At 66.6% G+C, this 113596-nt stretch carries 100 protein-coding genes and 1 pseudogene (2 of these 101 running past the window's edge); 52 read left to right on the top strand and 49 right to left on the bottom strand.

What is annotated here, in order from left to right:
* The 4 genes in view from AC1PQG_RS03080 to AC1PQG_RS03065 are tightly spaced (at most 31 nt apart) and all read right to left on the bottom strand, a layout consistent with a single transcriptional unit that may run on beyond the window.
* Positions 1–336, bottom strand: partial view of a type IV pili methyl-accepting chemotaxis transducer N-terminal domain-containing protein gene (locus AC1PQG_RS03080; RefSeq protein WP_481122960.1) — the 5' end (the start) only. It extends 474 nt beyond the left edge of the window; only the first 336 of its 810 coding nucleotides appear in the window; its start codon is at positions 334–336; its stop codon lies beyond the left edge, outside the window.
* Between the two features lie 5 nt (positions 337–341).
* Complete coding sequence (tldD, locus tag AC1PQG_RS03075; protein WP_481121207.1) at positions 342–1799, bottom strand: metalloprotease TldD; 1458 nt, start codon at positions 1797–1799, stop codon at positions 342–344.
* Positions 1800–1830: 31 nt separating this feature from the next.
* The gene (locus AC1PQG_RS03070) at positions 1831–2646 is read right to left on the bottom strand and encodes a carbon-nitrogen hydrolase family protein (protein ID WP_481121206.1); all 816 of its coding nucleotides are present in this window, start codon (positions 2644–2646) and stop codon (positions 1831–1833) included.
* A 21-nt stretch (positions 2647–2667) separates the two neighbouring features.
* The gene (locus tag AC1PQG_RS03065; protein ID WP_481121205.1) at positions 2668–6540 is read right to left on the bottom strand and encodes a YhdP family protein; all 3873 of its coding nucleotides are present in this window, start codon (positions 6538–6540) and stop codon (positions 2668–2670) included.
* Positions 6541–6708: 168 nt separating this feature from the next.
* On the opposite strand from AC1PQG_RS03065, the gene glnE reads away from it, so the two are divergent.
* Both glnE and AC1PQG_RS03055 read left to right on the top strand, forming a co-directional pair.
* Complete coding sequence (gene glnE, locus AC1PQG_RS03060; RefSeq protein WP_481121204.1) at positions 6709–9399, top strand: bifunctional [glutamate--ammonia ligase]-adenylyl-L-tyrosine phosphorylase/[glutamate--ammonia-ligase] adenylyltransferase; 2691 nt, start codon at positions 6709–6711, stop codon at positions 9397–9399.
* 12 nt (positions 9400–9411) lie between these two features.
* Entirely contained in the window at positions 9412–10608 is a 1197-nt protein-coding gene (locus AC1PQG_RS03055; RefSeq protein WP_481121203.1) for a polysaccharide pyruvyl transferase family protein, read from the top strand.
* A 150-nt stretch (positions 10609–10758) separates the two neighbouring features.
* Here AC1PQG_RS03055 and AC1PQG_RS03050 read toward each other — a convergent pair whose 3' ends face one another.
* Positions 10759–11709: an MBL fold metallo-hydrolase gene (locus AC1PQG_RS03050; protein WP_481121202.1), complete on the bottom strand. Its 951-nt coding sequence runs from the start codon at positions 11707–11709 to the stop codon at positions 10759–10761.
* A 138-nt stretch (positions 11710–11847) separates the two neighbouring features.
* On the opposite strand from AC1PQG_RS03050, the gene AC1PQG_RS03045 reads away from it, so the two are divergent.
* The 5 genes from AC1PQG_RS03045 to hepT all read left to right on the top strand — a co-directional run bounded on the left by AC1PQG_RS03045 (position 11848) and on the right by hepT (position 15846).
* A complete protein-coding gene (locus AC1PQG_RS03045) occupies positions 11848–12111 on the top strand; it encodes a hypothetical protein (protein ID WP_481121201.1) in 264 nt (87 codons plus the stop codon).
* A gap of 73 nt (positions 12112–12184) precedes the next feature.
* Positions 12185–13177, top strand: coding sequence for a hypothetical protein (locus tag AC1PQG_RS03040; RefSeq protein ID WP_481121200.1), 993 nt, complete (start codon positions 12185–12187; stop codon positions 13175–13177).
* Positions 13178–13211: 34 nt separating this feature from the next.
* The gene (gene recQ / locus AC1PQG_RS03035; protein WP_481121199.1) at positions 13212–15035 is read left to right on the top strand and encodes a DNA helicase RecQ; all 1824 of its coding nucleotides are present in this window, start codon (positions 13212–13214) and stop codon (positions 15033–15035) included.
* 15 nt (positions 15036–15050) lie between these two features.
* Positions 15051–15446: a type VII toxin-antitoxin system MntA family adenylyltransferase antitoxin gene (gene mntA / locus AC1PQG_RS03030; protein ID WP_481121198.1), complete on the top strand. Its 396-nt coding sequence runs from the start codon at positions 15051–15053 to the stop codon at positions 15444–15446.
* Entirely contained in the window at positions 15436–15846 is a 411-nt protein-coding gene (hepT, locus tag AC1PQG_RS03025) for a type VII toxin-antitoxin system HepT family RNase toxin (RefSeq protein WP_481121197.1), read from the top strand. Before mntA ends, hepT begins: the two co-directional genes overlap by 11 nt.
* A gap of 58 nt (positions 15847–15904) precedes the next feature.
* On the opposite strand, the gene AC1PQG_RS03020 is transcribed toward hepT, so the two are convergent.
* Both AC1PQG_RS03020 and msrA read right to left on the bottom strand, forming a co-directional pair.
* Entirely contained in the window at positions 15905–16249 is a 345-nt protein-coding gene (locus AC1PQG_RS03020) for an FKBP-type peptidyl-prolyl cis-trans isomerase (protein ID WP_481121196.1), read from the bottom strand.
* A gap of 36 nt (positions 16250–16285) precedes the next feature.
* On the bottom strand, positions 16286–16822 hold the full coding sequence (gene msrA, locus AC1PQG_RS03015; protein WP_481121195.1) for a peptide-methionine (S)-S-oxide reductase MsrA: 537 nt from the start codon (positions 16820–16822) through the stop codon (positions 16286–16288).
* Between the two features lie 210 nt (positions 16823–17032).
* On the opposite strand from msrA, the gene AC1PQG_RS03010 reads away from it, so the two are divergent.
* A complete protein-coding gene (locus tag AC1PQG_RS03010; protein WP_481121194.1) occupies positions 17033–17842 on the top strand; it encodes a hypothetical protein in 810 nt (269 codons plus the stop codon).
* Between the two features lie 42 nt (positions 17843–17884).
* Here AC1PQG_RS03010 and AC1PQG_RS03005 read toward each other — a convergent pair whose 3' ends face one another.
* From AC1PQG_RS03005 to AC1PQG_RS02970, 8 genes are all read right to left on the bottom strand, one after another.
* A complete protein-coding gene (locus AC1PQG_RS03005) occupies positions 17885–18607 on the bottom strand; it encodes a DUF2189 domain-containing protein (protein WP_481121193.1) in 723 nt (240 codons plus the stop codon).
* 83 nt (positions 18608–18690) lie between these two features.
* Complete coding sequence (locus tag AC1PQG_RS03000) at positions 18691–22788, bottom strand: translocation/assembly module TamB domain-containing protein (RefSeq protein ID WP_481121192.1); 4098 nt, start codon at positions 22786–22788, stop codon at positions 18691–18693.
* Positions 22789–22791: 3 nt separating this feature from the next.
* The gene (gene trpC / locus AC1PQG_RS02995; protein WP_481121191.1) at positions 22792–23580 is read right to left on the bottom strand and encodes an indole-3-glycerol phosphate synthase TrpC; all 789 of its coding nucleotides are present in this window, start codon (positions 23578–23580) and stop codon (positions 22792–22794) included.
* Positions 23581–23662: 82 nt separating this feature from the next.
* On the bottom strand, positions 23663–24691 hold the full coding sequence (gene trpD, locus AC1PQG_RS02990) for an anthranilate phosphoribosyltransferase (RefSeq protein ID WP_481121190.1): 1029 nt from the start codon (positions 24689–24691) through the stop codon (positions 23663–23665).
* A gap of 12 nt (positions 24692–24703) precedes the next feature.
* Positions 24704–25276 (bottom strand): aminodeoxychorismate/anthranilate synthase component II, encoded by a 573-nt coding sequence (locus AC1PQG_RS02985; protein ID WP_481121189.1) that lies wholly within the window; start codon positions 25274–25276, stop codon positions 24704–24706.
* A gap of 124 nt (positions 25277–25400) precedes the next feature.
* Positions 25401–26873 (bottom strand): anthranilate synthase component I, encoded by a 1473-nt coding sequence (gene trpE, locus AC1PQG_RS02980; RefSeq protein ID WP_481121188.1) that lies wholly within the window; start codon positions 26871–26873, stop codon positions 25401–25403.
* Positions 26874–27065: 192 nt separating this feature from the next.
* On the bottom strand, positions 27066–27752 hold the full coding sequence (gene gph, locus AC1PQG_RS02975) for a phosphoglycolate phosphatase (RefSeq protein ID WP_481121187.1): 687 nt from the start codon (positions 27750–27752) through the stop codon (positions 27066–27068).
* A gap of 71 nt (positions 27753–27823) precedes the next feature.
* Entirely contained in the window at positions 27824–28990 is a 1167-nt protein-coding gene (locus AC1PQG_RS02970; RefSeq protein WP_481121186.1) for an MFS transporter, read from the bottom strand.
* Positions 28991–29075: 85 nt separating this feature from the next.
* Between AC1PQG_RS02970 and AC1PQG_RS02965 the strand changes: the two genes are divergently transcribed.
* Positions 29076–30071: a GlxA family transcriptional regulator gene (locus AC1PQG_RS02965; protein WP_481121185.1), complete on the top strand. Its 996-nt coding sequence runs from the start codon at positions 29076–29078 to the stop codon at positions 30069–30071.
* On the opposite strand, the gene rpe is transcribed toward AC1PQG_RS02965, so the two are convergent.
* Positions 30023–30715 carry a ribulose-phosphate 3-epimerase gene (gene rpe, locus AC1PQG_RS02960; RefSeq protein ID WP_481121184.1) on the bottom strand — a complete coding sequence of 231 codons (693 nt, stop codon included), beginning with the start codon at positions 30713–30715 and terminating at the stop codon, positions 30023–30025. The two genes, AC1PQG_RS02965 and rpe, sit on opposite strands and share 49 nt — an antisense overlap.
* A 161-nt stretch (positions 30716–30876) precedes the next feature.
* Between rpe and apaG the strand changes: the two genes are divergently transcribed.
* Entirely contained in the window at positions 30877–31263 is a 387-nt protein-coding gene (gene apaG / locus AC1PQG_RS02955) for a Co2+/Mg2+ efflux protein ApaG (protein ID WP_481121183.1), read from the top strand.
* A 22-nt stretch (positions 31264–31285) separates the two neighbouring features.
* On the opposite strand, the gene AC1PQG_RS02950 is transcribed toward apaG, so the two are convergent.
* Positions 31286–32920, bottom strand: a complete 1635-nt coding sequence (locus tag AC1PQG_RS02950; RefSeq protein ID WP_481121182.1) for a methyl-accepting chemotaxis protein — start codon at positions 32918–32920, stop codon at positions 31286–31288.
* Positions 32921–33382: 462 nt separating this feature from the next.
* On the opposite strand from AC1PQG_RS02950, the gene AC1PQG_RS02945 reads away from it, so the two are divergent.
* A complete protein-coding gene (locus AC1PQG_RS02945) occupies positions 33383–35911 on the top strand; it encodes a sensor domain-containing protein (protein WP_481121181.1) in 2529 nt (842 codons plus the stop codon).
* A gap of 67 nt (positions 35912–35978) precedes the next feature.
* Here the strand turns inward: AC1PQG_RS02945 and AC1PQG_RS02940 are convergent, their stop codons facing one another.
* The 3 genes from AC1PQG_RS02940 to AC1PQG_RS02930 are packed head-to-tail and all read right to left on the bottom strand — an operon-like array spanning position 35979 to position 38758.
* Positions 35979–36296, bottom strand: coding sequence for a hypothetical protein (locus AC1PQG_RS02940; protein WP_481121180.1), 318 nt, complete (start codon positions 36294–36296; stop codon positions 35979–35981).
* Positions 36297–36317: 21 nt separating this feature from the next.
* A complete protein-coding gene (locus AC1PQG_RS02935; protein ID WP_481121179.1) occupies positions 36318–37160 on the bottom strand; it encodes an ankyrin repeat domain-containing protein in 843 nt (280 codons plus the stop codon).
* Entirely contained in the window at positions 37157–38758 is a 1602-nt protein-coding gene (locus AC1PQG_RS02930) for a SagB/ThcOx family dehydrogenase (protein ID WP_481121178.1), read from the bottom strand. Before AC1PQG_RS02930 ends, AC1PQG_RS02935 begins: the two co-directional genes overlap by 4 nt.
* 99 nt (positions 38759–38857) lie before the next feature.
* On the opposite strand from AC1PQG_RS02930, the gene AC1PQG_RS02925 reads away from it, so the two are divergent.
* The 8 genes and pseudogenes from AC1PQG_RS02925 to ovoA all read left to right on the top strand — a co-directional run bounded on the left by AC1PQG_RS02925 (position 38858) and on the right by ovoA (position 48212).
* Positions 38858–39166, top strand: a complete 309-nt coding sequence (locus AC1PQG_RS02925) for a hypothetical protein (RefSeq protein WP_481121177.1) — start codon at positions 38858–38860, stop codon at positions 39164–39166.
* A 429-nt stretch (positions 39167–39595) separates the two neighbouring features.
* Positions 39596–39844: pseudogene (locus AC1PQG_RS02920) on the top strand (methyl-accepting chemotaxis protein); the annotation flags it as partial.
* 15 nt (positions 39845–39859) lie between these two features.
* On the top strand, positions 39860–40312 hold the full coding sequence (locus tag AC1PQG_RS02915; RefSeq protein ID WP_481122959.1) for a CZB domain-containing protein: 453 nt from the start codon (positions 39860–39862) through the stop codon (positions 40310–40312).
* Positions 40313–40379: 67 nt separating this feature from the next.
* Positions 40380–41006 (top strand): LysE family translocator, encoded by a 627-nt coding sequence (locus AC1PQG_RS02910; protein WP_481121176.1) that lies wholly within the window; start codon positions 40380–40382, stop codon positions 41004–41006.
* Positions 41007–41134: 128 nt separating this feature from the next.
* Positions 41135–42949, top strand: coding sequence for an ABCB family ABC transporter ATP-binding protein/permease (locus tag AC1PQG_RS02905; RefSeq protein WP_481121175.1), 1815 nt, complete (start codon positions 41135–41137; stop codon positions 42947–42949).
* Between the two features lie 117 nt (positions 42950–43066).
* Entirely contained in the window at positions 43067–44476 is a 1410-nt protein-coding gene (locus AC1PQG_RS02900) for an esterase-like activity of phytase family protein (RefSeq protein WP_481121174.1), read from the top strand.
* Between the two features lie 131 nt (positions 44477–44607).
* Positions 44608–45768, top strand: coding sequence for a DNA polymerase IV (gene dinB / locus AC1PQG_RS02895; RefSeq protein WP_481121173.1), 1161 nt, complete (start codon positions 44608–44610; stop codon positions 45766–45768).
* A gap of 44 nt (positions 45769–45812) precedes the next feature.
* The gene (gene ovoA / locus AC1PQG_RS02890) at positions 45813–48212 is read left to right on the top strand and encodes a 5-histidylcysteine sulfoxide synthase (RefSeq protein ID WP_481121172.1); all 2400 of its coding nucleotides are present in this window, start codon (positions 45813–45815) and stop codon (positions 48210–48212) included.
* A gap of 18 nt (positions 48213–48230) precedes the next feature.
* Here ovoA and AC1PQG_RS02885 read toward each other — a convergent pair whose 3' ends face one another.
* The 3 genes from AC1PQG_RS02885 to AC1PQG_RS02875 form a co-directional block, all read right to left on the bottom strand.
* Positions 48231–50588 (bottom strand): tetratricopeptide repeat protein, encoded by a 2358-nt coding sequence (locus AC1PQG_RS02885; protein WP_481121171.1) that lies wholly within the window; start codon positions 50586–50588, stop codon positions 48231–48233.
* Positions 50585–52432, bottom strand: coding sequence for a tetratricopeptide repeat protein (locus tag AC1PQG_RS02880; protein WP_481121170.1), 1848 nt, complete (start codon positions 52430–52432; stop codon positions 50585–50587). The genes AC1PQG_RS02885 and AC1PQG_RS02880 overlap by 4 nt, the downstream gene beginning before the upstream one ends.
* Positions 52433–52530: 98 nt before the next feature.
* Positions 52531–53412 (bottom strand): LysR family transcriptional regulator, encoded by an 882-nt coding sequence (locus AC1PQG_RS02875; RefSeq protein ID WP_481121169.1) that lies wholly within the window; start codon positions 53410–53412, stop codon positions 52531–52533.
* 106 nt (positions 53413–53518) lie between these two features.
* Between AC1PQG_RS02875 and AC1PQG_RS02870 the strand changes: the two genes are divergently transcribed.
* Together AC1PQG_RS02870 and AC1PQG_RS02865 are read left to right on the top strand one after the other, a co-directional pair.
* Entirely contained in the window at positions 53519–54151 is a 633-nt protein-coding gene (locus AC1PQG_RS02870; protein ID WP_481121168.1) for a glutathione S-transferase family protein, read from the top strand.
* A 5-nt stretch (positions 54152–54156) separates the two neighbouring features.
* Positions 54157–55059 (top strand): flavin-nucleotide-binding protein, encoded by a 903-nt coding sequence (locus tag AC1PQG_RS02865; protein WP_481121167.1) that lies wholly within the window; start codon positions 54157–54159, stop codon positions 55057–55059.
* Between the two features lie 103 nt (positions 55060–55162).
* Here the strand turns inward: AC1PQG_RS02865 and acpA are convergent, their stop codons facing one another.
* Positions 55163–56845 (bottom strand): acid phosphatase, encoded by a 1683-nt coding sequence (acpA, locus tag AC1PQG_RS02860; protein ID WP_481121166.1) that lies wholly within the window; start codon positions 56843–56845, stop codon positions 55163–55165.
* A gap of 159 nt (positions 56846–57004) precedes the next feature.
* Here acpA and AC1PQG_RS02855 point away from each other — a divergent pair, with 159 nt between their 5' ends.
* Positions 57005–58291: a cytochrome-c peroxidase gene (locus AC1PQG_RS02855; protein ID WP_481121165.1), complete on the top strand. Its 1287-nt coding sequence runs from the start codon at positions 57005–57007 to the stop codon at positions 58289–58291.
* Positions 58292–58313: 22 nt separating this feature from the next.
* On the opposite strand, the gene AC1PQG_RS02850 is transcribed toward AC1PQG_RS02855, so the two are convergent.
* The 4 genes from AC1PQG_RS02850 to amaB form a co-directional block, all read right to left on the bottom strand.
* Complete coding sequence (locus AC1PQG_RS02850) at positions 58314–58847, bottom strand: hypothetical protein (protein ID WP_481121164.1); 534 nt, start codon at positions 58845–58847, stop codon at positions 58314–58316.
* 34 nt (positions 58848–58881) lie between these two features.
* Positions 58882–59136, bottom strand: a complete 255-nt coding sequence (locus AC1PQG_RS02845) for a hypothetical protein (RefSeq protein WP_481121163.1) — start codon at positions 59134–59136, stop codon at positions 58882–58884.
* A 144-nt stretch (positions 59137–59280) separates the two neighbouring features.
* Complete coding sequence (locus tag AC1PQG_RS02840; protein ID WP_481121162.1) at positions 59281–59949, bottom strand: hypothetical protein; 669 nt, start codon at positions 59947–59949, stop codon at positions 59281–59283.
* A gap of 81 nt (positions 59950–60030) precedes the next feature.
* Positions 60031–61548, bottom strand: coding sequence for an L-piperidine-6-carboxylate dehydrogenase (gene amaB, locus AC1PQG_RS02835; protein WP_481121161.1), 1518 nt, complete (start codon positions 61546–61548; stop codon positions 60031–60033).
* Positions 61549–61765: 217 nt separating this feature from the next.
* On the opposite strand from amaB, the gene ada reads away from it, so the two are divergent.
* The 3 genes from ada (at position 61766) to AC1PQG_RS02820 (ending at position 64444) form a co-directional block, all read left to right on the top strand.
* On the top strand, positions 61766–62839 hold the full coding sequence (gene ada / locus AC1PQG_RS02830) for a bifunctional DNA-binding transcriptional regulator/O6-methylguanine-DNA methyltransferase Ada (RefSeq protein WP_481121160.1): 1074 nt from the start codon (positions 61766–61768) through the stop codon (positions 62837–62839).
* On the top strand, positions 62836–63477 hold the full coding sequence (gene alkB / locus AC1PQG_RS02825) for a DNA oxidative demethylase AlkB (protein WP_481121159.1): 642 nt from the start codon (positions 62836–62838) through the stop codon (positions 63475–63477). The genes ada and alkB overlap by 4 nt, the downstream gene beginning before the upstream one ends.
* Positions 63478–63571: 94 nt before the next feature.
* Positions 63572–64444, top strand: coding sequence for a DNA-3-methyladenine glycosylase family protein (locus AC1PQG_RS02820; protein ID WP_481121158.1), 873 nt, complete (start codon positions 63572–63574; stop codon positions 64442–64444).
* A gap of 31 nt (positions 64445–64475) precedes the next feature.
* Here the strand turns inward: AC1PQG_RS02820 and AC1PQG_RS02815 are convergent, their stop codons facing one another.
* The 3 genes from AC1PQG_RS02815 to AC1PQG_RS02805 all read right to left on the bottom strand — a co-directional run bounded on the left by AC1PQG_RS02815 (position 64476) and on the right by AC1PQG_RS02805 (position 68146).
* Positions 64476–65207, bottom strand: a complete 732-nt coding sequence (locus tag AC1PQG_RS02815; protein ID WP_481121157.1) for a fumarate reductase iron-sulfur subunit — start codon at positions 65205–65207, stop codon at positions 64476–64478.
* A gap of 76 nt (positions 65208–65283) precedes the next feature.
* Positions 65284–67263 (bottom strand): fumarate reductase flavoprotein subunit, encoded by a 1980-nt coding sequence (locus AC1PQG_RS02810; RefSeq protein WP_481121156.1) that lies wholly within the window; start codon positions 67261–67263, stop codon positions 65284–65286.
* Between the two features lies 1 nt (position 67264).
* A complete protein-coding gene (locus AC1PQG_RS02805; RefSeq protein ID WP_481121155.1) occupies positions 67265–68146 on the bottom strand; it encodes a fumarate reductase cytochrome b subunit in 882 nt (293 codons plus the stop codon).
* Between the two features lie 332 nt (positions 68147–68478).
* On the opposite strand from AC1PQG_RS02805, the gene AC1PQG_RS02800 reads away from it, so the two are divergent.
* Both AC1PQG_RS02800 and AC1PQG_RS02795 read left to right on the top strand, forming a co-directional pair.
* Entirely contained in the window at positions 68479–68802 is a 324-nt protein-coding gene (locus AC1PQG_RS02800; RefSeq protein ID WP_481117372.1) for a (2Fe-2S) ferredoxin domain-containing protein, read from the top strand.
* A gap of 62 nt (positions 68803–68864) precedes the next feature.
* On the top strand, positions 68865–69317 hold the full coding sequence (locus tag AC1PQG_RS02795; RefSeq protein ID WP_481121154.1) for a YaiI/YqxD family protein: 453 nt from the start codon (positions 68865–68867) through the stop codon (positions 69315–69317).
* Positions 69318–69386: 69 nt separating this feature from the next.
* Here the strand turns inward: AC1PQG_RS02795 and AC1PQG_RS02790 are convergent, their stop codons facing one another.
* From AC1PQG_RS02790 to AC1PQG_RS02780, 3 genes are read right to left on the bottom strand one after another with little or no spacing between them, the layout of a single operon-like run.
* A complete protein-coding gene (locus AC1PQG_RS02790; protein WP_481121153.1) occupies positions 69387–70445 on the bottom strand; it encodes a cation diffusion facilitator family transporter in 1059 nt (352 codons plus the stop codon).
* Positions 70445–71521, bottom strand: coding sequence for a nitroreductase family protein (locus AC1PQG_RS02785; RefSeq protein ID WP_481121152.1), 1077 nt, complete (start codon positions 71519–71521; stop codon positions 70445–70447). Before AC1PQG_RS02785 ends, AC1PQG_RS02790 begins: the two co-directional genes overlap by 1 nt.
* An 11-nt stretch (positions 71522–71532) precedes the next feature.
* A complete protein-coding gene (locus AC1PQG_RS02780) occupies positions 71533–72417 on the bottom strand; it encodes a ThiF family adenylyltransferase (RefSeq protein ID WP_481121151.1) in 885 nt (294 codons plus the stop codon).
* Positions 72418–72629: 212 nt separating this feature from the next.
* On the opposite strand from AC1PQG_RS02780, the gene AC1PQG_RS02775 reads away from it, so the two are divergent.
* The 3 genes from AC1PQG_RS02775 to AC1PQG_RS02765 all read left to right on the top strand — a co-directional run bounded on the left by AC1PQG_RS02775 (position 72630) and on the right by AC1PQG_RS02765 (position 74541).
* The gene (locus AC1PQG_RS02775) at positions 72630–73397 is read left to right on the top strand and encodes a PEP-CTERM/exosortase system-associated acyltransferase (RefSeq protein WP_481121150.1); all 768 of its coding nucleotides are present in this window, start codon (positions 72630–72632) and stop codon (positions 73395–73397) included.
* Positions 73398–73512: 115 nt separating this feature from the next.
* Positions 73513–74022, top strand: a complete 510-nt coding sequence (locus AC1PQG_RS02770; RefSeq protein WP_481121149.1) for a flavodoxin — start codon at positions 73513–73515, stop codon at positions 74020–74022.
* Between the two features lie 75 nt (positions 74023–74097).
* Positions 74098–74541: a hypothetical protein gene (locus AC1PQG_RS02765; RefSeq protein WP_481121148.1), complete on the top strand. Its 444-nt coding sequence runs from the start codon at positions 74098–74100 to the stop codon at positions 74539–74541.
* Positions 74542–74583: 42 nt separating this feature from the next.
* Here the strand turns inward: AC1PQG_RS02765 and AC1PQG_RS02760 are convergent, their stop codons facing one another.
* On the bottom strand, positions 74584–74970 hold the full coding sequence (locus AC1PQG_RS02760; RefSeq protein WP_481121147.1) for a hemerythrin domain-containing protein: 387 nt from the start codon (positions 74968–74970) through the stop codon (positions 74584–74586).
* A 120-nt stretch (positions 74971–75090) separates the two neighbouring features.
* Between AC1PQG_RS02760 and AC1PQG_RS02755 the strand changes: the two genes are divergently transcribed.
* The 4 genes from AC1PQG_RS02755 to AC1PQG_RS02740 all read left to right on the top strand — a co-directional run bounded on the left by AC1PQG_RS02755 (position 75091) and on the right by AC1PQG_RS02740 (position 77380).
* Positions 75091–75375, top strand: a complete 285-nt coding sequence (locus AC1PQG_RS02755) for a nitrogen fixation protein NifZ (RefSeq protein WP_481121146.1) — start codon at positions 75091–75093, stop codon at positions 75373–75375.
* A gap of 14 nt (positions 75376–75389) precedes the next feature.
* Complete coding sequence (locus tag AC1PQG_RS02750; RefSeq protein WP_481121145.1) at positions 75390–75773, top strand: NifB/NifX family molybdenum-iron cluster-binding protein; 384 nt, start codon at positions 75390–75392, stop codon at positions 75771–75773.
* A gap of 84 nt (positions 75774–75857) precedes the next feature.
* Entirely contained in the window at positions 75858–76454 is a 597-nt protein-coding gene (locus AC1PQG_RS02745) for a hypothetical protein (protein WP_481121144.1), read from the top strand.
* 107 nt (positions 76455–76561) lie between these two features.
* A complete protein-coding gene (locus AC1PQG_RS02740) occupies positions 76562–77380 on the top strand; it encodes an NADPH-dependent oxidoreductase (protein WP_481121143.1) in 819 nt (272 codons plus the stop codon).
* A 172-nt stretch (positions 77381–77552) separates the two neighbouring features.
* Here AC1PQG_RS02740 and AC1PQG_RS02735 read toward each other — a convergent pair whose 3' ends face one another.
* The 11 genes from AC1PQG_RS02735 to AC1PQG_RS02685 all read right to left on the bottom strand — a co-directional run bounded on the left by AC1PQG_RS02735 (position 77553) and on the right by AC1PQG_RS02685 (position 92810).
* Positions 77553–78344: an ABC transporter ATP-binding protein gene (locus tag AC1PQG_RS02735; protein ID WP_481121142.1), complete on the bottom strand. Its 792-nt coding sequence runs from the start codon at positions 78342–78344 to the stop codon at positions 77553–77555.
* Between the two features lie 20 nt (positions 78345–78364).
* Entirely contained in the window at positions 78365–79303 is a 939-nt protein-coding gene (gene ntrB, locus AC1PQG_RS02730; protein WP_481121141.1) for a nitrate ABC transporter permease, read from the bottom strand.
* Between the two features lie 87 nt (positions 79304–79390).
* Positions 79391–80647 (bottom strand): CmpA/NrtA family ABC transporter substrate-binding protein, encoded by a 1257-nt coding sequence (locus AC1PQG_RS02725; protein WP_481121140.1) that lies wholly within the window; start codon positions 80645–80647, stop codon positions 79391–79393.
* Positions 80648–81036: 389 nt separating this feature from the next.
* The gene (locus tag AC1PQG_RS02720) at positions 81037–81612 is read right to left on the bottom strand and encodes an ANTAR domain-containing response regulator (RefSeq protein ID WP_374480049.1); all 576 of its coding nucleotides are present in this window, start codon (positions 81610–81612) and stop codon (positions 81037–81039) included.
* Positions 81613–81742: 130 nt separating this feature from the next.
* Positions 81743–83305, bottom strand: a complete 1563-nt coding sequence (locus AC1PQG_RS02715) for a SpoIIE family protein phosphatase (RefSeq protein ID WP_481121139.1) — start codon at positions 83303–83305, stop codon at positions 81743–81745.
* 67 nt (positions 83306–83372) lie between these two features.
* The gene (locus AC1PQG_RS02710) at positions 83373–84278 is read right to left on the bottom strand and encodes a response regulator (protein ID WP_481121138.1); all 906 of its coding nucleotides are present in this window, start codon (positions 84276–84278) and stop codon (positions 83373–83375) included.
* Complete coding sequence (locus AC1PQG_RS02705; RefSeq protein ID WP_481121137.1) at positions 84275–87685, bottom strand: PAS domain-containing protein; 3411 nt, start codon at positions 87683–87685, stop codon at positions 84275–84277. Before AC1PQG_RS02705 ends, AC1PQG_RS02710 begins: the two co-directional genes overlap by 4 nt.
* A gap of 62 nt (positions 87686–87747) precedes the next feature.
* Positions 87748–87972 (bottom strand): YgaP family membrane protein, encoded by a 225-nt coding sequence (locus tag AC1PQG_RS02700; RefSeq protein WP_481117352.1) that lies wholly within the window; start codon positions 87970–87972, stop codon positions 87748–87750.
* Complete coding sequence (locus AC1PQG_RS02695) at positions 87969–91235, bottom strand: efflux RND transporter permease subunit (protein WP_481121136.1); 3267 nt, start codon at positions 91233–91235, stop codon at positions 87969–87971. The genes AC1PQG_RS02700 and AC1PQG_RS02695 overlap by 4 nt, the downstream gene beginning before the upstream one ends.
* A 2-nt stretch (positions 91236–91237) precedes the next feature.
* Positions 91238–92290 (bottom strand): efflux RND transporter periplasmic adaptor subunit, encoded by a 1053-nt coding sequence (locus AC1PQG_RS02690; protein ID WP_481121135.1) that lies wholly within the window; start codon positions 92288–92290, stop codon positions 91238–91240.
* 154 nt (positions 92291–92444) lie between these two features.
* Positions 92445–92810, bottom strand: a complete 366-nt coding sequence (locus AC1PQG_RS02685; RefSeq protein WP_481121134.1) for a sirohydrochlorin chelatase — start codon at positions 92808–92810, stop codon at positions 92445–92447.
* A gap of 110 nt (positions 92811–92920) precedes the next feature.
* Here AC1PQG_RS02685 and AC1PQG_RS02680 point away from each other — a divergent pair, with 110 nt between their 5' ends.
* Complete coding sequence (locus tag AC1PQG_RS02680; RefSeq protein WP_481121133.1) at positions 92921–93766, top strand: peptidoglycan DD-metalloendopeptidase family protein; 846 nt, start codon at positions 92921–92923, stop codon at positions 93764–93766.
* On the opposite strand, the gene tcdA is transcribed toward AC1PQG_RS02680, so the two are convergent.
* Complete coding sequence (gene tcdA / locus AC1PQG_RS02675; protein WP_481121132.1) at positions 93741–94529, bottom strand: tRNA cyclic N6-threonylcarbamoyladenosine(37) synthase TcdA; 789 nt, start codon at positions 94527–94529, stop codon at positions 93741–93743. The two genes, AC1PQG_RS02680 and tcdA, sit on opposite strands and share 26 nt — an antisense overlap.
* An 86-nt stretch (positions 94530–94615) precedes the next feature.
* Between tcdA and AC1PQG_RS02670 the strand changes: the two genes are divergently transcribed.
* The 17 genes from AC1PQG_RS02670 (at position 94616) to AC1PQG_RS02590 (ending at position 111724) form a co-directional block, all read left to right on the top strand.
* On the top strand, positions 94616–95272 hold the full coding sequence (locus AC1PQG_RS02670) for an HAD family hydrolase (protein ID WP_481121131.1): 657 nt from the start codon (positions 94616–94618) through the stop codon (positions 95270–95272).
* A 106-nt stretch (positions 95273–95378) separates the two neighbouring features.
* Entirely contained in the window at positions 95379–96197 is an 819-nt protein-coding gene (locus AC1PQG_RS02665; protein WP_481121130.1) for a hypothetical protein, read from the top strand.
* Between the two features lie 35 nt (positions 96198–96232).
* Positions 96233–97006: a glucose-1-phosphate cytidylyltransferase gene (rfbF, locus tag AC1PQG_RS02660; RefSeq protein WP_481121129.1), complete on the top strand. Its 774-nt coding sequence runs from the start codon at positions 96233–96235 to the stop codon at positions 97004–97006.
* Positions 97003–98061, top strand: coding sequence for a CDP-glucose 4,6-dehydratase (gene rfbG / locus AC1PQG_RS02655; RefSeq protein ID WP_481121128.1), 1059 nt, complete (start codon positions 97003–97005; stop codon positions 98059–98061). Before rfbF ends, rfbG begins: the two co-directional genes overlap by 4 nt.
* On the top strand, positions 98058–98618 hold the full coding sequence (rfbC, locus tag AC1PQG_RS02650; protein ID WP_481121127.1) for a dTDP-4-dehydrorhamnose 3,5-epimerase: 561 nt from the start codon (positions 98058–98060) through the stop codon (positions 98616–98618). Before rfbG ends, rfbC begins: the two co-directional genes overlap by 4 nt.
* Positions 98615–99838: a methyltransferase domain-containing protein gene (locus AC1PQG_RS02645; protein ID WP_481121126.1), complete on the top strand. Its 1224-nt coding sequence runs from the start codon at positions 98615–98617 to the stop codon at positions 99836–99838. The genes rfbC and AC1PQG_RS02645 overlap by 4 nt, the downstream gene beginning before the upstream one ends.
* The gene (locus AC1PQG_RS02640; protein ID WP_481121125.1) at positions 99835–100944 is read left to right on the top strand and encodes a DegT/DnrJ/EryC1/StrS family aminotransferase; all 1110 of its coding nucleotides are present in this window, start codon (positions 99835–99837) and stop codon (positions 100942–100944) included. The genes AC1PQG_RS02645 and AC1PQG_RS02640 overlap by 4 nt, the downstream gene beginning before the upstream one ends.
* 143 nt (positions 100945–101087) lie before the next feature.
* Positions 101088–101738 (top strand): NeuD/PglB/VioB family sugar acetyltransferase, encoded by a 651-nt coding sequence (locus AC1PQG_RS02635; protein WP_481121124.1) that lies wholly within the window; start codon positions 101088–101090, stop codon positions 101736–101738.
* Between the two features lie 32 nt (positions 101739–101770).
* Complete coding sequence (locus tag AC1PQG_RS02630) at positions 101771–102517, top strand: cephalosporin hydroxylase family protein (RefSeq protein WP_481121123.1); 747 nt, start codon at positions 101771–101773, stop codon at positions 102515–102517.
* Positions 102518–102590: 73 nt separating this feature from the next.
* Positions 102591–106157 carry a glycosyltransferase gene (locus AC1PQG_RS02625; protein ID WP_481121122.1) on the top strand — a complete coding sequence of 1189 codons (3567 nt, stop codon included), beginning with the start codon at positions 102591–102593 and terminating at the stop codon, positions 106155–106157.
* 255 nt (positions 106158–106412) lie between these two features.
* Entirely contained in the window at positions 106413–107267 is an 855-nt protein-coding gene (locus AC1PQG_RS02620) for a flagellin N-terminal helical domain-containing protein (protein ID WP_481121121.1), read from the top strand.
* Positions 107268–107350: 83 nt separating this feature from the next.
* Complete coding sequence (locus tag AC1PQG_RS02615; protein ID WP_481121120.1) at positions 107351–107734, top strand: flagellar protein FlaG; 384 nt, start codon at positions 107351–107353, stop codon at positions 107732–107734.
* A gap of 161 nt (positions 107735–107895) precedes the next feature.
* Entirely contained in the window at positions 107896–109266 is a 1371-nt protein-coding gene (gene fliD / locus AC1PQG_RS02610) for a flagellar filament capping protein FliD (protein WP_481121119.1), read from the top strand.
* A 31-nt stretch (positions 109267–109297) separates the two neighbouring features.
* Positions 109298–109711, top strand: coding sequence for a flagellar export chaperone FliS (gene fliS / locus AC1PQG_RS02605; RefSeq protein WP_481121118.1), 414 nt, complete (start codon positions 109298–109300; stop codon positions 109709–109711).
* A gap of 19 nt (positions 109712–109730) precedes the next feature.
* Positions 109731–110075 (top strand): flagellar protein FliT, encoded by a 345-nt coding sequence (locus tag AC1PQG_RS02600; RefSeq protein ID WP_481121117.1) that lies wholly within the window; start codon positions 109731–109733, stop codon positions 110073–110075.
* 27 nt (positions 110076–110102) lie between these two features.
* Positions 110103–111407 carry a flagellar hook-length control protein FliK gene (fliK, locus tag AC1PQG_RS02595; protein ID WP_481121116.1) on the top strand — a complete coding sequence of 435 codons (1305 nt, stop codon included), beginning with the start codon at positions 110103–110105 and terminating at the stop codon, positions 111405–111407.
* Positions 111404–111724: an EscU/YscU/HrcU family type III secretion system export apparatus switch protein gene (locus AC1PQG_RS02590; protein WP_481121115.1), complete on the top strand. Its 321-nt coding sequence runs from the start codon at positions 111404–111406 to the stop codon at positions 111722–111724. The genes fliK and AC1PQG_RS02590 overlap by 4 nt, the downstream gene beginning before the upstream one ends.
* A 14-nt stretch (positions 111725–111738) precedes the next feature.
* Here the strand turns inward: AC1PQG_RS02590 and AC1PQG_RS02585 are convergent, their stop codons facing one another.
* Both AC1PQG_RS02585 and AC1PQG_RS02580 read right to left on the bottom strand, forming a co-directional pair.
* Entirely contained in the window at positions 111739–112011 is a 273-nt protein-coding gene (locus AC1PQG_RS02585) for an oxidative damage protection protein (protein ID WP_374479998.1), read from the bottom strand.
* A 64-nt stretch (positions 112012–112075) separates the two neighbouring features.
* A protein-coding gene (locus tag AC1PQG_RS02580; protein ID WP_481121114.1) for a sensor domain-containing diguanylate cyclase crosses the window boundary here: on the bottom strand, positions 112076–113596 show its 3' portion. The gene runs 84 nt beyond the window's last position; 1521 of the gene's 1605 nt are visible here — the last part of the coding sequence; the start codon falls outside the window, past its right edge — the gene reads right to left on this strand; its stop codon occupies positions 112076–112078.

The raw sequence follows: 113596 nt of genomic DNA, 5'->3' as shown, positions 1-113596 counted from the left end.
CGGGCGATAGCGGCCCCACTCCTGTTCCAGTTGCGGCAATGCGGCACGCACCTCGTCGCCGGGCTGGATGGCCTTCAACTCGGTCATCTGCAGGTCGAAGAGCTGCACCGAACGGCTCAACAGGATGCCGGCCCGGTCGGCTTGCACGCCCAGCACCCGCATCAACCAGGCCTTGGCCGTGCGCTGGGACAGCATGCGCTGACGCCCCGCCTTGTTGATGGCAATGGCCAGGCTGGAACCGCCGACGGCCTCCGCCGGAGCGGGCGCTGCCAGCACGCCCTTCACCGCCAGACTGCTGCAGACCCCGGCCAGGGCCAGGAAGCGCCGCCGCTCCATCGTGCTCAAGCGCCGGTACCGCCGACGGTCAGGCCATCGATGCGCAAGGTCGGCTGGCCGACGCCGACCGGTACGCTCTGGCCATCCTTGCCGCAGGTGCCGACGCCCGGGTCGAGGGCCAGATCGTTACCGATCATCGACACGCGGGTCAGGCAATCGGGGCCGTTGCCGATCAGCGTGGCACCCTTCACCGGACGGGTGACCTTGCCGTCCTCGATCAGGTAGCACTCGGAGGTGGAGAAGACGAACTTGCCGGAGGTGATGTCCACCTGCCCGCCACCGAAGTTGGCGGCATAGAGGCCGTTCTTCACCGAAGCGATGATCTCGGCCGGCTCGTGCTGGCCGGCCAGCATGATGGTGTTGGTCATGCGCGGCAGCGGCAGGTGGGCGAAGGATTCGCGGCGGCCGTTGCCGGTGGGGGCGACGCCCATCAGGCGGGCGTTGAGCATGTCCTGCATGTAGCCGACCAGGATACCGTCCTCGATCAGCACGGTACGCTGGGTCGGGTTGCCCTCGTCGTCGATGGTCAGGGAGCCGCGGCGGTCCGGCAAGGTGCCGTCATCCACCACGGTGACGCCCTTGGCGGCCACCTGCTGGCCGATGCGGCCGCTGAAGGCCGAGCTTTCCTTGCGGTTGAAGTCACCCTCCAGGCCGTGGCCGATGGCTTCGTGCAGCAGAATGCCGGGCCAGCCGTTGCCGAGCACGACGGTCATCGTGCCGGCCGGGGCCGGGCTGGCGCCGAGATTGACGCGCGCCTGATGCACCGCCGCCTTGGCGAAGCCGGACAGCACCTCGTCGCTGAAGTAGCCGTAGTCGTAGCGTCCGCCGCCACCGCCGGAGCCCTGCTCACGGTGGCCGTTCTCTTCCATGATCACCGACACCGACACCCGCACCAGCGGGCGCACGTCGGCGGCCAGATGGCCGTCGCTGCGTGCCACCAGCACCACTTCCCAGGAGCCGACCAGGCTGGCCATGACTTCCTTGACACGCGGGTCCTCGGCACGGGCCATCGCCTCGAGACGCTCCAGCAGCTTGACCTTGGCCACGTCGTCGAGGGAATCGTGCGGGTTGTCGGCGCGGTACAGGGCCAGCGGCGCCTTCTTCACGGCCTCGATCTTGTGGGTCTTGCGGCGGCCGCTGTCGGCGATCGCGCGGGTCGCATCGGCGGCATCCTTGAGGGCCTTCAGGCTGATGTCGTCGGAGTAGGCGAAGGCGGTCTTCTCGCCGGTGATGGCACGCACACCGACGCCCTGCTCGATGTTGAAGCTACCCGACTTGACGATGCCCTCCTCCAGGCTCCACGCCTCGGAGCGGTGGTACTGGAAGTACAGGTCGGCGTAGTCGAGCTTGTGGCGGAACAGCTTGCCGAAGACCTTGTCGAGATCCTCGAAGTCCAGGTCGTAGGGCTTGAGCAGCAGCTTGCTGGCCAGCTTGAGGGGATTGGGCGGGGGATTCTGGCTCATGGTCTCTCGGGGAAAATGGGTGTTCTTCGGGTCAGCCGATCTTGCGATGCTGCAGGGCCGGCAGGCTGGCGCGGACATCGGCGATGCGCGCCGGATCGAGGTCGGCAACGACCACGCCGGAACCTTCCGGCAGGCGGGCGAGCACCTCGCCCCACGGGTCGATGATCATGCTGTCGCCCCAGGTGCGCCGCCCGCTGGGGTGCTTGCCGCCCTGGGCGCTGGCCAGCACGTAGCACTGGTTTTCCACCGCGCGGGCGCGCAGCAGCATTTCCCAGTGGGCCTTGCCTGTAGTGTAGGTGAAGGCCGCTGGCAGGACGATCAGGTTGACGGTGCCCATCGCGCGGAAAAACTCGGGAAAGCGCAGGTCGTAGCAGATCGACAGGCCGACGCGGCCGCAGGGGCCTTCGAAGCTGACCACCTCGTTGCCGGCCTCGATGGTGGCGGACTCGTCGTAGTACTCGTCGCCCTTGCGGAAACCGAACAGGTGGATCTTGTCGTAGCGGGCCACGCGCCGACCCTCGTCGTCATAGACGAGGGTGGAGTTCTTGACCTTGTCGGGCACCGACGCCTCCATCGGGCAGGAACCGCCGATCAGCCACACCTTGTGGCGGCGGGCGGTCTCGCGCAGGAAGGCCTGGATCGGTCCACTGCCGTCGTCCTGCTCGCGGATGCGCACCTTGGCGGTCTCGTCGGCGGTGATCAGCGGAAAATACTCGGGCAGCGCGACGAGCTTCGCGCCGGCCTCGGCAGCCTCGGCAATCAGGCGCCCGGCGTCGGCCAGGTTGGCGTCCACGTCGGGGCCCGAGACCATCTGGACGCTGGCAATACGGCAAAGCGGTTGTGTCATGGGCGTCTCCTCGCTGACGGACTAGGGGGGTGTCGCGAGCGGCCGGACCGCCAGCTTGTCGACCTTGGGATCGGACCAGCTGCCGGTCACCCCGTACTCGAAGCTGAACAGCTTCTCGACCGGATCGCGCAGAACCTTCTGCACCAGATAGGCGGCCAACCCGATCGCCGGGTGGATGGCACCGGTGGTGGCGATGGCGGAGCCGACCGCGATCGACTCGGACAGGGTGGGCTGCACCTTGACCCGCAGGTTCTGCGTTTCCCGCACCGAGTCGGCTTCACCGCTCATATAGACACGGGCCGCGGGGCCGAACAGGTCGAGGTCATCGGTACGCAGCACGCCGTTGTTCATCTGGATGCTACCGGAAATGCGGTCGAAGGCGAATCCTTCGGAAAACACATCGCGGAAATCCAGCGTGATGCGGCGCGGCAGCGACTGCAGGCTGAGCACCCCGAGCAGGCGCCCGACGCCCGGTTCGAGCTGCGTGAACTGCCCGCTCTCCACATTGACCTGCAGCTTGCCGCCCAGGGTCGGAAAATGGATGGAGGTGGGCGCCCCGCGCCAGGACACGTCACCTTCCAGCTGGGCCTTGCCGCGCTTGACCGCTTCCGGGTAGCCAAGGCGGCCCAGCATCTTTTCCACGCTGGCGACATCGAGCTTGAAGTTGAGGCGGGTTTCCTCCCGGCTGCCGGGCCGCCAGCTGCCGTCGCCCGTCAGGGTGCCGTCCTGGTTGACGATGTTGAGCTGCTCCAGGCGCCAGATGTCGCCGCGATTGGCGGCCTTCAGCTCGAGTTTGCCGAGGGCATGGCCGCGCAGCACGAAATTGTCGGCACTGATGTCCAGGCCGGGCAGTTCGGACAGGCGATCCTCCTCGGCCCGCGACGTTTCGGTCGCGTCCTTGCCGCTGGCCGAACCCACTGACAACTGCTTGAAGCGCCCCTGCAGGCGGCCGCGGCCCTGGTCGCGCCACACCACGTCGCCGCTGGCCTCGCGGCTGACCAGCCGGGCCTGCCAGCCGCCCTCCTCCATCACTGCGCGCAGGGTCACATCGTTGAGACGCTGGCCGAGCAGGCGCAGCTCGCCGGCCCGCAGGGCCAGGCCGGACAGCGGGAAGCCGCTGCTGTCCTGGCTGCCGTTGGCCGGCGCAGCCGCCGTCTTGCCGGCCAGCGCCTTGCGCCACGCATCGGCATCCAGGCGGTCGGCGGTGGCGCTGACCAGCACGCCCTTGTCGCCCAGCCGCACCGGCTCGTTGAGGGCCATGCCGCCGCGTACGACCACCGTACGGTTGCCTTCACGGCGCCGCAGGAACTGGGCCTGGAAGCCTTGGCCGGCGGCCAGCTTGAGGGTGTCGCCACCCGGCACGCCATTGACCGAGGGGTTGGCGAGCATTTCGAAGTGGAAGGGCAGCACCGCGGCAGCCGACTTGTTGAGCGGTTCGGGCAGACTGGAGCTGACGCCCTGCAGGCCCGTGTCGAGCACGAAAGCCACGCCGCCCTGCTTCGGCACGCTGATCGCCCCTTTCCAAGCTGCAGTGCCCGACAGGTGGTCGAGCAGCGGCAGGTCCAGCTCGCGCCGCAGGGCCTGGGCGCTGAGGGAGCCCTGGGCGTTGATCAGCACGCTGCCGTCGGCACGGCTGCCGCCGGCGACGCTGACCGGGTCGCCGAGGACGCGGGCGGTGCCGCTCTTGATCTGCAGCTGGCTCTCGGTGAAGGCCAGCCGCCCGCTGGCCTCGGTGAATACCGGCATGGCCGGGTCGACCTGCAACTGGTTGTGGGAGAACTGGTACTCGCCCTTGACCCGCGAATTTTCCATCTTCTGCAACGGCAGGCTCAGGTGCAGATCCAGGCTGCCGCTGCCGTCGGCGCGGAAGGGGTCGGTGAAATGGTTGATCTTGCCGGCAATCGGGCTCTCCGAAAGGAAGCGCAGGAAATCCTGGGTCGGCCCGCCGGCGCTGCCGCGGATGCTCAGCACGTCGTTGTTCTCGAAATCCGGCAGCACAACCGCCACGTCCTTCAGTTCGACACCGAAGATATGGGCCCGCTGGGCCTTCACGGTCATGCCGGGGCCTTCGAAGATCAGCTCGCCGGTGATACCGTCGATCTTCGGCCAGCCCGGCGCATAGTCCAGGCGGCCGTCGGCGATCCGCGCGGCGACTCGGAAGGTACCGTCCTTCGGGTTGCGGAACGGGAACTTGGCCAGATCGCCCTTCAGGACCAGCCGCGTGTCCAGCGCCTTGCCACCGGTCAGGCTGTGCTGCAGCCAGTCTCGGGCGTCCTTGTTCACGACGCTGGGCATATAGCGCCATACCGCAGTGCTCTCGGCTTCCGACAGGCGCGCCTGCAGGTCGATTTCCCCCAGCGTGTCAGGCATGGCCCGGTAGCGGCCGGAGGCGGTACCGCGGGCGTCCTTGTTGGCAAAACCGACCTTGTCCAGGCTCACCTCCAGCACGCCGCCGGGGTGGCTCCAGGCCCCCTCCACCGCCAGCTCGGAAAACGCCAGCCGCGGCTCAGGAAAAACCCGTGGCAGATCGACGCTGGCGTCCTTGCCGCTCAGGGTGAAGCGGCCGCCGCGGTCGTTGCCCTCCACGCGCCCGGACAACCCGGCAAAGCCCGGCCACGTGCCCACCGGCTCGATTCCCAGGTGTTTGAACGTAGCGTCCATCGCGTAGGTGGCGACGGGCTCGCCGACGGCACCACCGCTCCACTTGACGTTGAGCGGCGCCACCGTGCCGCTCGGCGCCAATTCGGCAAGGCGCTTGCGGAAGTCCTCGTCGAGGGGCAGCCGCCCGGCCAGGCCCGACAGCGCGGCCAGGTCCAGCTGGTTGGCGACGAACTCGCCCTTGCTCGGCGTGCCGCCACGACGCTCCTGCAGGCGCAGGAAGAAATCGGTCGGCGCCACCGTCAGGCCGTCGCGGGTCTGCAGGGCCAGTCCCCGGGCGCTGGCCTCGACGACACCCTTGTCGTCGCGGAAGCGCAGCCGGCCCTCGGCACGCACCAGCGGGATGTCCTCGAGATCCTTGCCGAGGCGGGCATGGGCGTCGCGCAGCGCGAAATCTGCAGTCAGCGCCGTGAAACGGCCCTTCGCGAAATCCAGCCAGACGCGCAGGCCGCCGGCACCGTCGGCATCGAGGGGGTAATCGACCCATTGCCGCCAGGCGCCGAGATCGGCGTAGTCGAGGCCGGCATAGAGCTCGCCGCTCCAGGTGTCGAGGCGGGCCGGGTCGCGGCCGCGCAGTTCGCCACGCACGTCGAGGGCCGCCGCAAGCTGTGCCGGCGGCTGGGCGACAAGGCCGAAACGGTGGCTGGCACCGTGGTTTTCCAGGCGGAAGGACAGCTTGTCGAGACTCAACGGCTTGGCCCCGCGCAGCCCATCGGACCACTCCAGGCGCGCGTTGCGGATCACGATCTCGCGCTGGTCGAGCAGCCAGGCCGGGAAAGCGCTGGGCTCGCCGGCCGCATTGACCTGCAGCCCGGCCACGAAGATGCGCCCATCGGCGAGGCGCCGGATGGCCAGGTTGGGCGCTTCGATCTCCAGCCGGTGCAGGCGCAGGCGCATGAACAGCAGCGACGACCAGCCCACCTCGGTGTCCACACGGTCGAGACTCAGGGCCGGCTGGCCGGCCTTGTCCTTGATGACCAGCCCACCCAGTTGCAGGTGCGGATGCAAGCCGCGCCAGTCGGCGGACAGGCTGCCGATGTCCACCGGCAGACCAAGGGAACGGGACAGCAGCTGGGCAATCTCCCCGCGGTAGGCCGGCACCATCGGCAGTACCACGTGGCGCATACCGAGAAAACCCAGCCCACCGACGAAATAGACGACCAGCCCGACACCCACCAGCCGGCGCACGCACACGCGGGGCAGATGGAGTAGCAACCAGCGCAAGAACTTAGGCACGCGCAGCACGGAGACCACCCTTATGGGCGGATTCAGCCTCGACAGGGGCGGGCCGGACACGTTGCCGGAGGGCGACGCATCCGGCTTCAGGCTTGACGAAAATCAGTCCGGCAGACATAACTCGGGGCGAACATAAACAGTCCCGCATTCTATCAATCGGCCCCGCCCATGTCCGAAGCAAACATCATTCTTCCCGCCCCCGTCGAGACCGCCCTCGCCAGCTCGCGCTTCCTGCGCCGCCAGCTGGACAGCCGCCCGTGGCTGGCCGGGCAACTGGCAGCCAGTATCGACGCCCCCCTCGACGCCACCGCGCTGCGGGATTACCTGCGCGCCGAGAAGGTGGACGACAACAACCTGAAAACCGTGCTGCGCAAGCTGCGGGCGTGGGTGATCTGCCACGTGCTGGTGCGCGACATCGCTCGCCTGGCCGACCTGACGGAAGTCACCGAAACGATGACGCTGCTCGCCGACATCGCCGTCGAGACCGCCCACGACGTGCTGCGCGAACAGCTGGTGGCCCGCCACGGCATGCCGGTGTCCTCCGACGGCCGCGAGCAGGAGTTCATCATCATCGGCATGGGCAAGCTGGGCGGCCGCGAGCTCAACGTGTCGTCCGACATCGACCTGATCTTCGTCTACCCCGAAGATGGCGCCACCGCCGGGCCGAAGATCATCGACAACTTCGAGTTCTTCACCAAGCTCGGCCGCGGCGTGATCCAGGCCCTCAACGACCTCACCGGCGACGGTCAGGTCTTCCGCGTGGACATGCGCCTGCGCCCCAACGGCGACTCCGGCCCGCTGGTGGCCAGCTTCGACATGCTGGAAAACTACTTCATCACCCAGGGCCGCGAGTGGGAACGCTACGCGTGGATCAAGGCCCGCGTGATGACCGGCATCCGCGGCGCCGAGCTGTCGGCCATCGCCCGCCCCTTCATCTTCCGCAAGTACCTGGACTTCGGCGCCATCAATGCGATGCGCGACCTGCACGCACAGATCCGCCGCGAGGTCGCCCGCAAGGACATGGCCAACAACGTCAAGCTGGGCCCCGGCGGCATCCGCGAGATCGAGTTCCTGGCCCAGGTCTTCCAGCTGATCCGCGGCGGGCGCGACAGCGCGCTGCAGATCAAGCCGACCCTCAAGGTGCTCGATCGCCTCGCCGAGCGCGGCATCATCGCCCGCCAGGCGGAGCGCGAGCTGGCCGCCGCCTACGATTTCCTGCGCCGCCTGGAGCACCGCCTGCAATACCTGGACGACGCCCAGACCCACAACCTGCCGGCCAGCCCGGAGGATCAGGCGATCATCGCCAGGGCGATGGGCTTCGCCTCCTACCAAGCCCTGCTGGTGGAACTGGACGATCACCGCGAAGTGGTCGGCCGCCACTTCAACGGCGTCTTTGGCGACCCCACCGAGGCCGGCCACGACCTCGACACCCTGTGGTCCACAGCCTGCGACGAAGCACGCAGCAGCGAGGAATTCCAGCGCCTTGGCTACCCCGACCCGGCCGCTGCCGCGCGCCGCCTGTCTGCCGTGCGCAGCGGTAACCGCTACCAGCAGATGCCGCCGTCGATCAAGATGCGCTTCGACCCGCTGATTCCGCGGGTCATCGAGGCCGCCGCCGAAACCGCCGACCCGAACGCCACCTTCGAGCGCCTGCTCGACATGCTCGACGCGATCAGCCGGCGCGGCTCCTACCTGGCCCTGCTGCAGCAATACCCGCAGACCCTGCACAAGGTCGCCGAGCTGGTCAGCGCCTCGTTGTGGGCGGCCCAGTTCCTCAACCGCCACCCGCTGCTCCTCGACGAAGCGCTCGACCCGCGCATCCTGGAGGAAGAGCTCGACCTGCCCGCCTTCCGCGCCGACCTGGCCCGCCAGCTCGACGAGATCGAGCCGGACATGGAACGCCAGATGGACCTGATGCGCGAACAGCACCACGCCCAGGTGTTCCGCCTGCTCACCAAGGACATCGCCGGCAAGCTGACCGTCGAACGCCATGCCGACTTCCTGTCGGCACTGGCCGACATCATCGTGGACCTGACGATCACCATGTGCTGGCGCAAGATCAAGACCCGCCACCGGGACGACCCGAAGTTCGCGGTGCTGGCCTACGGCAAGCTGGGCGGCAAGGAACTCGGCTACGCCTCCGACCTGGACATGGTTTTCGTGCATGACGACGACGCCCCCGAGGCCGCCGAGGTCTACACCCGCCTCGGCCAGCGCACCAACACCTGGCTGTCCGCCCAGACCCCGGCCGGCCAGCTCTTCGAAACCGACCTGCGCCTGCGCCCCAACGGCGACTCGGGCCTGATGGTGGTGTCCCTCGAAGCCTTCCGCCAGTACCAGCTGGAGAACGCCTGGGTGTGGGAACACCAGGCCCTGACGCGGGCCCGCTTCTGCGCCGGCGACCGGGAGATCGGCCGCAAGTTCGAGGAGATCCGCATCGAGGTGCTGCGCCAGCCCCGCGATCTGGCCAAGCTGCGCGAGGAAGTGCTGGCGATGCGCCAGCGCATGGCGGACGCTCACACCCACAAATCGGACCTGTTCGATCTCAAGCACGACCGCGGTGGCCTGATCGACGTGGAATTCATCGTGCAGTACCTGGTCCTCGGTTACGCCCGTGAGCACCCCAGCCTGACCGGCAATCTGGGCAACATCGCGCTGCTGAAGATGGCCGGCGAACTGGGCCTGATCCCGGCTGACCAGGCTGCCACGGTGGCCGACAGCTACCGGGAATACCGCCGCCTGCAGCACGGCCAGCGCCTCAACAATCAGGTCTCGCGGGTGGACCGGGCTCAGGTAGCCGAGCAGGCCGCCGGCGTGCGCGCCCTGTGGAACCGGGTCTTCGGCGACACGCTGGCCTGAGGACCACCGGCGATGGAGAAGGCGCCGACGATCCTCTTCGGCGCGTTCGATCGCCACAACTTCGGCGACCTGCTGTTCCCGCACATCGCCGCGGCGCTGTTGCCCGGCGTCGAACCGGTCTTCGCCGGCCTCGCCGAACGGGATCTGCGCCCCTTCGGCGGGCACCGGGTACAGGCGCTGGCCGAACTCGCCGGCGAATACGGCACGCAAGCGCTGAACCTGATCCACGTCGGCGGCGAGGTGCTGAGCTGCGAAGCCTGGCAGGCGGCACTGATGCTGCAGACCACGGCCGACGCCGGCCCACTGATCGCCCGCTACGACCGGCATCCTGAAAATCGCTGCGCATGGGTTCGCCAGCAAACCGGACTGGCCGACCGGGCGCCCTACTGCACAGACCCGGGCCTGTTTCCCGCCGCGCGGGTGATCTACGCCGGCGTCGGTGGAGTGAGCCTGGACCAGGCCGAGCCGGCGTTACGGAGTGAAATCCTTGCCAAACTGGCCGCCGCCCACGCAGTCGGCGTACGCGACCGGGTCACCCTCGCCCATCTCCAGGCGGCGGGAATTTCAGCGGAGCTCATGCCCGACCCGGCGGTGCTGGTCGCCGAACTGTTCGGTGACAGGATCCGCCGCCACCAGCACGACGACGCAGTTGCCGACATCCTTCGCCATTTCCCGAACGGCTATCTGGCCGTGCAATTCAGCGCCGACTTCGGCGACGACACAACGCTGGCGGGCATCGCCAACCAGCTGGCCCTGCTCGCCGACGCCCGCGGCATCGGCATCGTGCTGTTTCGCGCCGGCGCCGCGCCGTGGCATGACGAGCTGGACGGCCTTGAACGGGTTGCACACAAACTCGGCCAGCGCGCGCAGGTTTTTCCGTCGCTCCATCTGTGGGACATCTGCGCGCTGATCGCCGCCAGTCGCGGCTTCTGCGGCAGCAGCCTGCACGGCCGCATCGTCGCCACCGCCAAGGCGCTGCCGCGGCTCAACTTCGCACAGCGCGGCGAGGGCGCCAAGCAGGCCGCCTGGGCCGCCAGCTGGGAAGCGCCGGACCTGCCCGGCGTCGTGGATATCGGTGCCATCGCCACCGGCATGGCGCGGGCGCTGGACGCCCCGGTCTCGACACGCGAACGCCTGGCGCGCGACCTGGCCACGCGCTACCGCGAAGGCTGGGCGACCCTACTAAAGCAGGCCTCCGTCCTTGTTTAGGGCCTGATTCACCGGCGGCGCTCAACCGCCTGTGCGGGCAAACACCATCACTCTGGGCTTGGACCCGCCGCGGAATGTGGATGAACTCCCGGCGGGCCCGCCGCCTACGGACAATCGTCCGCCACCGCCGGCATCTGGCACTTCAAGCGCTCACGCCTTGGCGCGCGCATCCAGCCACACGTCCAGCCCCTGGGCATTGAGCTCCACGTCCAGCGCCAGCAGGCGCCGCCAGTCGGCTTCCGGCACCGTCCAGCCCTGGCGCTGGGCCTCCTCGCCGACCAGCGTCCAGATGTCCGCCTCGATTGCCGACTTGCGGCCGGCGCCGGCCGCCGCATGGCGCTCGGCGATGGCCACGTGGGCGTCGATCAGGCGGTGCAGGTCGGCGGCCAGGCGCGGCACGTCCTGCACCTGAGCATAATGGGTCAGGTACATGGCGGTCGGCTGCTCCGCTTCCATGCGGGCGACGGAGGCGTGCATCGCGTCCGGCTCGAACTGCACCGGCGTGGTGGTCGGGAAGATGCTTGGACGGCCGTCCACATCGAGGGTCCGGTAGGACAGGCCGAAGGTATCGCCGGTGAAGAAGGCGCGGCTGCGGGTGTCGAAGTAGCACACGTGGTGGCGCGCATGGCCCGGCGTATCGAAGACACGGATCTTGCGTCCGGCCAGATCGATCTCCAGCCCCTCGGTAGCCTCGACGATGCGCTCCGCCGGCACCGGCACCAGCTCACCGTAAAGCTCCCTGGCGCGCTCCGGCCCGTACACCGCTGACACGCCGGCAAACAGCTTGGACGGCTCGATCATGTGCCGGGCGCCGCGGGGATGGACCACCAGCCTGGCATTGGGGAAGGCCTGCATGAAGGCCCCGGCGCCACCAGCGTGGTCGAGGTGGATGTGGGTCAGCAGCACGTAGTCGACGGCCTCCGGCGTCAGCCCGGTTTCGGCCAGCGCCGCCAGCACCTGATGCAGGGATTCGTTATTGCCGGTATCCACCAGCGCCGCCCGGCCGCCCTCCTCAATGAGGTGGATCGCCGCCACGTCCGGCCCGGTGTAGCCCGAATCCACCGCGTAGATGCCGCTGCCGAAACCAATCAAGCCGTGCATGAAAATTCCTTTAAATAAACCGTGAATTTATCCACGGAAAGAACTTAAATAAGAGTTGCCTTCCATCGAAGACCGTATCTGACGACGACCGTCCGGCCTCCCGCAACATCGGTGGAAAGCCAGCAGGAGAACGCCATCATGTTGACACTGCAAGACTGCATCGAGCTCTCTGACCTGAGCGAAGACGAAATCCTGGCCATTGCCGAACACGAACATGTCCCCGAGATGCTCGCCGTGGAGATGGGCTGCTATCTGTGCCACTCTCCGGAAGGCGACCGCCGCATCCGCCACATGATCGCCGACGACATCAAGCATTCCCGTGAAAAGGGCGACGAGGAACACGCAGCTGCGCTGCGCTCGGTGCTCAAGCACTACATCAGCGAGCATCACGGATCCACATAGGCCGCCATTCTGGGGTCGCCTCAGGTGGAACGGGTTGGCATAATCAGCCAACCCGTTTTCATTTTCAGCCCAAATGGCGATTCTCCGATGCAACAAGTGCGGCCATGTGGCCGAAGCCCCCACCGACCGGATCGGTGCGTCGATCGACTGCCCCGCCTGCGCAAATCCGGTCCAGGTTTACGACACCGTGCTCTTCGTACGGAAAGTGCTGCAGCAGTATTTCGCGCAGCAGGATGAAATCAAGCGCCTGCGCGCCAGCCAAGCACCAGCAGCGACGACCTCGTCCCAGGCTGTGGCCGCAGCCCCGCTCGCGACACTCGACATTCACAACACGGACCAGCTGGCCAGTGAAGAATGGCACCTGCAGATCGTGACCTGGTTTCAGCGTCGCCAGATTCAAGTCCGCCCCAGCCTTGAGGCGGTCAATACCACCGGTTTCTTCGACGAGATCGCGGTCGAGATCGGCGATAACTATGGTCTTCTCGGCGACGTGGTCGAGAAGATCCGCTGGGGCCAGCAGAAGGATGTTCCCCACTTCAGCCTCAAGCTCGGCGAACGCAGCCAGAAGGACGGACAAGCCATCAACGCCTTCTGCAAGCGCCTCTACGAACACACTTTTCTTGCCAAGTATTTCTATCAGAAACAGGACAAGATCGGCCGCGCAACCATCCAGTCGGTCCCGGCCATCCGCAGTTTCTTTGCAGGCGAATGGCTGGAATGGTATGCGCTGATGAAACTCCTCGCCTTCTTCCAGCAGACGGGGAGACCTTTCTCGTGCACCCGCAATCTGTCCGTCGTCTTTCCGAACGAAGATCTACATGAGCTCGACGTGTTCTTCCTGATCGATGGCAACACACCTATCTGCGTCGAATGCAAGACCGGCGAGTTCCGCCAGGATATCGACAAGTACCTCAAACTGCGGAAGCGCCTGGGCGTCGACCGCAGCCAGTTCATCCTGTGCTGCACCGGTCTCACCGACGAACAGGCCACCGGCCTGTCGGGCATGTACGAACTCACTTTCGTCAATCCCACAGGACTGTCCGCACATATCGCAAAGCTGTTCTGACCTGCACCGCCGGGCGGGGTAAAATCCCGCCCCTATGAGCCGCGCCCGCGAAACCCTCTTCCACGTCTTCGGTTACACCCACTTCCGCGGTCCGCAGGAAGCCATCGTCGAGCACGTGGCTGCCGGCGGCGATGCGCTGGTGCTGATGCCCACCGGCGGCGGCAAGTCCCTGTGCTACCAGATCCCGGCGCTGCTGCGGCCGGGCGTGACGATCGTCGTGTCGCCGCTGATCGCGCTGATGCAGGACCAGGTCAGTGCGCTGAAGGAAGTCGGCGCGGCGGCGGATTTCCTCAACTCCAGCCTGAGCTTCGAGCGGGCCATGGAGATCGAGCGGGCGATGCTGGCCGGCGCACTGGACATGCTCTACGTGGCGCCGGAACGCCTCGTCACGCCACGCTTCCTCGACCTGCTCGACCACCTGCACGAGTCCGGCCAGCTGGCCCTGTTCGCCATCGACGAGGCCCACTGCGTGTCCCAGTGGGGCCACGACTTCCGGCCCGAATACCTGCAGCTGTCGATCCTGCAGGAACGCTATCCGCAGGTGCCGCGCATCGCGCTGACCGCCACCGCCGATGCCCAGACCCGCCGCGAGATCGCCGAGCGCCTGCGCCTGACCGACGCCCGCGAGTTCGTGTCCAGCTTCGACCGGCCGAACATCCGCTACACCATCGTCCCCAAGGACAATCCCCGCGCCCAGCTGCTGGCCTTCCTGAAGGACGGCCACCTGGACGAAGCCGGCGTCGTCTATTGCAGTTCCCGCAAGAAGGTGGACGAAACCGCCGCCTGGCTGCAGGAGAAAGGCATCGCCGCCCTGCCCTACCACGCCGGCATGGGTGCCGACGAGCGGGCCCTCAACCAGGACCGCTTCCTGCGCGAGGACGGCATCGTGATGGTCGCCACCGTCGCCTTCGGCATGGGCATCGACAAGCCCGACGTGCGCTTCGTCGCCCACCTCGACCTGCCGCGCTCCATCGAGGGCTACTACCAGGAGACCGGCCGCGCCGGCCGCGACGGCCAGCCCGCCGAGGCGTGGATGGCCTACAGCGTGGCCGACCTGGTGCAGCAGCGCCGCTTCATCGACCAGAGCGAAGCCGGCGACGAAGTGAAACGCGTCGCCACCGCCAAGCTCGACGCACTGCTTGGCCTCTGCGAAACCACCGGCTGCCGCCGCCAGCGCCTGCTCGGCTACTTCGACGAAGCCGCCGAGCCCTGCGGCAACTGCGACACCTGCCTGAACCCGCCGCAGGTGCGCGACGCCACCGAATCGGCGCGCAAGGCGCTGTCCTGCGTGTTCCGCACCGGCAGCCGCTTCGGCGCGGCCCACGTCGTGGATGTCCTCATCGGCAAAGCCACCGACAACGTGAAGAAGTGGCAGCACGACCAGGTCAGCACCTTCGGCATCGGCACCGAGCTGGACGACAAGGGCTGGCGCACGTTGATCCGCCAGCTGGTGGCCCACGGCGCACTGGCGGTGGATCACGAACGCTACGGTGCGCTGATCCTCACCGAAGCCGCCCGCCCGCTGCTGCGCGGCGAAAGCAGCTTCACGCTGCGCATCGACACCGCCCCGGCCAAGAAGGGCCGCAAGGGTGACAGCACCCGCAAGCTGCGCGACTGGCCGGAAGCCACCGGCGCGGAAGCCGCGCTCCTCGAGCGCCTGCGCGCCTGGCGTGCCGCCACCGCCAAGGAACGCAACGTACCCGCCTACGTGATCTTCCATGACGCCACGCTGCGCGACATCGCCCGCCTGCGCCCGGACAGTATCGAAGGCCTGGCGACCATCTCCGGCGTCGGCGATCGCAAACTGGACGCCTACGGGGAGGACATCCTCGCGCTGCTTGCCAGCGAAGCGGGCTGATCCGACACTACGGGCATGAACGACAGCCCCCTGGTCTCCGCCCTGCAAACCGCCTTCCCCGACGCGCTCGGCATCTGGCTGTTCGGCAGCCGGGCCAGCGGCCAGGCGGGGCCGCACAGCGACCTGGACATGGCCATCCTGGTGCCCGGCTATGCCGACCCGCTCAAGCTATGGGACGTCGCCGGCCAGTTGGCCGACCTGGCGGGGTGCGACGTAGACTTGGTCGACCTGCGCGCGGCCTCCACTGTCATGCAATACCAGATCGTCACCACCGGACGCCGGCTGTGGGCCCGGGACGTGAACGCCGGGCTCTACGAGTGCTTCATCCTCAGCGAGAAGACCGACCTGAACGAACGCCGGGCCGCGCTGCTGAAGGACATCCAGGAAGAAGGACGGGTCCATGGCCGATGACGTGCTGATCAACAAGGCGGCCACCATCGAACGCTGCGTGGCCCGCGCCCGCGAGGAATACGCCAAGGACCCGGCCAGCTTCGCCACCGACTTCACGCGCCAGGACGCAGCCATCCTCAACATCCAGCGGGCCTGCGCAGCGGCGCTGGACATGGGCCAGCACCTCGTCCGGCGGGAGCGCCTCGGCGCACCGCAAAGCGCCCGCGACGTGTTTGCCCTGCTCAGCCAGAGCGGCTGGATCGACGCAGCCCTCGCCGACGCACTGAAGCGCATGGTCGGTTTCCGCAACATCGCGGTCCATGACGACAAGAGCCTCCAGCTGCCGATCACCGTAGCCATCATCGAGCAGCACCTGGACGAGTTCCTGCAATTCACCGAACGCCTGCTCAAACGCGGCTGAATACAAACACAACGGGCGCCCAGCGGCGCCCGTTGTGCATTCGGCAAAGCCGCGCGGATCACTTCAGCGCCAGCAGCTCCACCTCGAACACCAGCGTGGCGTTCGGCGGGATCACGCCGCCGGCGCCGCGGGCACCGTAGCCCAGGTTCGGCGGAATGGTCAGCTTGCGCTTGCCGCCGACCTTCATGCCCTGCACGCCTTCATCCCAGCCGGCGATCACGTGGCGGGCGCCGAGGGGGAAGACGAAGGGGTCGTTGCGGTCCTTGCTGGAGTCGAACTTCGTGCCGTCGGTGAGCCAGCCGGTGTAATGCACCTGCACGTGCTGGCCGGCGGTGGCTTCGGCACCGGTGCCGACTTCCAGATCTTCGATGACGAGGCCGCTCGCCGTGGTGACTTGGGTCATGGAACACTCCTTGTAATAGACCGGCGGGATTCTATTTCAACTGGCCTTCACCCGCTTGGCGAACTTGCTGCGGAACTTGGCCACCTTGGGGGCCACCACGTACTGGCAATAGGGCTGGAAGGGATTCCGCGCGAAGTAATCGTCATGGTAGGCCTCCGCCGGCCAGAAAGTCGGCGCCGCCAGCACTTCGGTGACGATGGGATCGCGGAACACGCTCTCACGGGTCAGCTCGGCGATCTTGGCGTGGGCGATCGCATCCTGTTCGGCGCTGGTGGTGAAGATCGCCGAGCGGTACTGGGTGCCCACGTCGTTGCCCTGGCGATTGAGGCTCGTCGGATCGTGGATCGCGAAGAACACGTCGAGCAGGTCGGCGAAGCCGATCCGCGCCGGGTCGAACTCGACGCGGACGACCTCCGCGTGGCCAGTATCACCGTCGCAGACCTGGTGGTAAGTGGGCGAATCGACATGCCCGCCGATGTAACCCGACTTCACCGACAGCACGCCTTCGGCGTCCACGAACACCGCTTCGAGGCACCAGAAGCAGCCTCCCGCAAGATAAGCAAGTTCAGTCACTTTTCACTCCTCATTCCTCTTGATTCCTGATCGGGCGAGACACCGCCCCCGGGCCCGATTGGGACAGGCAGGAAGCCGGTGCGTTCTCCGCGCCGTACGGCCGGCCACCGTCACAGAACTGGCGCCCCGCGACCATCTCGAATTCTTCATTTGCATACACCCAGCGCGTGGCTATGTTGAAGCATCCGCGCCCCTGCAAGGAGGATCATCATGCGCATCTACCTGCCCCATGACGTGTGGCAGCCTGGCGAATTCGCAGCGTTCCTCGCCATCGGCGACTCGTGGTTCTGGTATCCCAAGAACAACGTTCTACAGGCCCTGATCGAAAACCCGCAACTGAAACCGGATTACGCCAACATCCAGATGCTCGGTTACAACGGGGCCAAGCTGGAGGAATTCGTCTTTGGAAAATACGCCGACGATCTCGCCCACGAACTGCAGCCCCGCAATCGCCATTACTACTCGGCAATTCTGATCAGCGGCGCCGGCAACGATGCCGTCGACTACCGGCTCGGCCTGTTCAAGAACTGCTCGGGCGCCAACAGCAGCGACCAGTGCATCAACAACGAAGCCATGGCGGCGCTGCTCGGCAAGCTGGCTACAGCCCTGGGCGCGCTCATCGACCAGGTGCGCCGCGCCTATGCCGCGGACGGCAGCCAGCCGCCCATTTTCCTGCACAGCTACGACTACCCCATCCCGGACGGACGCGGTTTCAACCTCGCCGCGCTCAAGATCACCGGCCCCTGGCTCGCCTCCGCGATGGACGACTGCTTCGTTCCCCCCGACCCGGAGTTGCGCAAGGATATCTGCCGCCACCTGATCGACAGCCTGCACGACGAATTCGCGCAGATCGCAGCCTCCGCCGACGGCATTTATCTGATCGACTCCCGCGGCTGCCTCCATTCTCCCGACTACCGGGACGACTGGGACAATGAACTGCATCCGAGCCCCCGCGGCTTTCGACGCATCATCGCCGAACGCTGGATACCCGTACTGAAGGATAGAGGGTTTGCAGGCTGACGGAGTGACGGGCTGCGGTGAAGCGAAGAGCGCCGCCGCAGCTCAATCCGGCGGAAAGATTTCCAGATAAAGCAGATCGCTGGCAAAGGCGAGGCACGGCAGGGACAGCAGCAGCAGCGGTGGACACAGCGCGGTAGCGATCAGCGCGCCGGCGAGGGTCAGGGCCCACACCAGCAGCGCCGCAAAATTGCCGAACACCGCGCGCACGCTGGCGCTCACCGCGGGCACCAGCGTCGCGCGGCGGTCGAACAGCAGCGGGATCGAGAAGGCCGACACGCAGAACACGATGAAGGCCAGCACCGCCCCCATCAGACTGGTGAAGGCGTGGAAGCGCAGCACCTGGGCCGGTGTCGGAACATCGCCGCCGATCATGAAGCTGTACACCGTCGCTGCGTCGGTCAGCCAGATCATCAGCAGCAGCGTGCACACCGCAGCCATCACCCACAGGCCACGCGGCGCCTGGCGGAAGCCGGCCAGCGCGTCGGCCAGCACGGCGCGACGACCCGCCCCGTACGCCCGCCGCAGCCCGAAGAAGCCGGCCAGCACGGCCGGGCCAACGAGCAGGAAGCCGCCGGCGAAGGGCAGCATCATCGACGTCAGGCCGAAGCGCCACAGCAGTCCGTGGATCAGCAGCCCCAGCGCGGCGAACACCCCGGCCAGCGCGACGGCCGGCTGCAGGCAATGGCGCAGGCAGCGCCAGCCTTCCCCGATGGCGGCAAACACGACGGCAGTGGAAATCCGGCGAGGATCGAGATTGGCGGACACGGCACGACTCCAATAAACAAGGCCCACATCTCGCCGCAGCCGCCGACCACCGTCCATGACCGGGATCAAGCCCGCCCGCGGCCTCAGCGGAAAGACACGGAAAACTGCATGTCCACCGCGTTCTCGCTGCCCGCCCGGCCGATCACCGAGATGCCGCGGGTCAGCTGGTAGGTGAGCTTGACGATGCTGGTGGTGCCGGCGATGCCCTGCTCGAAGGACAGAAGAGCCCGCGTGGACAGTCGCTTGCCGATGGAGATCACTTGGCCGGGCACAGTCGTCCCCGCCGCCTGGGCCGCCGCACTGGACGTGGTGCCGGTGACGCTGCCGGTGGCCACACTGCTGGTCTGCACACGGCTGCGCGGGTCGTTGCTGGCGCCGAAGGAGAACTCGTCGAAACCCAGGTTGCGCGCCAGCGTGGCCGGCAGGCCGCCGCCAGTGCCGCCGAGCAGGGCCTGGGCGGCCGGCAGCAGCAGTGCCATTTCGCCGCCGGAGCCTTGGTCGGGCGGGCGTCCAAGGACGATCCAGCCGAGTTTTTCCGGGTCGGGCACGTTCGGCTCGGAGACCAGCCGCACCACCGGCCGACGGGCCGTGCCGCCGATGCCGACGCCGGCCTCCACGCTCAGGCCCTTGCGCAGCGCCACCACGTTGAGGCTGGGGTTGGCGATCGGCCCGGCGAAGGTGACGATGCCGCGCTCGATGGACAGCTTCTGCCCGTAGCCCTCGAAGACGCCGCCCTGGGTAGTGATTACGCCGCTGGCGTGGAGGGGCTTGCCCTCACCGGCCTGCAGGCGCAACTCGCCGGCCAGTTGGGTATCAACGCCGAGGGCCTTCACGTACAAGGCGTTGCCGAGATTGACGACCAGGTCGCTGCCCATGTGGAAGGGGCTGGCCGCCTTGCCGTTGTGCTGCGGGTCAATGATCTCCACGTCGTCGCCGAGGCTGGGCGCCGGCGTGCGCGACAGCTCGATGAAGCCCGCATCGGCAACCAGGCGGCCCTTGAGGGTGGCGTAGTTCCAGCCGGTCAGCACCTCGCCTTCGCCGCTCAGCACCAGCCACTGGTCCACCCGCTGCAGCAGCGGCAGGCGTTCGGCGCGGTAGCTGAAGTGGCCTTCGCCTGTGGCCAGCTGCACCTCGCCGCGTGCATTCAGCGTTCCCGGCTCGCGGGTCAGGCGGCTCACGTTGATGCGGCTGTCCCGCGGCCTGACGCGGTTCGGCGACACGAAGCTGAAGTCCTCCAGGCGCAGGCGATCCTTGTCGAAATCCGCCGCCAGCGTGCCGCCGGACAGGTGCAACCCCTGGTCCGCCATCACGAAGCCGAGCCGCTCGCCGCGGATACGCCCGGAGGTTTCCGGCCGCGCCGGCGTACCCGCCAGCGCGAACTCACCCTTCAGGCTGCCCTCGGTCTTCAGGTTCTGGTCGGCCAGCGGGCCGGCCCAGGCGATGTTCGGGATGTCGATCTTGGCGGAGCCGAGCAGCGGCGCGTCCGGCACCAGGCGCAGCTCGCCGGACGGCGTGCGCTCGGCCAGCGCGGTACCGGCTCCGGCGGCGCTGCCGAGCTGGCTGCCGTGGGCACTGAAGCCGAAGGCGAGGCGGTTGGCGGCGGCCGACACGGACAGCTGCAGCTCGTCCAGCCCGAGGCGGACCGGCGAATCCCCCTGCAGCACCAGGTCGCCCTTCTCCCGGTAAAAGCGCAGCAGGCCGTTGACCTGCTCACCGATGTCCACGTCCCACTGGCCACCGATCTGCAGGGAATCACCGGTGGATTTGACCGCCCGCGTCGCCGGATCGAGCATGAAGCCAACCTGCACGCCGCTGACGCTGCCACGGGCGATCAGGCGGCGGGCCTGCCAGCGGGTCTCGTCGAGGCGGATGCGCCCGCCGGCCCCGCCGCGCAGCTCCGCCGGGCCCAGCCGGATCAGATCGGACGACAGCGTGAGCGGCGCCGCCGCCTGCAGGTTGAGCGGATAGTCGCCGCGCGCCACCAGGCTTTCCAGCCGCCCTTCCCAGCGCGGCCCGTCGGACAGGGCGCCGGCCAGGGCCAGGCTGACCGCATTGCCCTTCGGCCCGCTGGCATCCACGCGCAGCCGGTTGGCGGCGCGGGTCCCTTCGAAGCTGAGACTGCCGCGGCTGACCAGCATCTCGGTCGCCGTCGCGCCCTGCAGCCCGGCCAGCCCGACGGCAACCGAGATGGCCCCGTCGCGCCCTTCGGCCAGCCGGCCGTGGCCGTCCAGCCGCTCGACACGCATGCCGGCAAACACCAACTTCTCGCCCACCAGTTCGAACTCGCCGGCCGGCTGGGCGGGCGTGCCGCGCAGCACGCCGTCCGCCTTCAGGCGCCCGGCTACACCATGACCGAGGATGCCCAGCACCGGCGCATCCACGTGCAGCGCCAGCGCGTCGCCGGGCCGGCCGTAGCGCCCCTGGGCCGACAGTCGGTTGCCGGCCAGATCCAAGTTCACATCCGCGTTGGCAATGCGTTGGCCATCCACGACCAGCTCACCCTTGCCGACCAGCGGCTTGCTCTCTAGGCGGCTCGGCAGCAGCTCGAAACCGAGCCGCCCGGCAAGTGTCGGCAGACGGCGGCCGCTGGCGTCGAAGCGGGCGTTCAGATCGGCAGCCGGCGCGCGGGTCATGAAGACATGGGGATCGAAGTGGCTCACGCGGCCGCGCAGCTCGAAGCGGCCGCCCCCGTCGAGGGCCAGCTTGCCGGACGCGTCCAGCCGGGCCTGGCGCGCGGTAGCGACGAGCTCCTCGACGCTCAGCGCCCCCGCCGCATGGCGGGCCTTGAGACGCAGCGCCAGCTGCGGGTCGCGCAGCTCGGCGCTGAAGTTCTGCCCGGCGGCCTCCGCCTCGGCACGGATATGGCCGTCGATGCGGGTCGCCACGGCGCGCCGGTCGAGGCGGCGGGCATCGACGCCGCTCACCTGCAGGTCGGCGTCCAGGTGGCCGAAGCCCGTCTCGCCCTTGCCCTGCTCCTGGGCCTTCTCCTTTTCTTTCCCGGGGGCACGCCAAGCCAGGCGACCGCCGATGCGGCCCTGGCCGGGCAGCAGCAGCGCCAGCTCGGACGCCGCCAGCTCACCCCCGGCCCAGCGCAGCCGCGCGCTCAGGGACTCCAGCGGCAGCTTGCCCTGGTCGTAAGAGCCCGGCTGGTGATTACGCACCGTCAGCGGCCCGCTGACCACCCAGTCCTCCACGGCGACCGTTCGCCCGTCGGCCGGCTTGGCCGCGCTCGGTTCGAGATCGGCCTCCAGGTCGAGCTGGGCCGTCGGCGCGGCGGCGTGGAAATGGCCGGGATCCACGCCATGCACGCTGATCCTGGCCGAACGCAGCGGCAGCGCGGCGAAGGGCGTGGCCTGCACGCGGGCTTCGCCCTCCATGCCGGCTCCGCTGGCCTTGGTCAGAATGGACAGTTCCTTCTCCAGCGTGCCGTCCGCCTCGGCATCCACCGTGTAGGCGTCGCCGCCCTGGCGGGTGGTCAACCGGGCCGTGGCCTTCAAAGCGAAGGGACGCCGGCCGTCGAGACGGCCGCTGGCGGCCAGCTGGCCGAAGGGCGCGGCCGCCTTGAGGTTTGAGAAGTCGTGGTGGCGCCCGTCCGACTCGAGGCTGCCGTCGAGCCCCGTGAGTTCCAGGTCCGGCGGCGCGGCCTTACCGTCCACCAGCTTGCCGCTCTGCAGGCGATCGATGCGAACAGTGCCGAGGCGGACCGCGACAGGGAGTTCCAGGCTGGCCGGCAGGCTCAGCGGCGTATCGTCGGGCGCACTCGCCACGCGCACTTCGGACGCGCTCAGGGACGCCACATCAACGCGGCCGTTGGTCAGCTCGCCGGGCCGCCAGTCCACCGCCAGGTTGCGGATTTCCAGCTGCAGCGTCGGCGTGCGCAGTTGCAGGCTGGCGAGCTTGAATTGGCCTAGCAGATAGCCCTGCGGCTTGTCGAGGGTCAGCAGGCCACCGCCGAAGCTGTCGGCCAGCCCGGCCAGCGTCCGCAGGCCCGACTCGCTGGCGCCGAGCCAGCCGAGCAGCAGCACGGCGGCGATGAGCAGGCCGAGCACGGCCACCAAGGCCCCGCGCAGCAGGCGGGCGGAGATGGCTTCCCGGCGCGGGGACAAAGACGGAGCGGTGGACGGCGGCGGAGCACCGTCCGGCGCCGGATCGGCAGCGGGCTGCTCCGGCGCGTCACTCATGGATCAGCCGAACAGGCTGGCCAGGCCGGCGCCCGGATCGTCGACGCGCATGAAGGCTTCGCCGACCAGGAAGGCATTGACCTTGTTGGCCCGCATCAGCGCCACGTCGGCCGGCTGCAGGATGCCCGACTCGGTGACGACGATGCGCTCTGCCGGGATGCGCGGCAGCAGGTCGAGGGTGGTCTGCAGGCTGACCTCGAAGGTGCGCAGATTGCGGTTGTTGACGCCCATCAGCGGCGTGCGCAGCTGCAGCGCCAGGTCCAGCTCGGCGCCGTTGTGCACCTCGACCAGCACGCCGAGGCCGAGGCTTTCGGCGATGGCTTCCATCTCCTGCATCTCGGCCAGGCTGAGGGCGGCGGCGATCAGCAGGATCGCGTCGGCGCCCATCGCGCGGGCTTCATACACCTGATAGGGATCGACCAGGAAGTCCTTGCGCAGCGCCGGCAGGCTGCAGGCGGCGCGGGCGGCCTGCAGGTATTCGGGGGCGCCCTGGAAGAACTGGCGGTCGGTCAGCACCGACAGGCAGGCCGCACCGGCCTTCTCGTAGCTGGCAGCGATCTCGGCCGGGCGGAAGTCGGCGCGGATCACGCCCTTCGACGGGCTGGCCTTCTTGATCTCGGAAATCACCGCGGCCCGGCCGGCGGCGATCTTGGCGCGGATCGCGCCGACGAAGTCGCGGGCGGCGGGCTGGGCGGCGGCCTGCTCACGCACCGCGGCGTCGGAGACGGCGGCGCGGGCGGCGGCCACTTCCTCGCGCTTGACGGCGAGGATCTTGTTGAGGATGTCGGACATTCTGGCTTCCTGTAAGGGCGACTTCATTCGCCCTCGATACGTTGATCTACCTCCGCGGGCGAACAGATCCGCCCCGACGGGTTCAGGCGAATTTCCTGGTGCAGGCGACGAAGGCTTCCAGCTTGGCGCGGGCCTCGCCGGAGACCAGCACCTCGCGGGCGCGGGCGATGCCCTCGCCGATGGAGTCGACGACGTTGGCCGTGTACAGCGCGGTGCCGGCGTTCAGCACGACGATCTCGCGGGCCGGGCCGGCGTGATTGTCGAGCACGCCGAGCAGCATTTCCTTGGATTCGTCGGCGGTGCTGACCTTGAGGCTGCGGCTGGACTTCATCAGCAAACCGTAGTCTTCCGGATGGATCTCGTACTCGCGGATCTCGCCGTCCTTCAGTTCGCCGACCATCGTCGCCGCGCCGAGGGAGACCTCGTCCATGCCGTCACGGCCATACACCACCAGCACGTGCTCGGCGCCGAGGCGCTGCATCACGCGCACGCAGATGCCGACCAGATCAGGGTGGAACACGCCGAGCAGGGTGTTCGGCGCACCGGCCGGATTGGTCAGCGGACCGAGGATGTTGAACAGCGTGCGCACGCCCATCTCACGGCGCACCGGCGCCACATTCTTCATGGCGCTGTGGTGGTTGGGGGCGAACATGAAACCGATGCCGGTCTCCTGCACGCACTCGGCCACCTGCTGGGCGTTGAGGTTGAGATTGACGCCGAGGGCTTCCAGCACGTCGGCGCTGCCCGACTTGCTGGAGACGCTGCGCCCGCCGTGCTTGGCGATCTTGGCGCCACCGGCGGCGGCCACGAAGATGGTGGCGGTGGAGATGTTGAAGGTGTGGGAGCCGTCACCGCCGGTGCCGACCACGTCGAGGAAGTGGCGGTCGTAGGGCACCGTGACCTTGGTCGCCAGCTCGCGCATCACCGTCGCCGCGGCGGAGATTTCGCCGATGGTCTCCTTCTTGACCCGCAAGCCGGTCAGGATCGCGGCGGTCATCACCGGCGAGATCTCGCCGGCCATGATCTGGCGCATCAGCGACAGCATCTCGTCGTAGAAGATCTCGCGATGGTCGATGGTGCGTTGCAGGGCTTCCTGGGCGGAAAACGTCATGGCCAGCTCCGGTCAGGCTTGGGATTGTTCGAGGAAGTTGCGCAGCAAGTCGTGGCCGCGCTCGGTGAGGATGGATTCCGGGTGGAACTGCACGCCCTCGACGAACAGCGTCTTGTGGCGCACGCCCATGATCTCGCCGTCCTCGGTCCACGCGGTGACCTCCAGGCAGTCGGGCAGGCTTTCGCGCTCGATGGCCAGGGAGTGGTAGCGGGTGCAGGTCAGCGGATTGGGCAGACCCTTGAAGACGCCCTTGTCCAGGTGATGGACTGGCGAGACCTTGCCGTGCATCAGCTTCTTGGCGTGGATGATCTTGCCGCCGAAGGCCGCGCCGATGCTCTGGTGGCCGAGGCACACGCCGAGCAGCGGAATCTTGCCGGCGAACTCCTTGATCGCCGCCACCGAGATGCCCGCCTCCGCCGGCGAACACGGGCCGGGGGAGACGACGAGCTGGGCAGGCTTGAGCTGGGCGATCTGCTCGAGGGTGATCTCGTCGTTTCGATACACCTGCACGTCGGCACCCAGTTCGCCGAAATACTGCACGAGGTTGTAGGTGAAGCTGTCGTAGTTGTCGATCATCAGCAGCATGGCTGCGCATCCTTTCCGGAGCGGCGCCCCGCCGGAGCAGGGGCCGTTGAGGGGTGTCGGGCCGGGGTGGCCGGGCATCGCGGAGCGACGCGCTGGGCCAGCCGGGCCACGGCGTTCTCTGTGCTTACAGGGCCGTATCGAGTCCGGCTTCGGCGATCTCGGCGGCGCGCAGCATGGCGCGCGCCTTGGTCTGGGTTTCAACCCATTCGGCCTGGGGGTCGGAGTCGGCAACGATGCCGGCGCCCGCCTGCACGTGGATCTGCCCGTCCTTCAGCACCGCGGTGCGGATCGCGATGGCCAGGTCCATGTCGCCATGGAAGCCGATATAGCCGACCGAACCGGCGTAGATGCCACGCTTGGTGGGCTCCAGCTCGTCGATGATCTCCATCGCACGCAGCTTGGGCGCACCCGACACGGTGCCGGCCGGGAAGGTGGCGCGCAGCACGGCCAGCGGATCAAGGCCGTCCTTCAGCTTGCCTTCCACGTTGGAGACGATGTGCATCACGTGGGAGTAGCGCTCCACCGTGAACTGCTCGGTGACGCGCACCGAGCCGGTCCTGGCGACGCGGCCGCAGTCGTTGCGGCCGAGGTCGAGGAGCTGCAGGTGCTCGGCGCGCTCCTTCTCGTCGGCCAGCAGTTCCTTCTCCAGCGCCTGATCCTCGTCGTGGGTCGCGCCGCGCTTGCGGGTGCCGGCGATGGGACGCACGGTGACGTCCTTGTCCTCGAGGCGCACCAGGATCTCCGGCGACGCGCCGACCACCTGGAAGTCCTCGAAGTTGAAATAGAACATGTAGGGCGACGGATTGAGGCTGCGGATCGCGCGGTACAGAGCCAGCGGACTGGCGCCGAAGGGCTTGCTCATGCGCTGGCTGAGCACCACCTGCATGATGTCGCCCTCGACGATGTAGTCCTTGCCCTTCTGCACGGCGGCCTTGAAGGCCTCCTCACCGAAACTCGACACCGGCTCGGACGGCTCGGCGCGGACTTCCGTCGGCACCGACACCGGCTCGCGCAGCTTGCCGACCAGCTCCTTCAGGCGCTTCTGCGCGCGGCCGTAGGCGTTCGGCACGCCCGGCTCGGCATACACCACCAGGGTCAGCTTGCCGGACAGGTTGTCGACGATGGCGATTTCCTCGGACAGCAGCAGCAGGATGTCCGGCGTGCCGAGCACGTCCTTCTTTTCGGTCTTGGCCAGGCGCGGCTCGATGTAGCGCACCGTGTCGTAGCCGAAGCAGCCCACCAGGCCGCCGGCGAAGCGCGGCAGGCGCGCGCGCGGCGGCACCTTGATGCGCTCCATGAACTCGGCGATGTATTCGAGCGGATCGCCGCCGTCGCGGCGTTCGACGACGCGGTCGTTGGTGAGCAGCAGCACCGAGCGGCCATGCACCTCGATGCGCGTCGGGGCGGACAGGCCGATGATGGAATAGCGGCCGAAACGCTCGCCGCCCTGCACCGATTCGAGCAGGTAGGTGTTGGGCGCGTTGGCCAGCTTGAGATAGACGGAAAGGGGGGTGTCGAGATCCGCGAAGGTTTCGACGGTAACCGGGATGCGGTTGAAACCCTGGGCGGCCAGGGCGTGGAATTCGGCTTCGGTCATGGAGACTCCGGAAGGGCGTGGTGCTTTTTTCGCGAGGGTATCACGGGGCAGACCCGCGACAGTTCTGGGCAGCTCAGGCGAGCAGCCATGACCGGCCGCCGCATCCGCCAGAGCGGGGGATACGAACGGCAGGGAACTCCTCTACGAAGAACACGCGCTTGCGGGTCACGATGATGATGGGATCCGTTGGATTCAGCCCAGGATGCGCGGCAGCGCATCGACGAGGCTCGATAGTAGCCCGTCGCATTCGATGCTGTCCACCGCCACGCCCTCGCTGTAGCCATAGGTGACGAGCAGCACCGGCATGCCGGCGGCGCGGGCCGCTTCGGCGTCGTTGGCCGAGTCGCCGATCATCAGGGCTTCGTCCGTCGCCGCGCCGAGCAGCGCGCAGGCGTGCAGCAGCGGCGCCGGGTGGGGCTTCTTGTCGGCCAGCGTGTCGCCGCTGACGGTGGCGCCGAAGAAACCGGCGATGCCCATCCGTTCGAGCAGCGGCCCGGTGAAGGCGGCCGGCTTGTTGGTCACGCAGGCCATCGCCACGCCACGCTCACGCAGAGCCTCCAGCGCCGGCACGACGCCGTCGTAGATCAGCGTGCATTCGCCGTTCACGTCGGCGTAGTGACGGCGGAAGGCAGCCACCGCCGCGTCGATCTCCACCTCGCCGGCCGAGCCGCTCTCTTCCAGGCAGCGCCGCACCAGGTTGAGCATGCCCTTACCGACGAAAGTGCGGATTACCTCGATGTCGTGGGGCGGGCGACCGAGCTCCAGCATCATGCGCCGGCAGGCTTCCGACAGATCGGGGATGGAATCGAGCAGCGTGCCATCCAGGTCGAACAGCACGGCACGGACGGCACGGGAAGCGGGGGCAAGGGCAGCGGACATGGCGGAACTCATCAGGCGGTACGGGAACGGAGGCGGCGCCTGCCGCCCCCGGACGCGCAGGATACGGGAGATCAGGCCGACGGCGCCAGCACCGGGCGGCGCCACGCGCGCAGCACGGCCGCCGCGACCATCAGCACGGGCAGCGCCGCCAGAATATTGACCCGCTCCCACCCCAGCCCATCCACCAGCGGCCCGGCGGCGAAGGTGGCCACGCACACGGCGAGGAACACCAGGCTGTCGTTGAGGGCCTGCAGGCGCGCCCGGTCGGCCTCCTGCCAGCATTCGGCGAGCCGCGTCGTGGCGCCCACATAGAGAAAGTTCCAGCCCAACCCGACGCCCACCAGGGCCAGCTGGAAGTGGCCCAGCGCATCGCCGCCCAGCGCAACCCCGACCGCCAGCAGCAGCGCGACGCAGCCGACCAGCATCACCGGCAGGCTGCCCCAGCGGCGGATCAGGTGACCGGTGACGAAAGACGGCGCGAACATCGCCAGCAGGTGCCACTGGATCACCTCCGCCGTGGCGTCGAAATCCAGCCGGGCGCACAGCATGGCCAGCGGCGTCGCGGTCATCAGCAGGTTCATCACGCCATAGCCCACCGCGCCGGCCGCCAGCGCCAGGCGCAACCGCCCGTCGCGCAGGATCGCCGCGATGGGGCGGGATGGGCCGGCGACGCGCGCAGCCGGTGCCGGCAGGCGCAGTTGGCCGGCCAGCACCGCCGCCAAAAACGAAAGCCCGGCGAGGATCAGGAAGCTGGCAACGAACGGAGTGTCGAGCAGATGGCGCGTGCCGCGGGCCAGGAAGGGACCGAGGAAGGCCGCCAGCACCCCGCCGCTGAGGGTCAGCGATACCGCCAGCCCACGCTCGGCGGCGGGCACGGCCTCCAGCGCGGCGAACCGGTAGTACTGGCCCGTCGCCCCCTGCACGCCGATGCCGATGCCGGCCAGCACAAACAGCGGGAAATGGCCCAGCGCGACGGCCAGCGCGGCCAGGCCCAGGCCGGCCGCGCCGCACAGGGCGCCGGCCACGAAGATCTTCTGCCGGCCGAAGCGCGCCAGCAGGCGGGCGGCGACCTGCAGCGCGAGCAGCGTCGCCAGGTATTGGGCGGCCAGCGGCACGGTCGCCAGGCCGGCCGCCACCGACAGGCTGTGGCTGATCGACACCGACGCGGCCAGCACGAAGCCGATGACGGTCATCGTCAGGGCCTGGCACAAGGCCAGCAGGAGGACATTGCGGTTCATGGGGCGGGACTCCGGAAATTTGGACAGCCCCATCGTCGCAGGCTAGAGTGATGGCAGAAATGACCAATAAGCCACTTTTTCTGCCATGACCCGTTCCATCGCCCTGCTCGTCTATCCCGGCTTCCAGCTGCTCGATGCCGCCGGTCCGCTGAGCGCCTTCGAAGCCGCCAACGGCGTGGTGCCGGGCAGCTACCGGCTGGAAGCGCTGTCCCTCACGGGCGGCCCGGTGGCGAGCTCCAGCGGCATCCAGCTGCTGACCCGCGCGGCGGCGGCCAGCGACGCTATCGATACCCTGCTGGTAGCGGGGGGCGACGGCGTGGATGCGGCCTCGGCCGATGCTGCCACCCTCGCCTTCGTCGGCGCCGCCTGCACGGCCGCCCGGCGGGCCGCCAGCGTGTGCTCGGGCGCCTGGCTGCTGGCTTCCGCCGGGCTGCTCGACGGCCGCCGCGCCACCACCCACTGGCGGCGCTCCCCCGCCTTCGCGCGGCGCTTTCCGCAGGTCGGCCTGGACGCGGACCGGATCTACATCCGCGACGGCAAGTTCTGGACCTCGGCGGGCATCACCGCCGGCATCGACCTGAGCCTCGCACTGATCGCCGACGATCTGGGCGACAGCGTCGCGCGCCAGGTGGCGCGGCAGTTGGTGGTGTATTACCGGCGCCCCGGCGGGCAGTCGCAGTTCTCGGAGATCGCCGGCATGCAGGTGGCCGGCGGCACCTTCACGGACTTGCTGGACTACGTCCGGCACAACCTGCAGGCGCGCCTCGACGTGGACGAACTCGCCGCACGGGCGTGCATGAGCCCGCGCCACTTCGCGCGGCGCTTCAAAACGGAGATGGGGGTGACGCCGGCCCGGGCGGTCGAACGGCTACGGGTGGAAGCCGCCGCCGCGGCGCTGGAGAGCGGCAGCGCGTCGGTACAGGCGGTGGCGCGCAGCTGCGGCTTCGGCGACGCGGAACGGATGCGCCGCGCCTTCCTGCGGATTCACGGCGTGCCGCCGTCAGCCCGGCGGCGCGGCCGTGTGGAAGAAGATCAGACGCCGGCCAGCGCGCCGCGCAGTTCGCCGATCACCGAGTTGTAGCGCTGCGGGTCGCTGTCCTTGCCGGCCCCGAAAACGGCCGAACCGGCCACGAAGGTGTCGGCACCGGCGCGGGCGATCTCGGCGATGTTGCCGACCTTCACGCCACCGTCGATCTCCAGCAGGATCTTGCGGCCGCTGCGCTCGGCGTAGGCATCGATCTTGGCGCGCGCTTCGCGCAGCTTGTCGAGGGTGCCCGGGATGAAGGACTGGCCGCCGTAACCCGGGTTCACGCTCATCAGCAGCACCACGTCGAGCTTGTCCATCACGTGGTCCATCCAGGTCAGCGGTGTGGCCGGGTTGAAGACCAGGCCGGCCTGGCAGCCGTGGTCGCGGATCAGCGCCAGCGTGCGATCCACGTGCTCGGACGCTTCCGGGTGGAAGGTGATGACGTTGGCGCCAGCCTTGGCGAAGTCCGGCACGATGCGGTCCACCGGCTTGACCATCAGATGCACGTCGATCGGCGCCGTGGTGTGGGGGCGGATCGCCTCGCAGACCAGCGGGCCGATGGTCAGGTTCGGCACGTAATGGTTGTCCATCACGTCGAAGTGGATCCAGTCGGCGCCGGAGGCGATCACGTTGGCAACCTCTTCGCCGAGCTTGGCGAAATCGGCGGACAGTATGCTGGGAGCAATGCGGAAGGTCATGTTGAATCCTGGCGGGGGAGACGCGGGAGGGGGCATAGTCTACCCGCCCCGCTCCACCTCCGCCAACGCGGGCCGGCGGGTACCCGGGCCCTGCCGCTGCGGTTGCAGCTGCCGGGCAATTCAGTTTCAATAAGGGTTCCCCAACCCGAGCGTCCACAACAATGACAAGCGCCATCGACCAGGAAATCATCGAGGTCACTGCAGTATCCCGTTTCATCGACGAGCAGTCGGACCTGGAAGCGAACCGCTACGTGTTCGCCTACCACATCACCATCCGCAACATCGGCCGCATCACCGCCCAGCTGGTCAGCCGCCACTGGATCATCGCCGACGCCGAAGGCACGGTGCAGGAAGTCCAGGGCGCCGGCGTCATCGGCCAGCAGCCGGTGCTGCAGCCCGGCCAGTCCTTCGAATACACCAGCGGCTGCACCATCGCCACGCCGGTCGGCACGATGAAGGGCAGTTATCAGATGGTCGCCGAGGACGGCACGCCCTTCGACGCGGAAATCCCCGAATTCACGCTGGCCATGCCGCGCACCCTGCACTGAGGGCCGCGCGGCCGGCCACCGCTCACACGACGAACTGGCCGATCGCCTTGCTCATGCGGTCCACCGACTGATCCAGGCTCGCCACCGCGCTCTGGGTCTGGCTCACCACCGCCACGTTCTGGTCGGTCATCGACGCCACCCGCTCGATGCTCTGGGCCATCAGCGTCATCGCGCTGCGCTGCTCGGCCGACGAATGGGTGATGTCGTTCACCATGCCGAGGGTGCGCTCCATCTGCGCGTTGATCTCCTGCAGCGCGCTCTGCGCCCCCTGCACCAACAGCACGCCGTCGCGCACCTGGCCGGCGCCGCCGCGCATGCCATCCACCGCCTTCTGCGTCTCGCTCTGGATGCCGGCCACCATCGTGCTGATCTCCTGGGTCGCCTTGCCGGTGCGCTCGGCGAGCTTGCGCACCTCATCGGCCACCACCGCAAAACCACGCCCCTGCTCGCCGGCCCGCGCCGCCTCGATGGCGGCGTTGAGGGCCAGCAGGTTGGTCTGCTCGGCGATCTCGCGGATCACGCCGGTGATGCGCGAGATCTCCACCGACTGCTGGCCGAGCAGCTCCACCTGCCCGGCGGCATCACGCACCGTATCGGCGAGGATCATGATCATCTCGCAGGCCTTGGCCGATACCTGGCCCCCGCGTTCCGACACCTCGCTGGCAGTCTGCGCGGCACTGTGCGTGGCGCCAGCGTGCTCGGCCACCTCGCCGATCGCCACGGTGATCTGCTGGATGCCGGCCGCCGCCGACGAGGTCGCGTCACTCTGCACCCGCGCAGCCTCGTTCACATTGCTGACGCCGGACGCCACCTCGCCCGACACCACCGCCACCTGCCGGGCCGTGTCGCCCATGCCCTGCACGGTGGCCTGCACGGATGACACGAAACGGTCCGCATCGCGGGCAATCTCGCCGAGCACGTCGCAGCGAGGCAGCTCGAAACGCTGGCGCAGGTCGCCGGTGGCCAGCAGACGGCCCAGATAGGCGTGCAGCGCCGCCGCATCCCGCGCCAAGCCCGGCACGAAGCCGAACAGGAAGAACAACCCCCACAGCAGGCCCAAGCCGCCGGCGCCGAGCATGAACTCGCGCACGAACGGAAGGTTCGTGACCCCCTGCACGACGGCACCGGCGGCCAGTATCAGCAACAGGCTGCCCGCCCCCACCAGCTGCACGGGCGCCGAGGCGAACACCGCCCACGGCGAGCGGTGCGCCGGCACCACCCGACCGTGCTCGATGCGGATCGAGCGATCGCCCTCACGGACGCGCCGATAGGCGTCTTCCGCCGCCCGCACATCCTCCCGCGACGGGCGCGAGCGCACCGACTGGAAACCGACCACCCGACCGTTCTCGCGCACCGGCGACGCATTCGCCACCACCCAGTAGTAGCCGCCGTCGCTGCGCCGGTTCTTCACCAAGCCTCGCCAGGGCAGGCCGGCCTTGAGGTCGCGCCACATGTCGGCGAAGGCCTCCTTCGGCATGTCCGGGTGGCGCACCATGTTGTGGGGCTGACCGAGCATGGCCTCGCGGCGGTAGCCGCTGATATTGGCGAAGGCCTCGTTGGCCTCGACGATGCCGCCCTGAAGGTCGGTACGGGAATAGATGAACTCGCCCTCGGGAAGCAGTGTTTCAACGTTCGTGACGGGAAGGTTCGTGCGCATTCTGGATCACCGTATTTCGTGGGTTTGCCCGGCTTCCGCCAGCTCTGGCGCGAAAACAGCACGGGAACTGGTCCTGGGAGATCAAATGCAGTTCCTGTGCCAAGCATCCGCTGGAGCAAGCGGCCGATACCATGCAGGCGCGCCCGGAAAGCAGCAGAAGAGACACGCCCGGAATACGCGGAACAAGCCCCGTCAAGCTTGTCCGCGGCATCCCCGGTTTTGCACCGGGATATGAACAAACTCACCATCAAAAATGGAAAAATTAAAAAATGCTCAGTGACTTTGTCGACAAACTGACTTTTTCGACACTATTTGGGCTTTATTGCAGTGCACCAAACCCACTTTCCGCACCATCACAGTGCATTTTTCGGAGATTCCCAACACAGAACGGGGCCTCCCGGCGGGCATGGTGCTTGCTGAAGTGTAGCCATCCTCCATTGCAGCTCTTCGCAGGCCATCACCGTGCAAGCACAACTCGGACGCTCCCGCCGAACCAGCCTCATCACGCCCCGAGCCGTGGACAGGACCCGCATCCTCGACACGCTGGTGAACAACCTCGAGGGCATGGTCTATCGCAGCATGGATGACGCCTACCGGACGATGGTCTTCATCAGCCAGGGCAGCGCCGAGCTGTGCGGCTACGCCCCGGCGGAGATTGTCGACAACGCCTGCATCTCCTGGGAAGAGGTCACCCATGCCGACGACCGGGCCCGCGTCCGCGCGCAGATCCGCAGCGCTGCCCGCAATGGCCAGCGCTTCGCGGTGCAGTACCGCATCACCACCGCCAGCGGCCACACCAAGTGGGTGCTGGAGCGGGGCATCACGGTGCCCGACGAGCAGGGCAAGAGCGTCATCGAGGGCTACATCGAAGACGTAACCCCGCGACGCGCGACGCTGGAGGCACTGGAGCGCACCGAACTGCGCTACCGCCACATCTTCGAGTACGCATCGGAAGGCATCTTCCAGACCACCCGCGACGGCTGCTACCTGGCCGCCAACCCGGCGCTGGCCCGGCTGTATGGCTACGAGACGCCCCAGCAGTTGATGGCCGACCTGTCCGATATCGAGAGCCGGCTCTATGTGGACCCCAGCCGCCGCGACGCCTTCCGCCAGCGGATGGAGAGCCACGGCGAAGTCATCAATTTCGAATCCCTGGTGCGCCGGCGCGACGGCTCGATCATCTGGATTTCCGAGAACGCCCACACGGTGCGCGGGCCGCAGGGCGAGTTCATCTGCTATGAGGGCACCGTCCAGGACATCACCGAGCGCAAGAGCACCGAGGAGCACCTGCGCCTGCTGGCCACGGTGTTCTCCAACAGCAACGAGGCAATCATCGTCACCGATGCGCAGAACCGCATCGTCGCCACCAACCAGGCCTTCACCAAACTCACCGGCTACCCGCAGGAAGAAGTCGTCGGCCAGAACCCGCGCGTGCTGTCCGCCGGCAACACGCCACCGGAAATCTACAAGGAGATGTGGGACAGCCTGAACGACAGCGGCGCCTGGCAGGGAGAACTGTGGGACCGCCGCAAGAACGGCGAGCCCTACCCCAAGTGGCTGTCGATCTCGCTGGTCCGCGACGAGAACGGGCAGGTACAGAACTACATCGGCAACTTCATCGACATCTCGGAGCTGAAGGCCTCCGAAGAGCGTATCCGCCACCTGGCCCACCACGACACGCTGACCAACCTGCCGAACCGCTTCAGCCTCAACGAGAAGCTGGAGCAGGCGATCGGCTTCTGCCACCGCAACGACATGCAGATGGCGCTGATGCTGATCGATCTGGATCGCTTCAAGGCCATCAACGACACCCTCGGCCACCATGTCGGCGACGAGCTGCTGATCCAGGTCGCCAACCGCCTCAGCAACACGGTGCGCAAGAGCGACATCGTCGCCCGCCTGGGCGGCGACGAGTTCGTCGTCGTGCTGCCCGACGTGGACACCCCGGCCGACGCCGCCTACGTGGCCGACAAGATCGTCGCCGCGATCTCGGCGCCCTACCTGATCAACGGCCAGGAACAGCGCACCTCGCCGAGCATCGGCATCTGCATGTACCCGGACGACGCACTGGAGATCGGCGACCTGCTGAAGGACGCCGATGTGGCGATGTATTACGCCAAGGCCAAGGGCCGCGGCAACTACCAGTTCTTCACCGAAGGCATGAACGCCGCCACGGCCCAGCGCCTGGCCCTCGAATCGGAGCTGCGCATCGGCCTCGAACGGGAGCAGTTCGTGCTGTACTACCAACCGCAAGTGGATCTTCGCAGCGGCCTCATCGTGGGCGTGGAAGCGCTGGTGCGCTGGCAGCACCCGACCCGCGGCCTGGTCCCGCCATCCGAGTTCATCCCGGTGGCCGAGGAGGCCGGCATCATCGACGCCCTCGGCGACTGGGTGCTGCAGGAAGCCTGCCGCCAGCTGCGCGACTGGCGCGACAAGGGCCTCGGCACGATCCGCATGTCGATCAACCTGAGCACCGGGCAGTTCCTCGACAAGACCCTGCCGCGGCGCATCCATGACCTGCTGGAACACCACGGCCTGCCGGCCGAACTGCTCGACCTGGAAGTCACCGAGTCGGTGTCGATGGCCTCCCCGGACGAGACCATCGAGGTGATGAAGGCGCTGACCGAGAGCGGCCTGACCCTGTCCATCGACGACTTCGGCACCGGCTACTCGTCACTGGCCTACCTCAAGTTGTTCCCGATCCGCACGCTGAAGATCGACCGCTCCTTCGTGAAGGACATCGAGACCGACCCCAGCGATGCGGACATCTGCGACGTGACGGTACTGCTGGCCCACAAGATGGGGCTGGAAGTAATCGCCGAGGGCGTCGAGACGGAGGCCCAGCTCAAGTTCCTGCTCAGCATCGGCTGCGAGAAGATCCAGGGCTACCTGATCAGCCAACCGCTGCCAGCCGACCAGGCCGAGGCCTTCCTGCTGCAGCGCGCACCGATGACCGGTCTGGGCACCGTGGACCTGTGGTCCACGCCATGAGCCGGTAAACGTCATGGGCGCCGCCCGGAAACGACGCCCATGTGACATGGCGGACGAGCGGAGCGGCTCAGACCAGCGCCGTCACCGGCACTTCGAAGTGCTCCAGCAGCATCTGCACGATCGCCGCCAGCGGCAGATCCTCGGCGCTGGTCGGCACCGGCAGCAAGGGCGCACCATCCGGCTCGGGGAAATCCAGGTTGATGCCGTAGCGGCCAGGCCGCTGGCCGTAGGCGTACACATAGGCGGCCAGTCCCACGTCGGCGTGGCTGAAGAAGCCGACCGCCTCCTCGTTGTTGCGCCACGCCTCGCTGAGCACCACGCCGGCGCGGGACAGCGGGCCTTCCACCTGCTCCATCAGATAGGCAATCGAGCGGTACTTGTTCATCGCGGTTCTCCTGGGCTTTGATCAGTTGGCGGTGTGGCGCAACAGCTTCAGGCAGGCCAGCGTGGACGCCAGGTCCACCGCGCGCGCGTCGTCGAAGTTGCGGATGTAGGGGTCGGCACCGGCGGCCAGCAGGACTTCGACCACTTCGTCGCGACCGCTGGAGGCCGCGTACATCAGGCAGGTGGCGCCGGTTTCATTGACGTTGTCCACGTCGGCGCCAGCGGCGATGAGGCGCGCCAGCGTCGGCTTGTCCCGCGACACGCAGGCCAGCCACAGGGCCGTATTGCCGTCGCCGTTGCGGCGGGCCGGACTGACGCCGGCCGCCAGCAGTTCTTCCACCAGTTCGGCTGAGCCGGCGTAGGCCGCACGCATCAGCGGCGTGAGGCCCTGGGCGCGGGGCGCATCGAGGTCGTTCGGATCAAACCCGAACTCGGCCACGAAAGCCCGCAGCACATCGCTGGCCCCCGCCGGCAGGGCCACCGAGGCGAGGCCGCCGGTGCGCTGCGCCAACGCCGCGTTGAGGGGCTCGAAACCGCCATCCACGCTGTACACCTCGACGAAGCGGAAGTCGGAGAACATCTCGGCGTACACCTGGCTGGCGTTGCCGTGGTAGCAGTAGATCAGCACCGGCGTGCTCTTCGGCAGGCGGCGGATCGTGCCGCCGAGCAGCGCTTCGGTGAGGTGCTCGGCCCCATCGATATGGCGCCGCTCGAAGGTCGCCCGGTCACGCACGTCATAGACGGCCAGGGCCGGCAAGCTGGCGCTGCCGCGGCGGTGGATCAGGTCGGCGGCGGTATCCGCGTCGATGCGGACGAAGCCGGTAGCCGTGGCCTGGGAAGAACTGGAAGTGGTCGTGGAACTCATCGCAGGGCATCCTTGCGCCCCGGGTAAGGGGGCGTGGTTTCAACGCGGCCGTCGCTGACCGGCAGGCCGATGGTGAAGTGGTAGAGGGTCTGGAAGGCGCCGTCGTCGAGACCGGCCACGCTGTGCACCGGATCGTCGAAGAAGCAACCGATGCCGGTACCGCGCAGGCCCAGCGCCTCGGCTTCCAGGTAAAGCACCTGGCCGAGGGCGCCGGCCTCCCGGTACAGGTCGCGGTAGGCCGGCGGATCGGCATCGACCAGCTCGGCGAAGGGCGCCAGCATGCCGAAGGCAATGCTGGCGTTCGAGGCGATGTCCTGATGGCAGTGCAGGCTGCGGGCCACCCGGCGCAGCTCCAGCGGGTCTGCCGGGGCCAGGCTGAACAGGGTGTCGGCGGCAGGCAGGCCGTCCACCGGCAGCAGCGTGTAGCGGGCCTGCAGGCGCTCGGCCATGCCGCCCTCGACGGGGCCGCGGGGCAGGAAATAGACGCCGGGCGCCAGGCCCTCGACGCGGTGGATGAACATCAGCAGGCCGATGCGCGCGCCCGCCGCCGGGCGCAAGGCTTCCAGCAGGTGATCGAAATCGGCCCGCCCCATCACGTGGGCCGGGTCGAAGCGCTGGGCGCTGCGCCGCCGCAGGATCAGGGACGCCGGCTGTACGCGCGGGATGCGCTGCGGGTTGGGCGCCGCACCGCTGTCGTCGGCGCGCCGCGTCGCCGCCGCCACCTCGGCAATGACCGGCCAGCGGAACATCGGGAAGCGGTCGATCAGGCTGGCCACGCCCTGCCAGCGGGCCGCCCCGCCAGCTTCGTGCAGGGCCACGGGGTCCAGCCAGGTGGCGCCGCCGGCAAAGTCCACCGCCAGCAGCAGTTCCGCCTCCTCCTGGCTGACCTCGGCGCGCCGGCCGGGAAATTCGGCGGCCCGGTCCAGCCCCAGCAGGGCCGCCAGCGCATGGCTGCCAACCTGGGACTGTTCGACCATCCGCCAGCCCAGCAGCGCCGCCGCGTAATCGAGGCAGGCCTGGGCATGGCCGGTATCCAGCTGGCAGTAGCGGAAGGCCCGCTCGCCGTACTTCCAGGCTTCCCGCCACATCACGCAGGACAGGCCGACCGCCAGCACCGGGCCGGCCGCCAGCGGCTGCAGATGCACGGCCCGCAACTCCAGCGCGTGGATCTCCGGCCGGTAGTGGTAGAGCCCGTCGGCCAGCGCCGGAATGCCGGCCACCAGCACGTAGGCCTCGACCGGATGCAGGTTGCCGCTCGACGGATTGGCGCGCACCGCCCAGCGGTCGGGCCCGAGGGTCTTCCAGGCGGTCAAGCCGAATGACAGGTGCAGCAGTGCGCCGATGCTGGCCAGATCGGGGATGGCCGGCGTGACCGGCGCCGCCGTCAGGTGTTCGGCGCGGGCCAGCGGCAGCTCGATCGGCGGGACGCCCTCGTAATGGCGGAAGGCCGCCGGCTGGGCATCCCAGTCCAGCGTGCCGGGGCCGGCGGCATAGGCTTCGAAGCGGTGCTTGGTCCGCTGATGGTAAGCCTGCACCACCGCCGCAGCGGACAGGGGCACAGGCGCGACATCGGGCGGGGCGGCGAGGGTCTCGGACATGATGCGGACACAAAACGGGTTGCCCCCGCTTCAGCAAGATCGGTGCCTACCCCAGACAATCGCATATTTCGAGCAAGGACGAGGCCCAGCAGTCTTCTCGTGATTCCGGGTCTGGCCAGCGCATCCGACAAGCCCCGGCATTTTGTCGGTTTCATGACAGCCTCTCGGCAGACAATGAAAGCTCATCCCTTGCCAAGCATCACTTCACCCTACGTATCGGCAAGGCAATCTCACACAACAAAAAACTTTAAATATATCAATATCATTAAATATATTGATCTTTCACAAAACGTCACAGAATTAGCTGCTGGACAATCGCGATACCCCGGCACCAGCAGCTATAAGACAAGACCTCATATTGAGGCGCGAAAAGTCGCCATACAGGGATTGCGCGCCCAACTAGCATAGTCAGGCCATACCATGTGGATCAGCAGAACAGAATACGAACAGCTCCAGACCCAACTCCGCGGCATGAGAGAGCGGGAAGCAGGATTACAAGCTGAGAACGAGGCCTTTCAGCAGGAGATCAACACCTTGCGCCGCGCGGAAGACGAAAAGCGCATCCAGTGTGAAAACCTGCTCGGCGTCGTGCAGCGCATGGCCGAGTTCGGCTCATCGCTGAGCGGAGCCCAGGGCAGCCTGGCTGAAATGGCCGGCTTGCTCCGGAACGAAAAGGACAAGGCCGTCGAAGCCGCCCATGTGTCCAAAGCCAGCGGGCAGGCCACCACCGAGATCGCCGAAAGCCTGCAGCGCCTGGCGGCCGAATCGGAGAAGTCGGCGACCGAAGTGGACACCCTCGCCCAACGGGCCGACGAGATCGGCGCCATCGTCAATCTGATCCGCGGCGTGGCAGACCAGACCAACCTGCTGGCCCTCAACGCCGCCATCGAGGCAGCACGCGCCGGCGAAGCCGGCCGCGGTTTCGCCGTCGTTGCCGACGAAGTCCGCAAACTGGCCGAACGCACCTCCAGCGCCACCGCCGACATCTCGGCGCTGGTGGAACGCATCCACGACGATTCGACGCAGGCACGCGACAGCATGCGGCGCCTCGCCGAGGCCTCCAGCCAATTCAGTGATCGCGGCCAGCGCGCCACCGAGGACATGCGTCTGCTGATGGGCCTGTCCGCCAACATGGAGAACGTGATCGCCGGCAGCGCGATGAAGAGCTTCGTCGAAGTCGCCAAGATCGACCACATCGTCTTCAAGTTCCGCATTTACCTGGCCATTTTTGGCCTCCTCGACCTCAAGGCGTCCGAACTCGCCACCCACACGGCGTGCCGACTCGGCAAGTGGTACTACGAAGGCGAAGGCCATGCCTGCTTCAGCCAGTTGCCGGGTTACAGGGAAGTCGAGCCGCCGCACATCGAGGTGCACCGGGCCGGCGTGGCGGTACTGACGGCCTACGCCAACGGCGACATGGGCGCGGTACTCCGCCATCTCGATGTGATGGAACAAGCGTCCATGCGCGTTCTCGACAACTTGCAGAAAATGGGCGAAGCGGCACTGGACGATCCATCAATTCTGTGCCTCGAAGACGGCAGCCACCGGCACTGACGCCTGCCACAAGGGCGGGGGCATCGCACATTGACGCCCCCGTCCGCGACGCCGAGAATCCGGCGCCATGCCCAGCCTCGACACCCTCCTCGCCTTCCTCGGCATCTCCGTGCTGATCACCCTCGCACCGGGCCCCGACAACCTGATGGTCATCGGCCACAGCCTGGCCCGCGGCCGACGCGCCGGCCTGGCCTTCGGCCTGGGCTGCGCGGCGGGCTGCGCAACGCACACCGCCTGGGCGGCCCTCGGCATCGCGGCGGTGGTACGCACGTCCCCCGGCCTGCTGCTGGCCGTCAAGCTGGCCGGCGCGGCCTGGCTGATATGGCTCGGCATCCAGGCCCTGCGGGGCGGCGGACGCCTCGCCCCGACGGCGGGCCTGCCGGTCCAGCCATGGCAGCGCGACCTGCGCCGCGGCTTCGTCGCCAATGCGCTGAACCCCAAGGTCGGCCTGTTCTTCCTGGCCTTCCTGCCCCAGTTCACCGATCCGGCCCACGGCAGCCCGAGCCTGCAGATGCTGGCCCTCGGCCTGCTCTTCGCGGTGCAGACCGTCGTCGTGTTCGGCGGACTGGCGCTGGCCGCCGGCTCCATCGGCCGCCTGCTGGCCCGCCGCCCGCGGCTCGGCCCCTGGCTCGACCGCCTGTGCGGCGTACTGTTCATCGGTCTCGCCGTACGCCTGATCGCCAGCGACAGCTGACCCACCCGCTGCCCGGCCATCACCCTCGGGGCGAATGAACTCGCTCCAAGGATGAACTCGCCCCTACAATCGACTTCGTCCAACCACGTTTTCGGGGCGAATCCATCCGCCCCCACATCCAGAAAAAAATGCGACGCTCCCCCTCCGGCCCCGCCCCCCTGCCCGCCTCCGGCGAACGCCACGACTGGCAGACCATCAGGAAACTGCTGCCCTACCTGTGGGCCTACAAGTGGCGGATGCTGTTCGCCCTCGGCTGCCTGATCTCCGCCAAGTTCGCCAACGTCACCGTGCCGCTGATCTTCAAGCAGCTGGTGGACGGCCTCGACATCTCCCGCTCCCAGGCCTTCATCGTGGTGCCGGCGGCGCTGCTGGTGGCCTATGGCGTGCTGCGCTTCTCCACGTCGCTGTTCACCGAACTGCGCGAAATCGTCTTCGCGCGGGTCACCCAGGAGGCGGTGCGCGAGATCTCGCTGCAGGTCTTCGGCCACCTGCACGCGCTATCCCTGCGCTTTCACCTGGAACGCCAGACGGGTGGCCTGACCCGCGATATCGAGCGCGGCACCCGCTCCATCGGCTCGCTGATCAGCTACACGCTGTACTCCATCCTGCCGACCTTCGTGGAGATTGGCCTGGTGCTGGGCATCCTGCTGGTGAAGTACGAGCCGAGCTTCGCGATCATCACCGTCGTCACGCTGGCGCTGTACATCACCTTCACCTTCAAGGTCACCAACTGGCGCACCGCGCTGCGCCGCCAGGCCAACGAACTGGACTCGGCGGCCAACGCGCGGGCCATCGACAGCCTGATCAACTTCGAGACGGTGAAGTACTTCAACAACGAGGCCTTCGAGACCCGCCGCTACGACGCCGAGCTGAAGAAGTGGACAGCCGCCCAGATCAAGAACCAGAAGTCCCTGTCCCTCCTCAACATGGGCCAGGCGGCGATCATCGCCGTCGGCGTCACCGCGATGATGTGGCGCGCCGCCGACGGCGTGGCCGCCGGGCGCATGACCCTCGGCGACCTGGTGCTGGTCAATGCCTTCCTGATCCAGCTTTACATCCCGCTCAACTTCCTCGGCGTGCTGTACCGGGAGATCCGCCAGGCCCTCACCGACATCGAGCGCATGTTCGACCTGCTCGCCACCCACCGGGAAGTGGCCGACGGCCCCGACGCCCACGCGCTCGCCCGCGGCCCGGCCAGCGTCGGCTTCGACGGCGTCAACTTCGCCTACGACCCGAACCGCCCGATCCTCCACGACGTCGACTTCACGATCCCCGCCGGCCAGACGGTGGCGGTGGTCGGCCACTCCGGCTCCGGCAAGTCCACGCTGGCACGCCTGCTGTTCCGCTTCTATGACGTGCAGGACGGCGCGGTGCGCATCAACGGCCAGGACATCCGCAGCCTCACCCAGGACAGCCTGCGCGCCGCCATCGGCATCGTTCCGCAGGACACCGTGCTGTTCAACGACACCCTGCTCTACAACATCCAGTACGGCCGCCCGGACGCCAGCCGCGAGGAAGTGGAGGCCGTCGCCCGCGCCGCCCAACTGGAGGACTTCATCGCCCGCCTGCCGGACGGCTGGCAGACCCGCGTCGGCGAGCGCGGCCTCAAGCTGTCCGGCGGCGAGAAGCAGCGCGTCGCCATCGCCCGCACGCTGCTGAAGAACCCGGACATCCTGATCTTCGACGAAGCCACCTCGGCCCTCGACTCGAAGACCGAGAAGGCCATCCAGGCCCAGCTCGACGCCGCCGCCCGCGGCCGCACCACGCTGGTCATCGCCCACCGGCTGTCCACGGTGATGAACGCCGACGAGATCCTGGTCCTCGACCAGGGCCGCATCGTCGAGCGCGGCAGCCACGCAGAACTGCTTGCCCGCGCCGGCGCCTACGCACAGATGTGGGCGCTGCAACTGGAAGAGCGGGCAGCAGAAGAAGAGGTCGCCTGACGGAGTCGCACGGAGCGGATTGCAAACCTTTGCAAATAAATGAAGGCGTAACTTCGGCGAAATGCACATCACGTAGCGTCAATCAATTCCGCTACCGATCTGTAAGGAGTTTTCCCGATGTTCGTCCCCCGTCTGCTCGCGCTTCTCGTCCCGGCCCTCGTCGCCACCTCTGCCCATGCCGGCATCGCCCTGATCGGCCAGGGCAGCCTGTCCGGCACAGACCTGTCCGGCCTCACCGGTACCCTCGAGAACGGTCAGGCCGCCAACCTCCTCGGCGGCCTCGGCTCTGCCATCGCCTGGGCCGGCGGCGACACCTTCCTGCTGGCGCCGGACCGCGGCCCCAATGCCGTCAACTGGAACGCCGCGGTGGACAACACCACCAGCTGGATCCCCCGCTTCCAAACCCTCAGCCTGGGCCTGTCCGGCACCAGCTTCAGCAGCAGCAGCGTGGCCACCCTCACGCCGACACTCAACGCCACCACGCTGCTGTCCAGCACCACCGCCCTCAACTACGGCAGCGCCCCGGTGCTGACCGGCAGCAACGGCCAGAACTACTTCACCGGCCGCTCCGACGCCTTCGATGCCGGCCTGTCCACCAACAGCGCCAATGCCCGCCTCGATCCGGAAGGCATCCGCGTTGCCGGCGACGGCAAGAGCATCTACGTCTCCGATGAATACGGCCCCTACATCTACCGCTTCGACCGCGCCACCGGCGAACGCACCGGCGTGATCACGCTGCCCGACAAGTTCGCGGTGTCCAACCTGTCCGCCGTCGGCGACACCGAGATCGCCAACAACACCAGCGGCCGCGTCGCCAACAAGGGCATGGAAGGCCTCGCCATCACGCCGGACGGCAAGACCCTGGTCGGCATCATGCAGAGCCCGCTGATCCAGGACGGCGGCACCAACGCCGGCGTGGTGCGCATCGTCACCGTGGATCTCGCCACCGGCAAGGTCACCCACGAGTACGCCTACCAGCTCGAGAACATCGGCACCACCGCCAAGCCCAAGTACACCGGCATCAGCGAGATCGTCGCCATCAACGACCATGAATTCCTCATCGACGAACGGGATGGCAAGGGCCTCGGCGACGACTCCAAGGCCGTATTCAAGAAGCTCTACCACGTGGATCTGAGCACCGCCCAGGACGTCAGCAACATCACCGGCGAGAGCGCTCTGGCGGCCAAGGCCGTCGGCAAGAGCGTGTTCGCGGACCTGGCGGCCCTGCTGAAAGCCAACGGCTACACCGACCGCATGATCCCGGCCAAGATCGAAGGCCTCGCCTTCGGCCCCGACGTGCTGGTGGACGGCGTGCTGCAGCACACCCTGATCGTCACCAACGACAACGACTTCCTCGATACCGTCGGTGTGAACGGCACGCCGACTGCCAACCCCAACCAGTTCTTCGTGTTCGGCATCAGCGGCGACCTGCTCACTGGCTACGAGGCCCAGCGCATCCCCGAGCCGACCAGTCTCGCGCTGGCGGCCCTGGGCCTCGGTGGCCTGGTGCTGCGGCGCAAGAAGTAAGCACCGCGCCTCCCCGGACCGGGCTCCGCGGGGCCCGGTCCGGGGAGGCCTGTGGGACTTGCCCGGTCGGCACTCATCCGAAAGCCGCCCCTTGATGCACAATGAAGCCCCTTGCGGCTTCAACCGGACCCATGCCCCCGCTTCCTCGCAGCATCGCCCACCTGGACATGGACGCGTTCTACGCGTCGGTGGAGCTGTTGCGCTACCCGCAGCTGCGCGGCCTGCCTGCCGTGGTAGGCGGACGCCGTGCTACGGCGGCCGAGGATCCGGCCCATTTCCCGCGCCTGCGCCACTACGTCGGCCGCGGCGTGATCACCACCGCCACCTACGAGGCACGGGCCCTCGGCGTACATTCCGGCATGGGCCTCATGAAGGCCGCCCAACTGGCACCGGATGCGCTGCTGCTGCCCGCCGACTTCGACACCTACCGCCACTACTCGCGCCTCTTCAAGGCCGCGGTGCGGGAGATCGCACCGGACCTCGAAGACCGTGGCATCGACGAGATCTACCTGGACCTCACCGCCCTCAACCCGGACGGCAGCCGCGAAGGCGCCCGCGCCATCGCGCTGCGCCTGCAGCAGGCCGTGCGGGACGCCACCGGCCTGTCCTGCTCCCTCGGCGTCGCCCCCAACAAGCTGCTCGCCAAGCTGTGCTCCGACCTGGAAAAGCCGGCCGGCATCACCGTGGTGGCCGCCGACGACATCCCGACCCGCATCTGGCCGCTGCCCGCCAAGCGCATCAACGGCATCGGGCCGAAGGCCGCGGAACGGCTGGACGCGCTGGGCATCCACAGCATCGGCGAGCTGGCCGCAGCCGATGTCCTGTGGCTGCAGGAACAGTTCGGCGAGCGCTACGGCCAGTGGCTGCACCGGGCCGCCCGCGGGCAGGACGAACGCCCGGTGGTCACCCACAGCGAACCGAAGAGCATCTCCCGCGAGACCACCTTCGAGCGCGACCTGCACCCGCGCCAGGACCGGAACGAACTGTCCCAGCGCTTCACCCGCCTGTGCGAACAGCTCGCCGCCGACCTGGTGCGCAAGGGCTATGTTGGCAAGACCATCGGCCTCAAGCTGCGCTTCGACAATTTCCACACGGTCACCCGCGATCTGACCCTGCCCAACCCGATCGGCGAAGCAGCGGCGATCCGCCGCGCCGCTGGCGAATGCCTCAAGCGCGTGCCGCTGGAGCGGCGCATCCGCCTGCTCGGCGTGCGCGTCGGCAATCTGGTTAGGCGCGACGCCATCCCCGATCACGAAACACCGACACCGGTCCAGGCTGAACTCTTCGCGTGAGAATTCGCCTGAGCCATAACAACAAAATTTCCAGGAGATCCTCCATGCCACACCCGAACCTCGAACCGGACATCCCCAGCGCCATCGAACCGTGGCGCCAGAACCTCCGCGGCGAACACGACCTATTACTGCGCGGCCCGCGCCCGGCCTGGTGGTGGACCGGGCTTGCGCCGGAGAACTGTCCCGGCCTGCAGCCCGACGGCCGCCTCACCGCGCTGCCCCAGCCCGACCTCGCCACCTGTACCCGCGAATCCGTGCTGGCCACCTTCGACAACGGCTGGACGCTGACCGAGGTGCTGTTCGCCAGCCTGCAGGGCGAGGAAGCCTTCTACCGCCCGCCCTACCACCACCTGCGCCACCCGATGGTCTTCTACTACGGCCACCCGGCGGCGCTGTACATCAACAAGCTGCGCGTCGCCGGCCTCATCGACACGCCGGTCAATCCCTACTTCGAGCGCATCTTCGAAACCGGCGTGGATGAAATGCGCTGGGACGACATGTCGAAGAACGAGATGCTGTGGCCGAGCTTTGCGGAAGTGCACACCTACCGCGAACAGGTTTACCTCACGGTGCGTCGCCTCATCGAAACCCACCCCGGCCTCGTCCGCGGCCACGCCCCGATCACCATGGACGATCCGCTGTGGGCGCTGTTCATGGGTCTCGAGCACGAGCGCATCCACATCGAGACCTCCTCGGTGCTGATCCGCGAACTGCCCCTCGACGACGTACGCTGCCCGGAGGAATGGCCTGCCCTGCACGCCAGCGCCGGCACGCCAACCCACTTCCCGCCGCTCGCCGGGACGGATTTCCCGGCGCCGCAGCTACTCGACATCCCGGCCACGACGGTGCGGATCGGCAAGCCGCGCAACTGGCCGAGCTTCGGCTGGGACAACGAATACGGCGAGCGCAGCGTCGCGCTGCAGGCCTTCCAGGTGGAGAACCAGCTGGTCAGCAACGGCGCCTTCCTGGAATTCATCCAGAACGGCGGCTACCTGGAGCGCGAATACTGGACCGACGCCGGCTGGGAATGGCGCGGCTTCCGCAACAGCAAGTGGCCCTGTTTCTGGATGCCCGACGGACCCGCCGGCCTGCACCGCTACAAACTGCGCACGCTGTTCGAAACCATCGAGATGCCGTGGAACTGGCCCGCCGAGGTCAACGCCCACGAGGCCGCCGCCTACTGCGCCTGGCGCAGCGCCCGCGACGGCATCCCCTGTAGGCTGCCCACTGAGGCCGAGCACCATGCGCTGCGCGACGCCTCGTGGGCCGACACCGATCCCCCCGCCCGCCACGACGGCGCCGCCCTCGCCACCGCCTACGGCTGGAACAGCCAGCTCGCCCACGGCTCCCCGTGGCCGGTGGATGCCGGCACGCCGAGCCTGGCCGGCGTCCACGATGTGTTCGGCAACGTCTGGCAATGGCACGGCGACGACTTCCATCCACTGCCCGGCGCCCGCGTCCATCCCTACTACGACGACTTCTCGACGCCCTGCTACGACGGCCAGCACCAGATGATCCTCGGCGGCTCATGGATCTCCTGTGGCGACGAGGCCAGCGTGTGGGCACGCTTCCACTTCCGTCCGCACTTCTTCCAGCACGCCGGCTTCCGCGTCGTGCAGGCCGTTCACGACGGCAATGTGGTCAAGCTCGGCGGCGAGGGTAGCTCCAGCCAGGTGTACGAAGACGCCCGCATGGTGGACGACTACATGCTGCTCCACCACGGCGAACCGCAGACCCAGATGCCGTGGGCCGGCGGCCCCCAGCGCGCAACCTCCTTCCCGCAGCGCTGCGCTGACTGGCTGCTCGACGGCGCCCGGCTTTACGGCACCGGCAGCGCCCGTGCGCTGGACGTCGGCTGCGCAGTGGGCGGCGGCAGCTTCGAGCTGGCCCGCGGCTTTGGCGAGGTGCTTGGTGTGGACCTGTCCCGCGCCTTCATCGACGCCGCCAGCACGCTGCAGAAAGATGGCAGCCGGCCCTACTTCCGCCGTGACGAGGGCGATCTGGGCGAAACGGTGACGGCCCGCATCGACCCGACCATCGAGCGCAGCCGGGTGAGCTTCCGCCAGGCCGACGCCTGTTCGCTGCCCGCCGAGCTGGCCGACTTCGACGCAGTGCTGCTGGCCAACCTGCTGTGCCGCCTGCCCAGCCCCACGGCCCTGCTCGGCCGCCTCGGCGGACCGCGCGGGCTGGTCAAGGTCGGCGGCCTGGTCGCGCTGTTCTCGCCTTACTCCTGGCTGGAGCAATTCACGCCGCAGGAATCCTGGCTCGGCGGCTACGAAAAAGACGGCCGGGCGGTACGCAGCGCCGACACCCTCAAGGCCTTCCTCGCCGCCGAAGGCTTCGTGCTGCGCCGGGAGGAGGAAGTGCCGCTGGTGATCCGCGAACACGTTCGCAAGTACCAGTTCATCGTCACCCACGGCATGCTGTGGCAGCGGGAACGCTGAACGCCCGGCCGGCCTGAACTACTCCGGCAGGCTGCGGGCCGCCGGCAGGCCGCTACCGAGAACCTGCGTCCGCAGAGCCTTCGCGGTCTCCGGAGCCTGGAGCTTGAGCCGCTCATAGGCTCCGGCCGCCGCTGGCCCATTCCCCTCGGCCAGGTAGCTCACGGTCAGCAGGCTCAGGGCGGGTATCAGGTTCGGCTGCGTCGCCAGCACCACCTCGACCTGCGCCCGCGCCTTCTGGAAAAGGCGGGCGCTCAGATAGGCCTGGGCCAGATACATGCGCGCATCCAGCGACGAGGGCTTCAGGCTGATCGCCTTTTCCAGTGCCTGGATGGCACGCCCGAGGTTGCGGCTGCGCAACTGGGCCTCTCCCAGGTTGACCCACGCATTGATCTGCTCCGGGTCGAGGCGCACCGCGGTCTCCAGCGCCTCCACGGCTTCGGGCAGGCGGCCCAGCTTGATCAGCGCAAAACCCTTGCCGCTCCACGCCAGTACATTGACGGGATCGATCTCGATGGCCCTGAGTTCATAACGCAAGGCGCCTTCCATGTCGCCCTTCGCCCCCAGGATCCGGGCGGTCGTCAGACACATGCGCAGCAGCTTCGGATCGACCGCCTCGGCCTGCCGGACCATTGCCAGCGCCTGATCCGGATTGCCGGTGCCGAGCAGGCTTTCCGCCCACGAAACCCGCTGGTCCGGCGTCAGGCTGCCCAGGGCATCGAGCTTCTGGAAGGCCATGCCGGCCTCCCGCGACTTGCCCGCGGCCAGATAGGCCAGCGCCACCTGGCGCCAGCCTCCCACACTCTTCGGATCGACTTCGATGGCCTTCAGGGCGTCGTCGAGGGCCGGCTGCAGGCGCTTGAGTTCCAGCCGGATCATGCTCCGGTTGGCCAGGTAAATGGCCTGACCGGGCGCCAGCCGGACCGCCTGATCGAAGGCCTTCTCCGCCTCCGCGAGCCGTGTCAGCTTCATCAGTACCCCGCCGAGCCCTGTCCAGGCGTCGGCCGACTCGGGCGCCAGCTCGACGGCCTTGCGCATGGCCTCCTCGGCAGGCCCCAGGCGTCCCCGATTGAGTTCCGCAAAGCCGAGGGCCAGCTGTGTCTTTTCGGCGCCATTGCGGCTGATGACGGCATCCCGGGCCACGCGGCGGGCTTCGTCGGGTTTGCCGGTTTCGGCGTAGAGCTCGGCCAGGCGGCGGCGCGCCGCGCTGTCCGGGTCTCCCAGGCGCAGTGCCGTCGCAAACGCCTTCACGGCATCGCCCCGCTTGCCCAGTCGGTCTTCGATCAGCCCCAGCTGGCGCCAGTTGGATGCACTGCCGGGGTTGCGCCGGATGGCCTCCTGGGCGGAAACCTCGGCCTCGGCCAGGCGCCCTTCGTCGAACAGCCAGCTGGAACGCAACAAGGGTGCCCAGGCGCTGAAAGGCTGACGGCGCGCCGCCTCCTGCATGGACTTCTCGGCTTCGTCGCGCGCGCCGCGGCGGTGCTGCGTGGAAGCCAGCAGCTCCCACGCCTGGGCGTGATCGCGGTCCAGCTCGAGGGCTTTCTGCAGGCTGGACTCCGCTTCGGCGTAGCGCTGCAGTTCAACGAGGCAGCTGCCATGGATGAAGGCGGCGTGCGCGGAGCGCGGCTGGGCAGCCATCCAGGCCCGCGCGTGGGGCTCCAGTTCGGCCCATTTCCGGGCCCCGATCAGGGTCTCGGCCTCCGTCGCCCAGGCCCTTTCCGGCGCCGGCAGCTGCGGCGTCGGCGGTGGTTCGTCGCCTCCGAGCAGGATGCGCGCCACCTGCTCGGCCGGCAGGATCATGTTGAAATTCTGGCCGGTACCGAGCACCGCCCGGGTGATGCCGAGCAGCCGCCCTTCCCGGTCGAACAGCCCGCCACCGCTGGAGCCGGGCGACTGCGGCGCGGTGGCCACGAGAAAGGGCTGCGGCAGTTCGAGCCGGGCGCTGGCGAGCAGGCCGGCGCTCACCGCCAACCCGAAGCCGAGGGGATTACCCACCGCGAACACCGCTTCGCCAACCGCCTGCCCGTCGACCTGGCGCAGCGGTACCGGCGTGGCCGCCAGGCCGCCAACGGCCAGCAGGCACAGGTCCGCCGACGCGTTGCGACGCAGCCAGCGGCCGGCCAGTTCACGTGGCCCGCTCAGCACGCGGATCGCGCTCGCATCCTCGATCACGTGGCAGTTGGTCGCCACCAGTCCGGTGCCGACCACTACGCCGCTCCCCTGCGCCGCAGCCTTCCCCTCCTCGTCGAAGGTCTTGATCGTCACCACGGAGGGCGACACGCGCGCGAAGACGCGTTCAGCGTCGCCCTCCTCGCCTGCGAGTGCGCTCCTTCCAGTCAGGCCGGCGAGCACCAGCACCAGTACAGCCACCTTTCTCATCGGGCCGCCTCCTCGTAGGGGGATAGATAGTTGAGGTAGGCCTCTTCCGCCGCCTTGCCGTCGATCGCCCGCAACCTGTCGTAGGTGCTGCGCGCCGCATCCCGCTGGCCGAGTGCCTGCTGGGCCGCCATCAAGACTTCCCAGACCTTCGGCTGGGCGGGGTCGAGCTGCAGCGAACGCTCCAGGGCCGGCAGCGCCTCCTTGTGGCGCGCCAGGACGCTCAGCGTGAAACCCTTCTGGCGCCAGTTGCGCGCCTCCCCCGGGACCCGCGTCGCCAGTTCGTCGAACACGGCCAGCGCCTCCGCCGGGCGCCCGCCGTCCTTCAGCGTGACCCCCAGTTGGTAGCGCCAGTCATCCTGCGCGGGCTGGGCCTCCACGGCCGCCTTGAAGGCGGCGATCGCGTCCGGGTAGTTCTTCAGCCGGTAGTGGGCGAATCCGATCCCCGCCCACGCCCGGTCGGGCTCCTCGAACCTGCGCGCCAGGCACGCCTGGTAAGCCTCGATGGCGGCCTCCGGCCGCTCGAGGGCGGCCAGTGCAATGCCGCGCCAGAACCAGGCCGCTGCGCCGTCGCGCTCCGCCTCGGGCAGGCGTTCGATGACCGCCAGCGCACGGGTGGGCTGGGCCGCATTGATGTAGGCCCGCGCCAGCCCGAAGCGCGGCCCCGACGCCTCCGGGTACAAGCCGCGGATCCGCGACCAGATCGAGATCGACGTGGCGTGATCCCCGCGCAGCTGGGCCAGTTCCGCCAGGCCCCGGTAGGCCTCGATCAGCCAGGGATCGAGTTCGATGGCGGTACGGTAGGCCGCCTCCGCCTCCTTGTTGAGGCGGGCGGCCGTGCGCATCCGCCCGAGCGTCAGTTGAACCACGGCCAGCTCCCGGTGCTCGGCGGCCAGGGTGGTGGCCAGCGCGAGCGCCTCATCCCGCCGTCCACCAGCCAGCAGTGCCGACACCAGGCCGATCCCCCACTCCGCCCGCTCCGGGGCAATCCGGCGCAGCGCGGTCCAGGCCTCCAGCTCCCGGTCGGCCTGCTTGAGGCCACGGGCCGCAGCCACCCGGAAGCTCCAGGCATCGGTGCTGTCGGGCTCGCGGCGAATCCATTCCGCCACCTGGGCGTCGAGTTCCTGCCACTTGCCCGCCTTCATCAGCAGGCTGGCTGCATCGTAGCGCTGCAGGGTTGCAGCGGCCGCGGTGGCACGCGCCTCGATCTCGTCGCTCCAGCCTATTGCCGCCGCGAAATTGACGTTCTGGCCGTCGCGGCGGCGGTAGTCGATGATGCCCACCACGGCGCCGCTGTCATCCACCAGCGCCCCGCCCTCCGACCCCGGCGAGATCGGCGCGGTGAACTGGATCAGCTCTCCCACCGGATGGCGCCGGATGCCAGCCACGACGCCCTCGGAAATCCCCACCCCCAGGCCCAGCGCATTCGACAGCGCAAAGACGCGGCTGCCGGTGGCCGGCAGGCTCCGCCGCAAGGCCACGCCCGATGACGGCAGCCCGTCGACGACGATCAGGCACAGGTTGCGTTCCCGGTCCCGCGCGGCGAGGCGTCCTGCGTGCGCCTGCGCTCCGATCTTCAGCGTCAGTCCACCGCTGGTGTCCAGCCCCTCACAAATCGTGACGAAACGCCCGGCGCCGATCTCGGTGGCGGTCAGGCTGCCCGTTGCCTGACCATTGCTGTTGGCCACTTCGAGCACGACCACGGCCGGCGATGCAAGGGTGAAGACCTGCTGTGGACTCAAAGCCCTGGCCGCTTGCGGCACGAGTAGCGCACCGGTCATGCAGCACGCGCCGAGCAGGCGCGTCCTGGCGGACGGATATTTTGACAGACGAAAGGATATTGACATTTCCGCGACGCTCCCGATGACGGGAGCGCCCCGTCGATGGCATTCGAATTTATTCCGAAGACATTACCATCATCATCGCCTCGCCGTGGTGAAGCGCCTCACATCGCCAGCGCCTCACGCATCCATTCGACGAACACCCGCACCCGCGCCGGCAACAGGCGCGCGTGCGGGTAGACCACGCTGACCGGCCGCGGCGGCTGTTCGAAGTCTTCGAGCACCGCCTGCAGGCGCCCATCGGCCAGGTGGCCGGCGATCTGGTAGGACAGGAAGCAGCCGAAGCCGAGCCCGGCCACGCAAGCGTCCACCGCCGGCGCCACGTGGTTGAACTCCAGCCGCCCCTTCACCGGCACGCCGAAGGATCGGCCCTTGTCCTCGAAGCGCCACCAGCCCCCTGACCCCGACAGGAAACCGATGCAGTCGGCCTGCAGCAGATCCTTCGGATGGGTTGGCACCGAGTGACGCACGAGGTAGTCCGGACTGGCCACCACCATGCGCCTCACCGCGCCGACCGGATGGGCGATCAGCGTCGAGTCCTCCAGCGCGCCGATGCGGATGCCCACGTCGATGCCTTCTTCCAGCAGGTTCACGACCCGGTCGAAGAGCAGCAGACGACAGCGCAGCTGGTCGTGGCGCAACATGAAGCGGTTCACTGCCGGCGCCACGTAGAGCTGGCCGAACATCACCGGCGCCGTCACGCTGAGCAGGCCGGACAGCTCGCCGGCCTCTTCCTTCAAGGCTGCTTCCGCCTCGTCGAGGGAAGCCAGCAGGTTGCGGCAGCTCGCCAGGTAGTGCCGTCCCTCCTCGGTCAGCGCGATGCGGCGGGTCGTACGGTTGAACAGGCGCACACCCAACTCGGCCTCCAGCGCCGCCAGCGTGCGCACCACCGCCGGCAGCGAACTACCCAGGCTGCGCGCCGCGGCGCTGAGGCTGCCGTGGTCGGCGATGCGCACGAAGGTCGCCATGGCCTTCAGCTTGTCCATGGTCATTACTCCATCTATCGAATGAGTGAAATCAGAATTGCGCCATTTATCCACAAATCGGATCAACGCACACTAGCTGCCATCACCCACACCAAAGGAAGAAACCATGAACACCCCCGCCCAGCCGATCAAGCTCTACCGCTTCCCGCTCTCCGGCCACAGCCACCGGGCCGAGCTCTTCCTGTCCTTCCTCGGCCTTCCCGTCGAGCCGATCGACGTGGACCTGGCCGGCGGCGAGCAGAAAACGCCCGCCTACCTGACGATGAACGCCTTCGGCCAGGTGCCGGTGATCCAGGATGGCGACGTGACCATCGCCGACTCCACCGCGATCCTGGTCTACCTGGCCCGCCGCTACGGGGATGCAAGCTGGCTGCCGACCGATCCCGCCGGCGCCGCCCAGGTCCAGCGCTGGCTGTCGGTGGCTTCCGGGCAGGTCGCCTATGGCCCCTGCGCAGCCCGCCTGATCACCGTGTTCGGCATGGACTTCAACCCGAAGGAAGTCATCGCCCGCGCCCACGCGCTGTTCGCTGTGATGGAGAAGGAACTGGCCGAACGTCCCTTCCTCGCCGGCGATCACGCCACCATCGCCGACGTGGCCAACCACACCTACATCGCCCACGCGCCGGAAGGTAATGTGTCGCTGGCCGACTACCCCAACATCCGTGCCTGGCTGGCCCGCGTGGAAGCGCTGCCGGGCTTCATCCCGATGCCCGCCACCGCCATCGGTCTGGCGCTCTGACGACCATGGCCGGCCCCAGCTTCCACACCGGCGAACAAGCCCTGCAGGCCCGCGCCGGCAGCCGGGAACGGCTGGCCGAAGTCGGCCCGCGGGTGATCCGGCCGGCCATGCCCGAGCCTCACCAGGGCTTCTTCGGCCAGCTACCCTTCATCGTGGTCGGTGCGGTGGATGGCGACGGCCAGCCGTGGGCCTCGCTGCTCACCGGCGCACCGGGCTTCATCACTGCGCCGGCAGACGACCGCCTGCGTATCGAGGCGCTGCCGCCGGCCGGCGATCCGCTGGAAGGTCTGCTGAAGGCCGGCGCCCGCGTCGGCCTGCTCGGCATCGAGGCCCACGCGCGGCGCCGCAACCGGGCCAACGGGCGGATCGGCGCGGTGGATGGGGCCGGCATCGACGTCCATGTCGAGCAGAGCTTCGGCAACTGCCCCAAGTACATCCAGCCGCGCCAGGCCGAGTACGCGCCCGGCCGACCAGCCTTCCCGGAACACACGGATTTCACCGGGCTGGGCGAGCCGGTGCGCGCCCTCGTCGCGGCGGCCGACACCTTCTTCATCGCCAGCGCCCACCCGGACGACGATGGCCTGCCGGCCCACGGTGTGGACGTCTCCCACCGGGGCGGCCCGGCGGGCTTCGTGCACATTGCCGGCGACACGCTGACGGTGCCCGACCTGGCCGGCAACAACTACTTCAACACCCTCGGCAACCTGCTGCTGGCACCGCGCGCCGGCCTGCTGTTCATCGACTTTGCCCGCGGCGACCTTGCCTGGCTGGCCGCCGATGCGGAGATCGTCCACGAAGGCCCGGCCCTCGCCGCCCACCCGGGCGCCCTGCGCCTGCTCCGGCTGCGCGTCAGGGCGAGCCGTCACGCGTCCGCAGCCGTGCCGCTGCGCTGGCGCGAGGCGCCCTGACACCATCCCACCACGACGGGCACACCCCAAGAAAAAGGGCCACGCCGTCGGCGTAGCCCTTTCACCGTCCCGAAGCCGCCGCAACCTCAGGCGGATTGCTGCCTCAAAGGGTCAGCGCATTGCTCAGATCCCCCATCGGCTGGGCGCCACTGGCCTTCAGGGCCTTGTCGCGGGCGGTCAGGCCCGGCAACGTGTCGAGACCGAACACCCGGGTGATGAAGCGCAGGATCGACGCGGTGTCGTACTGGGTGTGATCAACCGTGCCCTTCTTGGCGAACGGCGAGATGACGATGGCCGGGATGCGGGTACCCGGACCGATCAGATCGCCCTTCGGCGGAGCTACGTGGTCCCACACGCCACCGAACTCGTCGTAGGTGATGACGATCACCATGTTCTTCCACTGGGGGCTGGCCTGCAGCTTGGCCACCAGATCGGCGATCTTGGCGTCGCCGTCAGCCAGGTTGGCATAGCCTTCATGCTGGTTGTATACCCCTTCCGGCTTGTAGAAGGTCACTGCCGGCAGCGTGCCGGCGGCGGCGTCGGCAACCAGGTCGGTGTAATCCTTCAAGTGCGCGCTGCGGTTCGCGGCCTGGGTCGCCGGATCGAAGGACGCGTAGTAGTTGAACGGCTGGTGGTGAGGCTGGAAGTCCACGTTGGTGGTGGTGGCCACGCCATAGCTGTTGCCGGCGTAGATCACCGAGCGGGCGGTGGCCGGGTCCTGCATGCCGTCGGTCAGCGCAGCGTTCCACGCACCGCCGTACCATTTCCAACTCACGTTCTTGGCGTTCATCAAGTCGCCAATGGTGACGCCGGTCTGCGGCGGCAGCGTGGTGGCCTTGGCGGTATTGGCATACAGCGCACTGTTGCCGCTCACGCTGGAGGGCGCGTTGCCGCTCGGCTGGTACGGCGGCTGCATGGTGTTGACCGCGTAGAACTTGCCATCGCCGAAGTAGTTGGCCGGCGTGATGTTGCCGCTCAGCACGTAGGACGGAGCGCCATCCATCGCGGAAGCCGGGCTCGCCGCGGCGGTAGTCAGCTGGGGCAGGTAGTTACCGCTGGCATCCTTGTTGAGGGCCGCGATGGTGGGTTTGGCGGCGGCGGTGTCGGCGTTCGGGTATTCCGGCGCACAAGCGCAGATCAGGTACTGGTGGTTCAGGAAGGAACCACCGAAGGCGCCCTGGAAGAAGTTGTCGGCCAGCACGTATTGCTGGGCCAGTTTGTACATGGCGGAACCACTGTAGTCGAAGTGCCCCATGGTCAGGCCGCCGGCATCGGCCCAGGCGGCGAACATGTCGTTCTTGCCGCCATTGATCTGCATCTGGTTCTCAAAGAAACGGTGGTACAGGTCGCGGGTCACCGTACCGGTGGTCAAGGTCGCATTGGCGCTGGCCTGGAAGGCCGTCTCGATGGAGAACGGCGCATTGGCGAGGCCCGCGCTCTGGGCCTGGGTCACCACCGGGGTGACACCGCCGGCGGTCACGCCGCCCCAGGTCTGCGGCAGGGTGCTCAGCACATTGCCGTTGCGATCCTTCTGCGGGATGTAGTTGGCGTTGAGCTTGCCGCTCGCGTCGTACAGGCTGCTCAAGCCGTTGGCGCCCGGAAAGTTGCCGTAGAGATTATCGAACGAACGGTTCTCGGCATAGATCACCACCACGTTCTTGACGTTCGCCTGCAGGGAGGCGGTCTGATTGGAGTGGTGGTCGCTGCCGCAGGCGCTGAGGACCAGCGCCGCAATCAGGGTGAGAGGCCAGCTCTGCCGGCCGAAGGGGAGGGATTTTGTTTTCATGGGGTGCCCGATCCAGGTTTAAGAAGCCGCTGGCAGTCTGGATCGTCCATGTGACATCGGTTTGACCTTCAATGACAGGCTCCTGCCAGGGTTCTGTCATGGTGCTGCCATGCCCATCCGCTAGAAAGACGGGATCGCTGCTCACCTTCCGCCCGTTTCATGCATTTGACACTGCGCCTGCTGCTTGGCTGCCTGGCCGTGGCCCTCTCCGGCTGCCAGCGCGATATCGCCGCGCCCCCGGCCCCCGCTGCCCAACCCGTGGCGGAAAAGGCATTCTACGAAACGAGCTTCGAGCGCAAACCCGACGCAGCCGTGCTCGAAGCGCTGGGACGCAAGCTGTTCTCGGATCCGAGCCTGTCGGTCTCCGGCCAGCAAGCCTGCGCCTCCTGCCACAGCCCGGCCCACGCCTACGGCCCACCGAACGCGCTGTCGGTCCAGCCCGGCGGAGCCAAGCTGACCGACCAGGGGCAACGTGCTGCCCCGTCCCTGATGTACCGGCAAGGCACGCCGCCCTTCTCCGAGCATTTCAACGACACGGACGGCGACGATGGCGCCGACCAGGGACCAACCGGCGGACGGACCTGGGACGGCCGTGTCAGCTCGGCCCACGAACAGGCCGCGCTGCCCCTGCTGTCGCCCCTGGAGATGGGCAATGCCGACCCGGCGGCGGCCGTGGCCCGACTGCGCAGTTCTCCCTTCGCGACGGACTTCCGCACGGCCTTCGGCGAACACGTGCTGGACGATGTGCCCAAGGCCTGGAACGGCCTGTTATGGGCGCTGGAGGTGTTCCAGCAGAGCCCCGCCGACTTCTACCCCTATTCGAGCAAGTACGACGCCTTCCTGCGCCATCAGACCACGCTCAGCCCTCAGGAAAAGCGCGGTCTCGCCCTCTTCAACGATCCCCGGAAGGGCAACTGCGCCCAATGCCATCCCAGTGCCATCAAGCGCGGCACTTTTCCGCTGTTCACCGACGAAGGCTTGCTCGCCCTCGGCGTCCCTCGCAACCGGCGGATCACCGCCAACCGGGATCCGGCCTGGTTCGACATGGGACTGTGCGGCCCCATGCGCACCGACCTGAAGACACACACCGAGTACTGCGGAGCCTTCAAGACGCCCTCTTTGCGTAATGCGGCGCGCCGCCGGAGCTTTTTCCACAACGGGGTGTTCCACCACCTGGAGGACGTGGTTCGCTTCTATGCACAGCGCGACAGCCACCCCCAGCGCTTCTACCCCACGGGCGCCGACGGCCGTGTGGAGCGCTTCGACGATCTGCCCACGGCGCTGCGCGGCAACGTGGCTTCCGATCCGCCCTTCGGCAGACGGCCCGGCAGTGAGCCGACGCTCAACGAAAAGGAGATTGCTGATCTGATGGCTTTTCTCAAGACACTTAACGACGGTTACCTAACGCCCACCGCACCGCCCAGTCAGACGCCCCCCCGACACTGACCGAACCGGGTCATCGGGTTGCTCAACCAATCTGGCCGAGCAACCCCTGGTCAACCTCACTCTGCACCAGTTGGGTGGCCAGCGCCGGGTTCTGCTTGAGCACTTGCGTCCAGTCGCTGTTCAGATCCGTGGAGCCGCTCGTCGTCGAACTGCCACTGCCGCTCGACGACGAGCTTGTATCCGACGACGAGGTGGCCCCCGTCGAAGCCGACGTACCGCTCAGCAACAAGGCCTCTTGCAGGACGGAATCCATGCTGCTCGTGGAACTTCCGCTCGCGCCTGATGAGTCGCTTTGCAGCAGCGGGTCCGCCAGCTGGGTCGAGGTCTGCAGCAGACTCAACAAGCCCTGCGCGTTGTACGTGGCGGTCGAACCGTCGGAACTCCCACTCTGCGAACCAAGCGAAACTATCGCGGATGTCAGCGCATCCGACGATCCGCTAGCCCCCTGTTCCACGGCAGCCAGCAATTCCGAACCGATGCTGGAAGTGCTCAACGTACTCGCACTATTCCCGAGCAGCGTGGCCGACAGCCCTGAGCTGATGGACGAAACGGACATGTCTTCTTCCTTCCCTACACAGTCCCCAACGGGATCATGCACTGGCGTTCACATTATTGCCGAGCGGCGAATGAACGCGATCTGCCAGATTCTTTTCGAGCGCCTGCAGGAAGGATTGCAGGGTCGGTGCCTGCCCACTCGACGCAGAGGAAGAGCCGGAGGTCGTCGCACCGGACTGCTGCTGCGCATCCTTGAGCAGATTCTGGAAGTCGCTCTGCAGCGTCGACAAGGCGCTGTTGGATGTCCCCGTGGAACTGCTGCTGCCCAATTGCTGGATCAGGTTATCCAACCCGCCGCTGATCGATGCATAGGGTGACTGCGAGGCCGACGCCGCTTGCGTCGCACCATCCTGATCGGAGTCACTGCCCGTTCCCGAGGTACTCCGACATATGTAAAGACCGGAACAACGAAGGTAACAGGCCGTAAGTGCCCATCAACGCTGCAGAGCCTGGCGGGTGATCGTCTTGATCGCGCCGTCGCAGCGCTCGGCCACGCGGCGGTACTCCTCCGGCGTGTCGATCTGCGCCTGCACGAGCTCCACCTTGTTGATCTCACGCCGCACGTAGGGCCCCCAGCGTTCCTCCAGCTCATTGGCGATGCGCGTCCGCGCCTGGCCGACCGGACCGCGCCACGGGCCGCCGGTGGTGAAGCGGCGGGACAGGGTGTCGGCGAGTTCCTTCTCGATGCCGGCCAGATGCTGGCGGTAGGCGTCCACGTGGCGCTGCTCGTGCTGGTAGATCTCCCGGTAGGCGCAGCTGCCCTGCGGGAATTCCTTCGCCACATACACGGTCAGGGGGCTGAAGCCGTAGGTCATGCTGATCTGCGGACTGGCGCATTCCCACTGGCGAGACGCATCGACGCGGGCCACCACCTTGGTCTCGAAACGTACGATGGCCGCTCCCCGCGTCAGGCCCAGCACCCGCTGCCCCTCCTGCAGGGAACGCGGCCCCATCAAGCTGAGGGTGCGCAGGCCGGTCACCGTATCCAGCCCGACCGGCTCCTCATGCAGCTTCACCGTCACCGACGGCTTAGGCAACTCGTCGCAAACGTCCGCGAAGCTGTTGCAGCACAACAGGGCGAACAGCAGGGGCAGAAAACGCATGGGCTCGGGCTCAACGGATCTCACTCAGGAGGACCGCAGCCTAACAGCTGATGACGTTTGCGGGGCCATACGCATCCCCGTTCAAGCCCCCGGCGTATCGAACCGGACGCCCTGGGCCAGCGGCAATGTGCTGGAGTAATTGATGGTGTTGGTAGCCCGCCGCATGTAGGCCCGCCAGGCGTCCGCGCCGGCCTCGCGGCCGCCGCCGGTCTCCTTCTCGCCGCCGAAGGCGCCGCCGATCTCGGCACCGGACGGACCGATGTTCACATTGGCGATGCCACAGTCGCTGCCGGCCGCCGACAGGAAACGCTCCGCCTCGCGTAGATCGGTGGTGAAGATCGCCGAGGCCAGGCCTTGGGGCACCCCGTTGTGCAGCGCGAGTGCCTCGTCCAGCGTGCGGTAGCGCAGCACGTAGAGGATCGGGCTGAAGGTCTCGCGGCGTACCAGCGCGCTCTGGCCGGGCATCTCCACCAGCGCCGGGCGCACGTAGCAGCCGTCGGGACAATCGGCCACCGCCACCACCTCGCCGCCATGCACACAGCCGCCCTCCGCGTGGGCCTGGACCAGCGCCGCGCGGTGGGCGTCGACGGCCACGCTGTCGATCAGCGGACCGACCAGGGTGGCGGACTCCAACGGATTGCCGACCGGCAGGCTGGCGAAGGCCGCAGTGAGGCGCGGCAGCAGGTGCGCCGCGACGGATTCGTGGACGATCAGGCGGCGCAACGTTGTGCAGCGCTGGCCGGCAGTGCCGGCGGCGGAGAAGACGATGGCCCGCAGCGCCAACTCCAGGTCGGCGCTGGGCGCGACGATCATCCCGTTGTTGCCGCCCAGCTCCAGCAGACAGCGCCCGAAGCGCGCCGCCACCCGTGGCGCCACGCTGCGCCCCATCGCCGTCGAGCCGGTGGCCGACAGCAGCGCCACATCCGGATGGTCAGCCAGCGCCGTACCGAGGGTGCCGGGGCCGATCACCACCTGGCTGAGGTCCGGCGGCACGCCGCCCGCCTCGGCCATCGCCTGGGTCAGCAGCCCCTGGCAGGCCAGCGCACACAGGGGCGTGCGCGACGACGGTTTCCACACCACGGCATCACCGCACACCAGCGCCAGCGCGGCATTCCACGCCCATACCGCAACAGGGAAATTGAAGGCGCTGATGACGCCGCACACACCGAGGGGATGCCAGCTTTCCATCAGGCGATGGCCGGGCCGCTCGCTGGCCATCGTCAAACCGTAGAGCTGGCGCGACAGGCCGACCGCGAAGTCGCACATGTCGATCATCTCCTGTACCTCGCCCTGTCCTTCGGACAGGATCTTGCCGCTCTCGATGCTGACCAGCCGCCCGAGCGCCGCCTTGTGCCGGCGCAGCACGTCGCCGAAACAGCGCAGCAGTTCGCCACGGCGTGGCGCCGGCACCTCACGCCAGGCCAGGAACGCCGCCCGCGCCCGCGCCACCACGGCAGCCAGGTCGTCGCACTCCACGCAACTGCCGATGCGGCTGCCGTCGATCGGCGAGCGGGCCACCAAGCTGCCAGCCTCCGGCGCGGGCAGACCGAAACCGGCGAACAGTTCGGCAACTTCGGAAGACAGCAGCGGATGCAGCATGACGGACTCCCGGCGAGGTGATCACGCCGATTGGACAAGCAAACGGCAGGAACAATCCCGGCAAGGTCCGCTCACTCGCCTCAGGCATCCTTTCCGTGGCTTGCACTTGTTGGGGTGAGTTCGTTCGCATCCAATTCAAAAGCAAGCCGTGGAGTGCAAGCCGGCCCGGCAAGGGCTAGATTGCGGGTATCAGCCTAGCGTATCCGACACCCCGACCATGGACGCCCCTCTCCACAACCATGCAGCCCAAACCCTTGCCGACCCGCGCTGGGCCGCCGTGCTGGCCCGCGACCCGACGGCCGACGGCCGCTTCTTCTACTCGGTGAAGAGCACCGGTGTGTATTGCCGTCCGTCCTGCGGCTCGCGCCGGCCGCGGCCGGAGAACGTGGATTTCCACGCCAGCGCGGCGGACGCCGAAGCGGCCGGCTTCCGCCCCTGCCGGCGCTGCCGGCCGGACCTGCCGCCCCTCGCCGAACGCCAGGGGGCGCTGGTCGCCGAGCTGTGCCGCTTCATCGACAATGCCGATCACGTACCGAACCTGGACGAGCTCGCCCGCCAGGCCCAACTCAGTCCCTTCCATCTGCAGCGTCTGTTCAAGGCAACGACGGGACTCACGCCACGCGCCTACGCCGCCGCGCTGCGGGCCCGCCGCCTGCGCGACGGCCTTGCCGCCAGCCCATCGGTCAGCGCCGCCCAGTACGACGCCGGCTACGCCTCCAGCGGGCGCTTCTACGCCGACACCGACGCTGCGCTAGGCATGACGCCGCGCCAGTACCGGGCCGGCGGCGCCGACACCGAGATCCGCTTCGCCATCGGCCAGAGCGCCCTCGGCGCCATCCTGGTCGCCGCCAGCCCGCGCGGCGTCTGCGCGATCAGCCTCGGCGACGACGCCGACGCCCTGGCCCGGGAGCTGCAGGACCGCTTCCCCTGCGCCCGCCTGGTCGGCGACGATCCTGACTTCGCCGCGCTGGTAGCCCGGGTGGCCGGCTTCGTCGAAAGCCCCGCCCAGGGCCTCGACCTGCCGCTGGACCTGCGCGGCACCGCCTTCCAGCTGCGCGTCTGGCACGCGCTGCGGGAGATCCCGGTGGGCAGCCGGCTGAGCTACACCGAACTGGCCCGCCGCCTCGGCCTGCCAAGGGCGGTACGCGCAGTGGCCGGCGCCTGTGCGGCCAACACGCTGGCGGTAGCAGTGCCCTGCCATCGGGTGGTGCGCAACGACGGCGGCCTGGCCGGCTACCGCTGGGGCGTCGAGCGCAAGCAGGCCCTGCTCGAACGCGAGGCCCGACCATGACCCTCGACCTCTTCGCGGCAGCGGACCCGTGCCAGCCCATCACCCCCGGCGCGATGCTGCTGCACGGTTTTGCGCTGGCCGACGCGGAAGCCATCCTCGCCGACGTGCAGGCCATCACCGCCCGGGCACCGTTCCGGCGCATGTTCACGCCGGGTGGTCAGGCCATGTCGGTGGCCATGAGCAACTGCGGCAGCCTCGGCTGGATCAGCGACCGCCAGGGCTACCGCTACGTCGCTACCGACCCGGACAGCGGCCAGCCGTGGCCGCCGCTGCCGCCGCGCCTGCTGCGCCTGGCCGGCGCCGCAGCGGAACGGGCCGGCTTTCCCGCGTTCGTGCCGGACGCCTGCCTGATCAACCGCTACGCGCCGGGCACCCGCATGTCCCTGCACCAGGACCGGGACGAGCAGGACTTCACGCAGCCCATTGTGTCCGTGTCCCTCGGCCTGCCGGTCACCTTCCTGTTCGGCGGCCTGGCCCGCAGCGACAAGGCCGCGCGCCTCACCTTGAGCCACGGCGACGTGCTGGTGTGGGGCGGCCCGGCGCGGTTGCGCTTCCACGGCGTGCTGCCGCTGCTGGACGGCCAGCACCCGGCCACCGGCGCGTACCGCATCAACCTGACGTTCAGAAAAGCCGCGTGAAGGTGTCCGGAATCCCACGCGTTCCGATGGAGGCGGATAAGCTCTCACCCACCGTTTTCGGTACTCCAACCGCAGCCTTGCCAAGGACTTCGCCATGCGCCTCGCCCTGCCCGCCAGCTTCCGCCCCGCCGACATCCTGGCCTTCCAGGCCCGCGATCCGCAGCAGCTGGCGGAGCGGGTCGACGCCGACGGTTTTGCCAAAGGCTTGATCTGGCACGGCGCGCCGGCCTGCCTGCGGGTCGCCTTCCAGCATGGCCAGGTGGAAGTGGAACTCGACGTGGACGGTACGCCAGCCAGCGCCGGCGCGATCGCGGGTCTGGCCCGGCATGTGCTGGGCCTCGACCAACCGGTGGACACCTTCGAGACGGCCCATCGCCACCATCCCCAGCTCGGCCCGCTGCTGGCCCGCCATGCCGGGCTGCGCGTGCCGCAGGCCGCAACGCCCTTCGAAGCCCTCAGCTGGGCCGTCACCGGCCAGCAGATCAGCACCGCCGCGGCGATCTCCATACGCCGCCGGCTGATCGCCTGCATCGGCGTCCGCCACAGCGGCGGCCTGGCCTGCTATCCGGATGCGGCGCACCTCGCCGTGCAAGACGAAGAGCGCCTGCGCGGCGCCGGCCTGTCACAAAGCAAGGCGCGCGCACTGCTGAGCCTCGCCCGCCTGATCGCCGACGGCGCCCTGCCTCTGGAGGCCTGGCTGACGGGCACGCCCGCCGACGACATCCGCAGCCGCCTGCTGGCGGTACGCGGCATCGGCCCGTGGACGGTGGATTACGCGCTGCTGCGCGGCTTCGCGCACCTGGATGGCTCCCTGCATGGCGACGCGGCGGTGCGCCGTGGCCTGCAGAAACTGCTCAACCGGGAGGACAAGATCGGCGAGAGCGAAGCCAGAGCCTGGCTCGCCGACTTCACGCCCTGGCGCGCGCTGGCCGCGGCGCACCTGTGGGCGGTCGCCAAGGAAACATGACACCCCCTCGCGAAGCGAAAAAAGCGAGAACCTACTTGAGCCCGACCGCCACCATCCGGCGGCGCAGGAAGGCGATCTGCGTCTGCAGCGGCAGGCCCTTGGGGCACACGTCGTGGCAACCGAGCAGCGACATGCAGCCGAACACGCCGTTGTCGTCGCCGATCAGCTCGTAGTAGTCCTCGTCGCTGCGTTCGTCGCGGGGATCAAGGCGGAAACGGGCGATCTTGTTGAGGCCCACCGCGCCGACGAAGTCCTCGCGCATGCGCAGCGTGCCGCAGCCGGCCACGCAGCAGCCGCACTCGATGCAACGATCGAGCTCGTAGATGGCCTCGGCCAGCTCCGGCGCCATCGGCGCCTCGACGGCCATCAGGTCGGCTTCGGCGCGGCTGTGGATCCAGGTTTCCAGGCGCTCGGCGGTGCCGCGCATCCAGCTGCCGGTGTCCACCGACAGATCGCCGATCAGCGCGAACACCGGCAGCGGCGCCAGCGTGATCAGCGGCCCGAAGTCGCGGGTCAGGCTGCGGCAGGCCAGCCCCGGCCGCCCGTCGATGAGCATGCCGCAGCTGCCGCAGATGCCGGCCCGACACACGAAGTCGAACTGCAGGGACGGGTCGAGGGTGTCGCGGATCTCGTTGAGGGCGATGAACAAGGTCATGCCCTCCGCCTCCTCGACGTGGAAATCCTGCCAGTGGGGCGCGATGCCTTCGCCCGGGCTGCTGCGCAGGATGCGCAGCGTCAGCTGGCGGGGGGTGTCGGTGCTCATCGGTGTCGTCCTCCACGGGGCGCGTCGGTGGCGGGCAGGCACGGCCCTGCCATGCGTCTGTCGGGCTCGGTAAGCATCACCAGGCATCTCCCAGTCTTGCGTTGTGGCCCCGGAAACGCAGCGGGACCAGGTGTTCGTAGGGCATCAGGGCCTGCTGCACGATAGCGCGATCCGCATGCCCGAAGGCCTCGCGGATGGCGGCGATTTCGGCCGCCCGCGGCGCCGTCGCCGGATGCTCGATGGCGTCACGCGCGCCATAGCCGCGCCAGCCCGGCGGCAGCTCCATACCACGCACGTCGAGGACCTCGTAGGCCAGGGACGGCAGAGTCTGGAACGGGTCGTCCCAGCTGGCGAGGGTCCGCTTGAGCCAGTTGGCGTCGTCCCGGCGCGGGTGGTCTTCCCGGTAGTGGGCGCCGCGGCTCTCGGTGCGCTGCAGGGCACCGTAGGCGACACACAGGGCCAGCTTGAGCATCTTCTGCACGCGGTAGGCGGCCACCAGTTCCGGATTGCTGCCCGGCCGCCGCGTCGCCACGCCGATCCGGCGGCTGCGCTGGAGCAGCGCCTGCAGTTCGTCGACAGCCTCGGTGAGCAGGTCGCCGCGGCGGAAGATGCCGACCTTGTCAGTCATGATGTCCTGCATGCGCCGCCGGATGTCGGTGGCGCTCTCACTGCCATTGCCCTGCAACAAAGTGTCGAGCTTCGCCTGTTCGACAGCGAGGAATTCCCGCACGAGGGCCGTTGATACCTGCAGTTCACCCGCGGGCGATTCCACGAAATCGGCGATGTTCTCGCCGACGATCATGCCCGCCACCACCGTCTCGGCCACCGAGTTGCCGCCGAGCCGGTTGAAGCCGTGCAGATCCCAGCACGCCGCCTCTCCGCAGGCGAACAGGCCGGCCAGGCCATAGGCCTCGCCACGGGCGTCGGTGCGGATGCCGCCCATCGAATAATGCTGGGCCGGCCGCACCGGGATGAAGTCGCGGGCCGGATCGATGCCGAGGAAGTGGCGGCAGATCTCCTTCACCTCGCGCAGGCGGCCGTCGATATGGGCAGCGCCAAGCAGCGTGATGTCCAGCCACAAGTGTTCGCCAAAACGACTCTTCACCCCGTGGCCGGCGCGGATGTGTTCCTCCATGCGGCGGGACACCACGTCGCGGGAGGCCAGCTCCTTCTTCTCCGGCTCGTAGTCGGGCATGAAGCGGTGGCCGGCGGCATCCTTCAGCAGGCCGCCGTCGCCGCGGCAGCCCTCGGTGACGAGGATGCCGGCCGGGAAGATCGTCGTCGGATGGAATTGCACCGCCTCCATGTTGCCGAGGCAGGCCGCGCCGGTCTCCAGCGCGATCGCCGCGCCGATGCCCTCGTTGATCACCGCGTTGGAGGTGACCCGGTAGATGCGCCCGAAGCCGCCGGTGGCGATGCAGGTGGCCTTCGCCACGTAGGCGACGAGTTCGCCGGTCACCAGGTTGCGCACGACGGCGCCGTGGCAGCGCCCACCTTCATGGATCAGCGCGATGGCCTCCATGCGCTCATGCACCGGGATGCCCTCGGCTACCGCCTTGTCGCTGACCGCGTAGAGCATGGCGTGGCCGGTGCCGTCGCTGACGTAGCAGGTGCGCCATTTCTTGGTGCCGCCGAAATCGCGGGCGGCGATCAGGCCGTGGGCCTCGGGGCGTTCGCTGAGCGTCACCCGGCGGCCGTCTATCACCACCTCCCGCTCCCCGGCGCGCACCCGGTTCCACGGCACGCCCCAGGCCGCCAGCTCGCGCACCGCCTGCGGCGCCGCATGCACGAAGAGGCGCGCCACCGCCTGGTCGCAGCCCCAGTCGGAGCCGCGCACGGTGTCCTCGAAATGCACGTCCTCGTTGTCGCCCTCGCCCTTGGCGGTGTTGCCGAGGCTGGCCTGCATGCCGCCCTGGGCCGCCGCCGAGTGGGACCGCTTGGCCGGCACCAGGCTGAGGATGATCACGTCGTGGCCGCGGCGCCGGGCGCCAACGGCCGCGCGCAGGCCGGCGAGGCCACCGCCGATGACCAGCACATCGGTGTACAGGATGCGCATGTCAGTCTCCCTGCCGGCCGGGTACGTGTGCCGGCATCACCCCGGCGCCACCGGCCAGCGTGGTCGCTAGCCTTCCGTCGCCACCCGGTACGTAGCGCTCGCCGGCCCGCTCGGCGTGGGCGATGCCCAGCCGCCCATAGGCCAGCAGGCTGACCAGGCCGAGTCCGATGAAGAACAGGCTGAAGGCGGTTTTCAGCAGACGCAGGCGGCGCCGGGCTGCGTCCGGATTGCGGCCCGGCAGCCAGTCCCATTTCAGGGCCAGCCGGTACAGGCCGATGCTGCCGTGGATTTCCGCCGCGAACAGCAGCAGCAGGTACAGCGGCCACATGCTTCCGGTCCACACCCGGTCGGCGGATTCGTAGGGGCCGATCAGCTCCGGATGCACCAACATCCCGTACAGGTGGATGCCGGCCAGGAAGAACAGCGCGAAGCCGGTCCAGAGCTGGAGCCACCACAGGCCGGTGTCGTCGTGGCGCAAGCGCGTCCGGTGTTCGGCAAAGGCCTTGTACTGGCGGAAGCTGGCCGGGAACTTGCGCAACGCCAGCCAGGCGTGCAGCACGAACACCGCCAGCACGCCGCCAACCACGCAGGAGACAATCCACGGCTGCGGTGTGGCGAGAAAATAAGCGCCCTCGAAGAAGCGCGCCACCGTGTAGAAGGCCTCCTGACTGATCAGGATCGACGACACGAAGAACATGTGGGCCACCAGGAACAACGCCAGGAACAGGCCGGAGGCACTCTGCAGCAGGTCCAGCCGGGCCGGCCAGCGGCTGCGGCGGCGCGGTGGATGCGCCGCGGCGTGCGTCAGCGAAAGCGGAATCTCTTGCGCCGGGCGGGCGACGGCAGCTGACAGCGCGGCGCTTCGTTCGAGCATGCGGGTCATGGCGGTGGACCTCGAAATGCCACTCCCAGTGCGGGGGAGGAAACCGACCGGGTCGCAGGCGAAACGGGGCTGCGGAGCGAAGTCCGGGCACGCCCCGGCCCGCAGAAGCCCCGCTCCGATATCGACTCGGCATTTCAATCTATCACAACAATATTGCGGCGCAGCATATACCCTGCGCACAACCGCCGCTATGGCCCCCGAACTGAGCGACAAATGGCGCGGCAATGTCGCATACGCACCACAGGCTCCGGCGCCAAGTCCTTGATTCCTTATGTTGCAGTGCATTGGCGCAGAACCTGCTTGAAGGGGCACACCTATTTGCGGAGCGCATCATGCCGAAACCGAAGAAACACATCCTCGTCTGCGTCCAGGGCCGCCCGCCCGGCCACCCGCGCGGCTCCTGCCAGGAAAAGGGCTGCAACACCGTGTGGCAGGCCTTCCAGCAGGAATTTCAGCAGCGCAACCTGTGGAACGACTTCCTGCTGACCAACACCGGCTGTCTCGGCCCCTGCCAGGCCGGCCCCAGCGTGCTGGTCTATCCGGACAACGTGATGTACAGCGGCGTGACGACGGCCGACGTAACCGCCATCGTCGAGGAGCACATCCTGCTCGACCAGCCGGTGGAACGCCTGAAGGCCCCCGAAGGCATCTGGTGATCCCTGCCGCCGGGCGCGGCGCGGGATAAACTGGCGGGCCTCAGTACACCGGGCTTCCCGCCATGCAGATCTGGATCGACGCCGACGCCTGCCCGGCGGTCGTCAAGGACATCGTCTTTCGCGCCGCCGAGCGCCTGGAAATACCGACCATCCTGGTCGCCAACCGGATGTTGCGCACGCCTCCGTCGCGCTTCATCCGGGCCGTCCAGGTTCCATCAGGGTTCGACGTGGCGGATGCCCACATCGTCAGCCAGGTGGAGGCCGGCGATCTGGTCATCACCGCCGACATCCCGCTGGCCTCGGCGGTGCTCGAACGCCAGGCCCACGCGCTGAATCCGCGCGGCGAGATGTACACCGCCGCCAACATCGCCGAGCGCCTGTCGATGCGCAACTTCCTCGAGGAACTGCGCGGCGCCGGCGTGCAGACCGGCGGCCCTCCGGCCTTCAGCCAGGCCGACCGGCAGGCCTTCGGCGCCGCGTTGGACCGCTTCCTGGCCCACGCGCTGCGCGCTTGACCAAGCAGCGAGGCATTCCTCAAGCCCGGCCTGCAAGACCGCTCAACCAGCCTGCCGACCTGGATCCCCTCAGCCCAACTTCACCGGTGCGGCGCAACCATCGTCGATGCCTTCGATCTCGATCTGGACGGTCGGGTGCTGGATATGGAATCGCTCGTCCAGTTCGTGGGCGAGGTTCGTGAAGAACGCATCACCCGGATGGCCGCCGGGCATGACCAGGTGGGCGGTCAGGGCGACATCGGAAGTGCCGAGGGCCCAGATGTGCAGGTCGTGGACACCGCTCACGCCAGGCAGGCCACGCAGCCAGGCGTGCACTTCGAGCAGGTCGATGCTGTCCGGCACGCCGTCGAAGACCAGGTGCAGGGACTGGCGGAACAGGCCCCAGGTGCCCAGTACGATGACCACCGCGATGGCCAGGCTGACCAGCGGATCGAGCCATTGCCAGCCGAAGTGCAGGTATAGCGCACCAGCCGCGACCACGCCCAGGGATACCAGCGCGTCGGCCGCCATGTGCAGGAAGGCGCCGCGGATGTTGAGGTCGTCCTTGCTGCCTGACATGAACAGCGCCGCAGTGATGCCATTGATCACCACGCCGATGGCGGCCACCACGATGATCGTCCACCCGCCCACAGCCTCCGGCGCCTGCAGGCGTTGCACGGCCTCAAGCGCCAGCGCACCCATCGCGAACAGCAGCAGCATCGCATTGGCCAGCGCGGCGAGGATGGACGCGCGCTGCCAGCCGTAGGTGCGCTGGTGGGTCGGACGCAGGCGGCCGGCCAATGCGGCGCCCCATGCCAGAATCAGGCCGGCAACGTCGGACAGGTTGTGGCCGGCATCGGCGAGCAGCGCCAGGGAGTCCACGCGCCAGCCGTAGAAGGCCTCGATGACGACGAAGCCGATGTTCAGGCCGATGCCGATCGCGAAGGCCCGGTCATAGGACACCGGGCCATGGTGATGGTGACCATGCCCGTGTCCGTGTCCGTGTCCGTGTCCGTGTCCGTGTCCGTGTCCGTGTCCGTGGACATGGCCGTGATGCGCCGCGTGCGCATGGTCGTGATGGTGGTGATCGTGGCCGCAGGCGTGGTCGTCGTGGTGCTCGTGATCGTGGGCTGGGTGGTCGTTGCTCATCAGGCTTGCAGCATCAGTTCATCCACGCTCTTGCGTACCGAGCGGGACCAGGGGACGGGAGACACGCCGACCCGGCAGAAGAAGGTCAGCGCCTGCTCGCGGCCGAAACCGCCAATGCGCTCGAACTCCTCCGCCAGCGCCGCAGCGCCACGGCCGATTTCGGGCAAGGCGGAAAAGCTGCGGCCAGCGCGGGCATACCAGCGGAAGATAAGCGGCGTCATCTCCGGTTGCAAGTGCAGGCCGACTGACGTGGCGGTCAGCCACAGGCGCTGCATCGCGACACCGCCACGCGCATAGTCCTCGACGCTTACCGGCGGCCGCTCGGGACGGATCAGCACGTGGGACGCGCAGGCCAGCGCCGGGATGTAATCCAGCTGAACCCGCGGGGCAATGGTGCCGCCCAGGTACTTGTTGAAGAACTCGACCCGCCCCCAGCTGGCCATCACCCACTCCATCAGCCGCGCGGTGAGGCTGTCCACACCCACAGCCTGCTCCGGAATGCGGTCCTTGCTGTAGCGGCTGTGCCACTCGATGATTTCCTTATGCACCGGGAAGGCTTCCGGGCAGGTCAGGCGCAGGTAGGCGTTGCGCCACAGCAGGCCAGCCACCTGGCGGCGCGCGGCGAAGGATTCGAAGAACTGCACGCTGTAGCCGGCCCCCGGCGCGCTAGCCAGGGCCTGACGCTGGGCCTCGGTCAGCGGCGTGGTGCGCATCGGGCGGCGCTGCACCACGCGCGTCTCGATGAAAGGCAGCAAGGCGTCCGCCGCCAGCCCGGGCTGCTCCGCCAAGCGAACATCGAACACCGGCGCCGCGTCGCTGGACGCCGGCCGCAAACTCCAGCTCGCCGCCAGCCCTTCCCCGCTGGCGGCAATGCGCAGGGTTTCCAGCAGTGCGCCATGGGCCATGTGGCTGGCGTGGCCGTCGAAGTCGTAGAGGCACCAGTCGCGGGTGTCGTTGCCATGCACGGCGATGTGGTCGTCGCCGAGGATCTCGAAGCGCCACGGCTGGGTGTTGTCGCCGCTGGGCGCCCAGCGGGCCAGGTCGAGGATCTTCAGCAGAATTTCGCGGCGGCTCATGGCCGGTCTCCTCAGGCGCGCGCCGCCTCGCGCATCGCCCGCAGCTGACGGCGGGCGATGGCAAGGCCGATGCGCTGGATCGGATTGTTGTTGCCACCAGGCCGCCAGGTCTTCACGTAGCGGTTGCGGTAGGCATCGAACTGGAAGCCCCACGGCGCGCACAGCACCTCGCCGCGGCCGAGCAGGATCTTCAGGGATTCGGTGGCGGTCACGCCGGCACACAGCTGGCAGGCGGCGATGGTGCTGGGGCCACGGCGGGCAACGAAATCGACCCGCGACGGGTCGGCCAGGTAGGCCCGCTGCAGCATGGCCGGCGACAGGCCGAGCAGGAAGCGCACCGCCATCTCGTCCTCATCACAACCTTCGAGGCGGAAGTACTCCTCAAAGCTCATGCGCCCCGGCAGGAAGCTCAGCACCGCGGTGCCCATGCCCAGCGGCGCCGCCGTCACCGCCGGGATGCCGTACCGGCCACAGGCATTGAAGGTGTCGCGCCGGGCAGTGAAAGCAAAGAAGTCGAGGCCATCCACGTAGAGATCGACGCCGGCCAGGAACTCGTCCAGATTGCCTGCATTGACGCCGCCGCCAAACACACGGATGTCCACGTCCGGGTTGATGTCACGGGCCATCTCGGCCATCACTTCGGCCTTCGGGCGGTCGAGGGTGGACATCATCGCGCCGGCCTGGCGGTTGAAATTGACCAGGTCGAAGGTATCCATGTCGGCCACATGGAAAGCGCCCACGCCCAGGCGGGTCAGGGTCAGCAGGTGTACGCCCCCCACACCGCCCACGCCGGCGATGGCAACCCGCTTGCCGCGCAACGCGGTCTGCTCGGCTTGAGTCACCCAGCCGATGTTGCGGGAGAAGGCTTCGTCGTAGTCAAAAATGCGGCGCGACATGCTGTCTGTATCCTTCGGGCAGTGGAATCTTATGATACGACACTTCCCGGCCGACCCATTCGGCACATCCACGCCCCAAGCCGGGCGACAAAACACGCCATTGGCATAGACACGTACTACAATTGAAGCAGATACCCATTTCCCTTCAAGGAATCAGTATTTGCAGCCGTAAATGGGTATCGCCAGAAATTTAGACTTCAAGGGCTACCGCCATGTCGCTACTCGATCGCTTCAGCCTCGGTGAAGGATTCCGGAAGTACTTCGAGATCGCCACCGCCTTCGACGACGCCGGCCGCAACAATGTGTTCGGCATTCGGCACGAGGTGTATTGCGAGGAACTCGGCTTCGAGCCGGTCCGCCCGGACCGCCGCGAGACGGACGAATACGATCGTCACAGCCTGCACTGCCTGCTGCGCACGTCCACCGAGCCCCACGTGCTGGTGGGCTGTAACCGCCTGGTGATGGCCCGCCCCGAAGAACCGGACTACCCACTGCCTTTCGAGCGCACCTGCGCCGCCACGCTGGACCGGTCCATCATCGATCCCGCCAAGGAGCCCCGCGGAGCCATCGCCGAAGTCTCGCGCCTCGCTGTACGCGCCCACTACCGCCGACGCAAGGGCGAGACCAAGGCCGCCGTGGCGCTCAGCGATGACGATTTCGGTACCAAGGAGCAGCCGCGCTTCCCCTACATCCCCATTGGCCTCTATCTGGGCGTGATCGCCCTCGCCAAGCACGAGGGCATCGAGACCCTGTTCGTCCTCACCGAGCCTCGGCTGGCGGATCATTTCGCCAAGTTGGGCGTCAAGATCACCCAGATCGGCGGCCCGGTCGAACACCGGGGCATCCGCGTGCCGTCGATGATGAACGTGGACAGCATCATCAAGGGCCTGCGCTTCTTCGTGAAACCCATCTGGCGCGTCGTCGCCGAGGAAATCGAGGCCGGCTACAGCACCGGCCAACCGTCCTTCCGGCCGGTCTGACCCCTTCCTCCGTTCCGGGGATTCTCCCAGCGACACCGGGTTCCGGAGCTGGCCCGTCTCTTGCAAAGGACGAGTCAGCACCAACCAAACCCAAACTGTCCTAGGAGAATCCCTCATGAGCAAGATCGGTCTTTTTTACGGTAGCGAGACGGGCAACACCCGCAAGGTGGCCAAGTCCATCGTGAAAAAGCTCGGCGAAGATGTGGTCGAGCTGTTCAACGTGTCCAAGGCCACGGCCGACGATGTTGCCAAGTTCAGCTCCCTCATCCTGGCGACCCCGACCCTCGGCGACGGCGAGCTGGTGGACTCCTGGAAAGAGTTCTTCCCGACCTTCAAGGGCGTTGATCTGTCGGGCAAAACCGTCGCCATCTTCGGCTTCGGCGACCAGGACGCCTACGGCCACGAGTTCTGCGACGCGATGATCCTGCTGTACGACGCCGCCAAGGCCCAGGGCGCCACGATCATCGGCAGCTGGCCCACCGACGACTACGAATTCTCCAAGTCCAAGTCCATCGTGGACGGCGAATTCGTCGGCCTGGCTCTCGACAACGACAACCAGAAGGAACAGACGGAAGAGCGCGTCGACACCTGGCTGGACCAGATCAAGTCGGAACTGCTTGGCTGATGGCCGCGCCCGCCTCTGTCGTAAACACGACAAACAGCGGGCGGGTGTCAGGCATGTCACAGGTCGGGGGCGTCCATGAGTGACGCCCCCGATACCTTTGGCGGCGCCCGCCTGATCTTCGCCCACAAGCACCCCACCAGCGCGCGGCTGCGCTTCGTGCGCTTCGAGCACGGCATGTGCGGCTTCACCCCCTTCCCGGCCGCAGCCAGCCTGTGCCCGGACGAGGAAATTCCCGAATCACCGGTCGTCACGCTGCCGTCGGTCCATCTGGCGGAAGCCGAGCGGCGCCTCGGCCTGCCCTCCGGCGGCCTCAAGATCGAACCGGAATTCCGCCAGTGCGTGGATGTCGGCGATGCCTGCGTCGAGGTCCACTTGGCCATGTTCACCGCCATGGATCCGCCTTTCGAGACGATTGCCGGCGCCGGCGGACGCTTCGTGGCGATTACCGAAGCCCGCGGCTGCGCGCAGATCGAGCTGGAACTGCTGCGCAAGGCCTACGAGGCCGTCCTCGGCGGCTGAATCCCCGCCCACCGGCCCGCCTGCGCGGGCCGGTCTCCATCATCAAACGACGCGAGCCTTCAGGTGCGCCGCCAGCGCCGCATCCATCGTCGCTGCATGCAGATCGAACCAGCCTGGCACCTGCTCGCGGATGTAGGCCTTGGCCATCATCGTCGAGCCCTTTTCGACCCGCTCGCGGAAGCGCCGCAGGTCGCCGAGCACGCGGCGGTGCTCGCCGGCGTGCTCGCCTTCGGCCGGAAAGGCGCTGTCGCGCATCCACGTCTCCTCGTTGGCGAAGTGCGTCTCGGTGTGCGCGCACAGCGCCGCAAAAGCCTCCATGAAGGCCGCGCCAGTGGCCGCCCCGGCCGCATTCACCAGCGCCACGAACTCCCGGTGGGTGTCATCCATTTCCGCCAGGCCAAGCAGGTGGCGCTCGTCGGACCATTCCATCGCATTCTCCACGTAGATGCGCCGCCAGCCGGCGCTCCCGGTGCGTCAGCGAAAAGCGTGCCGGGCGTGGCACCGAACTTGCTGAGCTACCGCATCACCACCTGAAACCGGAGAAGATCCATGGAAGACATCGTCCAATACCAGCTCGGAGACGTGGTGTTCTGCCGCGAAGACCTGTTCAACGACGGCGGCCTGCCCGGCTATGAGGAAGGCGCGCTGATCGCCGCCGCCGGCACCCGCGGCGTGGTGGTCCAGTTCGGCCACGTGGAAGCCATGCCCAGCGAGGAGATCTACCTGGTGCGTTTCGAAGGCGAAGGCCAGGACCTCGGCCTGCCGATCGGCTGCCTGCCCGAGGAGCTGACCCAGGACGAGGCCGAGGCGGCCGAGCTGCGCGCCACCCACTGAGCGGAGCCCTGCCGATGAAGATTGCCATTCCCGTCACCGGCGAGCGCCACGTCGCCGGCCATGCCGGCCAGGCTCGCAACTGGCTGGTCTACGACTGCATCCCGGGCTCGCCGCTGCCCGCTCCGAACGCCATCGTGCTGGCCCGCGAGCAGGTCCTGCACCACTTCGAGGACGACGGTCCGCATCCGCTCGACGGCATCGAGGTGGTCATCGCTGCCAGCGCCGGCGACGGCTTCGTGCGCCACATGGCCAAGCGCGGCGCCGAGGTGCTGCTGACCGGCGAACAACAACCCGACACGGCACTGGCCCGCATCCTGGCCGGCGAAGCGCTGCCCGACCCGCGTTTCGACATCACCACCACCCTCTGCAAGATCCGCGACCTATTCTCTCGGCATTGAACTCCCGCGGGGATGGCGGGTCTGTCACGTGCCTGCAATTCCCGGGCCGTAGCCTGAGACGGCCCACCATCCCAGGAGAATGCCATGTACCTGTCCCCGTCCGACATCCAGCAGACCCGTATCGCCACCCTCGACAACCTGCACGCGGCATCGCGTGCATGGGTCGAGGCCACCGAGAAACTCGCCGACCTCGCCCTGCGCAACGGCCGCCAACTGTTCGAGGAAGGCCGCGGACACCTGGAAGAGCTGGCCTCCCGTAGCGAAATCAAGCTCGACGCACTGCCTGTCGAGCGCCTGTCCGACTGGCGCGCCGACTCGGCCAATCTGGTCCGTGAATACTTCGAGATCATCGGCGATGCGCACCAGTCCATCCTTCAACTGGCCCGCGACCAGGTCGCCGTCTTCGACCAGGCTGTCAATCGCCAGCTCGAACACGCCGCCCGCAGTGCCGACGCCAACGGCGAAGCCGCCATCGGCCACGTGAAGAAGGCTCTGCGCCAGGCCGAAGCCGGCTTCAACGAGCTGGCCGATGCCGCCGCCCGCGGCGCCGATCTGGTGGAAGAGCAGGTCCGCCAGGTGTCGGACGCCCTGAGCAGCGACGAACCGGACGACAGCGAAGCCACCAACGGCGAGACCGCCGTCGCGCCGCGCAGCCGTCGCCGCAGCAACAGCGCGGAATAAGCCCGCCACCGCCGGCGGACCGGGCCGGTCCGTTGGCGGTAAAATCGGGGTTCCCGGCGACGGGGCCAGGCGCCCCACCGCCCGCCTTCACCACAGCCAGGAATCCCATGAGCACCGCATCCCTCTACCAGGCCCGTTACGGCAGCAACGACGTCGCCGTACCGTCCGCCGGTTCCCCGATCATCGATCACCTGCTGGCCCATCGCTCGGTGCGCGCCTACCTGCCCGACCCGGTCAGCGACGACACCCTCGCCGCGATCATCGCCGCCGCCCAATCTGCCGCCAGTTCTTCCAACCTGCATGCATGGAGCGTCGTGGCGGTCCGCGATCCGGCCCGCAAGGCCCGTCTGGCCGAATTCGCCGGCGACCAGGAACACATCCGCCAGGCCCCGCTGCTGCTGGTGTGGCTGGCCGACCTGGCCCGCCTGGAGGCGGTCGCGCAGAAGCTCGGCGAAACGCCGGCCGCGCTGGACTACCTGGAGATGTTCGAAGTGGGCGTCATCGACGCCGCGCTGGCGGCCCAGAACGCCGTCACCGCCGCCGAATCCCTCGGCCTCGGCACCGTGTATATCGGCGCGATGCGCAACCGCCCGGAAGACGTGGCGGCCGAACTGCAGCTGCCGTCGAAGGTCGTCGCGATGTTCGGCCTGTGCGTCGGCACGCCCGACCCGCAGCAGCCTGCCTCGGTCAAGCCGCGCCCGCTGCAGTCCGTGGTGCTGCATCAGGAAACCTATTCCCTGCCCGCCCAGCAGGCCGGCCTGGAGTACTACGACAGCGCGATGAGCGCCTTCTACACCAGCCAGGGCATGAAGGTGCGCGGCACCTGGTCCAACCATTCGACCAAGCGCGTCCGCGACGCAGGCTCCCTATCCGGCCGCGACCGCCTGGTGGAAGCCCTCAACACGCGGGGCTTCGCGCTGAAGTAAGCCTCAGACGGCCGGAGCACTACGCCCTGTTGGGGCGGGTTCACGCGCCGCCAGGCCGTTTGCTCGACGCCCACGGGTGAGTGAATCCGCCACGGGTCGCACAACCCGGCATCGAAAGCAAAGAGGCCCGGGCATATGCCCGGGCCTCTTTGCTTCAGCGTCAGATTGCCGTTCAGGCCGCCTTCTTCATCTGCTTCTGATACAGGAACTCTAGGATCGCCCCACGGCATTCCGCGAAGTGCGGATCGTGGGCCAGTTGCAGGCGGTCCCGCGGCTTGGCCAGCTTCACTTCGAGGATCTCACCGATGGTGGCCGCTGGGCCGTTGGTCATCATCACCACGCGGTCGGACAGCAGCACCGCCTCATCCACGTCATGGGTCACCATCACCACGGTGGCGCCGGTCTTTTCCATCACGCCGATCAGCTCGTCCTGCAGGGACGCGCGGGTCAGCGCATCGAGGGCGCCGAAGGGTTCGTCCATCAGCAGGATCTTGGGCTCCATCGCAAAGGCGCGGGCGATGCCGATGCGCTGCTTCATGCCGCCGGAGATCTCGTGGGGCATCTTCTGCGCCGCGTGGCTCATATGCACCATCTCCAGCGCGGCATTGGTGCGCGCCTTGAGCTTGTCCTTGCCCTCCTTGGCGCCAAAGACGCGCTCGACGGCCAGATGGACGTTCTCGAAGCAGGTCAGCCAGGGCAGCAGAGAGTGGTTCTGGAAGACGACCGCCCGCTCCGGCCCAGGGCCGGCGATCTCGCGGCCGTTGCAGATCATCGCGCCGGAGCTCGGCAGCGTGAGGCCGGCAATCAGGTTGAGCAGCGTGGATTTGCCGCAGCCCGAGTGGCCGATCAGGGACACCACCTCGCCCTGGCGGATCTGCAGATTGACGTTTTGCAGCGCGACGAAACGGCCCTTCTTGGTGTCGAAAGTCATGCCGACGTTTTCGACCTTGACGATTGCGTTCATGTGAGGACTCCTCGGGCCGGTTAGTTGTTGCCGTAGCTGAAGCGGCGGGCGATCAGCAGCAGGCATTGTTCGAGCAGCAGACCGACGATGCCGATCACGAAGATGGCGATGATGATGTGCTCGACCTTGAGGTTGTTCCACTCATCCCACACCCAGAAGCCGATACCGACGCCGCCAGTGAGCATCTCGGCGGCCACGATGACCAGCCAGGCGGTGCCGATGGACAGGCGGATGCCGGTCAGCATGTAGGGCAGCACGGACGGGAAGAGGATCTTGGTGATGATCTTGAACTCGGACAGGTTCAGCACCCGCGCCACGTTCAGGTAATCCTGCGGCACGCGCTGCACGCCCTGGGCGGTGTTGAGGATCATCGGCCAAATGGAGCAGATGAAGATGGTCCAGGTGGAGGCCGGGTCGGCGGCCTTGAAGACCATCAGGCCGATCGGCAGCCAGGCCAGCGGCGAGACCGGGCGAAGGATGCTGATGATCGGCTCGAGCATGCTGTTCATGAAGGCGAAGCGGCCGATGATGAAACCCATCGGGATGCCCACCAGGGCCGCCACGCCGAAGCCGACCGCAACCCGCTTGAGGGACGACAGGATGTTCCAACCGATACCCTGGTCATTCGGCCCGTTCTGGTAGAAGGGATCGGAAAAAAGCGTGATGGCGGCATCGAGGGTCTTTGCCGGGCCGGGAAAGTCGCTCGACTTCATCGCCACCAGGGCCCACAGGCCGATGATGAAGGCGAAGCCGAGCAGCGGCGGGAGCACCGCACGCAGGAAGGCGGAGCAGTGTTCGCCGAAAGAGGTGCGCGGTTCGGCAGCCGGGGCATGGGCAAGGGGCGCGGCAGCCACAGGGGCCTCCTGCTTGGCGGCCATGATGTCGTCCCGCGTTTCGGAAGCAGCTTCGGTGTCCGGCCCGACAGTCACGAGGCCGGAAGTAAGGGTCGCAGTGCTCATCTGGGTCTCCAGAGTTCTGTAGGGGCGAATGGCTTCGCCCGCGGATGTGGATCGGCAGTGCTGGGCGAGGGAACCCGCCCCTACAGGTCAGGCGTGGATCTTGAAGCTGGCGGCGTACTTCTTCGGGTCCTTGCCGTCCCACACCACGCCGTCGATCAGCTTGGAGGTTCGGAAGTCGGACTTCGGCACCGGCACGCCGACGATGCCCGCGGCCTGCTTGTACAGTTCGGTCTTGTTGATCGCCTTGGCGATCGCCAGGTAATCCACGTCCTGCTTGAGCAGCCCCCAGCGGCGGTGCTGGGTGAGGAACCACATGCCATCGGACAGGTAGGGGAAGTTCACCAGGCCGTCGTTGTAGAACTTCATGTAGTTCTTTTCGGACCAGCTCTTGCCGAGACCGTTTTCATACTGGCCGATCATGCGGCTGCGGATCACATCCACGTCGGTATTCACGTAGCTCTTGGCAGCCACGGTCTCAGCGGTCTTGGCGCGGTTGGCGGCGCTGGCATCGATCCACTTGGAGGCTTCGAGGATCGCGCAGATCATCGCGCGGGCGGTGTTGGGGTACTTGGCGGCAAACTCGGCAGTGGCGCCCAGCACCTTTTCCGGATGGTCGGTCCAGATGTCCTGGGTCGTCACCGCGGTGAAGCCGATCTTGTCCACGATCGCACGCTGGTTCCACGGCTCGCCGACGCAGTAGCCATCCATGTTGCCGACGCGCATGTTGGCGACCATCTGCGGGGGCGGCACGACAATGTTCTTGACGTCCTTGAAGGGGTCGATGCCGTGGGCCGCCAGCCAGTAGTACAGCCACATGGCGTGGGTGCCGGTCGGGAAGGTCTGGGCGAAGGTGTATTCCTTGTCCTTCTTGGCGACGACCTTGGCCAGCGAGGCACCATCCACCGCGCCTTTTTCCTTCAGCGCGTTGGACAGGGTGATCGCCTGGCCATTGTTGTTGAGGGTCATCAGCACCGCCATGTCCTTCTTCGGGCCGCCGATACCCAGGTGCAGGCCATACACCAGGCCGTACAGCACGTGGGCGGCGTGCAACTCGCCGTTGGCCAGCTTGTCACGCACGCCGGCCCAGGAGGCTTCCTTGCTCGGCGTGATCTTGATGCCGTACTTCTTGTCGAAGCCCATCACGGAGGCCATCACCACCGAGGAACAATCAGTCAGCGGGATGAACCCGATCTTCACTTCTTCCAGTTCCGGCTTGTCGGAACCCGCGGCCCAAGCACCGCTCGTCGGGAGCATCGTCCCCATCGCTGCCATACCTCCCATAGTCGCGCCGGCCTTCAGAAAGCCACGGCGGGAAAGAACCTTGTCGTCGAATTGCGCGCTCATCACATGCCCCTGATCCGCTTACCCAAAAAAAAGAGGCGTCACATCTCCCCGCGCGATTCGCGCTGGGGGGATGGACGCCTTTGTCCAAGTCTGATCGCCTGATCAAGCCGGGCCGCCGTTGGTCCGACTTCTGCCTGGATTTAGCGAGGACCGTGCCAGCAACAACAAAACATTGAATAAAAAAGAAAAGCCTAAAACGGGCACAAAACTACCCCCTAAGAGGTATCAATAACACACCCTACGAATGCACTCCCGCAGTGCAGCAATCGCTCTACCGGCACCATTCCGGCCCATTTCGAAAAAAACCGGGAAATCCACAAGAAAAAAGGCGGTAGCGCCTTCGCGCCACCGCCCCATCTATATCCACGCCCTGTCGGCCCCTACTCCATTCAGAGTAGGAGGTTGGCCATATCGATCACATCCTGGGCCACGTCGGCCACCTTGCGGCCGCGCTCCATCGCCAGCTTGCGCAGCGCGTGATAGGCCGCATCCTCGTCGAGGCCGCGGGCCTTCATCAGCACGCCCTTGGCCTTGTCCACGACGATGCGCTCACTCAGCTTGCGAGTCGCGTCATCCCGTTCGGCACGCAGATGCTGGAAGGCCTCGAACTGGGCAATGGCCACCTCGACCAGCGAGTCGAGCCTCTCGGACGACACCGAATCGACGACATACGAGGACACGCCGGCCTTCACGGCCCGGCGGATCGCCGCCGAATCGGAGTCCTGCGAGAACAGCAGCACCGGGCGCGGACAATCCCGGTTCATGATGGCCAGGTGTTCGAGGGTATCGCGGCTGGGAGAATCGGCCTGGATGAAGATCACATCCGGCTTGGTGGCCAGGACCTGCTCGGACAGATCGAAGGCATTCGACAGCACCGCCGCCACCTGATGGCCAGCCAGCGCTACCGCGGCACAGACGTCCGCGGCACGCTCACGGGAGGAGTCGACAACAAGCACTCGAAGCATGAGAAAACACCCTGGAAAGACATGGCACTTTAAAGCATGAAGTGCGCCAGAGATACATCAACCTGTTCCCCTTATGAGGGTAACAAGCGGAGGCAAGTTCATTCGCCCCCACTGCACGGGTAGATCGTCATCACGAGGCCCGGGCCGCCCCTTCGCCATCGACCAGACAGTCGAGGATCAGCACCGACACATCGTCAGCCGCCGACTGGCGGCCCAGGTGGCGGGTCAGCGCCTCGCGCAGGCCGGCCACCCGCGATGCCGGCGGCGTTGCACGCAGGGTCTGTTCCAGGCCGGCATCGCCGAAGGACTGGCCCTGGCGGTTCTCGGCCTCGGTCAGGCCATCCGAGCAGAGCACGATCTGCGACGCAGCATTCCAACCGAAGACCTCACAGGCAATTCCGGCCTCGGCAGACGGCAGGATGCCGAGAGGCAGCTGCCGGGAAACAAAGCGCTGCAGCACCGCACCACGCTCATCGATCAGCAGCACGTCGGGCACGCCGCCGACCCAGATCTGCCCCTGCGGAGCAGCGGCCTCCAGGCGCACCAGTGCCGACGCGACGAAGCGTCCGGCCGGCAGCAGGCCACACAGTAGATCATTGAGCTCGGTCACCAGACTCGTCAGCGGTGCGTTGCGCGCGGCGCCTCGGTAGAACGCGCCCAGTGCCGGCAGCACGCTCACCGCGGCGGCCAGCCCGTGGCCGGTGGCATCAGCCAGCATCGCGTACAGGGCGCCGTCCGGCGCGCGCGCCACGGCCACCACGTCTCCGGAGAAATTGCGCGCCGGCAGCACCGCATACTGCACCGCGCGGTCGTGCAGCCAGTCGCTGCGGATCTGGCGCTCCATGATGTTCATCGCCAGCTCCTGCTCGCGCTCCGACTCGTCGTGGTAGCGCTGCAAACGGGCCGCGTCGTCGACCAGCTGGCGCTGGATGCGGCGCGCCTCGGAGACGTCGCGGACGACACCGATGAACATGCGCCGGTTGGGCAACTGAAGATCGGACATGCCGACCTCCATCGGGAAGGTCGCGCCGCTCTTGCGGCGCCCCAGCATCTCGCGGATCTGACCGCCAGCCTTCATCTGCCCGGACGACAACAGCCTGGGGATGGACAGCTCGGTACCGAAATCGCCATCCGACATCAGCATCCCGAGGGGCTGCCCGATCATCTCCGACGATGAATAGCCGAAGATCTGGCTAGCCGCCCGGTTCACCGACAGGATGCGGCCATTCTCATCGGCCGAGATGATGCCGTCGATGACCCCGTTGGCCACCGCCCGGACCTGCTCCAGGGAACTCGCCAGTCGCCGCTGCATGTCGAGCAGGCGGCGCAGGGCCTTGAAACGCGCGGCGAAAACAGGGAAGGACAGAGGTTTGGCAAGGTAATCGTCGGCACCGATGTCCAACCCATGAACGATGTCTCCCTCACCACTGAGGGCCGACAGGATGATCACCGGTACCCAGCGGTCGCCGGCAATGCTGCGGATCTGGCGGATCGCCTCGAAGCCGTCCATCCGCGGCATCATCAGGTCCATCAACACCACGTCCGGCGATTCGCGTCGGAACAGCTCGACGGCTTCGACACCATCCTCCGCATAGATGGGAACGCAATTCAGGTGGGCCAGGAAAGTGCCTACGATGCTCCGGTTCGACGCAATGTCATCCGCAACCAGCACGCGCAACGGTTTTTCTGCCATTACAGAGTCTCTGCAGTTGGCGGGCGCGCCCTTCGGCGGCGCACCCGCAATATCCATCCAGTACGTATCAGACCAGGCCCTGGACTTTGGGAACCGTGACCACCACCTGGTTGCCCGGCGGCAGGTAAGTCAGGCTCGCAAAGGCCAGCTGGCGGGACAGCGCGATGCCACGCCCGTTGGGGGCAAAGGCACGCTCCGGATCGAAATCGAGGAACTGGCGCCAATCGAAGCCTTCGCCATCGTCGCGGATCTCGAACACCCAGCGGCTGTCGTCGCTGCGCACGCGCAAGCGCACGACCTTGTCCCGGTTTTCCGGCAGCGCGAGCCGCCGGGTGATCTCCTCTTCCCAGCTGTCGCTCTCGCGCAGGCGGCTCTTCTCGGAGAATTCGATTCCCAGGTTTCCGTGCTCGACGCCGTTCACCAAAAGTTCGGACAAGCCCATCGCCAGCATGTCCGGTTGTGGCCCCAGCAAGGCGATGAAGGAGGCCAGTACCCGCGCCTCTTCGAGGGTTCGGATGCGGAATTCGCCCTCCTTGATGCAGCGGAAGGCCTGCGCCTGCTCAGCCAGACTGGCCGTCAGCTCGCGACGCACGCGCATGTCGTCAAGGGCGGAGCGGATGATGGTCTGCAGCGCTTCGCCCTCGAAAGGCTTGGTGAGGTAGTAGAAGGCCCCGGCCGCCAACCCTTCGCGGACCTGTTCGGGTGAGGTCGCGGCGGTCTGCATGATCACCGGGATCGAACGCAGGCGTTCGTCGCTCTTGATCCGGCGCAGCACGCTGATGCCGTCCATGCCCGGCATCATGCGGTCGAGCAGGACCAAGTCAAAGCGAGAGTCCGGCTGACTCAAGGCTTGCCAGGCCGCCTCGCCGGAATCCACCATCACCAGTTCGAAGCCCATTTCATCCAGGTATTCACCGACGATATCCAGATTGAAAGGCTCGTCGTCTACGACCAATATTCTTGCCTTGTTCATGTTTCTCCTTCTTTGGCCTCTGCCAACGTCGGCCTGTCCTGTTCGGCCAACGGCAATGCGACGATGAATTCTGCACCGCCGGCCGAATTATTGCGCGCACGGATGAATCCGCCATGAGCGGCGATGATCTCCTGGCAGATCGCCAGCCCCAGCCCCGTTCCCCCGGCGCCGGTACGGGTCCGGCTGCTCTGCACGAACTTGTCGAAGACCGCGCCGAGCTCCCCCACCGGAATGCCCACCCCTTCGTCGGACACGCAGAACACCAGCGCAGAGCCGTCTTGCGCAACCGGCGTGGCAGCGCCATCGGACAGCCGACCGACATGCAGGGACAGCAGGATGCCCTTGCCCTCCGGCGTGAACTTGGCGGCATTCGACAGCAGATTCATCACCACCTGCCCCAAGCGCGCCGCGTCCCCGTTGATACGCGGCAACTCGGCGTCCTGCTCGACACGCACCTGCAGTGCGCGGGCCTGGAAGAGCGCCTCGAACTCCCTCAAGCCGTCCTGCAACACCCTGGACATGTCGACCGCTTGCAGATTCAACACCATCTGCCCAGCCTCCAGCTTGGACAGGTCGAGCAGGTCGTTGAGCAACAGCAGCAAGCGCTCGCCGCTGACCCGGATGCGATGGAAATAGCCGCGCAGCTTCTCGTGACCAGCCTGGGTGATGCGGCTTTCACCGAGGCGGGCGTAACTGAGCACGCCGTGCATCGGCGTGCGCAACTCATGGGACATATTGGCCAGGAAAATCGACTTGGCCTCGTTGGCTGCCTCGGCAGCCTCCTTGGCGGCCTGCAGATCCCGCGTGCGCGCCTCCACCAACGTGGCCAGGTCGAGGTTGTGGTCGAGGATCTGCGCCTCGCGGGCCTTCACTTCGTCGATGTCGGTCTGCGTGCCGATCATGCGCAACGCCCGGCCGTTGTCGTTGCGCTCCACTACCAGGCCGCGCGCCATCACCCATTTGTATTTGCCGTTCCTGCAGAGCAGCCGCGCCTGGTGCGTGAAATAGGGCGTATCCCCGCGCAGATGCGCATCGCGGGCCGCCAGCAGCCCCGACAGGTCGTCGGGATGGACCCGCCACGCCCACTCCTTGCCGCTCTCCTCGGCCTCCTCCGCCCCATAGCCGAGCATGCTCAGCCAGCGCGGGGAGCGGAAGACCTTGCCGCTCGCGATATTCCAGTCCCACACCCCGTCGCCGGCGCCGTCCAGCGCAAACTGCCAGCGGGCCTCGCTTTCGCGCAGGGCCAGTTCGGTCTCCTTGAGATCGGTAACGTCGCGAATCACCGCCAGTGCCCCGCCGGTGCGCACGGCCCGGAAGCGCGCTTCGAAATGGCGTTGGCGGCCCCCACGGGCGGACGTGTACTCGACACGCTGCAACAGCCCGCTGAGCGACGCGGCCTGGGCCGCCTCGGCGAAGCGGCGTGCCATGTCCGGCGACAGGGATTCGTCCAGGCGCTTGCCGAGAAAAGCCTCCGGCGGCATCGACAGGGTTTCCCGGCTGTCCGCGTGGTAGCGCACGATGCGCATCTCGCCATTGAGCTGGAACAGCATGTCGGGCATCGCGGCGATCAGCGATTCGTTGGTCGCATGGGCCTCCTGGATGGCTTGCTGCTCGGCCTTGCGGGCCGTCACGTCCTCGACGATCAGCCAGCGCTGACCGTCACTGCCGCCGACCACCGTGGTCGTCACCAGCACCGGTACGCGTCGCCCGTCCTTGCGTACGAACTCGGTCTCGCGGGCGCTGGCGATGACCGTCGGCGCTCCAGCCGGGCCGCCATCGGCCTTCGCTCCAGGCTCCAGTTCGCAGCCGGCGCGCAGTTCGTCCTCCGAATACCCGGTAATGCGGCAAAAAGCCGGATTGGCCTGCTGGTAAAGCCCCTCGGCGTCGATCAGGGCCATACCGAGGGACGCGTGCTGGTACAACGCATCGAGACGGGCATGGGAATCCACTACGGCCTGGCGGGCACGCCGCAGGGCCGTGACATCGGACGCGGCACCGGCAGTCCGCATGGGCTTCCCAGCGACATCGAACTCGGCCTTGCCGGCCAGATGGAACCAGCCGATGCTGCCGTCGACGCGGGCAATCGGCACCACGCAGTCGAGGGCACGCGTATCACGGATCAAGCCCCGGAACGCGGCGATGAAATCGCGCCGCCCCGACACCGACATGGAACGCAGGATGCCGCGTCCGCTGCGCGGCAAGCCGCCCTCCGGGTAGCCCAGCAGGCGGTCGCAACGTGGCGACAGGAAGATCTCGCGGCGGTCGGCCTGCCACTCCCAGATTCCTTCGTCCGTCGCCGAGACGGCCAGCTCGAAGCGCTTCTCACTGGCGCACAGTTCCCGGGTCATGTCGGCAGCCAGACTCTCGGCCCGCTTCTGTTGCCCGGCCAGGCTGGCCACCACAAGGGCCAGCAACACACTGGCCACACTGCCTCCCAAGGCGGCCAGCGTGGATGTCGCCCATTGGCTCGTTGCTGGCGGTGCCAGAATCGACAGGCGCCAGTCGCGCTCGCCGAAGCGCACTTCCCGCACCACCACCGGCGACACCTGCATGGTAGCCACGTCCGAGTAGACGCGTCGAGGTATCGCGTCGGTGACGTCATCCACCACCAGATCGTAGCCAGCGATCGCCGCCACACGCAGCGTGTCGAACATCGGCCTCACCGCAATAGCGAGCACCACAAGTCCATCGGCAACATCCCCGTCGCTGGCGCCGAGTTCGTCGACCGGTCTCGCCGCCCGGTACAGCACGACGCCGGGCACCCTTTCGGCAGAATCCATTCCCGTCAGCTCGGCGAGAGCGCTCATCGCCATCTCGCCGGACTTCAGCGCGGCGTCCATCGCCCACCGACGTACCGGGTCGGCGTAGCCATCCAGACCGATCACGCTATCTGCGCGATCGCTGAGCGGCCATAGATATACCAGCGGAAAACTCAGGCGCTGGACCCGCGGATCGGGCCGCGGCAGCACGCGGGTCGGCTTACCGTAGCTGGCCGACAGCAAGGCCTCGATGGCCGGGATGCGGAGCGCTTCGACGCGCCGTGCAAAGCCGATGCCCAGCACCTCGGGCAGCGCCTCGGTCGGCTTCAGGCCGGCCACGTAGGTCTCGAATTCACGCCGCTCGACGAGGTTCTGGGCGGAGAACATCCCGGTGACCCCGCGCAGGATGAAATCGACCTTGCCGAAACGCTCCTTCAGCTGGTGCTCCAGCCGATCGGCCGCCGCTTCGTGGCGGGCCTGCTCAAACTCCGCATCCTGGTTACGCAGGTAGGACCAGCCCCAGCCGGTAAGCAGCAGCCCAAGCCCGAGGACCAGGCCGAACCAGCGCCGCTCCATACCCGGCAGGCTGCACAGGTGGCGAAGGACGGCCCGGATGCGGCTCGACGGGGTTGCGGGTATCGGACTCATGACCCGCAGGTGTACGGCCTGCGGCCCCAAAGCTTGAGGCGCCGCCACGCCTCGCCACAATCTCAGCGGCAGCCGACCTCATCCTTGACGCCGAACTTGCGCAGGATGTTCTCCAGCGGGCAGAAGCGCGTGAAGCCGCTCTGCAACAGATTGGCGCCGACGAAGGCGGTGAACCACAGGAAGTTGTGGCTGACGAAGAAGGGACTGCCCTCTACGCCGAGACCGAGGGAGACGAGTACGAAGGTGCCGGCAAAAACGCGCACCCACTGGTTGATGTTCAGCTTCATGAGGGCTCTCCGCCGTGCGCGCCGCGCCCGTGGGTGGCGGCAAAGTACAGGACCGGGATGACGATCAGGGTCAGCAGCGTGGACACCAGCACGCCGAAGATCAGGCTGATCGCCAGCCCGTTGAAGATCGGGTCGTCGAGGATGAACAGCGCGCCGATCATCGCAGCCAGGCCAGTCAGGCCGATCGGCTTGGCACGCACCGCCGCCGCATGGATGGTGGCCTCCGCCATCGGCACGCCGGCCGCCACCTGCTGGTCGATGAAATCCACCAGCAGGATCGAGTTGCGCACGATGATGCCGGCCAGCGCGATCATCCCGATCATGCTGGTAGCGGTGAATTGGCTGTGCAGCAGCGCATGCCCCGGCATCACGCCGATGAGGGTCAGCGGGATCGGCGCCATGATGATCAGCGGCACCAGGTAGCTGCGGAACTGGGCCACCACCAGCACGTAGATCAGCACCAGGCCTACCGCGTAGGCAGCGCCCATGTCGCGGAAAGTCTCGTAGGTGATCTGCCACTCGCCATCCCACTTGATCGCGTAGGCCGCGTAGGGGTCGTCCGGCTGGTGGATGAACCACTCGCCCAGGGTGCCGGCCAGGCGCTCACCGACCAACGGCAGGTCCTTCACACGGCTACGGATGTCGAACATGCCGTACAGCGGCGAATCCAGCTTGCCACCCATGTCCCCGGTCACATAGACCACCGGCAGCAGGTCCTTGTGGTAGATCACCTGCTCCCGCCGCGTCGGCTCCACCTGGACCAGCTCCGACACCGGCACCAACGCGCCGCCGGCCTCCGCTGCGCGGGCTCGGACACGCATCTGCAGGATCTGCTCGATGCCCGCCAGGTCTTCCGAAGGCAGCGTCAGGCGCACCGGGATTTCGTACTTGTTGTCGCCGCCATGCACCGGCGTGACGTTCTCGCCGCCGAGGCCCAGCCGAACCACTTCGACGATGTCGGCCTGCGCCACGCCGAGCTGGGCCGCCTTGGCCTGGTTGACGCGCAGCACCAGCTTGGGCGCAGCCTCGTCCACCGTGTCATCCACGCCGACGATGTCCGCGCTGGCCTCGAAAGCCGCGCGCAGCTTGCCGGCCACTGCGACCTGCCCGGCGTAATCGGGGCCGTACACCTCGGCGACGATCGGCGACAGCACCGGCGGCCCCGGCGGCACCTCCACTACCTTGGCATTGCCGCCGTGCTTTTTGGCGATGGCAGCCACCGCGTCGCGCACGCTCACCGCGATCTCGTGGCTCTGCCGGCTGCGGTGATGCTTGTCCACCAGGTTCACCTGGATGTCACCCATCTCGGGCTGGGCACGCAGGTAATACTGGCGGACCAGGCCGTTGAAGTTGATCGGCGACGCGGTACCCGCGTAAGCCTGGAAGTCGGTGACCTCATCGACCTTGGCCAGCTCGGCACCGATTTCTCGCAACACCTCGGCAGTGGCCTCGACCGGCGTGCCGACCGGCATGTCGAGGACCACCTGGAACTCGCTCTTGTTGTCGAAGGGCAGCATCTTCAGCACCACCAACTGCACCACCGCCAGCGACACCGACAGGGCGATCGCCAGCACCACGCCAAACCACAGCTTGGCACGTGCGCGGCCGCCACGGACGGGATCGAGCAGCGGCGTCATCAGGCGGCGGAACAGGGCTTCGAGGCGGCGGGTGAGGCGGTCGGGGCCGTGGTCCGGCGGCGTTTGCGCATCTACTGGAACGTGCCCTCCCTTCATCAGCTTGCCGGCCAGCCAGGGGGTCACCACGAAGGCCACTGCCAGCGAGATGAACATGCCCATCGACGCATTGATCGGGATCGGGCTCATGTAGGGGCCCATCAGACCGCTGACGAAGGCCATCGGCAACAGCGCCGCGATCACCGTGAACGTGGCCAGGATGGTCGGCCCGCCGACCTCGTCCACCGCCTTCGGAATCAGCTGCCACAAGGGCTTGCCCGGCTCCAGGGCGTGCCAACGGTGGATGTTCTCGACGACCACGATGGCGTCGTCCACCAGGATGCCAATGGAGAAGATCAGCGCGAACAGGCTGACCCGGTTGAGGGTGAAGCCCCAGGCCCAGGACGCGAACAGCGTCGCCGCCAGGGTCAGGGTTACCGCCGCACCGACGATCACCGCCTCGCGCTTGCCGAGCGCAAAGAACACCAGCAGCACCACCGCCGAGGTCGCGAAGACCAGCTTGCCGATCAGCTTGTCCGCCTTCTCGGTGGCCGTTGCGCCGTAGTTGCGGGTGATCGTCACCTCGACGCCGTCCGGCACGATGCTGCCCTTCAGGGCCTCGATGCGGCGGATCACGCCGTCGGCCACGTCGGCAGCGTTTTCGCCCGGCTTCTTGGAGATGGACAGGGTCACCGCCGGGAAGCGCTCGCCGGCCGCCGCGCCGGCCTCCGGCGCGCCCTTGCCGAGGCCGTGCCACACATAGCGGGACGGCTGGTCCGCCCCGTCGAGCACCGTCGCCACGTCGGCCACATGCACCGGCTTGCCGCCGGACACACCGACCACCAGGCGCCGCACGTCGGCGGCGCTCTCCACATAGGTGCCGGTCTGCACCAGCACCTCCTGGTTGGCACGGGTCAGCACGCCGCTCGGCTGGGACGCATTGGCGAGCAGCAGCGCGCCCTTCAGGTCCTGCGGCGTGATGCCGAAGGCGTTCATTCTCCCCACATCGAGCAGCACGCGCAGCACGTGACCGGGGCCACCGATGGTGCTGACGTCGCGGGTACCCTTGACGCGCTTGAGTTCGACCTCCACGGCCTGCGCCACCTGCTGCAGGTCGAAGGCCGAGCGGGCCTCGTCCCGCGTCCACAGCGTAAGGGCGACGATGGGCACGTCGTCGATGCCCTTCGGCTTGATGAGCGGCTCGGCCACGCCGAGCTCGGGAGAAATCCAGTCCCGGTGGCTGTGGATGGTGTCGTACAGGCGCACGATGGCGTCCTGATTCTTCACGCCGACCTTGAACTGCACGGTGATCACCGCCATGCCCGGGCGCGACACCGAGAACACGTGATCCATACCGGCGATGCGCGACAACACCTGCTCCGCTGGCCGTGCGACGAGAGCCTCCACGTCCTTCGCCGAGGCGCCGGGAAAGGCCACCATCACGTCGGCCATCGTCACGTCGATCTGTGGCTCTTCCTCCTTCGGCGTGATCAGCGCGGCGAACACGCCGAGCAACATCAGTACCAGAGCGAGCAGGGGCGTGAGGGCGTTACGCTGGAACAGCGCCGCGAGACGTCCGGCGATACCCATGGTTAGCGCGCCTTCCGGGCCAGGCCGGCACGCACCGGGTCGAGGGCCACGCTCTCGCCGCCGGCCAGGCCGGCCAGCACCTCGACGCTGCCGTCGTCCAGTGCATTGCCGAGGCGCAGCTGGCGCAGACTGAAGCCACCCTTGCCGTCCGCCACGTAGATGCCAGTCAGCTCGCCGCGACGCAGCACCGCCGCCGCCGGCACCGCCAGGCGCGGTGCCTCGCCGACCGCGAAATGCACACGCGCCGCCATACCCGGCACCACGCCCGTGACATCCGTAGGCAGGTTCACCCGCACGCGGGCCGTGTGGGTCCGCGGATCGGCCGCCGGCAGTACGACGACGGACGCCGCATCGAGCCAGCGCCCGGACTCGGGAAACTCGACCCGTGCCTTCATGCCGGCCTTGGCCAAATCAGCCAGCCGGGCCTGGGGCACGTCGGCTACCGCACGCAAGCCACCCGGCTCATAGACGATCAACAGCGGACGCCCCGGCTGGGCCATTTCACCCGCCTCCGTGAGGCGCTGGGCGACGACACCGTTGAGCGGCGAGGTGACGGTGGCGAAGCCGCGGGAGGCGTCGGCCTGCGCCCGCCCGGCCTCGGCCGCTTTCTGCTGGGCCAGCGCCGCGTCATACGCGGCCTGAGCCTGGTCGAGGGCGGCGGCGCTGACGAAATTGCGCGCCCTCAGGCTGCGGGCCCGCTCAAGGCCCAGGCGGGCGTCGCCGAGCCGGGCCTGGGCCGCCGCGACGTTCGCCGCGGCGCCGGCCACCGCCTGGTCGGCCTCGCGGGTGTCGATGCGCATCAGCACCTCACCCTGGCGCACCCGTGCGCCGGCATCCACCTTGGCCTCCAGCACGCGGCCCTGAACCTGGGATGCCACGGTGGCCTGGCGGACCGCCTCGATGACGGCTTCGCTGACGTAGGTGCCGGCACGGGCCAGCGCACGGACCTGGACGGTGGGAACGGCGTCCGCGCCGTCGGCCGCGAACAGCGGCCCATGGGCGAACACGAGGCCGGCCAACAGGCCGGCACGCAGGGCAGGGAGGTATCGGAACATAAATATTAGAATAATCTAATATTTAAATGCGTCAAGACCCTCGCTGGCTTCTATGGAGGTAAATTCACGGATTGTCTATAGACCAACCAGAATCCACGGGTTAGCGAGTAAATAATTAACCCGCCCCGACCAACCTGCACCGCTCGCCAGTGCTTCAGGCTCCAGCCGAATACGCCGCCATCGCATGCACGACGCCGTCGTCCTCGCCGACCGCCGCCACCAGCTCGATGCGGCAATCCGGATGGCGCGCCCGGGCCGCCTCCACCAGCACCGGCACATCGCGCTTGAGGTGGCCGCCCTGGGCCAGGAACAGCGGAACGATGCGCAGACTGCGCGCACCGGCGGCGACCGCCGCCTCCACCGCATCGGCCAGCGTCGGCTCCATCAATTCGAGAAAGGCGACCGTCACCTGCGCGTCCGGCCTCAAGCGCTGCACCTCCGCCGCCACCCGGCGTGCCGGCTCAGCCCATTGCGGATCCCGCGCCCCATGGGCGAACAACACGATCGCTTCCTGCGTCATCTTCTGCTCCTGCCTGTCTGCGTCAAAACTGATGTGACCATACTCGATGTTAATCCACGCGGCAGGTGGAACATGGTCAAATCCCCACCCCACTGCGTTCCCGCTCCACCATGTCCATTCCACCCCGCCTCCGGCACGCCGCTGCCGCCCTCGTCCTGCTGACCTGCGGCAGCGTCCCCGCCCTTGCCGAACTGCGCCCTGAATCCGTACCCGGCGGCGTCGCGTCCATCCTCGTCGCCGAGGCCGGCGCGCCCCGCCCTGAAGTCCGCTACGCCGGCCACCCGGTATTCCTGCAGCAGCGCCAGGGAGGCTGGTACGCACTGGTCGGCCTGCCCCTCGACACGCCGGTCGGTGACCAGTACCTGGAAGTCGGCCCCGACGCAGCCCGACGCCCCCTGCCCTTCCACGTAGCTGCCAAGGCCTACCCGGTACAACGGCTGACGATCAAGAACCCGAAGATGGTCACCCCCGACGACGAAGATCTGGACCGCATCAACGCCGAGCGGGACCGCCAGATCAGCGTCCGCAGCCAGTTCCGCGACGTGGCGGTGGCGCGCACGGACCTCGCGCTGCCGGCCGCTGGCCGCCTGTCCAGCCGCTTCGGCCTGCGCCGGGTCTTCAACGGCGAGCCGCGCGCCCCGCATACCGGGCTGGACGTCGCAGTGCCCACCGGCACCGCCGTGCGCGCCCCGGCCGACGGCGTGGTGACACTGGTGGACGACTTCTACTTCAACGGGAAAACCGTCTTCGTGGACCACGGCCAGGGCTTCGTCAGCATGGTCTGCCACCTGGACAAGGCCGGCGTCCAGCTCGGCCAGACAGTGCACCGCGGCGACGTGCTCGGCCAATCCGGCAGCAGCGGCCGCGCCACCGGCCCGCACCTGCACTGGAGCGTCTATCTGAACGGCGCAGCGGTCGACCCGGCCCTGTTCATCGAGCCGCCGCCAGCCCGTTGAGGACCCGCGCGGCAGCGAACAGGCCGACGCTGGCAGTTACCGTCACCACCGAGCCGAAGCCGGCGCAGTTGAGGCCCGCCGGCCCCCCCACCGACACCTCGCAGGCCACGTCGGACGACGGATAGCGCAGTGGCTCAGTGGAGAACACCGCCTCCACACCGAACCTCTTCTTCGGGTCGCGAGCAAAGCCGTGGCCCTTGCGCAACTGCCCGCGCACCTTGGCCAGGAGCGGATCCTGGATGGTCCGCGACAGGTCGTCCACGCGGATCTGCGTCGGGTCGATCTGCCCGCCGGCGGCGCCGCAGGTGATCACCGGCACACCGGCGCGCCGGCAGAAGGCGATCATCGCCACCTTCACGCGCACCACGTCGATGGCATCCACCACGTAGTCGAAGCCGGTGCCGAGCAGCTCGGCGGTGTTGTCGATGGTCACGAAATCGTCCACCACATCCACCCGGCAGGCCGGGTTGTAGCCGGCGATGCGCTCGCGCATGGCCTCCACCTTGGCCTGGCCGAGGGTCGCGTCCAAGGCATGGATCTGCCGGTTGATGTTGGATTCGGCCACGTGGTCCAGGTCGATCAGCGTCAGCGCGCCGATGCCGCTGCGCGCCAGCCCTTCGGCCGCCCACGAACCGACGCCGCCGATACCCACCACGCAGACCCGCGCCGCTGCCAGCCGGGCGCGTCCGGCCCCGCCATACAGGCGGGCCAGGCCGCCAAAGCGGCGGGAGTCGTCGGGGGTGTCGAGATCGGTCGTGTCCATGGTGCGCAAAATCCGGTTCGGGCGCGCAAATATACCCGACGGGGCCATAATCCCGGGTCCTTGCCGCTCATCACGCATTCACGTCCATGCCCCGCTATACCCACATCCTGTTCGACCTCGACGGCACCCTCATCGACTCCGCACCGGCGATCCTGGCCAGCTTCCGTGACGCCTTCGCCCATGTGGGCATCAGCCCGGTCGTCACCATCGACGAGAGCATCATCGGCCCGCCGCTGCTGGAAACCCTGCAGCTGCTCAGCGGCAGCACCGACACAGCGCTGATCGCCCGCCTCGCCGACGGTTTCAAAGCCAGCTACGACAGCGAAGGCTACAAGCAGACCGCCGCCTACGCCGGCGTCGGCGACATGCTCCAAGCCCTGAGGGAGGCCGGCCTGTCCCTGTCCATCGCCACCAACAAGCGCATCCACCCCACCCGCCTGATCCTCGCCCACCTGGGCTGGCTCGACTATTTCGACCACATCTACGCACTGGACCTGTTCGAGCCGCGCCTGCCCACCAAGGCCGCGATGATCGCCCGCCTGCTGGCCGACCATGAACTGCCGAAGAACAGCGCCATCTACATCGGCGACCGCAGCGAGGACGGGGAGTCGGCCGATGCGAACGGCTTGCCCTTCATCGCAGCCACCTGGGGCTACGGGAGTCTGTCACCTGAAGCACTACAATCCCACTGGCGTTGCGCTGCGTCACCCGCCAGGATGCTTGCCGGGCTCACGCTCGATTGAGCGGACCGGCACCTCCCGAACCCGGACCACGCCGCCGATTAAAGCAGGCAGCCCTCGTGCCGTAACAAAAACCCACAGCCCACACCCGCCGACAGCCCGCCAGGACATGAAGCCCATCACCCGCTACTGCATTTCGCACGCAGAACCAATGCTCCCCCCCTACTGGTTCGACGATGCCATTGCCCTGGGCGAATACGAAGAAGAAAGCCCCTTGCACATCAGCCGGCTGCACAACTTCTGGCACAAAAACCGGAGCCTCTCCTTCGGCGCAGCGGGTTCCTATGCACTGCCCCGCGCTCTGGAACAACTGCCTCCGGAATACCAGTTGGTGGGGATCTGTTCCTATCGCAAAGCGATCCTGCGTCGTCCGCTCGGCCGCCCCTCCGAAAGCTACCCGACGATGCGGGAAATGGAACGCCATGAAGCCGAGCCTCTGGATGCGTCTGAGATGAGTCCCACGGGCGAACATGAATTCCTCCTCGCCCAACCCCGTCACTTCCCGACCGGACTCTTCCACCAATATGCATTGGTCCACGAGCTGGTCGATTTGCTCGACTACACGTCCCTCGCGATCAATAACGGGATCCTCGACAAGGCAGCGGCAGCCGACTTCGTCAGGGAACAGGTCATCATCCCGGGCGGCTGCGAACTGGGGATCTATCCCCGCCAGTGGCTTGCCGGAACATTGAGTGCGCTGAGCACCCTGGGAAAAACATTCCTGGAGACTTACGGGAGCCGCATCCGCGGCTACAACATCTATCAAATCCGTGCCGTGGGTTTCCTTTCGGAACGGCTTGGCTCCTTCCTGCTGATGCGCGAATTGAAGCGCCGTTATCCCCAGGGCGCGCCACCGGAGGTCTTCGGCCACATGACCTGCATCATCGAAGACGGTCGCACCTACGCAGCCAGCACTACAAACACCTGACTCACCAGGCGCAGGACTTTGATCAAGGACCATCCATGAAGGCAGTCATTCTGGCCGGCGGCTTGGGCACACGCATTTCCGAGGAAACCCACCTCAAACCCAAGCCGATGATCGACATCGGCGGCAAGCCGATTCTCTGGCATGTCATGAAGATCTACGCCGCCCACGGGGTCAATGAATTCGTGATCTGCTGCGGCTACAAGGGCTACGTGATCAAGGAGTATTTCGCCAACTATTTTCTTTACATGTCGGACGTCACCTTCGACATGGCAGAAAACCGCATGGAAGTGCATCACAAGAAAGCGGAGCCCTGGCGGGTGACCCTGATCGATACGGGGGAAGACACCCTCACCGGCGGTCGCCTGAAACGCGTGGCCGACTACGTCAAGGACGACGAGGCCTTCTGCTTCACCTACGGCGACGGGGTCAGCGACCTCGACATCCAGGCCTCCATCGACTTCCATCGCCAGCATGGCAAGCTCGCCACCGTGACGGCGGTGCTGCCACCCGGCCGCTACGGCGCCCTGGAGTGCAATGGCAATCAGGTCACGAGCTTCATCGAGAAGCCCCGCGGTGACGGCGGTCTCATCAATGGCGGCTTCTTCGTGCTCTCGCCAAAGTGTCTCGACTACATCGACAACGACCAGTGCAGTTGGGAAGGCGCCCCTCTGACCCGACTGGCCCAGGACGGTGAAATGATGGCCTTCGAACACCGCGGCTTCTGGCATCCGATGGACACGCTGCGCGACAAGAACTTTCTGGAAGATCTCTGGCATTCCGGCAAGGCGCCCTGGAAGGTCTGGTCGTGATTCCCAGGCCGGACTTCTGGCGCGGCAAGCGGGTCCTGTTGACCGGCCACAGCGGTTTCAAGGGCAGCTGGCTGGCCCTCTGGCTGGAGCGACTCGGTGCGGAGCTCACGGGCATCAGCCTGCCTCCCGAGAGCGCTCCCAGCCTGTTCACGCTTAACGATGGCGGGAAACACGGCCACAGCCATTTCTGCGACATCCGCGATGCGGCCGCCCTTGCCGCCTTGGTCCACGAGGCCCGGCCCGAGATCGTTTTCCACCTGGCGGCCCAGCCACTGGTACGCGCCAGCTACCGGGATCCCCTCGCGACCTTCTCGAGCAACGTGCTCGGGACGGCTCACCTCCTGGACGCCCTTCGCCACGTCGACGGACTGCGCGTCGCGGTGATGATCACGACGGACAAGGTCTATCGCAACGAAGAATGGCCATGGCCCTACCGGGAGATCGACGCACTCGGCGGACATGATCCCTACAGCGCCAGCAAGGCCGCCAGCGAGCTGGTCATTGCCAGCTACCGCGACGCGTTCCTGCGGGCACACGGCACGGCGGTCGCAAGCGCACGCGCCGGCAATGTGATCGGCGGCGGCGACTGGTCGGAAGATCGCCTGCTTCCCGATGCCGTGCGCGCCTGGCAGAGCGGGCAGACACTCGACATCCGCAACCCCGACGCCGTCCGCCCCTGGCAGCACGTCCTCGACGCCCTCGCCGGCTATCTGGCCCTGGCCCACCATCTCTGGGATCGGCCCGAACTGGCCGGTGCCTACAACTTCGGCCCCGCAACGGCAGATGTCGCGAGTGTCCGCGACGTGATCGAACTCGCTCGGAAGGCCTACGCCGGCGGGGATGTCCACTACGGCGCAAGCCCCGCCGGCCCCCATGAAGCCGGCCTGCTGAGCCTGGACTCGGCCAAGGCTCAAAGCCTTCTCGGCTTTCGGCCGCACTGGCACATCGACGACGCCGTCCGGCACACGATGGCGTGGTACCGCGCCCAACGCGACGGCGCCGATACGCGAGCGCTGTGCTCCGCCGACATTGCCGCATGGGAGGCGGCGGCATGAACCGGCTGACGATCACGCCCCTGCCGCTGGACGGACTGAAGCTCGTCGAAGCGCAGCGCATCGGCGATGCACGCGGTTTCCTCACGCGCCTCTTCTGCGCGGAGGAACTGCTGAGCGCCGGCTGGAGCAAACCGATAGCCCAGATCAACCACACCTACACGGCCCGGCGCGGCACTGTACGCGGCCTCCATTTCCAGCACCCGCCCCACGCCGAGATGAAGCTGGTCCGCTGCATCCGCGGCAAGGTGTGGGACGTGGCGGTGGATCTGCGCCGCAGCTCGGCAAGCTTTCTGCACTGGCACGCGGAAAAGCTCTCGGCCGATAACGGCCGCGCACTGCTGCTGCCCGAGGGCTTTGCCCACGGTTTCCAGACCCTGAGCGACGATGTCGAAATGCTGTATTGCCACTCGGCCGCCTATGCTCCTGCCGCGGAGGATGGCCTCCATGCAGAAGACCCGCGACTGGCGATCCCCTGGCCTCTGCCAATCACCGAGCTTTCGGCGAGAGATCAGGACCACCCGCCGCTGACCGAAGGATTTGCCGGAATCAAGCCATGAAATGCCGTCACTGCGCCTCGCCGCTGACCCATCCTTTTGTCGACCTCGGCTTCTCTCCCCCGTCCAATGCCTACCTGACGACGGCCGATCTGACTCGCCCCGAAAAATACTATCCGCTCCGCACCCACGTCTGCGGGGAGTGCTGGCTGGTCCAGACCGAGGATTACACCGACAGCAGCGAACTGTTCGATGAACAGTATGCGTACTTCTCCAGCACCTCCAGCAGTTGGCTGGCCCATGCGGCACGATACGCGGAAGCCATGACCCGACGGCTGCACCTCGACAGCAACAGCCTGGTTCTCGAGATCGCCTCCAACGACGGTTACCTGCTCAGGAATTTCGTGGCCGCCGGCATCCCGTGCCTGGGAATCGAACCGACTGCCAGCACGGCCGCCGCCGCCGAGGCCCTCGGCATCCCGGTCCTGCGCGATTTTTTCGACTCACGCCTGGCCGGCCAGCTCGCCTCCTCGGGGCAACAGGCAGACCTGATCGTCGGCAACAATGTGTTCGCCCATGTCCCGGACATCAATGACTTCGCCCACGGACTCAAGACGGCGCTCCGCCCCAGCGGCACCATCACGCTCGAATTCCCGCACCTGATGCGCCTGATCGAACACGTGCAGTTCGATACGGTCTATCACGAGCACTTCTCCTACCTGTCGCTATACACCACGCAGAGAATCCTCCAAGCGGCCGGACTGCGTATTTACGACGTGGAGGAGCTATCCACTCATGGCGGCAGCCTGCGGGTCTTCGCCTGCCACACCGACGCATCGTTCCCGACATTGCCGGCAGTCGCTGCCCTGCTCGCCGAGGAAGAACGACGTGGCCTGCGCAGCTTGGCGCTCTATCAGGACTTCCAGGTACGGGCCAACCGCATCAAGGACGACTTCCTCAGCTTCCTGATCGAGCAGAAACGCGCCGGCCGCAAGCTCGCCGCCTATGGCGCCGCAGCCAAGGGCAACACCCTGCTCAACTACGCCGGCATCAAGCCCGACCTGCTGCCCTTCGTATGCGATGCGGCCAAAGCCAAGCAGGGCAAATTCCTGCCGGGCAGCCATATTCCGATTCTGTCCCCCGACCGCTTGTGTGAGTGCGACCTCGATTTCCTGATCATCCTGCCCTGGAACATCGCGGCTGAGGTCAAGGCACAAAACCACCATCTCGCCGCCCGGGGAACGCAATTCGTCACGGCAGTTCCGCACCTGGAAATCACATGAGCGCCCGCATTCACTACACCAAGCCGTCCATCACCGAGCTGGAAATTGGCTACGCAAGCGATGCGGCAGCCAATGGCTGGGGCGAACGGTGCTATGAGTACATCCAGCGCTTCGAAGACGCCTTCAAGTCCCATCTGGGCGTCAAGTATGCAATCGCCACCTCGAGCTGCACCGGGGCCCTCCACATGGGCATGGCGGCACTCGGCATCGGGCCGGGCGATGAGGTCATCCTCGCCGACACGAACTGGATCGCCAGCGCGGCCCCGATCGTTCATCTGGGAGCGCATCCGGTCTTCGTCGACATCCTGCCCGACTCCTGGTGCCTCGACCCGGACAGGGTCGAACAGGCCATCACCCCACGCACCAAGGCCATCGTCGCCGTCCATCTGTACGGCAATCTGTGCGACATGCCCCGGCTGCTCGCCATCGGCGAAAAACACGGCATTCCCGTCATCGAAGATGCCGCCGAAGCCATCGGCTCGGTCTACCGTGGCCAGCGGGCCGGTTCGATGGGCCGCTTCGGCACCTTCTCGTTCCACGGCACCAAGACGCTCACCACCGGTGAAGGTGGCATGTTCGTCACCAATGACCCGGAACTCTACGAGCGCGTCCTCACCCTCAGCAATCACGGGCGAGCGAGAAATCAAAGCCGGCAATTCTGGCCGGAGGTAGTCGGGTTCAAATACAAGATGTCGAACCTTCAGGCGGCCATCGGCTACGGCCAGATGCAGCGCATCGATGAACTGACAACGCGCAAACGCCAGATTCTTGCGGATTACCGCAACGCACTGTCTTCCCACGCAGGGCTTGCCATGAATCCGGAACCCGAAGGAAGCATCAACGGCGCCTGGATGCCCACGGTCGTCTTCGCTCCCGAAACGGGGGTCACACGCGAACAGCTGCAAAGTGCATTTGCGGCAGACCACATCGATGCCCGGGTGTTCTTCCATCCGCTCTCCAGCCTGCCCCCCTTCGAGGAACGCCGCGGCAACACCAACGCCTTCGACCTTCCGGGACGGGCGATCAATCTGCCCAGCTACCATGACATGACGAGCATTGATCAAGAGCGAGTCACGGCGGTCATCCTGCGCTGCCTGGGTCAATAGCGGCATCGGCGGCAGGCTGAGGATGATTGGGAAAATGCCGTTCATCTGAGTCTCGCACCATCCTGCACCTACAATCCCGGAAATAACACGAGTACTGCGACGCGACACCCTTCTGTTCAACACTCTGCAAAGGTCAAGACGCCATGAAGATCTATATGCTGGGCGCTGCAAATCCGGAAACCATCCGCATGGTGAGAGCGGTTCAACGGGCTATTCCAAACGTCCATTTTGCAGGGATGCTTGACAATGACCAGACCAAGAAAGGGACCGATTTTTTTGGAATTCCCGTTCTCGGCGGGCTGGAACTGGTTGAATCCCTGAAAGGTGACGATGTCGGCTTCGTGAACCTGATCACCGGCAGTACCAAGGTACGCCATCAAACCACATTGGAGATTCTGGCCGCAGGTGGGAAATTGACCAACCTGATCCATCCGAACATTGATTTGACGATGACCAAAATCGGGGTCGGCCTGTACCTGCAGGAATCCGTGATTCTTCAGGCGGAAGTGGAGGTCGGCGACAACAGCAGCATCCACATGGGCGCCGTCATCGGACATGAATCGAAAATCGGCCAATCCGTATTCATTGCCCACGCCGTCAGCGTTTCCGGGTGCTGCTCCATTGGGGACGGCACCTTCATCGGCACCAACGCAACGATCCTGCCGCGCATAAAGATCGGCCGATGGGCAACTATCGGTGCAGGCTCGGTCGTGACCAAAGACGTTCCGGATTTTGCAGTCGTCGTTGGAAACCCCGCCAAGATCATAAGAATCAATGAAGGAGAAATGAATTGAAGAATTTGAGCGAGCAGTTTCAGGATGAGGTCGTGGAGAACATCGCGGCTTTATCCAGCGATGATCTCCTTCACGACATGACCAGCCAGTGGGTCAATCGGAGCGCGGCGAGTAAATACACCTACAATTTCCGCTGGCTCGGCCGTCCCATCATCCAATACCCGCAGGACATCGTTGCGATGCAGGAGCTGATCTGGTCGGTCAAACCCGACCTGATCATCGAGACCGGCATCGCCCATGGCGGATCGCTTGTTTTCAGTGCCTCCATGCTGGCACTTCTCGACCTGTCCGATGCCATCGAATCCGGACAGACGCTCGATCCACGCAATTCCCGCCGCGAAGTACTCGGTGTGGACATCGACATCAGGGCTCACAACAGAGCCGCCATCGAAGCCCACCCCATGTACTCCCGTATCCGGATGATCGAAGGCTCCAGCACCTCGCCCGAGGTCATCGAGCAAGTCCGCGCCATCGCCGCGAAGCATGAACGCATCCTCGTATGCCTCGACAGCAACCACACCCATGAGCACGTTCTTGCCGAGCTGAATGCCTATGCGCCCCTCGCCAGCAAGGACAGCTATTGCGTGGTCTTCGACACGATCATCGAGGACATGCCCAAATCCATGTTTCCGGATCGCCCCTGGGGTCCCGGTGACAACCCCAAGACGGCCGTCCACGAATACTTGAAGACGCACCCGGAATTCGAGATCGATCGAACCGTTCATCAGAAGCTCGTGCTCACCGTTGCACCGGACGGCTACCTGAAACGGATCTCCTGACGACTACGCCCCCGGATTCGCAGTAAGTACCCGCGGCCCCACTTTCCGCAGACATTGTTTCCCCGCTCACATCATGGACCACGCGCCTCCCTCCCGAACCTCCGGCCGCCTGCCGGTGCCGACAGATCGCAATGTCAGCTTCGTCATCTGCTCGACCGATGACGACAAGTTTGCGTATATCAGTCGCCGCATTGGCGAAATCTGCACCTCGGACAACGAAATCCTGCGCATCAGTGACGCGAAATGCCTTGCCGAGGGTTACACCCGGGGCGTCGCGCAAGCCCGTTTCGAAACCATCGTACTGTGCCAGGACGGCATCGACATCCTGTGCCAGGACGCACTGGACGACGTTCTGCACAAGGGCTTGCAGGAATTCGACCTGATCGGCGTCGCCGGGCCCACCGCCCTGAAGGCGACGCACTGGCCCGACAGCGGCGCCGCCAATCTGGCCGGCCTGTTGATCCAAGGCCCGGTAGGGAAGGCGGATGCGCCATTCTCGGTCACCTACTACGATACCGGCGATGTCCTGCACATCGAGGTCCAGGCCCTTGACGGCGTATTCATCGCCGCCAAGAAGGAAGTCTTCGCCCGTGTAAGGTTCGACAGCAACGCCTTCGATGGCGCCCAACTATACGATACCGACTTCACCTATCGCTGCCACCGGGCCGGACTTCGCGTCGGGGTCATGAAGGAATTGCTGCTCGTCAGCGGAAGCATCTCGGCCCCCGACGAAAGGGATTGGCAACGCTACGAAAAGCGCTTCTGCGAAAAATTTCCCGAATTCGAGACCACCCGTTTCTCCCCGAGGTACATACCTGGCAGCGTGAAGGCTGCCTCGCTCACCGAAGCACTGGCCCTCTGCTCCGACCCAAATTACCTGCGAAACCCCACCGTGGGGCAACCCACCTCCGCTTCAGATTCCGACAAGCTCCCCAAGACAGCCAGCGATGACAAGCGTTATGCCCTGTGGCGTTCGCGTACCTCGATGCGGGAGATCGATGCGGAGCTACTCGCCGAGCGCATGACGCTCAAGTGGCATCAACGGCCAGGCATTCACCTGCTGATGGCGCTCCATCCTGGCGAGGAATCCTTACTGGCCGACACGATCGACAGCTTCGCCGCGCAGTTGTATCCGGAATGGCTGCTCACTGTGGTCACCGGCGTCGACGCACCGGAAGGACTCTCCGAAATCCCGAACATCCAGTGGCTGGCGCTACGCGACGTCGCACACATCGACTACGTGATCGACGAAATGGCCGCGGCTTCTCCCGGGACTTGGCTGGCCCGCATAGAGCCCGGCCTGACCCTCGAGCCACAAGCCTTGCAGATCATCGCCGACCGTATCAATGCCAGGCCGGAATGGCGTCTGATCTATTGCGACGAAGACACCCGAGAAACAGATGGCGGTTACACGGAGCCACTCTTCAAGCCCGATCTGAATCTGGATCTGCTGCGCGCCCAAGCTTATTTCGGCAGCTTCGTGCTCGCCGAAAAACAGGCATTTCTTTCGGCCGGGCGCTACGGCGAACACCGGGGCGCAGAAAACTACGACCTGACGCTGCGCATCCTCGACCACAGCGGCGAAACAAGCGTCGGCCATATCGACCACGTACTGGCCCACTTGCCACGTGCCTCCCGACGCGCGATGCAGCCGGAGACCGAAAAGGCGGCACTCACCGATCATCTGCAGCGCCGCGGGCTCAAGGCAGAGGTCCTGGACGGCGCGCTCTTCGGCACCCGCCGGGTTCATTACCTCTGGGAAACCCAACCTCTGGTCAGCATCATCATCCCGACCCGCGACCGGGAAGAATATCTGCGGCCCCTGCTCGACAGCCTCCGGGAGCGGACCCGTTACCCGAACGTCGAGATCATCGTCATCGATAACGGCAGCACCGACCCGGATACGCTCCGCTACCTGGCCCACCTGGCAGATGAGCAGCACGCCCGCGTGATCCCCTTGCCCGGTGATTTCAACTGGGCCCACTGCGCCAACACCGGTGCGGCAGCAGCCCGGGGAGACTATCTGCTGTTCCTCGATAACGATCTGCATATCGTCCAGGACGACTGGCTGGACCGGCTGATGGCCATCGCCCAGCGCCCCGAGGTCGCCATCGTGGCGCCCCGCCTCACCTACCCCGAAACCGCCAAGGTACAACAGGGCGCGTGGATTCTGGGATTCAATGCTCCGGTGGGCAACCCGTTCAACCAGCTGGAGCTGACCGACCCCGGCTACATGGGCCGCGCCCTGTGTGATCAGAACGTCAGCGCAGCCAGCGGCTCGGCCTTGCTGGTTCGCAAAGAAGTGTTCGACCAACTGGGCGGCATCAATGCCTCAGACTTCCCCATCATCCATGGAGCACTCGATCTGTGCCTGCGAGCCGGCGAGAAGGCCTACAAGGTCGTCTGGACCCCCTACTCCGCACTGGTTCATTACGGAGGCGTCTCTGTCCAAGCCCGCCAACAGAAGCTCGAAAACAAACTGGCTGACCTGCTGGTCACCCAGCAGGCCAACGAGACCCTGCTCCAACGCTGGCTGCCTCAACTTTCACACGACCCCGCCTACAACCGCCATCTGAGTCTGCTCGACCCTTTCAAGCCGGAGCATGTGGCCCCCATCGACTGGGATCTCCAATTTCACGACCGACCGCGCATCCTGGCCGCCCCGGTCTCCGGCGGCGCAGGCGAGTACCGCTTGCGTGCCCCGCTACGTGCAATCAGTCATGCCGGCCTGGCCCAGACGATGATCTGCGAGTCTCCCCAGGCATTCACGACACGGATTCTCTCGCCTATCGAACTGGCCCGTGCCGCTCCCGACGTCCTGATCCTCCACCAACCTCTGGATGCCGGCCAAAGCGACGCACTGGAGCGGTATTCCCGTTACCTGCCCAGGCTACGACAGATCCTCACCATCGACGACCTCGTCACCGATCTGCCCAGAAAGCATCCGTCCTACAAATCCGGCTACAAGGATGGACGCTTCCGCCTGCGCAAGAATCTCTCCCAAGTCGACCGCCTGGTCGTCAGCACGCAACCACTGGCCGACTCGTGGGCGGACATGATCGAGGACATCCGGATCATGCCCAACTGCCTGGAATGGTCACATTGGGGGAACGTGGAGCCACCACGCCGGCCGCGCGTGAAGCCCCGGGTCGGCTGGGCCGGCGCCCAGCAGCATCAAGGGGACCTCGAACTGATCTACGCGGTGGTGGAAGCCCTCGCCGATGAAGTGGACTGGATCTTCATGGGCATGTGCCCCCCCCAGCTAAGGCCCTTCATCCACGAGTATCACGACTTCGAACGCGATTTCCAGGCCTACCCGAAAGCACTGGCCCGACTCGATCTCGACCTCGCCATTGCTCCGCTGGACATCAATCCCTTCAATGAGGCCAAGAGCAACCTGCGCCTTCTTGAATATGGAGCCATGGGCTGGCCGGTGATCTGCACCGACATCTATCCTTACCAAAATGCCCCTGTCACTCGCCTGCCCAACGACCCGCAAAAGTGGATCACCACGATCCGGGAACAGCTCGCCGAGCCTGCGGCACTACGCGAAGCAGGGCTTGCCTTGCAGAAATGGGTTCATAACGGTTTCATTCTAGAGAATCATGTAGGTAGCTGGTTTGCAGCGTACGGGCCTTGACAGCGTCCGGAACCAACCGCACCCCGGCCAGCAAATCGCCCTAAAGCTTTGATAAACCGCGCCGCTATCAAGAGACACGGAGAGGTGGGATCAGATCTTGTAAGATCATTCCCTACAAAAAAATCTACAAATCTCTAAAGTCCTAGCTGTCGACTCCGTTAATGAATTCAACGGCGGTTGCCTTACACGGACCGGGCAAGGCGAACCAAAGTTAAGCCGAAACGCTTATCTTGAACGGAATTAAGGAGAACCATCATGGCTGCCACAATCAACACCAACTCGATGTCGCTGAATGCCCAGCGCAACCTGTCCATGTCCCAAGCGGGCCTTGCCAAGTCGGTGCAACGGCTGTCGTCGGGTCTGCGCATCAACAGCGCAGCCGATGACGCGGCAGGTTTGGCGATTGCGGACCGGATGAATTCGCAGGCCAAGGGTTTCGACGTGGCGATTCGCAATGCGAACGACGGCGTGTCCATGGCGCAGACGGCTGAAAGCGCGATGCAGGCCATCACGGATAACCTGCAGCGCATGCGCGAGCTGGCCGTGCAGTCGTCCAACGGCACCTATACGAGTGGCGACCGTGCCAACCTCGACGCAGAATTCCAGCAGTTGAACCAGGAAATTTCGCGTGTCATGAGCGGCACGTCCTTCAACGGTCAGAGCATCCTGAGCGGCACCTCGGACTTCAGTTTCCAAGTCGGCGCGGGCACTGCAACCACCGATCAGATCACGGTTTCCAGCGCCAACATCGAGTTGGCGACGGGCCAGTTCGCCGGGGCGACCTCCGCCGGTGCAATGACCGCTGCCTACATCTCCGGCTCGACCAGCGCCGGCGCGGCGGCGGCCATCGACGCCATTGACCAGGCCCTGACCACTGTCAACAATGCACGCGGCCAATGGGGCGCTGTCCAAAACCGCTTCAGCTCGGTCGTTCAGACCTTGCAGGTCGCATCCGAAAACGCCAAGTCGTCCCGCGGCCGCATCATGGACGCCGACTTCGCCCAGGAAACCGCCAACATGACCCGCGGCCAGATCCTGCAACAAGCCGGTACGGCCATGGTGGCACAGGCCAACAGCATGCCCAATAACGTGCTGTCCCTCCTGCGCTAAGCGGCGCCAAGCTTTTAAATTTCGCCGCAGCAGGCGCCGCACCGTAAAGGGAGCGGCGCTTTCTGCACAAATGGGAGATGATCATGAGCATTCAACCCGTCGGTTCGGGCGCGATGCAATACACCACGCCAGCCAAACCGCTTACCGCGGTGGACGGTAGCCGTCAGGCAGATGCCACCCCATCAAGCGGCGAAACCTCCGCGGCAAAGAGCATCACCGAGGCAGACAAAGCCACACAACTGAGCCCGGATCAGCTGGCCCAAGCGGTCAACCAGATTCAGGATGTCATCAAGCAAACCGCTCAAAGTCTGCAGTTTTCGATCGACAAAGACACCGGAACAACCGTAGTAAAGGTTGTCGATACCGAATCCAAGAAGGTGCTTCGCCAGATACCGTCGGAAGAAGTACTGGCCATCGCCAAGGCGCTGGACAAACTACAAGGTCTGCTGGTCAAGCAAAAAGTTTGATCCACCTCCAGTACCCACCACCCGGTGGGTTTGTTTTTTATGCAACGCCAGAGATGGGCACGATTTATGCTGATGAATTTGCTATCCGCTGATGCACTCAAGTTTTTCAAGCATCGGCCGTAAGCAAATCCAGCAGGAACACAGCAACACGGAGGAGTGCCATGGCAACCCTTTCATCCGCCGGCATCGGGTCGGGGCTAAACGTCGAATCCATCGTCACGGGGTTGATGAGTGTCGAGCGACAGCCTCTTACCCAGCTCCAGACCCAACAAAGCAGCTATCAGTCGAAGATTTCGGCGCTCGGCACCCTCAAGAGCGCCATATCCTCTCTGCAATCGGCCGCCAGTGCGCTGACACCGGCAATTTTACAGAGTCCGACGGCAGCTTTTGCCTCTTTCAATGCAACAGTTGCCGATTCGACGATTGCATCGGCAACCACCACAAGCTCTGCAGTCGCAGGCACTTACTCCGTCAATGTCACTAAACTGGGTAGCAGCCAGACCTTGGCGCTCAACTCAACATTTCAATCCGGCGATCCGGCGTTGGATTTTGGCAGTGACGACACACGCACGCTGACGATCCAACAAGGCAGCAACGCGGCCGTCACCATCACGCTGGACAAGAGCCAGAACACTCTGAGTGCCCTGCGCGATGCAATCAACAACGCCGGTGCAGGCGTGAGCGCCAGCACGGTTACGGACAGCAACGGATTGCAGCATCTCCAGCTCACGGCAGATCAGGCCGGGACCGCGAACACGATTACATTGGGCGGAACGGTCGCGTTCAAGGGCGCCGCGGCCTCCATCAGCAATAGCGATTTCGCGGAAACCCCAGCCACCGACGCCATCGTCCAGATCCAGGGCATCACCGTAAAAGCCAACGGCAATACCGTGTCTGACGCCATCGATGGCGTCACCTTGACGCTCGCCAAAGAAGGCTCTACCAGCCTGACGCTGACACGGGACAACTCGGCCTTGAAGAGCAAGCTCACGGCCTTCGTCAACGCCTACAACAGCCTGAATTCATCGATCAAGAGCCTTGGTGCCTACGATGCCACATCCAAGACGGGCGCCGTTCTCAACGGCGACTCGTCTCTGCGCAGCGTTCAGTCGCAAGTCAGGGCCGCATTGACCAACGTACCCAGCAGCTTGTCGAGCAATGCGTACAAAACGCTCAGTTCGCTGGGGATATCGTTCCAGTCGGATGGCAGTCTTCAACTTGACAGCACAAAATTCGACACAGCAGCCAGCACCAATTTTTCTGCAGTTGCATCGGCCATCAGCGCCTATGGCAGTTCGTTGAAAACCACAACGACCAACCTGTTGGGCACTACTGGCGTCATTGCCAGCCGCACGAACGGCTTGAATTCAAGCGTTACCAGTATTGGGAAACAGATCACTGCACTCAACAATCGGCTGAGCATCATTGAACAAACTTACCGGGCACAGTTCACCGCCCTGGACACCACAATGGCGAGCATGAGCACAACAAGCACCTACCTTACCCAACAGCTCGCGCTCCTTAGTAAATAAGCCGTAAAGCTCAACCCAAACGGAGAACAAGATGTCGTTCGGCCTCGCCGCCCGTCGTGCCGCCGCAGCCTACAGCGAAGTCGGTTTCGAAACTGGGGTTTCCACTGCCGACCCGCACAAGCTGATCCTGATGCTGTTTGAAGGTGCGCTTCTGCAGATCGGGACGGCTACGGCCGCTCTTGAAGCGCAAAACGTCCCCGCCAAAGGCAAGGCAATCTCCCACGCGATCGAGATCATCGGCAACGGCCTCAAGGTCAGCCTCGATTACGAAGCGGGAGGAGATCTTGCAGAACGCTTGGGCGCCCTGTATGAGTACATGATGCAGCGACTCCTCTACGCCAACCTGCACAACAGCAAGCCGGCCCTCGATGAAGTCGCGAAGCTGCTTTCCGAACTGAAAGGCGCCTGGGAAGAAATCGGCACCCCCGACCAGGCCAACCGTTAAGACTGCCGGAGATATTTGCATGAGTTCCCTTGCCCTGCTGGAACAAATGAGCACCTACTCGACCGAGATGGTCGATGCAGCCCGCGCCAACGACTGGGATCGTCTCTCACGCCTTGAACGGCAGGTGGCATCCCTGCGCGACCGTCTCGGCGTCGAGGAAGCCCTTGCATTTCCGGGCCGTCAGAAACGCATGCCCGAGGAAGAGCGCCAGAGAAAAGTGGCGCTGATTCGCCGCATCCTTGATGACGACAAAGAAGTGCGCGTGCACACCGAACCCTGGATGGACAACGTACGTCAGTTACTGTCTGGCGGCGCAAGAGAACGGAATGTGCGCAAGGCCTACGGCGACCCCGATCAGACGTAAGGGTAGGGGCTGGCAGGTGATCTCACCATGATTCCAGGCGACCTCGCCTCCCGCCTGCGGATGCTCTCGGAGGTGAGTTTTTTCTCCGGCGAGCCAACTGTCGCCCCAACCGCCCGAGTACGGGCAGTCACCTCCGTCCTGCCCGACTTCACGCCGGGGCAGCGTATCACGGCGAGCCTCCAGGCTGCCGCGCAGGACAACACCTACCACGCCCGCATCGACGGGCGTGAGGTCATCCTGTCTCTCCCCCAATCGGTCAAAGCAGGAGACACTCTCGAACTCATCGTCAGCAAGGTCACGCCTCAGGCCATCATGGCCACCCTGGCCCAGCCGACTGGCGACACTGCCACATCAAGCCAGGCAGCCCTTAGTCAGACCGGAAAACTCATCAGTGTCCTGCTGACCGGCCAGCCGGCGGTGCCCAGTGCCAGTCTCAATGGTGGCCAGCCACTGCTGCCAGCCGCACCACAAACACCTGCAGCCACAAGCCAGCTGGCCGGCCAACTCGGCACAGCCGTCACGGAAAGCGGCCTGTTCTACGAGGCCCATCAGGCGCGCTGGCTATCGGGGCAATTGGACACAGCCACCTTGCGCAAGGAACCCCAGGGCAGCATGCCGGCAATACTGCAAGCACCCATCAGCGGCCTCCAATCGTCCCCCCCCTCCCCGGCTGGCGGGCAGCCTGCAGAGATGGTTCTGCCCTCCCCCTGGGAAATGCTATTCAATGGCGCTCAGGACACGGCCAACAATCAGGAGGCCGGTACGACTCGACGTGAGGATGCGGTGGAGCCACAGGGAAGGCGCAGCACGGAGGACGCAACCAGCAATCAGGCCAGCAGTGCAACTCGACGTGATGCTACCGTGGAGCCACAGGGGAGACGAAGCACTGAGGACACAACTGGCAATCAGGCCAGCCCCCCCCTTTCCGGCGGTAAAACCGACAGTGCCGCACCGATTGCCGAGAAGCTGCTGCCCATCGTGCATCAGCAACTGGACACCCTTGCCACCCATCAGGCCGTCTGGCAAGGGCAGATCTGGCCCGGGCAGATGATGGAATGGGAAATCGAAGACCCATCCCGCGACGCACGCGACAGCGATGATCAACAGCCCGAGCCCTACTGGAACTCCACCCTCCGGCTGACCCTCCCCAGCCTCGGTGGCATCGAGGCCCGCCTGCACTTGACCCCAGCCGGCGTGGCGGTGCGCCTGATCGCCGACGACAGCACCACCCGCGAAGCGCTGCAGTCCGGGGAGTCGCGCCTTGCCGACTCGCTCGCAGCCGCGAACGTACCGCTCACCGGGCTGGTTGCCGAACTCAGAGGCAGGCAATGAACCGCCCCGAAGCACCCTCGGAAGTGCGGGCCGAAGCTGTCGCACTGGCCTACAACGCCAACGCATCGGCCCCCACGGTGGTGGCCAAGGGGCGCGGCCTAATCGCGGCAGAGATCATCGCCCGTGCCAAGGAGGCCGGGGTCTATGTGCATGAATCCCCCGAGCTCGTCGCACTCTTGATGCAGGTGGACCTGGACGCCCGCATTCCGCCCGAACTCTATGTGGCGGTCGCCGAGCTGCTGGCCTGGCTATACAGCCTCGAACAAGGCGCCCAAAAGACTACGGCCCCGAAAACCGGGGCCGCACAAGCTGTATAAAGCTGAACCGCGACTCAGGACTTGGGCGGAACATAGCCTCCGATCTGATCGGCGCCACCACCAAAGAAGTAGCGCTCCATCTGCTCGGCCAGGTACTTGCGCGCACGCGCATCCATCAGGTTCAGACGGTTTTCGTTGATCAGCATGGTCTGATGCTTGACCCACTGCTGCCAGCCTTCCTTCGAAACGTTCTCGAAGACCTTCTTGCCAAGCTCGCCGGGAATCGGCGGCAGATCCAGACCTTCAGCCTCGCGGCCGAGCTTCACACAGTTGACCATCCGTGCCATGTTTCTTCACCTCTCGATTGGGATTCCGGAGCAGCACCGCTGCCGCCCATGGGATAGCAAGATTCTAGCCCGCCGCGCCAGAGCGATCCAGTCGCTCCTCATCACTTTCGGCAAATGCCCAGCCATTGCCCCCACGGGACTTGGCCACGTACATTGCCCGATCCGCCGCACCGATCAAGGACTCTCCATGGTTTCCGCAGTCGGAGCTGATCGCAATGCCGATACTGGCCGTCACACCAACGCTTTCGGCTCCACAGTCGAAGCGCAGAGCTGCAATGCAGGCACACACCCTGCGCGCCAGTTCGGTCAGTTCAGTCTTCGTACCCGATGGCACCAGGATCGCGAACTCGTCGCCCCCCATCCGGAAGAACATCTCGTTGCGGCGTACCACCGCGACCACTGCAGCAGCCAGGCCGATCAGCACTCGGTCGCCAGCCTGATGGCCGAAATTGTCGTTGACCGGCTTGAAGCCATCCAGATCGATGGACAGCAAACCAATATCTTCCGCATGACGGCAACCATCGGCCAGCATGCGCTCCAGTTCCTCATGGAAGCGCCGCCGGTTGTAGATATTGGTCAGCGGATCGCGCTCCGCCAGGCGCATCAATTGCCCCGCCACCTTGCGCTGCTCGGTCACGTCCTCGAAGACCCAGATGCGACCGATGGGCCGGGTCCCGTCCGGCCCCGGCACCACACGCGAAAAATCGGTCACGATACGGCCGTCGAGGAAGCGGATCTCGAAGGGCTCGCTCGGCTTCCGGTTGCTCAGCACATCGGCAAGATGCCGCTGATAGCCTGCCTGGTCCGCAATCCGCACCATCACGTGTTGCTGCAATACGACGTCACGCACTCCGACAAAACTCTCACCCAGCGCCAGTTCCCAGATGTCGTAGAGCGCACGATTGCAGTAAACCACCCTTCGATCCGAATCCATGAACAGGATGCCCACGCGCACCACGTCCAGCAGCGCGGACAAGCGGGAACGCTCCTCGTTGCTGCGCCGGAGATAGTGCTCTGAAAGAGCCTGGGCACGACGTAGCGCGGCAACCGACTCTAGCAGCTTGTACTCGGCTTCCTTGCGTGCCTGGATATCGGTCAGCGTCGCCCGCAGCCCCAGCAGCAGCCCTTCATCATTACGGATCGGCTGCCAGCGGCCGAGCATCCAGACGGTTCTCCCGTCCTTTGTCACCAGTCGCAATTCAAATTCGGTGGATGCCTCCCCTTCCAAAGCTTGGGCAAGCTGATCCCGACAGTAGCGCCGATCCCGGTCGTAAACGAGCCGGTCGATGAAGCCTCCCGCAAGAACCTCATTGACGCTGTAACCCGTGGCCTTCTCGATCGCTCCGTTGATCCAGAACAGAGAACCTTCCGCATTGAGCCAGCCTTCTATGCCACGATCGGTACTCGCCGCCTCCAAGAAATAGCGTGTACCACCAGGCGCCGACGGCGCGTTCCCGACCTCAGTACCGACAGCCGACCAGGCAGTGACGTCACCTTGCTCCACTGGCGATATGGTCTTCTCTGGCCGGGTCGGACGCTGACGCCGCAAGAACAGATACGCTCCCGCCATACCGGCCATCGTCGC

This window comes from Zoogloea sp. GDB6 (assembly GCF_056724105.1).
Note: the sequence above shows the minus strand (reverse complement) of the source record. Positions and strands in the feature narration are given on the sequence as shown.

What these genes read in the sequence shown, in the direction of transcription:
- tldD (WP_481121207.1), bottom strand. Translation starts at nt 1,799, where the DNA reads ATGAGCCAGAATCCCCCGCCCAATCCCCTCAAGCTGGCCAGCAAGCTG.
- AC1PQG_RS03070 (WP_481121206.1), bottom strand. Translation starts at nt 2,646, where the DNA reads ATGACACAACCGCTTTGCCGTATTGCCAGCGTCCAGATGGTCTCGGGC.
- glnE (WP_481121204.1), top strand. Translation starts at nt 6,709, where the DNA reads ATGTCCGAAGCAAACATCATTCTTCCCGCCCCCGTCGAGACCGCCCTC.
- AC1PQG_RS03055 (WP_481121203.1), top strand. Translation starts at nt 9,412, where the DNA reads ATGGAGAAGGCGCCGACGATCCTCTTCGGCGCGTTCGATCGCCACAAC.
- AC1PQG_RS03050 (WP_481121202.1), bottom strand. Translation starts at nt 11,709, where the DNA reads ATGCACGGCTTGATTGGTTTCGGCAGCGGCATCTACGCGGTGGATTCG.
- AC1PQG_RS03045 (WP_481121201.1), top strand. Translation starts at nt 11,848, where the DNA reads ATGTTGACACTGCAAGACTGCATCGAGCTCTCTGACCTGAGCGAAGAC.
- AC1PQG_RS03040 (WP_481121200.1), top strand. Translation starts at nt 12,185, where the DNA reads ATGGCGATTCTCCGATGCAACAAGTGCGGCCATGTGGCCGAAGCCCCC.
- recQ (WP_481121199.1), top strand. Translation starts at nt 13,212, where the DNA reads ATGAGCCGCGCCCGCGAAACCCTCTTCCACGTCTTCGGTTACACCCAC.
- mntA (WP_481121198.1), top strand. Translation starts at nt 15,051, where the DNA reads ATGAACGACAGCCCCCTGGTCTCCGCCCTGCAAACCGCCTTCCCCGAC.
- hepT (WP_481121197.1), top strand. Translation starts at nt 15,436, where the DNA reads ATGGCCGATGACGTGCTGATCAACAAGGCGGCCACCATCGAACGCTGC.
- AC1PQG_RS03020 (WP_481121196.1), bottom strand. Translation starts at nt 16,249, where the DNA reads ATGACCCAAGTCACCACGGCGAGCGGCCTCGTCATCGAAGATCTGGAA.
- AC1PQG_RS03010 (WP_481121194.1), top strand. Translation starts at nt 17,033, where the DNA reads ATGCGCATCTACCTGCCCCATGACGTGTGGCAGCCTGGCGAATTCGCA.
- AC1PQG_RS03000 (WP_481121192.1), bottom strand. Translation starts at nt 22,788, where the DNA reads ATGAGTGACGCGCCGGAGCAGCCCGCTGCCGATCCGGCGCCGGACGGT.
- trpC (WP_481121191.1), bottom strand. Translation starts at nt 23,580, where the DNA reads ATGTCCGACATCCTCAACAAGATCCTCGCCGTCAAGCGCGAGGAAGTG.
- trpD (WP_481121190.1), bottom strand. Translation starts at nt 24,691, where the DNA reads ATGACGTTTTCCGCCCAGGAAGCCCTGCAACGCACCATCGACCATCGC.
- AC1PQG_RS02985 (WP_481121189.1), bottom strand. Translation starts at nt 25,276, where the DNA reads ATGCTGCTGATGATCGACAACTACGACAGCTTCACCTACAACCTCGTG.
- trpE (WP_481121188.1), bottom strand. Translation starts at nt 26,873, where the DNA reads ATGACCGAAGCCGAATTCCACGCCCTGGCCGCCCAGGGTTTCAACCGC.
- gph (WP_481121187.1), bottom strand. Translation starts at nt 27,752, where the DNA reads ATGTCCGCTGCCCTTGCCCCCGCTTCCCGTGCCGTCCGTGCCGTGCTG.
- AC1PQG_RS02970 (WP_481121186.1), bottom strand. Translation starts at nt 28,990, where the DNA reads ATGAACCGCAATGTCCTCCTGCTGGCCTTGTGCCAGGCCCTGACGATG.
- AC1PQG_RS02965 (WP_481121185.1), top strand. Translation starts at nt 29,076, where the DNA reads ATGACCCGTTCCATCGCCCTGCTCGTCTATCCCGGCTTCCAGCTGCTC.
- rpe (WP_481121184.1), bottom strand. Translation starts at nt 30,715, where the DNA reads ATGACCTTCCGCATTGCTCCCAGCATACTGTCCGCCGATTTCGCCAAG.
- apaG (WP_481121183.1), top strand. Translation starts at nt 30,877, where the DNA reads ATGACAAGCGCCATCGACCAGGAAATCATCGAGGTCACTGCAGTATCC.
- AC1PQG_RS02950 (WP_481121182.1), bottom strand. Translation starts at nt 32,920, where the DNA reads ATGCGCACGAACCTTCCCGTCACGAACGTTGAAACACTGCTTCCCGAG.
- AC1PQG_RS02940 (WP_481121180.1), bottom strand. Translation starts at nt 36,296, where the DNA reads ATGAACAAGTACCGCTCGATTGCCTATCTGATGGAGCAGGTGGAAGGC.
- AC1PQG_RS02935 (WP_481121179.1), bottom strand. Translation starts at nt 37,160, where the DNA reads ATGAGTTCCACGACCACTTCCAGTTCTTCCCAGGCCACGGCTACCGGC.
- AC1PQG_RS02930 (WP_481121178.1), bottom strand. Translation starts at nt 38,758, where the DNA reads ATGTCCGAGACCCTCGCCGCCCCGCCCGATGTCGCGCCTGTGCCCCTG.
- AC1PQG_RS02915 (WP_481122959.1), top strand. Translation starts at nt 39,860, where the DNA reads ATGCGTCTGCTGATGGGCCTGTCCGCCAACATGGAGAACGTGATCGCC.
- AC1PQG_RS02910 (WP_481121176.1), top strand. Translation starts at nt 40,380, where the DNA reads ATGCCCAGCCTCGACACCCTCCTCGCCTTCCTCGGCATCTCCGTGCTG.
- AC1PQG_RS02905 (WP_481121175.1), top strand. Translation starts at nt 41,135, where the DNA reads ATGCGACGCTCCCCCTCCGGCCCCGCCCCCCTGCCCGCCTCCGGCGAA.
- AC1PQG_RS02900 (WP_481121174.1), top strand. Translation starts at nt 43,067, where the DNA reads ATGTTCGTCCCCCGTCTGCTCGCGCTTCTCGTCCCGGCCCTCGTCGCC.
- dinB (WP_481121173.1), top strand. Translation starts at nt 44,608, where the DNA reads ATGCCCCCGCTTCCTCGCAGCATCGCCCACCTGGACATGGACGCGTTC.
- ovoA (WP_481121172.1), top strand. Translation starts at nt 45,813, where the DNA reads ATGCCACACCCGAACCTCGAACCGGACATCCCCAGCGCCATCGAACCG.
- AC1PQG_RS02885 (WP_481121171.1), bottom strand. Translation starts at nt 50,588, where the DNA reads ATGAGAAAGGTGGCTGTACTGGTGCTGGTGCTCGCCGGCCTGACTGGA.
- AC1PQG_RS02880 (WP_481121170.1), bottom strand. Translation starts at nt 52,432, where the DNA reads ATGTCAATATCCTTTCGTCTGTCAAAATATCCGTCCGCCAGGACGCGC.
- AC1PQG_RS02875 (WP_481121169.1), bottom strand. Translation starts at nt 53,412, where the DNA reads ATGGACAAGCTGAAGGCCATGGCGACCTTCGTGCGCATCGCCGACCAC.
- AC1PQG_RS02870 (WP_481121168.1), top strand. Translation starts at nt 53,519, where the DNA reads ATGAACACCCCCGCCCAGCCGATCAAGCTCTACCGCTTCCCGCTCTCC.
- AC1PQG_RS02865 (WP_481121167.1), top strand. Translation starts at nt 54,157, where the DNA reads ATGGCCGGCCCCAGCTTCCACACCGGCGAACAAGCCCTGCAGGCCCGC.
- acpA (WP_481121166.1), bottom strand. Translation starts at nt 56,845, where the DNA reads ATGAAAACAAAATCCCTCCCCTTCGGCCGGCAGAGCTGGCCTCTCACC.
- AC1PQG_RS02855 (WP_481121165.1), top strand. Translation starts at nt 57,005, where the DNA reads ATGCATTTGACACTGCGCCTGCTGCTTGGCTGCCTGGCCGTGGCCCTC.
- AC1PQG_RS02850 (WP_481121164.1), bottom strand. Translation starts at nt 58,847, where the DNA reads ATGTCCGTTTCGTCCATCAGCTCAGGGCTGTCGGCCACGCTGCTCGGG.
- AC1PQG_RS02840 (WP_481121162.1), bottom strand. Translation starts at nt 59,949, where the DNA reads ATGCGTTTTCTGCCCCTGCTGTTCGCCCTGTTGTGCTGCAACAGCTTC.
- amaB (WP_481121161.1), bottom strand. Translation starts at nt 61,548, where the DNA reads ATGCTGCATCCGCTGCTGTCTTCCGAAGTTGCCGAACTGTTCGCCGGT.
- ada (WP_481121160.1), top strand. Translation starts at nt 61,766, where the DNA reads ATGGACGCCCCTCTCCACAACCATGCAGCCCAAACCCTTGCCGACCCG.
- alkB (WP_481121159.1), top strand. Translation starts at nt 62,836, where the DNA reads ATGACCCTCGACCTCTTCGCGGCAGCGGACCCGTGCCAGCCCATCACC.
- AC1PQG_RS02820 (WP_481121158.1), top strand. Translation starts at nt 63,572, where the DNA reads ATGCGCCTCGCCCTGCCCGCCAGCTTCCGCCCCGCCGACATCCTGGCC.
- AC1PQG_RS02815 (WP_481121157.1), bottom strand. Translation starts at nt 65,207, where the DNA reads ATGAGCACCGACACCCCCCGCCAGCTGACGCTGCGCATCCTGCGCAGC.
- AC1PQG_RS02810 (WP_481121156.1), bottom strand. Translation starts at nt 67,263, where the DNA reads ATGCGCATCCTGTACACCGATGTGCTGGTCATCGGCGGTGGCCTCGCC.
- AC1PQG_RS02805 (WP_481121155.1), bottom strand. Translation starts at nt 68,146, where the DNA reads ATGACCCGCATGCTCGAACGAAGCGCCGCGCTGTCAGCTGCCGTCGCC.
- AC1PQG_RS02800 (WP_481117372.1), top strand. Translation starts at nt 68,479, where the DNA reads ATGCCGAAACCGAAGAAACACATCCTCGTCTGCGTCCAGGGCCGCCCG.
- AC1PQG_RS02795 (WP_481121154.1), top strand. Translation starts at nt 68,865, where the DNA reads ATGCAGATCTGGATCGACGCCGACGCCTGCCCGGCGGTCGTCAAGGAC.
- AC1PQG_RS02790 (WP_481121153.1), bottom strand. Translation starts at nt 70,445, where the DNA reads ATGAGCAACGACCACCCAGCCCACGATCACGAGCACCACGACGACCAC.
- AC1PQG_RS02785 (WP_481121152.1), bottom strand. Translation starts at nt 71,521, where the DNA reads ATGAGCCGCCGCGAAATTCTGCTGAAGATCCTCGACCTGGCCCGCTGG.
- AC1PQG_RS02780 (WP_481121151.1), bottom strand. Translation starts at nt 72,417, where the DNA reads ATGTCGCGCCGCATTTTTGACTACGACGAAGCCTTCTCCCGCAACATC.
- AC1PQG_RS02775 (WP_481121150.1), top strand. Translation starts at nt 72,630, where the DNA reads ATGTCGCTACTCGATCGCTTCAGCCTCGGTGAAGGATTCCGGAAGTAC.
- AC1PQG_RS02770 (WP_481121149.1), top strand. Translation starts at nt 73,513, where the DNA reads ATGAGCAAGATCGGTCTTTTTTACGGTAGCGAGACGGGCAACACCCGC.
- AC1PQG_RS02765 (WP_481121148.1), top strand. Translation starts at nt 74,098, where the DNA reads ATGAGTGACGCCCCCGATACCTTTGGCGGCGCCCGCCTGATCTTCGCC.
- AC1PQG_RS02760 (WP_481121147.1), bottom strand. Translation starts at nt 74,970, where the DNA reads ATGGAATGGTCCGACGAGCGCCACCTGCTTGGCCTGGCGGAAATGGAT.
- AC1PQG_RS02755 (WP_481121146.1), top strand. Translation starts at nt 75,091, where the DNA reads ATGGAAGACATCGTCCAATACCAGCTCGGAGACGTGGTGTTCTGCCGC.
- AC1PQG_RS02750 (WP_481121145.1), top strand. Translation starts at nt 75,390, where the DNA reads ATGAAGATTGCCATTCCCGTCACCGGCGAGCGCCACGTCGCCGGCCAT.
- AC1PQG_RS02745 (WP_481121144.1), top strand. Translation starts at nt 75,858, where the DNA reads ATGTACCTGTCCCCGTCCGACATCCAGCAGACCCGTATCGCCACCCTC.
- AC1PQG_RS02740 (WP_481121143.1), top strand. Translation starts at nt 76,562, where the DNA reads ATGAGCACCGCATCCCTCTACCAGGCCCGTTACGGCAGCAACGACGTC.
- AC1PQG_RS02735 (WP_481121142.1), bottom strand. Translation starts at nt 78,344, where the DNA reads ATGAACGCAATCGTCAAGGTCGAAAACGTCGGCATGACTTTCGACACC.
- ntrB (WP_481121141.1), bottom strand. Translation starts at nt 79,303, where the DNA reads ATGAGCACTGCGACCCTTACTTCCGGCCTCGTGACTGTCGGGCCGGAC.
- AC1PQG_RS02725 (WP_481121140.1), bottom strand. Translation starts at nt 80,647, where the DNA reads ATGAGCGCGCAATTCGACGACAAGGTTCTTTCCCGCCGTGGCTTTCTG.
- AC1PQG_RS02720 (WP_374480049.1), bottom strand. Translation starts at nt 81,612, where the DNA reads ATGCTTCGAGTGCTTGTTGTCGACTCCTCCCGTGAGCGTGCCGCGGAC.
- AC1PQG_RS02715 (WP_481121139.1), bottom strand. Translation starts at nt 83,305, where the DNA reads ATGGCAGAAAAACCGTTGCGCGTGCTGGTTGCGGATGACATTGCGTCG.
- AC1PQG_RS02710 (WP_481121138.1), bottom strand. Translation starts at nt 84,278, where the DNA reads ATGAACAAGGCAAGAATATTGGTCGTAGACGACGAGCCTTTCAATCTG.
- AC1PQG_RS02705 (WP_481121137.1), bottom strand. Translation starts at nt 87,685, where the DNA reads ATGAGTCCGATACCCGCAACCCCGTCGAGCCGCATCCGGGCCGTCCTT.
- AC1PQG_RS02700 (WP_481117352.1), bottom strand. Translation starts at nt 87,972, where the DNA reads ATGAAGCTGAACATCAACCAGTGGGTGCGCGTTTTTGCCGGCACCTTC.
- AC1PQG_RS02695 (WP_481121136.1), bottom strand. Translation starts at nt 91,235, where the DNA reads ATGGGTATCGCCGGACGTCTCGCGGCGCTGTTCCAGCGTAACGCCCTC.
- AC1PQG_RS02690 (WP_481121135.1), bottom strand. Translation starts at nt 92,290, where the DNA reads ATGTTCCGATACCTCCCTGCCCTGCGTGCCGGCCTGTTGGCCGGCCTC.
- AC1PQG_RS02685 (WP_481121134.1), bottom strand. Translation starts at nt 92,810, where the DNA reads ATGACGCAGGAAGCGATCGTGTTGTTCGCCCATGGGGCGCGGGATCCG.
- AC1PQG_RS02680 (WP_481121133.1), top strand. Translation starts at nt 92,921, where the DNA reads ATGTCCATTCCACCCCGCCTCCGGCACGCCGCTGCCGCCCTCGTCCTG.
- tcdA (WP_481121132.1), bottom strand. Translation starts at nt 94,529, where the DNA reads ATGGACACGACCGATCTCGACACCCCCGACGACTCCCGCCGCTTTGGC.
- AC1PQG_RS02670 (WP_481121131.1), top strand. Translation starts at nt 94,616, where the DNA reads ATGCCCCGCTATACCCACATCCTGTTCGACCTCGACGGCACCCTCATC.
- AC1PQG_RS02665 (WP_481121130.1), top strand. Translation starts at nt 95,379, where the DNA reads ATGAAGCCCATCACCCGCTACTGCATTTCGCACGCAGAACCAATGCTC.
- rfbF (WP_481121129.1), top strand. Translation starts at nt 96,233, where the DNA reads ATGAAGGCAGTCATTCTGGCCGGCGGCTTGGGCACACGCATTTCCGAG.
- rfbC (WP_481121127.1), top strand. Translation starts at nt 98,058, where the DNA reads ATGAACCGGCTGACGATCACGCCCCTGCCGCTGGACGGACTGAAGCTC.
- AC1PQG_RS02645 (WP_481121126.1), top strand. Translation starts at nt 98,615, where the DNA reads ATGAAATGCCGTCACTGCGCCTCGCCGCTGACCCATCCTTTTGTCGAC.
- AC1PQG_RS02640 (WP_481121125.1), top strand. Translation starts at nt 99,835, where the DNA reads ATGAGCGCCCGCATTCACTACACCAAGCCGTCCATCACCGAGCTGGAA.
- AC1PQG_RS02635 (WP_481121124.1), top strand. Translation starts at nt 101,088, where the DNA reads ATGAAGATCTATATGCTGGGCGCTGCAAATCCGGAAACCATCCGCATG.
- AC1PQG_RS02625 (WP_481121122.1), top strand. Translation starts at nt 102,591, where the DNA reads ATGGACCACGCGCCTCCCTCCCGAACCTCCGGCCGCCTGCCGGTGCCG.
- AC1PQG_RS02620 (WP_481121121.1), top strand. Translation starts at nt 106,413, where the DNA reads ATGGCTGCCACAATCAACACCAACTCGATGTCGCTGAATGCCCAGCGC.
- AC1PQG_RS02615 (WP_481121120.1), top strand. Translation starts at nt 107,351, where the DNA reads ATGAGCATTCAACCCGTCGGTTCGGGCGCGATGCAATACACCACGCCA.
- fliD (WP_481121119.1), top strand. Translation starts at nt 107,896, where the DNA reads ATGGCAACCCTTTCATCCGCCGGCATCGGGTCGGGGCTAAACGTCGAA.
- fliS (WP_481121118.1), top strand. Translation starts at nt 109,298, where the DNA reads ATGTCGTTCGGCCTCGCCGCCCGTCGTGCCGCCGCAGCCTACAGCGAA.
- AC1PQG_RS02600 (WP_481121117.1), top strand. Translation starts at nt 109,731, where the DNA reads ATGAGTTCCCTTGCCCTGCTGGAACAAATGAGCACCTACTCGACCGAG.
- fliK (WP_481121116.1), top strand. Translation starts at nt 110,103, where the DNA reads ATGATTCCAGGCGACCTCGCCTCCCGCCTGCGGATGCTCTCGGAGGTG.
- AC1PQG_RS02590 (WP_481121115.1), top strand. Translation starts at nt 111,404, where the DNA reads ATGAACCGCCCCGAAGCACCCTCGGAAGTGCGGGCCGAAGCTGTCGCA.
- AC1PQG_RS02585 (WP_374479998.1), bottom strand. Translation starts at nt 112,011, where the DNA reads ATGGCACGGATGGTCAACTGTGTGAAGCTCGGCCGCGAGGCTGAAGGT.